The organism is Hyunsoonleella pacifica, from assembly GCF_004310335.1.
Lineage (GTDB): Bacteria > Bacteroidota > Bacteroidia > Flavobacteriales > Flavobacteriaceae > Jejuia > Jejuia pacifica.
The window spans coordinates 173,014-288,356 of the sequence record NZ_SIRS01000004.1 but is presented as its reverse complement, the minus strand read 5'-3'; the positions used below and the strand labels follow the sequence as shown (position 1 = coordinate 288,356).

113 protein-coding genes and 1 tRNA gene (2 of these 114 only partly in view) are annotated in these 115,343 nt (G+C 32.6%); 41 read left to right on the top strand and 73 right to left on the bottom strand.

The window, feature by feature from the left end:
- The 3 genes from EYD46_RS10520 to EYD46_RS10510 form a co-directional block, all read left to right on the top strand.
- Positions 1 to 1,388: part of a T9SS type B sorting domain-containing protein coding region (locus EYD46_RS10520; protein WP_130937085.1), annotated on the top strand (this coding region is incomplete at its 5' end). The annotated region extends 1,406 nt beyond the left edge of the window; the window shows 1,388 of its 2,794 annotated nt.
- A gap of 42 nt (positions 1,389 to 1,430) precedes the next feature.
- Positions 1,431 to 2,348 carry a PorP/SprF family type IX secretion system membrane protein gene (locus EYD46_RS10515; protein ID WP_130937083.1) on the top strand — a complete coding sequence of 306 codons (918 nt, stop codon included), beginning with the start codon at positions 1,431 to 1,433 and terminating at the stop codon, positions 2,346 to 2,348.
- An 11-nt stretch (positions 2,349 to 2,359) separates the two neighbouring features.
- Positions 2,360 to 4,381, top strand: a complete 2,022-nt coding sequence (locus EYD46_RS10510) for an OmpA family protein (protein WP_130937082.1) — start codon at positions 2,360 to 2,362, stop codon at positions 4,379 to 4,381.
- A gap of 122 nt (positions 4,382 to 4,503) precedes the next feature.
- Here EYD46_RS10510 and EYD46_RS10505 read toward each other — a convergent pair whose 3' ends face one another.
- From EYD46_RS10505 to EYD46_RS10490, 4 genes are read right to left on the bottom strand one after another with little or no spacing between them, the layout of a single operon-like run.
- Entirely contained in the window at positions 4,504 to 6,018 is a 1,515-nt protein-coding gene (locus EYD46_RS10505; RefSeq protein WP_130937080.1) for an ATP-binding response regulator, read from the bottom strand.
- Between the two features lie 6 nt (positions 6,019 to 6,024).
- Positions 6,025 to 6,519, bottom strand: coding sequence for a Rab family GTPase (locus EYD46_RS10500; RefSeq protein WP_130937078.1), 495 nt, complete (start codon positions 6,517 to 6,519; stop codon positions 6,025 to 6,027).
- Positions 6,503 to 7,321 carry a cell envelope biogenesis protein OmpA gene (locus tag EYD46_RS10495; RefSeq protein ID WP_130937077.1) on the bottom strand — a complete coding sequence of 273 codons (819 nt, stop codon included), beginning with the start codon at positions 7,319 to 7,321 and terminating at the stop codon, positions 6,503 to 6,505. The genes EYD46_RS10500 and EYD46_RS10495 overlap by 17 nt, the downstream gene beginning before the upstream one ends.
- 14 nt (positions 7,322 to 7,335) lie before the next feature.
- A complete protein-coding gene (locus tag EYD46_RS10490; RefSeq protein WP_130937075.1) occupies positions 7,336 to 7,698 on the bottom strand; it encodes a fructose 1,6-bisphosphatase in 363 nt (120 codons plus the stop codon).
- Positions 7,699 to 8,256: 558 nt separating this feature from the next.
- On the opposite strand from EYD46_RS10490, the gene EYD46_RS10485 reads away from it, so the two are divergent.
- Together EYD46_RS10485 and EYD46_RS10480 are read left to right on the top strand one after the other, a co-directional pair.
- Complete coding sequence (locus EYD46_RS10485; RefSeq protein ID WP_130937074.1) at positions 8,257 to 9,129, top strand: zinc-dependent peptidase; 873 nt, start codon at positions 8,257 to 8,259, stop codon at positions 9,127 to 9,129.
- Between the two features lie 81 nt (positions 9,130 to 9,210).
- A complete protein-coding gene (locus tag EYD46_RS10480; protein WP_130937072.1) occupies positions 9,211 to 9,630 on the top strand; it encodes a CBS domain-containing protein in 420 nt (139 codons plus the stop codon).
- Here the strand turns inward: EYD46_RS10480 and rpe are convergent.
- Positions 9,627 to 10,289, bottom strand: a complete 663-nt coding sequence (gene rpe / locus EYD46_RS10475; RefSeq protein WP_130937070.1) for a ribulose-phosphate 3-epimerase — start codon at positions 10,287 to 10,289, stop codon at positions 9,627 to 9,629. The genes EYD46_RS10480 and rpe overlap by 4 nt on opposite strands.
- Before the next feature lie 144 nt (positions 10,290 to 10,433).
- Positions 10,434 to 11,297, bottom strand: coding sequence for a sigma-70 family RNA polymerase sigma factor (locus EYD46_RS10470; protein ID WP_027137161.1), 864 nt, complete (start codon positions 11,295 to 11,297; stop codon positions 10,434 to 10,436).
- A 563-nt stretch (positions 11,298 to 11,860) separates the two neighbouring features.
- Here EYD46_RS10470 and EYD46_RS10465 point away from each other — a divergent pair.
- A complete protein-coding gene (locus EYD46_RS10465) occupies positions 11,861 to 12,787 on the top strand; it encodes a LysR family transcriptional regulator (RefSeq protein ID WP_130937069.1) in 927 nt (308 codons plus the stop codon).
- A gap of 58 nt (positions 12,788 to 12,845) precedes the next feature.
- Here the strand turns inward: EYD46_RS10465 and EYD46_RS10460 are convergent, their stop codons facing one another.
- The 5 genes from EYD46_RS10460 to tamL all read right to left on the bottom strand — a co-directional run bounded on the left by EYD46_RS10460 (position 12,846) and on the right by tamL (position 20,648).
- A complete protein-coding gene (locus tag EYD46_RS10460) occupies positions 12,846 to 15,104 on the bottom strand; it encodes a polyribonucleotide nucleotidyltransferase (protein WP_130937067.1) in 2,259 nt (752 codons plus the stop codon).
- A gap of 306 nt (positions 15,105 to 15,410) precedes the next feature.
- On the bottom strand, positions 15,411 to 15,680 hold the full coding sequence (rpsO, locus tag EYD46_RS10455) for a 30S ribosomal protein S15 (protein ID WP_130937065.1): 270 nt from the start codon (positions 15,678 to 15,680) through the stop codon (positions 15,411 to 15,413).
- Between the two features lie 184 nt (positions 15,681 to 15,864).
- Positions 15,865 to 16,722 (bottom strand): acetyl-CoA carboxylase, carboxyltransferase subunit beta, encoded by an 858-nt coding sequence (gene accD, locus EYD46_RS10450; protein WP_130937064.1) that lies wholly within the window; start codon positions 16,720 to 16,722, stop codon positions 15,865 to 15,867.
- Positions 16,723 to 16,975: 253 nt separating this feature from the next.
- The gene (gene fbaA, locus EYD46_RS10445) at positions 16,976 to 18,043 is read right to left on the bottom strand and encodes a class II fructose-bisphosphate aldolase (protein WP_130937062.1); all 1,068 of its coding nucleotides are present in this window, start codon (positions 18,041 to 18,043) and stop codon (positions 16,976 to 16,978) included.
- Between the two features lie 130 nt (positions 18,044 to 18,173).
- Positions 18,174 to 20,648 (bottom strand): translocation and assembly module lipoprotein TamL, encoded by a 2,475-nt coding sequence (tamL, locus tag EYD46_RS10440; RefSeq protein WP_130937061.1) that lies wholly within the window; start codon positions 20,646 to 20,648, stop codon positions 18,174 to 18,176.
- Positions 20,649 to 20,859: 211 nt separating this feature from the next.
- On the opposite strand from tamL, the gene EYD46_RS10435 reads away from it, so the two are divergent.
- Both EYD46_RS10435 and EYD46_RS10430 read left to right on the top strand, forming a co-directional pair.
- Complete coding sequence (locus EYD46_RS10435) at positions 20,860 to 21,582, top strand: TrmH family RNA methyltransferase (protein WP_130937059.1); 723 nt, start codon at positions 20,860 to 20,862, stop codon at positions 21,580 to 21,582.
- 114 nt (positions 21,583 to 21,696) lie between these two features.
- A complete protein-coding gene (locus EYD46_RS10430; protein WP_130937057.1) occupies positions 21,697 to 22,239 on the top strand; it encodes a hypothetical protein in 543 nt (180 codons plus the stop codon).
- A gap of 13 nt (positions 22,240 to 22,252) precedes the next feature.
- Here EYD46_RS10430 and porT read toward each other — a convergent pair whose 3' ends face one another.
- Together porT and ubiE are read right to left on the bottom strand one after the other, a co-directional pair.
- Positions 22,253 to 22,981 (bottom strand): type IX secretion/gliding motility protein PorT/SprT, encoded by a 729-nt coding sequence (gene porT, locus EYD46_RS10425; protein WP_130937056.1) that lies wholly within the window; start codon positions 22,979 to 22,981, stop codon positions 22,253 to 22,255.
- Positions 22,982 to 22,983: 2 nt separating this feature from the next.
- On the bottom strand, positions 22,984 to 23,709 hold the full coding sequence (ubiE, locus tag EYD46_RS10420) for a bifunctional demethylmenaquinone methyltransferase/2-methoxy-6-polyprenyl-1,4-benzoquinol methylase UbiE (protein WP_130937054.1): 726 nt from the start codon (positions 23,707 to 23,709) through the stop codon (positions 22,984 to 22,986).
- Between the two features lie 147 nt (positions 23,710 to 23,856).
- On the opposite strand from ubiE, the gene trkA reads away from it, so the two are divergent.
- Positions 23,857 to 25,206, top strand: a complete 1,350-nt coding sequence (trkA, locus tag EYD46_RS10415; protein WP_130937052.1) for a Trk system potassium transporter TrkA — start codon at positions 23,857 to 23,859, stop codon at positions 25,204 to 25,206.
- A gap of 15 nt (positions 25,207 to 25,221) precedes the next feature.
- Positions 25,222 to 26,715 carry a TrkH family potassium uptake protein gene (locus EYD46_RS10410; protein WP_130937050.1) on the top strand — a complete coding sequence of 498 codons (1,494 nt, stop codon included), beginning with the start codon at positions 25,222 to 25,224 and terminating at the stop codon, positions 26,713 to 26,715.
- Between the two features lie 6 nt (positions 26,716 to 26,721).
- On the opposite strand, the gene EYD46_RS10405 is transcribed toward EYD46_RS10410, so the two are convergent.
- Positions 26,722 to 27,372: a response regulator gene (locus tag EYD46_RS10405; RefSeq protein ID WP_130937048.1), complete on the bottom strand. Its 651-nt coding sequence runs from the start codon at positions 27,370 to 27,372 to the stop codon at positions 26,722 to 26,724.
- Positions 27,373 to 27,829: 457 nt separating this feature from the next.
- On the opposite strand from EYD46_RS10405, the gene EYD46_RS10400 reads away from it, so the two are divergent.
- A complete protein-coding gene (locus tag EYD46_RS10400; RefSeq protein ID WP_130937047.1) occupies positions 27,830 to 28,090 on the top strand; it encodes a hypothetical protein in 261 nt (86 codons plus the stop codon).
- A 4-nt stretch (positions 28,091 to 28,094) separates the two neighbouring features.
- Positions 28,095 to 28,358 (top strand): hypothetical protein, encoded by a 264-nt coding sequence (locus EYD46_RS10395; protein WP_130937045.1) that lies wholly within the window; start codon positions 28,095 to 28,097, stop codon positions 28,356 to 28,358.
- Positions 28,359 to 28,412: 54 nt separating this feature from the next.
- Here the strand turns inward: EYD46_RS10395 and EYD46_RS10390 are convergent, their stop codons facing one another.
- Positions 28,413 to 29,597: a pyridoxal phosphate-dependent aminotransferase gene (locus tag EYD46_RS10390; RefSeq protein ID WP_130937044.1), complete on the bottom strand. Its 1,185-nt coding sequence runs from the start codon at positions 29,595 to 29,597 to the stop codon at positions 28,413 to 28,415.
- A gap of 31 nt (positions 29,598 to 29,628) precedes the next feature.
- Positions 29,629 to 30,726, bottom strand: coding sequence for a fatty acid desaturase family protein (locus EYD46_RS10385; protein WP_130937043.1), 1,098 nt, complete (start codon positions 30,724 to 30,726; stop codon positions 29,629 to 29,631).
- A 140-nt stretch (positions 30,727 to 30,866) separates the two neighbouring features.
- Here EYD46_RS10385 and rsmG point away from each other — a divergent pair, with 140 nt between their 5' ends.
- On the top strand, positions 30,867 to 31,496 hold the full coding sequence (rsmG, locus tag EYD46_RS10380; protein ID WP_130937041.1) for a 16S rRNA (guanine(527)-N(7))-methyltransferase RsmG: 630 nt from the start codon (positions 30,867 to 30,869) through the stop codon (positions 31,494 to 31,496).
- A gap of 95 nt (positions 31,497 to 31,591) precedes the next feature.
- Here rsmG and EYD46_RS10375 read toward each other — a convergent pair whose 3' ends face one another.
- The 5 genes from EYD46_RS10375 to EYD46_RS10355 all read right to left on the bottom strand — a co-directional run bounded on the left by EYD46_RS10375 (position 31,592) and on the right by EYD46_RS10355 (position 36,314).
- Positions 31,592 to 32,575 carry a tetratricopeptide repeat protein gene (locus tag EYD46_RS10375; RefSeq protein ID WP_130937039.1) on the bottom strand — a complete coding sequence of 328 codons (984 nt, stop codon included), beginning with the start codon at positions 32,573 to 32,575 and terminating at the stop codon, positions 31,592 to 31,594.
- Between the two features lie 155 nt (positions 32,576 to 32,730).
- Positions 32,731 to 33,681, bottom strand: a complete 951-nt coding sequence (locus EYD46_RS10370) for a tetratricopeptide repeat protein (RefSeq protein ID WP_130937037.1) — start codon at positions 33,679 to 33,681, stop codon at positions 32,731 to 32,733.
- 120 nt (positions 33,682 to 33,801) lie between these two features.
- A complete protein-coding gene (locus tag EYD46_RS10365; RefSeq protein ID WP_130937035.1) occupies positions 33,802 to 35,046 on the bottom strand; it encodes an RNA polymerase sigma factor in 1,245 nt (414 codons plus the stop codon).
- Entirely contained in the window at positions 35,046 to 35,393 is a 348-nt protein-coding gene (locus tag EYD46_RS10360; RefSeq protein WP_130937034.1) for a YciI family protein, read from the bottom strand. Before EYD46_RS10360 ends, EYD46_RS10365 begins: the two co-directional genes overlap by 1 nt.
- Before the next feature lie 357 nt (positions 35,394 to 35,750).
- Positions 35,751 to 36,314, bottom strand: coding sequence for an HNH endonuclease (locus EYD46_RS10355; RefSeq protein ID WP_130937032.1), 564 nt, complete (start codon positions 36,312 to 36,314; stop codon positions 35,751 to 35,753).
- A gap of 205 nt (positions 36,315 to 36,519) precedes the next feature.
- Here EYD46_RS10355 and EYD46_RS10350 point away from each other — a divergent pair, with 205 nt between their 5' ends.
- Positions 36,520 to 37,206 carry a GNAT family N-acetyltransferase gene (locus tag EYD46_RS10350; protein WP_130937030.1) on the top strand — a complete coding sequence of 229 codons (687 nt, stop codon included), beginning with the start codon at positions 36,520 to 36,522 and terminating at the stop codon, positions 37,204 to 37,206.
- A gap of 128 nt (positions 37,207 to 37,334) precedes the next feature.
- Here EYD46_RS10350 and pruA read toward each other — a convergent pair whose 3' ends face one another.
- The gene (pruA, locus tag EYD46_RS10345; protein WP_130937028.1) at positions 37,335 to 38,963 is read right to left on the bottom strand and encodes an L-glutamate gamma-semialdehyde dehydrogenase; all 1,629 of its coding nucleotides are present in this window, start codon (positions 38,961 to 38,963) and stop codon (positions 37,335 to 37,337) included.
- Positions 38,964 to 39,170: 207 nt separating this feature from the next.
- Between pruA and EYD46_RS10340 the strand changes: the two genes are divergently transcribed.
- Both EYD46_RS10340 and EYD46_RS10335 read left to right on the top strand, forming a co-directional pair.
- The gene (locus tag EYD46_RS10340; RefSeq protein WP_130937027.1) at positions 39,171 to 39,896 is read left to right on the top strand and encodes an NRDE family protein; all 726 of its coding nucleotides are present in this window, start codon (positions 39,171 to 39,173) and stop codon (positions 39,894 to 39,896) included.
- Positions 39,889 to 40,881 carry a DUF6695 family protein gene (locus EYD46_RS10335; RefSeq protein WP_130937026.1) on the top strand — a complete coding sequence of 331 codons (993 nt, stop codon included), beginning with the start codon at positions 39,889 to 39,891 and terminating at the stop codon, positions 40,879 to 40,881. The genes EYD46_RS10340 and EYD46_RS10335 overlap by 8 nt, the downstream gene beginning before the upstream one ends.
- Here the strand turns inward: EYD46_RS10335 and EYD46_RS10330 are convergent.
- From EYD46_RS10330 to EYD46_RS10320, 3 genes are all read right to left on the bottom strand, one after another.
- A complete protein-coding gene (locus EYD46_RS10330; RefSeq protein WP_130937024.1) occupies positions 40,878 to 41,222 on the bottom strand; it encodes a hypothetical protein in 345 nt (114 codons plus the stop codon). The genes EYD46_RS10335 and EYD46_RS10330 overlap by 4 nt on opposite strands.
- Positions 41,223 to 41,839: 617 nt before the next feature.
- Positions 41,840 to 42,226: a Co2+/Mg2+ efflux protein ApaG gene (gene apaG, locus EYD46_RS10325; RefSeq protein ID WP_130937023.1), complete on the bottom strand. Its 387-nt coding sequence runs from the start codon at positions 42,224 to 42,226 to the stop codon at positions 41,840 to 41,842.
- 84 nt (positions 42,227 to 42,310) lie between these two features.
- Positions 42,311 to 43,561, bottom strand: a complete 1,251-nt coding sequence (locus tag EYD46_RS10320) for a type IX secretion system plug protein (RefSeq protein WP_229731352.1) — start codon at positions 43,559 to 43,561, stop codon at positions 42,311 to 42,313.
- Between the two features lie 151 nt (positions 43,562 to 43,712).
- Here EYD46_RS10320 and EYD46_RS10315 point away from each other — a divergent pair, with 151 nt between their 5' ends.
- Genes EYD46_RS10315 through nqrF form a run of 6 tightly spaced genes read left to right on the top strand, consistent with a single transcriptional unit; the run spans position 43,713 to position 49,770 of the window.
- Positions 43,713 to 45,068, top strand: a complete 1,356-nt coding sequence (locus tag EYD46_RS10315) for a Na(+)-translocating NADH-quinone reductase subunit A (RefSeq protein ID WP_130937019.1) — start codon at positions 43,713 to 43,715, stop codon at positions 45,066 to 45,068.
- Entirely contained in the window at positions 45,068 to 46,291 is a 1,224-nt protein-coding gene (locus tag EYD46_RS10310; RefSeq protein WP_130937017.1) for an NADH:ubiquinone reductase (Na(+)-transporting) subunit B, read from the top strand. Before EYD46_RS10315 ends, EYD46_RS10310 begins: the two co-directional genes overlap by 1 nt.
- 2 nt (positions 46,292 to 46,293) lie before the next feature.
- Complete coding sequence (locus EYD46_RS10305) at positions 46,294 to 47,040, top strand: Na(+)-translocating NADH-quinone reductase subunit C (RefSeq protein WP_130937015.1); 747 nt, start codon at positions 46,294 to 46,296, stop codon at positions 47,038 to 47,040.
- Position 47,041: 1 nt separating this feature from the next.
- On the top strand, positions 47,042 to 47,686 hold the full coding sequence (locus EYD46_RS10300) for an NADH:ubiquinone reductase (Na(+)-transporting) subunit D (protein ID WP_130937013.1): 645 nt from the start codon (positions 47,042 to 47,044) through the stop codon (positions 47,684 to 47,686).
- 52 nt (positions 47,687 to 47,738) lie between these two features.
- Positions 47,739 to 48,458, top strand: a complete 720-nt coding sequence (gene nqrE, locus EYD46_RS10295; protein WP_130937011.1) for an NADH:ubiquinone reductase (Na(+)-transporting) subunit E — start codon at positions 47,739 to 47,741, stop codon at positions 48,456 to 48,458.
- Positions 48,459 to 48,462: 4 nt separating this feature from the next.
- Positions 48,463 to 49,770, top strand: coding sequence for an NADH:ubiquinone reductase (Na(+)-transporting) subunit F (nqrF, locus tag EYD46_RS10290; RefSeq protein ID WP_130937386.1), 1,308 nt, complete (start codon positions 48,463 to 48,465; stop codon positions 49,768 to 49,770).
- Positions 49,771 to 49,837: 67 nt separating this feature from the next.
- Here the strand turns inward: nqrF and EYD46_RS10285 are convergent, their stop codons facing one another.
- A complete protein-coding gene (locus EYD46_RS10285; RefSeq protein ID WP_130937008.1) occupies positions 49,838 to 50,287 on the bottom strand; it encodes a Na(+)-translocating NADH-quinone reductase subunit F in 450 nt (149 codons plus the stop codon).
- Between the two features lie 109 nt (positions 50,288 to 50,396).
- On the opposite strand from EYD46_RS10285, the gene EYD46_RS10280 reads away from it, so the two are divergent.
- The gene (locus tag EYD46_RS10280) at positions 50,397 to 51,266 is read left to right on the top strand and encodes a DUF4846 domain-containing protein (RefSeq protein WP_130937007.1); all 870 of its coding nucleotides are present in this window, start codon (positions 50,397 to 50,399) and stop codon (positions 51,264 to 51,266) included.
- On the opposite strand, the gene EYD46_RS10275 is transcribed toward EYD46_RS10280, so the two are convergent.
- From EYD46_RS10275 to EYD46_RS10250, 6 genes are all read right to left on the bottom strand, one after another.
- Positions 51,259 to 54,117: a CHAT domain-containing protein gene (locus EYD46_RS10275; protein ID WP_165454371.1), complete on the bottom strand. Its 2,859-nt coding sequence runs from the start codon at positions 54,115 to 54,117 to the stop codon at positions 51,259 to 51,261. The two genes, EYD46_RS10280 and EYD46_RS10275, sit on opposite strands and share 8 nt — an antisense overlap.
- Positions 54,118 to 54,239: 122 nt before the next feature.
- Entirely contained in the window at positions 54,240 to 54,980 is a 741-nt protein-coding gene (locus EYD46_RS10270; RefSeq protein ID WP_130937003.1) for a tetratricopeptide repeat protein, read from the bottom strand.
- A 5-nt stretch (positions 54,981 to 54,985) separates the two neighbouring features.
- Positions 54,986 to 55,552 (bottom strand): RNA polymerase sigma factor, encoded by a 567-nt coding sequence (locus EYD46_RS10265; RefSeq protein ID WP_130937001.1) that lies wholly within the window; start codon positions 55,550 to 55,552, stop codon positions 54,986 to 54,988.
- Between the two features lie 102 nt (positions 55,553 to 55,654).
- Positions 55,655 to 56,710, bottom strand: a complete 1,056-nt coding sequence (locus EYD46_RS10260) for a Kelch repeat-containing protein (protein ID WP_130936999.1) — start codon at positions 56,708 to 56,710, stop codon at positions 55,655 to 55,657.
- A 17-nt stretch (positions 56,711 to 56,727) separates the two neighbouring features.
- Positions 56,728 to 57,522: a hypothetical protein gene (locus EYD46_RS10255; protein ID WP_130936997.1), complete on the bottom strand. Its 795-nt coding sequence runs from the start codon at positions 57,520 to 57,522 to the stop codon at positions 56,728 to 56,730.
- Between the two features lie 65 nt (positions 57,523 to 57,587).
- On the bottom strand, positions 57,588 to 58,748 hold the full coding sequence (locus tag EYD46_RS10250) for a hypothetical protein (RefSeq protein WP_130936995.1): 1,161 nt from the start codon (positions 58,746 to 58,748) through the stop codon (positions 57,588 to 57,590).
- 97 nt (positions 58,749 to 58,845) lie between these two features.
- Between EYD46_RS10250 and EYD46_RS10245 the strand changes: the two genes are divergently transcribed.
- A complete protein-coding gene (locus tag EYD46_RS10245; protein ID WP_130936993.1) occupies positions 58,846 to 59,223 on the top strand; it encodes a Na(+)-translocating NADH-quinone reductase subunit F in 378 nt (125 codons plus the stop codon).
- Entirely contained in the window at positions 59,224 to 60,231 is a 1,008-nt protein-coding gene (locus EYD46_RS10240; protein ID WP_130936991.1) for an FAD:protein FMN transferase, read from the top strand.
- 8 nt (positions 60,232 to 60,239) lie between these two features.
- Here the strand turns inward: EYD46_RS10240 and EYD46_RS10235 are convergent, their stop codons facing one another.
- From EYD46_RS10235 to gpmI, 5 genes are all read right to left on the bottom strand, one after another.
- Entirely contained in the window at positions 60,240 to 61,679 is a 1,440-nt protein-coding gene (locus EYD46_RS10235; protein WP_130936990.1) for an SLC13 family permease, read from the bottom strand.
- A 62-nt stretch (positions 61,680 to 61,741) separates the two neighbouring features.
- The gene (locus EYD46_RS10230) at positions 61,742 to 62,512 is read right to left on the bottom strand and encodes a class I SAM-dependent methyltransferase (protein WP_130936989.1); all 771 of its coding nucleotides are present in this window, start codon (positions 62,510 to 62,512) and stop codon (positions 61,742 to 61,744) included.
- A gap of 134 nt (positions 62,513 to 62,646) precedes the next feature.
- Complete coding sequence (map, locus tag EYD46_RS10225; protein WP_130936988.1) at positions 62,647 to 63,465, bottom strand: type I methionyl aminopeptidase; 819 nt, start codon at positions 63,463 to 63,465, stop codon at positions 62,647 to 62,649.
- Positions 63,462 to 63,875, bottom strand: a complete 414-nt coding sequence (locus EYD46_RS10220) for a BT0820 family HAD-type phosphatase (RefSeq protein WP_130936987.1) — start codon at positions 63,873 to 63,875, stop codon at positions 63,462 to 63,464. The genes map and EYD46_RS10220 overlap by 4 nt, the downstream gene beginning before the upstream one ends.
- A gap of 50 nt (positions 63,876 to 63,925) precedes the next feature.
- The gene (gene gpmI, locus EYD46_RS10215; RefSeq protein WP_130936986.1) at positions 63,926 to 65,443 is read right to left on the bottom strand and encodes a 2,3-bisphosphoglycerate-independent phosphoglycerate mutase; all 1,518 of its coding nucleotides are present in this window, start codon (positions 65,441 to 65,443) and stop codon (positions 63,926 to 63,928) included.
- Between the two features lie 248 nt (positions 65,444 to 65,691).
- Here gpmI and EYD46_RS10210 point away from each other — a divergent pair, with 248 nt between their 5' ends.
- Positions 65,692 to 66,087, top strand: a complete 396-nt coding sequence (locus EYD46_RS10210) for an ankyrin repeat domain-containing protein (protein WP_130936985.1) — start codon at positions 65,692 to 65,694, stop codon at positions 66,085 to 66,087.
- A 120-nt stretch (positions 66,088 to 66,207) separates the two neighbouring features.
- Here EYD46_RS10210 and EYD46_RS10205 read toward each other — a convergent pair whose 3' ends face one another.
- From EYD46_RS10205 to EYD46_RS10195, 3 genes are all read right to left on the bottom strand, one after another.
- Complete coding sequence (locus EYD46_RS10205) at positions 66,208 to 66,696, bottom strand: hypothetical protein (RefSeq protein WP_130936984.1); 489 nt, start codon at positions 66,694 to 66,696, stop codon at positions 66,208 to 66,210.
- Positions 66,697 to 66,792: 96 nt separating this feature from the next.
- Positions 66,793 to 67,560, bottom strand: a complete 768-nt coding sequence (locus tag EYD46_RS10200) for a M48 family metalloprotease (RefSeq protein WP_130936983.1) — start codon at positions 67,558 to 67,560, stop codon at positions 66,793 to 66,795.
- 78 nt (positions 67,561 to 67,638) lie between these two features.
- Positions 67,639 to 68,100: a GNAT family N-acetyltransferase gene (locus EYD46_RS10195; RefSeq protein WP_130936982.1), complete on the bottom strand. Its 462-nt coding sequence runs from the start codon at positions 68,098 to 68,100 to the stop codon at positions 67,639 to 67,641.
- Between the two features lie 83 nt (positions 68,101 to 68,183).
- Between EYD46_RS10195 and EYD46_RS10190 the strand changes: the two genes are divergently transcribed.
- Together EYD46_RS10190 and EYD46_RS10185 are read left to right on the top strand one after the other, a co-directional pair.
- Complete coding sequence (locus EYD46_RS10190; protein WP_130936981.1) at positions 68,184 to 68,609, top strand: GNAT family N-acetyltransferase; 426 nt, start codon at positions 68,184 to 68,186, stop codon at positions 68,607 to 68,609.
- Between the two features lie 47 nt (positions 68,610 to 68,656).
- A tRNA-Gly gene (locus tag EYD46_RS10185) sits at positions 68,657 to 68,729 on the top strand.
- A 186-nt stretch (positions 68,730 to 68,915) separates the two neighbouring features.
- On the opposite strand, the gene pepE is transcribed toward EYD46_RS10185, so the two are convergent.
- Positions 68,916 to 69,623 (bottom strand): dipeptidase PepE, encoded by a 708-nt coding sequence (gene pepE, locus EYD46_RS10180; protein WP_130936980.1) that lies wholly within the window; start codon positions 69,621 to 69,623, stop codon positions 68,916 to 68,918.
- 153 nt (positions 69,624 to 69,776) lie between these two features.
- On the opposite strand from pepE, the gene EYD46_RS10175 reads away from it, so the two are divergent.
- From EYD46_RS10175 to EYD46_RS10150, 6 genes are all read left to right on the top strand, one after another.
- Complete coding sequence (locus tag EYD46_RS10175) at positions 69,777 to 70,574, top strand: carboxypeptidase-like regulatory domain-containing protein (protein ID WP_130936979.1); 798 nt, start codon at positions 69,777 to 69,779, stop codon at positions 70,572 to 70,574.
- Positions 70,575 to 70,669: 95 nt separating this feature from the next.
- Positions 70,670 to 71,455 carry a hypothetical protein gene (locus tag EYD46_RS10170; protein WP_130936978.1) on the top strand — a complete coding sequence of 262 codons (786 nt, stop codon included), beginning with the start codon at positions 70,670 to 70,672 and terminating at the stop codon, positions 71,453 to 71,455.
- Entirely contained in the window at positions 71,424 to 72,239 is an 816-nt protein-coding gene (locus tag EYD46_RS10165; RefSeq protein WP_229731351.1) for a hypothetical protein, read from the top strand. The genes EYD46_RS10170 and EYD46_RS10165 overlap by 32 nt, the downstream gene beginning before the upstream one ends.
- Positions 72,240 to 72,302: 63 nt before the next feature.
- On the top strand, positions 72,303 to 72,803 hold the full coding sequence (locus EYD46_RS10160) for a DUF6702 family protein (RefSeq protein ID WP_130936977.1): 501 nt from the start codon (positions 72,303 to 72,305) through the stop codon (positions 72,801 to 72,803).
- Between the two features lie 109 nt (positions 72,804 to 72,912).
- Positions 72,913 to 75,216 (top strand): M1 family metallopeptidase, encoded by a 2,304-nt coding sequence (locus EYD46_RS10155; protein WP_130936976.1) that lies wholly within the window; start codon positions 72,913 to 72,915, stop codon positions 75,214 to 75,216.
- Positions 75,217 to 75,299: 83 nt separating this feature from the next.
- Entirely contained in the window at positions 75,300 to 75,587 is a 288-nt protein-coding gene (locus EYD46_RS10150) for a Sec-independent protein translocase subunit TatA/TatB (RefSeq protein ID WP_130936975.1), read from the top strand.
- A gap of 13 nt (positions 75,588 to 75,600) precedes the next feature.
- Here the strand turns inward: EYD46_RS10150 and EYD46_RS10145 are convergent, their stop codons facing one another.
- The 10 genes from EYD46_RS10145 to kynU form a co-directional block, all read right to left on the bottom strand.
- Positions 75,601 to 76,386, bottom strand: coding sequence for a carboxylesterase family protein (locus EYD46_RS10145; protein WP_130936974.1), 786 nt, complete (start codon positions 76,384 to 76,386; stop codon positions 75,601 to 75,603).
- 12 nt (positions 76,387 to 76,398) lie between these two features.
- Positions 76,399 to 77,049: an O-methyltransferase gene (locus EYD46_RS10140; protein WP_130936973.1), complete on the bottom strand. Its 651-nt coding sequence runs from the start codon at positions 77,047 to 77,049 to the stop codon at positions 76,399 to 76,401.
- Positions 77,050 to 77,114: 65 nt separating this feature from the next.
- Positions 77,115 to 77,354 (bottom strand): hypothetical protein, encoded by a 240-nt coding sequence (locus EYD46_RS10135; protein ID WP_130936972.1) that lies wholly within the window; start codon positions 77,352 to 77,354, stop codon positions 77,115 to 77,117.
- A gap of 58 nt (positions 77,355 to 77,412) precedes the next feature.
- Complete coding sequence (locus EYD46_RS10130; protein ID WP_130936971.1) at positions 77,413 to 78,495, bottom strand: amidohydrolase family protein; 1,083 nt, start codon at positions 78,493 to 78,495, stop codon at positions 77,413 to 77,415.
- A gap of 36 nt (positions 78,496 to 78,531) precedes the next feature.
- Positions 78,532 to 79,065: a 3-hydroxyanthranilate 3,4-dioxygenase gene (locus tag EYD46_RS10125; protein WP_130936970.1), complete on the bottom strand. Its 534-nt coding sequence runs from the start codon at positions 79,063 to 79,065 to the stop codon at positions 78,532 to 78,534.
- A 149-nt stretch (positions 79,066 to 79,214) separates the two neighbouring features.
- Positions 79,215 to 79,997: an SDR family oxidoreductase gene (locus EYD46_RS10120; RefSeq protein WP_130936969.1), complete on the bottom strand. Its 783-nt coding sequence runs from the start codon at positions 79,995 to 79,997 to the stop codon at positions 79,215 to 79,217.
- Positions 79,998 to 80,017: 20 nt separating this feature from the next.
- Complete coding sequence (locus EYD46_RS10115) at positions 80,018 to 80,713, bottom strand: hypothetical protein (RefSeq protein ID WP_130936968.1); 696 nt, start codon at positions 80,711 to 80,713, stop codon at positions 80,018 to 80,020.
- A 54-nt stretch (positions 80,714 to 80,767) separates the two neighbouring features.
- A complete protein-coding gene (locus EYD46_RS10110) occupies positions 80,768 to 82,168 on the bottom strand; it encodes an FAD-dependent oxidoreductase (RefSeq protein WP_130936967.1) in 1,401 nt (466 codons plus the stop codon).
- Between the two features lie 3 nt (positions 82,169 to 82,171).
- Complete coding sequence (locus EYD46_RS10105) at positions 82,172 to 82,576, bottom strand: hypothetical protein (RefSeq protein ID WP_165454370.1); 405 nt, start codon at positions 82,574 to 82,576, stop codon at positions 82,172 to 82,174.
- Complete coding sequence (kynU, locus tag EYD46_RS10100) at positions 82,569 to 83,840, bottom strand: kynureninase (RefSeq protein ID WP_130936965.1); 1,272 nt, start codon at positions 83,838 to 83,840, stop codon at positions 82,569 to 82,571. The genes EYD46_RS10105 and kynU overlap by 8 nt, the downstream gene beginning before the upstream one ends.
- A gap of 117 nt (positions 83,841 to 83,957) precedes the next feature.
- Here kynU and EYD46_RS10095 point away from each other — a divergent pair, with 117 nt between their 5' ends.
- The 4 genes from EYD46_RS10095 (at position 83,958) to EYD46_RS10080 (ending at position 87,177) form a co-directional block, all read left to right on the top strand.
- A complete protein-coding gene (locus tag EYD46_RS10095; RefSeq protein ID WP_130936964.1) occupies positions 83,958 to 84,377 on the top strand; it encodes a (4Fe-4S)-binding protein in 420 nt (139 codons plus the stop codon).
- Between the two features lie 282 nt (positions 84,378 to 84,659).
- Entirely contained in the window at positions 84,660 to 85,418 is a 759-nt protein-coding gene (locus tag EYD46_RS10090; protein WP_130936963.1) for an SDR family NAD(P)-dependent oxidoreductase, read from the top strand.
- A gap of 41 nt (positions 85,419 to 85,459) precedes the next feature.
- Positions 85,460 to 86,374 carry a helix-turn-helix domain-containing protein gene (locus EYD46_RS10085; protein WP_130936962.1) on the top strand — a complete coding sequence of 305 codons (915 nt, stop codon included), beginning with the start codon at positions 85,460 to 85,462 and terminating at the stop codon, positions 86,372 to 86,374.
- 2 nt (positions 86,375 to 86,376) lie between these two features.
- Positions 86,377 to 87,177 carry a class I SAM-dependent methyltransferase gene (locus EYD46_RS10080; RefSeq protein ID WP_130936961.1) on the top strand — a complete coding sequence of 267 codons (801 nt, stop codon included), beginning with the start codon at positions 86,377 to 86,379 and terminating at the stop codon, positions 87,175 to 87,177.
- A 77-nt stretch (positions 87,178 to 87,254) separates the two neighbouring features.
- Here EYD46_RS10080 and EYD46_RS10075 read toward each other — a convergent pair whose 3' ends face one another.
- The 7 genes from EYD46_RS10075 to EYD46_RS10045 all read right to left on the bottom strand — a co-directional run bounded on the left by EYD46_RS10075 (position 87,255) and on the right by EYD46_RS10045 (position 92,821).
- Positions 87,255 to 88,034, bottom strand: coding sequence for a class I SAM-dependent methyltransferase (locus tag EYD46_RS10075; RefSeq protein WP_130936960.1), 780 nt, complete (start codon positions 88,032 to 88,034; stop codon positions 87,255 to 87,257).
- Complete coding sequence (locus EYD46_RS10070) at positions 88,031 to 88,720, bottom strand: DUF2490 domain-containing protein (RefSeq protein ID WP_165454369.1); 690 nt, start codon at positions 88,718 to 88,720, stop codon at positions 88,031 to 88,033. The genes EYD46_RS10075 and EYD46_RS10070 overlap by 4 nt, the downstream gene beginning before the upstream one ends.
- Positions 88,721 to 88,769: 49 nt before the next feature.
- A complete protein-coding gene (locus tag EYD46_RS10065) occupies positions 88,770 to 90,152 on the bottom strand; it encodes an MFS transporter (protein WP_130936958.1) in 1,383 nt (460 codons plus the stop codon).
- A 34-nt stretch (positions 90,153 to 90,186) separates the two neighbouring features.
- Complete coding sequence (locus tag EYD46_RS10060; RefSeq protein WP_130936957.1) at positions 90,187 to 90,609, bottom strand: organic hydroperoxide resistance protein; 423 nt, start codon at positions 90,607 to 90,609, stop codon at positions 90,187 to 90,189.
- A gap of 80 nt (positions 90,610 to 90,689) precedes the next feature.
- On the bottom strand, positions 90,690 to 91,553 hold the full coding sequence (locus tag EYD46_RS10055) for a helix-turn-helix transcriptional regulator (protein WP_130936956.1): 864 nt from the start codon (positions 91,551 to 91,553) through the stop codon (positions 90,690 to 90,692).
- 155 nt (positions 91,554 to 91,708) lie between these two features.
- Positions 91,709 to 92,197, bottom strand: a complete 489-nt coding sequence (locus tag EYD46_RS10050) for a superoxide dismutase family protein (RefSeq protein ID WP_130936955.1) — start codon at positions 92,195 to 92,197, stop codon at positions 91,709 to 91,711.
- A 3-nt stretch (positions 92,198 to 92,200) separates the two neighbouring features.
- Positions 92,201 to 92,821, bottom strand: a complete 621-nt coding sequence (locus tag EYD46_RS10045; RefSeq protein WP_130936954.1) for a YceI family protein — start codon at positions 92,819 to 92,821, stop codon at positions 92,201 to 92,203.
- 125 nt (positions 92,822 to 92,946) lie between these two features.
- Between EYD46_RS10045 and hemN the strand changes: the two genes are divergently transcribed.
- Positions 92,947 to 94,311 carry an oxygen-independent coproporphyrinogen III oxidase gene (gene hemN / locus EYD46_RS10040; protein WP_130936953.1) on the top strand — a complete coding sequence of 455 codons (1,365 nt, stop codon included), beginning with the start codon at positions 92,947 to 92,949 and terminating at the stop codon, positions 94,309 to 94,311.
- Between the two features lie 62 nt (positions 94,312 to 94,373).
- Entirely contained in the window at positions 94,374 to 95,207 is an 834-nt protein-coding gene (locus tag EYD46_RS10035; protein WP_130936952.1) for a universal stress protein, read from the top strand.
- 206 nt (positions 95,208 to 95,413) lie between these two features.
- Here EYD46_RS10035 and EYD46_RS10030 read toward each other — a convergent pair whose 3' ends face one another.
- The 14 genes from EYD46_RS10030 to EYD46_RS09965 form a co-directional block, all read right to left on the bottom strand.
- Positions 95,414 to 98,548 (bottom strand): TonB-dependent receptor, encoded by a 3,135-nt coding sequence (locus tag EYD46_RS10030; protein WP_130936951.1) that lies wholly within the window; start codon positions 98,546 to 98,548, stop codon positions 95,414 to 95,416.
- A 103-nt stretch (positions 98,549 to 98,651) separates the two neighbouring features.
- Positions 98,652 to 99,335: a TIGR04282 family arsenosugar biosynthesis glycosyltransferase gene (locus EYD46_RS10025; protein ID WP_130936950.1), complete on the bottom strand. Its 684-nt coding sequence runs from the start codon at positions 99,333 to 99,335 to the stop codon at positions 98,652 to 98,654.
- A 120-nt stretch (positions 99,336 to 99,455) separates the two neighbouring features.
- Positions 99,456 to 100,859 carry a TolC family protein gene (locus EYD46_RS10020; protein ID WP_130936949.1) on the bottom strand — a complete coding sequence of 468 codons (1,404 nt, stop codon included), beginning with the start codon at positions 100,857 to 100,859 and terminating at the stop codon, positions 99,456 to 99,458.
- Entirely contained in the window at positions 100,856 to 102,214 is a 1,359-nt protein-coding gene (locus EYD46_RS10015; RefSeq protein ID WP_130936948.1) for an HlyD family secretion protein, read from the bottom strand. The genes EYD46_RS10020 and EYD46_RS10015 overlap by 4 nt, the downstream gene beginning before the upstream one ends.
- A gap of 12 nt (positions 102,215 to 102,226) precedes the next feature.
- Complete coding sequence (locus EYD46_RS10010; protein WP_130936947.1) at positions 102,227 to 103,885, bottom strand: peptidase domain-containing ABC transporter; 1,659 nt, start codon at positions 103,883 to 103,885, stop codon at positions 102,227 to 102,229.
- 2 nt (positions 103,886 to 103,887) lie between these two features.
- Positions 103,888 to 104,559, bottom strand: a complete 672-nt coding sequence (locus EYD46_RS10005) for a TetR/AcrR family transcriptional regulator (RefSeq protein ID WP_130936946.1) — start codon at positions 104,557 to 104,559, stop codon at positions 103,888 to 103,890.
- 233 nt (positions 104,560 to 104,792) lie between these two features.
- Complete coding sequence (locus tag EYD46_RS10000; RefSeq protein ID WP_130936945.1) at positions 104,793 to 105,494, bottom strand: sulfite exporter TauE/SafE family protein; 702 nt, start codon at positions 105,492 to 105,494, stop codon at positions 104,793 to 104,795.
- A gap of 1 nt (position 105,495) precedes the next feature.
- Positions 105,496 to 105,942 (bottom strand): FixH family protein, encoded by a 447-nt coding sequence (locus EYD46_RS09995; RefSeq protein WP_130936944.1) that lies wholly within the window; start codon positions 105,940 to 105,942, stop codon positions 105,496 to 105,498.
- A gap of 210 nt (positions 105,943 to 106,152) precedes the next feature.
- On the bottom strand, positions 106,153 to 107,577 hold the full coding sequence (gene ccoG, locus EYD46_RS09990) for a cytochrome c oxidase accessory protein CcoG (protein ID WP_130936943.1): 1,425 nt from the start codon (positions 107,575 to 107,577) through the stop codon (positions 106,153 to 106,155).
- 63 nt (positions 107,578 to 107,640) lie between these two features.
- A complete protein-coding gene (locus EYD46_RS09985; protein ID WP_130936942.1) occupies positions 107,641 to 108,567 on the bottom strand; it encodes a cbb3-type cytochrome c oxidase N-terminal domain-containing protein in 927 nt (308 codons plus the stop codon).
- 85 nt (positions 108,568 to 108,652) lie between these two features.
- Entirely contained in the window at positions 108,653 to 108,838 is a 186-nt protein-coding gene (locus tag EYD46_RS17985; protein ID WP_130936941.1) for a CcoQ/FixQ family Cbb3-type cytochrome c oxidase assembly chaperone, read from the bottom strand.
- A 71-nt stretch (positions 108,839 to 108,909) separates the two neighbouring features.
- Positions 108,910 to 111,093: a cytochrome-c oxidase, cbb3-type subunit I gene (gene ccoN / locus EYD46_RS09975; RefSeq protein ID WP_130936940.1), complete on the bottom strand. Its 2,184-nt coding sequence runs from the start codon at positions 111,091 to 111,093 to the stop codon at positions 108,910 to 108,912.
- Between the two features lie 10 nt (positions 111,094 to 111,103).
- On the bottom strand, positions 111,104 to 111,289 hold the full coding sequence (gene ccoS / locus EYD46_RS09970) for a cbb3-type cytochrome oxidase assembly protein CcoS (RefSeq protein ID WP_130936939.1): 186 nt from the start codon (positions 111,287 to 111,289) through the stop codon (positions 111,104 to 111,106).
- A 193-nt stretch (positions 111,290 to 111,482) separates the two neighbouring features.
- Positions 111,483 to 113,858, bottom strand: a complete 2,376-nt coding sequence (locus EYD46_RS09965; protein ID WP_130936938.1) for a heavy metal translocating P-type ATPase — start codon at positions 113,856 to 113,858, stop codon at positions 111,483 to 111,485.
- A gap of 163 nt (positions 113,859 to 114,021) precedes the next feature.
- On the opposite strand from EYD46_RS09965, the gene EYD46_RS09960 reads away from it, so the two are divergent.
- Positions 114,022 to 114,699 carry a Crp/Fnr family transcriptional regulator gene (locus EYD46_RS09960; RefSeq protein ID WP_130936937.1) on the top strand — a complete coding sequence of 226 codons (678 nt, stop codon included), beginning with the start codon at positions 114,022 to 114,024 and terminating at the stop codon, positions 114,697 to 114,699.
- 45 nt (positions 114,700 to 114,744) lie between these two features.
- Here the strand turns inward: EYD46_RS09960 and EYD46_RS09955 are convergent, their stop codons facing one another.
- On the bottom strand, positions 114,745 to 115,343 hold the 3' end of the coding sequence (locus tag EYD46_RS09955) for a S9 family peptidase (protein WP_130936936.1). Its footprint extends 1,348 nt past the window's final position; the window shows 599 of its 1,947 coding nt (coding positions 1,349–1,947); its start codon lies off the right edge, out of view; its stop codon occupies positions 114,745 to 114,747.

Genomic DNA, 115,343 nt, shown 5'->3' with positions numbered 1-115,343 from the left:
AAATTACATTCCAGATAACAATAAATAATGCAGGTCCAGATACAGCAACTGGTGTAGAAGTTATAGACTTGTTACCTCAAGGATTTGATTTTGTCCGTTTTAGTGCAACATCAGGTATATATGATGAAGTTACGGGATTATGGACTGTAGGAACAGTTCCAAATGGAAGTTCTCAAAGTTTGTTTATTGATGTAATAATCAATGAACCAACAGGTACAGCAGGAGAATACTTAAATGTTTCTGAAATTACAGCAAGTGATGTGATGGATCCTAACAGTACACCAAATAACGATGATGGAGATCAAAGTGAAGATGATGAAGACAGCATTTTGGTAATGACTGAGACGGCAGATTTAAGCTTATCTAAATCTGTAAGTGATATGAATGCCAATGTGGGTGATGTAGTAACATTTACATTACAAATAGATAATGCAGGTGTTGATGCGGCTACTGGAGTTTCACTAGAAGATATTTTACCAATTGGTTACAGCAACATAAGCAATATTAGCAATGGAGGCGAACTTATTGGAAATATCATTACCTGGACAGGCTTGAATGTGCCTTTAACAGGCTTAACGATTACTTACGAGGCTACGGTTAACATGCCAACATTACAAGCAGGCGAGTATTTAAATATTGCTCAAATTACTGGAAGTGATCAATTTGATCCTAACAGTTTACCAGATAACGATGATGGAGATCAAAGTGAAGATGATGAAGACAGTGCATTTATAAATACACCTATAGCAGATGTAGCAGTAACCAAAACGGTAGATAACACGAATCCTTCTATAGGAGATATTATAGTATTCACTATCACTGCAAATAATTCAGGAGGTATAGACGCTACATCAGTCGAGATTTTGGACGTATTACCAAGTGGGTATGAGTTTATTTCTTCTACTGCATCAGCAGGTGCTTATAATGAGCAAACAGGATTGTGGATTATTCCGGTAGTATCTGCTGGAACTTCTGAAACATTAGAAATGTCTGTAAGAGTTGTGGATGTTGACGATTATGTAAATACGGCATCGTTAGAATTCTTAGACCAAATAGATGGCAATGAAAATAATGATACAGATGAAACCACAATAGAACCACAATGTTTACATGTATACAATGAATTCTCACCCAACGGAAACGGTAAGAATGAATTCTTTGTGATTGATTGTATTAACAATTATCCTAATAACGAACTGCAAATTTATAACAGATGGGGTAATGTGGTATACATTAAAGAAGGCTATGATAATACGTTTAATGGTATTTCTAACGGAAGAGCTGTTGTAAATAAAAACGAGAAACTACCTGTTGGTACTTATTATTACATCCTAGATTTAGGAGATGGATCTGAACCAAGATCGGGATGGCTTTATATAGTAAGATAATTTAAGAACACAGTATATATTTTAAAACACAAGAATTTAAAGATGAACTTAAAATTTAAAATAGTATTTGGTTTAGTTGTAGCATTTGCATGTATCCATGCAAATGCGCAACAAGACCCACAATACACAGACTACATGTTTAATACATTAACTGTAAATTCTGCCTATGCTGGTTCTAGAGGTCATTTAACAGCCACAGGATTATACAGAACACAATGGGTAGGGTTGGATGGCGCTCCAGAGACCCAAACCTTTAGTATAGAATCCCCCGTTGGTAAAAACGTTGGTCTTGGGGTTGTTTTGGTAAACGATAGGTTAGGGCCATCGGACGAATTTTTCTTAGATGCTAACTTTTCATATACCATTAATTTAAATTACGATAGCAAGCTATCTTTTGGGATTAAGGGAGGTTTAAGGTTATTAAATGTAGATTGGTCTAGAGGATCATATCAGGAACAAGAAAACGTGTTTCAACAGAATATTGATAACAGATTTTTACCAACTATTGGAGCAGGAGTTTACTGGCATAATGATAATAGTTATCTAGGATTATCTGTACCCAATTTTTTAACAAGCGAACATTACGATGGTGTACAAAACGCGATTGCTGCAGAGCGTTTGCACTATTTTTTAATAGGAGGGAAAGTTTTTGATTTAAGTCCAAGAATAAAATTAAAACCCGCCTTTTTAGGAAAGTTTGTGGTAGGTGCACCTATTATTGTAGACTTATCTGCTAACGTGTTATTTGATGATGTATTTAGGTTAGGTTTGGCTTACCGTTGGGACGATTCTGTAAGTGGATTAATAGGCTTTCAATTAGGTCCAAAATTAATGCTAGGGTATGCATACGATGCTACTACAACACGATTAAATAACTTTAATTCTGGAACGCACGAAATTATGTTGCGTTTTGAACTTCGATCTAGAGAAAAACAATTAAAATCACCACGATTCTTCTAAACATAAGCTACATGAAAAATATAATTACACTTTTACTTTTAGCTGCAGTAAGCATCATACAGGCACAAAACTCTAATGAGAAAGCTGATAGATTGTTTGATAGAATGTGGTACAAAGAAGCATCAGCCTTGTATGAATTAGAGCTAAAAAAGGCAGAGCGAAAAAATGAAAACTTTAGTAATTCTAACGATTCTACTTATGTAAATCTTTTAAAAAGAGCGGGAGATTCCTATTACTTTAATACCGATATGGAAAATGCCCATAGATGGTATGATAAGTTAGTTTCTAACTATTATTCTAGCGTAGATGCAGAATATGTTTTTAGATATGCACATGCCTTACAAGGGATAGGACAATATAGAGATGCAAAGCGCTGGATGAAAGAGTTTTCTAAGCGTACTGAAAATAAGGATGATAGGTCTCCAAAATTCAGTCAGAAGAAAATTACTGTTGAAGATATTTTAGATATAGAACCAAGGTTTGTACTTAAAAATATATCTACAAACACAAAGTATTCAGATTTTGGACCTATGTATTATAAGGATAAGCTAGTATATTCATCAGCTGTAGATAGTTCTACATTTCATACACGCATTTATCATTGGAATGAACAGCCTTTTCTAAATATGTATTTAGGGGAGTTGAATGAAATTCAATCTGACGTAAAACTAATTGATGAGTTTTCAGATAAATTAAATACGCGATATCATGAAGCTACACTTGCATTCTCACCAGACGAAACTAAAGTATATTTTACCAGAAATAATTACGATGGCGATTTAGGACGTGATGGTAAAGGCACTAATCATTTAAAATTATACAGTGCAGAATTGAGACGAAATAGAGATAGTGTTTTAACATGGCAAAATGTAAAAGAACTGCCTTTTAATAGTGAAGACTATTCCGTAGGACACCCTACAGTAAGTAAGGACGGTAAATTACTTTACTTTGTTTCGGATATGCCAGGGTCTATTGGAGCAACAGATATTTTTGTAGTTGATATATTAGAAGAAAATGAAACTACTAAAAAGGATAGTACTTTTACAGGCTACTCCAGACCAAGAAATTTAGGAACGAAGGTAAATACTGCAGGACGTGAAATGTTTCCATATATCACGAACAATGCATTGTATTTTGCTTCAGATGGACACTTAGGTTTAGGAGGTCTTGATGTGTATGAAAGTAGAATAAACGAAGGGCAATTTATAAACCCTGTAAACCTTGGGGCGCCACTTAATAGCAAACTAGATGATTTTGGGTTTATAGTAAATGAACCCAAAGACAGAGGATTTGTATGTTCTAATAGATTAACAGGAAAGGGTGATGATGATATATATTCCTTTGTGCGCTTACCTGCACCAGATGGCCCGCTTTGTGAACAAGCCATTAGAGGTTATGTGTCGAATTCAATTACCGGCGAACGTATTTCAAATGTAAATATGGCTTTATTATCTGATACAGGTAAGTTGTTAGAAACCACAACCACTAACATTGCTGGTGCATATACATTTAATACGGTTTTAGATTGTGCAACACCATATAAAGTTACGGCAGAAAAAACAGGTTATGAACCTAAAGAGAAACCAATGCTTACATTAAATGAAAACGGAGAAACAGTTGTTGCCTTAGGTTTAGAAACGCTAAACGAACTTATTGTTGAAGAAAAAGGTGTGCTAAAAATTAAGATTGGTATTATTTATTTTGATTTAGACAAATCTTTTATTCGTAATGATGCAGCTATTGAGCTCAACAAAATTGTATTGTTGATGACGCAATACCCAAAAATGGTAATTAAAATTGAATCGCATACCGATTCTAGAAACTCCAATGCATATAATTTAAGTTTGTCAGACCGGAGAGCAAAATCTACCAGAGATTATATAATTAGCCAAGGCATTGATGCAAACAGAATTGAGAGTGCCAATGGTTTTGGTGAATCTCAGCTCATAAACAATTGTGCAGATGGTATAAGTTGTTCTGAAGCAGAGCATCAACTTAATAGACGCTCAGAATTTATAATTGTTAAAATGTAAACACAAATAAATCAAAACAAATATTCTATTACAAATGGAATACAAGGTTAGTTAATAGCATAATAAAATCCCTAAAACCATTTAATAGAATAAGAAAGCGGGCGTTGTTACAATGCCCGTTTTTATTTTAAATATTTGTGTATAGTTTGTAATAGTTTTTTTTCATCAAAAGGCTTAACAAGTACCTCGTTTATACCGTGTTTTTTAAAGCGTTTAATATCTTCTTTAAAGGCTTCTGTAGATAAAACTATAATCGGTGTTTTTTTATATGTTTTAGATAAACTACGTATAGATGACGCCAAATCTGTTGCTTGAAACCCCTGTATAGTGTTGGCTAGTAAAATAATATCTACATCTTGATCTACAACATTAGAAATTAAATCTTCCCCTTTAGAGATTAAATTAACATAAAAATCCCCATTAGAAGCAAGAATTTTTAAAATGGTAAGCTGTATAAGTTCAGAATCTTCCAGTAAAAGAATATGATGCTTTTTATCTCGTTTAGATAATTGATAGTTTAGTAAACCTTCCTTTAAGTCTTCCGTATAGTTTGATAGTTTGAAACTAAGATTACATACAAATTTAGAACCTTTTCCAAGCTTACTTTCTACTTTAATGTTTCCCTGCATTTCGGAAATTAAGTGCTTTACTACAGCAAGTCCTAGGCCAGTACTTCCTTTGTTGTTTTCAGAAGGTTTAATTTTAGTAAACCTTTCAAAAATAGACTCAATATCCTCTGAGTTTATCCCAATTCCTGTGTCTGAGACTTCAATTCGCAAATTAGCTTTTCTAGCTCTTATGTGGTTAAGAGATATATTGAAGCTAACTTTACCTTTTTTTGTATAGGCGATAGCATTGTTTAAAAGATTCCCAATAATTTGTTTTAATCTGTATTGATCTCCCCTCAGAAAATCTGGAATTTTTTTACCAGTTTCAAAACTAAACTCAAGACCTTTTCTTTCTGCCAATGTCTTGTAACCAGTGGTAATATCATTGAGTAGTTGTTTTAGATTAAATACTTTTTCGGATAAAATAAGTTTACCAGCTTCAATTTTTGAAATATCTAAAATATCTTCAATTCTATGTTTTAAATCCTTATTTGCAGACTGAATAATATTTAAATAATTTTTTTGTTCAGGAGTAACATTACCGTTTATAAGTAAATCGCTAAATATTATTGAAGCTGTTATAGGATTACGAAGTTGATGGCTAAAGTTGGCTATAAAATTATTTTTAAAAATTTCCTTTTCTAACAAATAGTCGTTTTTTAGCTCTAATATCTGCCCATTTATTATTGACTCATTTCGTGTTTGAGCTGTTAGCTGATAATTATTGTAGTGCCTAGTTAAATCTTCTATTATAATAAGGTTTTCCTGATTGTTTTCTGTCCGAACAGTAATGTCTGTTACAAAGGGTGTGTTATTTACCTCCAGATTAACACACGAGAATTGAAAACATTCATTTTTAATTGAAATTAAATTGTCTACTATCTCAAAAAAAGGATGAATATCTTGAATATTGGAATTAAGCTTAATATGAAACAGGACATTGTCACTTTCCAGAACGTTCCCTGAGTTATCAATTAAGATATATTGAAAATAATTTTTTTGATATTTTTTTTTGTAGCAATCTAGCATCAAATCTTATTCTAAAATTAACTCTTTAGCTAATTTAGAAAAAAGCGTTTCAACTCTACTACCAGTTTTTGCACTTACAAAAAAGTCGACAAAACGATTAAAAGCATCGTTATACTGCTTCAAATATCCCTTGTTTACTAAGTCCATTTTGTTTCCCACGACTTTAACTGGGGTATTTGCATAATTTTCCTTTAAAAATTGTAATTCGGTTTCTAAGTTTTCAAAAGTTACAGGTCTGGATAAATCAAAGGTGTAAATAAAAGCATTTGTACCAAGTAAATAGGACGATCGTGTTTTATTGATATCATCTTGACCCTCTAGATCCCACAATACGAAAGAAATGGCTTTATCATCTATTTCAATCACTTTTTTTGATATATGTACTCCGATGGTAACCTTGTAATCTTCAGAAAAGTTGTTTTCTACAAAACGCCTTATTAATGAGGTTTTTCCAACCCCAAAATGCCCTAACAAAACAATTTTTTTAGATTTGGTGGTCATTAATAAAAGTTTTTAATTTCGAGGTTAATTCAGTTTTGCTATTTAACAGATTTACAATTTTTTCTTTATTGGTAAAACTAAGAATTTTGTCTTCTAGTTTATCTTTAGAAATCACATTATAAGCGCCAGAAATGGCTACTGCAAAGTAAAATGATGAAAAATTTTGAAGGTGTATATGGTACAAATCATACTCTATATATTGTAAGTTTTGTTCTTCCTTCTTAAACGCATCCTCAGCAAAACTCTTAATAGCCGTAAGCATACCTGCAACCATATCTTCATCTGCCATTTTATGTTTTGAATATTCTGCAAGTACCAGACCTGAACCTTTTTCAACTATAATTATCTGTTCAATGTTAGTATTATTCTGCTCTTGTAAGAGCAAGTCAGATTCGTTAATGCCAGAAGCTTTTGATTTTGCTTTTCTAAAAAAGCGTTTAAATGAAAATGTATTGCTTACTTGATTGTTTATTTTTTCAGACAGCAGTTTCATTTCGTGCTGTACATAGCGTTTTACCATTAGACCAAGAATAGGAAAGAGTGCCTCTACAACTGCGTCTTTTGAGTTTTTTATCTCTTCTTTTAGTGCTTCGGTAATAGTAGGACCAAGCGTATCAGGTATTTCTTTGACAAATTCTTTTAGTTTTTCATCTATTATCGGATCAACTTTATTGGACAGGTTTTTCCGTTCATTAATAGTATTTTCAAGAATTTTTATTTTTTTCTCAATTGAAGAAGCGAGTTCCCGCTCATCAGTAAGCAGTATGTCCTTTATGATATTTAGTTTCTCATCTTGATTCATCGAGATTTCAACATTTACTCTCTCAATTTTTCTCCCATTTTTGTGAAAAGCTCACTTAATAGTTTACGATTTACTTTTTTGTTATCTAGATTATCTAGTTTGTCGTTAATAGAATTTTCAAGATCTGTAATTCGTATATTAATATCTGTGCTAAGCGAATCAATATTTTGTAAAAGTTCAGATTCTACAGTACTGATTAAGTTTTGAAGTTCTTCTTTTTTTGCTAAAATGTCAGCCTTTAAAGTTTCAAATTCAGAATTATATGCTTGAATATCCTCACCGAAAATCAACTCTTTTATGGCATCAATCTTAGAAGTGGCTTCTGTAGATTTACCATTTAAATGTACTTTTGGTTCTTTAGTAGCTTCTTTTTTCATTTTAAGGGAGTATTTAACTATAATTACAAAAGTAGTATAAAAACTATAGAATAAATCAAGTTTTGAAGGTTTTTAGAGTATTAAACCTATTCAGATAGCGAAGATAGTTTTCAAAAGAATTTCAAATTACTTCTTTATATAGGTTATACACATCAAGTGATTTTTTCTATTACTATATGGATGATTTAATTAAAATGGATTTAATAGAAACTGTATTAATTTACTCTATACGTTTTATTCTTGGGTATTAAAATGCATCCAAAATTCAGTAATGATTTGACAATATATCTATAGATATAAATTAAAAATCAAATAAAACTATTTAATTATTTGTATTAATTTTTCTAAGGATATAGTTAAGAGTTTGATGTTTTTTCAAAGCGTATCGTTAATGGGTGTGCAATCTCGCTTTTAATATTAATATGTAGTGTAACTAGCTCGCTTAAATTTTTAAGTGGAGTATTTCTTTTTTACAATAAAGTTTAGAAGGGATATAGTAACCTTTAACAAATAACGTTTAAAAACCCTAAATTTACTTTCTATATCTAGAATCCTATTATGGTATTAATGCTTAAATCTAATGATTACTCTTTTGTTGGAAATATAATTTTAGGGATTCTTTTATGCGGCGTTTTATTTCTTGTGATTTTATTGATTAGGAAAGTTATAACCACCATTTTAGACGGAATAGAAATGTTGTATGCCTCATTTACTAAGCGCCCTATTTTTATTCATTTTTATTTATTTAAACGAAAACTAAAACCCAGTCAAGTTTTTATTTTACAACATGAATTTAGCTTTTACAACAGACTAGATGATAAGTATAAACGTTTTTTTGAACATCGCGTAGCGGTATTTTTAAAAAAGAAAAAATTTGAAGGCAAAGAAGGTTTTGTAATTACCGAAGAAGTTAAAGTGTTAGTTTCGGCAACAGCAATAATGTTAACGTTTGGTTTTAGAAATTACCTCATTCAGTTTGTGAAGCATATTTTAATTTATCCAACGGAATATTACTCAATATTTAGTAAAACTTATAACAAAGGAGAGTTTAACCCTCGTCTTAAAACGCTTGTGATGTCATGGGATAACTTTCTAGAAGGGTACAGAATTGAAGATGATAAACTTAATTTAGGAATTCACGAGTTTGCTCATGCTATTCATTTTAATAGTATAAAAAGCGAAGATATAAACTCTATTATTTTTGTAGATACATTTAATGCATTAAGAACTGCATTGAATGGAGATGACATACTTAAAAAAAAATTAGAAAATTCTAATTTATTACGAGACTACGCGTTTACTAATGACTCTGAATTATTAGCCGTATTAATTGAAACATTTATTGAGTCGTCTAATGAATTTAGAAAACAGTTTCCTAATATTTATAGCTTAGTAAAGCAAATGCTAAACTTTAAATTTTCGGGCTATTAATAGCTTAAATGACTTTTGTCATGCTTTTTCCGTCTTTCTATTTTTAATTTTAGACATAGCTAAACTAAGAATAGTGACGATATGATATGTAAAGCACCCATTTCGATGATAATGACAGAAAAAGTTATTACATTAAAAAAACACGATAATTTAGAGAAAGCAGAAAAATTATTTAAAAGCCATAAAATAAGACATATTCCTGTGGTTCAAGATGATGTTATTGTTGGTATGTTGAGTTATTCTGATTTACTAAGATTGAGTTTTGCAGATGTAACGGATGCTAATGATAGTGCAGCAGATGCTATGGTTTACAACATGTTTACTATAGAACAAGTTATGAAGAAAAAAATAGTTTGTGTGTCTCCTTCAAATACTATAAAGGGTGTTGCTGAAATATTAGCAAAAAGAGAATTTCATGCACTTCCTGTAGTTACTAATAATAAATTAGTGGGTATTATAACTACAACAGATTTAATAAATTATTTGCTAGAACAGTTTTAAGAATTAGCTATACGCTTTAGGTCTTTTATAGTTTCAAGTTGATTGCTACTTTTAAACACGTGGCTTCCAGCTACAAAAACATCTGCGCCAGCATCCACTAATTGTTTTATGTTTTTATCAGTTACGCCTCCATCAATTTCTATTCGTGTATTTAAACCTTGTTCGTCAATCATTTTTCGAAGTTTTTTAACACGGTTATAAGTCATATTTTCAAACTTTTGCCCTCCAAATCCTGGGTTTATAGACATTAATAATACCATATAGCATTCTGGTAAAACATCTTCTAATACAGATACTGGTGTTGTTAAATTAAGAACTACACCAGCTTTACATCCAGCTGATTTAATTTGTGTAAGTGTTCTGTGAAGATGAATAGTAGATTCATAATGTACCGTAATAATGTCCGCACCTACCTTGGCAAACTCCTCAATATAACGTTCAGGCTTTTCAATCATTAAATGCACATCTAAAGGCTTAGTTGCATACTTTTTTATAGCTTGAATTACCGGCATGCCATAAGAAATATTAGGAACAAAATGACCATCCATTACATCTATATGAAACCAATCTGCTTCACTGTTATTAACCATTTCGGTATCTCGTTGTAAATTGCCAAAATCAGCAGCTAACATTGATGGCGCTATTAATTTAGAATTCATGTGGTAAAGCTATTTTAATCTTTGACAAAAGTAGGTAAAAAAATAAACCCGCGGTAATCAGCCGCGGGTTCTTTCATCAATCAAAAAACGAACAGTTATGTGTAACTGTTGTTACCGTAATTTAGTCGTAATGTATTTCAATTACTAACCTAAATAAGTCTTTAATATTTTACTTCTAGACGTATGCTTTAGCCTACGAATAGCTTTTTCTTTAATTTGTCTTACACGTTCTCTAGTTAAGTCAAATGTTTCGCCTATTTCTTCCAATGTCATTGGGTGTTGGTTACCTAAACCAAAATATAAACGAATTACATCAGCTTCACGTGGCGTTAAGGTTTCTAATGCACGCTCAATTTCTGTACGTAAAGATTCGTGTAATAACTCTTTATCAGGGTTTGGCGATTCGCCAGAATTCAATACATCATATAAATTGGAATCTTCACCTTCTACTAACGGTGCATCCATACTTACATGACGTCCAGAGTTTTTCATAGATTCTTTAACATCATTAATAGTCATATCCAACTCTTTTGCGATTTCTTCAGCTGAAGGCGGACGCTCATGACTTTGCTCTAAGAAAGCAAACGTTTTATTAATCTTATTAATAGAACCAATTTTATTTAATGGTAAACGTACAATACGAGATTGTTCAGCTAATGCTTGAAGAATGGATTGACGTATCCACCATACCGCATACGATATAAATTTAAAACCACGGGTTTCATCAAAACGTTGTGCAGCTTTAATTAAACCTAAATTACCCTCATTAATTAAATCAGGTAATGTTAAACCTTGGTTTTGGTATTGTTTTGCTACAGATACAACGAAACGTAAGTTAGCCTTAGTTAATTTTTCTAAAGCTACTTGATCGCCTGCTTTAATACGTTGTGCTAATTCAACTTCTTCATCGGCAGTAATCAAATCTACTTTACCAATTTCCTGTAAATATTTGTCTAACGACGCAGTTTCTCTGTTAGTAACCTGCTTCGTAATTTTAAGTTGTCTCATCTAAAATTCTCCTGTAATTTAAATTGTGAATATATACCACTCAATAGTTATACGTATAAATACCACATTTTGTTACAAAATAGCTAAATTATTTTTAACTCTTTGTTTTTTGGACACAAAAGATAACGAAAAGTCACAATTAGAATTTAGGTAATATAATTAAACTCTAATATGAATTTAGTTAAGGATTGGGCCTTAATCGCCTGTGATGAAATATTTAGACCTTCATTAAGTATAATAAATAAAAAAGAAGTTGAATAGTTGATGTTTTTGAATTTTAGTTATCAATGCGATTTAACTGCGCTATTAATAGTAAAAGAAAAATAATAATGCTGCTTACTATCAGCTCATTCATAAATAGAGAATTACTTTTTAACGACAAAGGCATAAAAATAGCAAAGAGTAATAGGAATGCAAATATTCTTTTTGGTACTCTTGTTTGTTTCACTCTTCTAATACTTTGTAAAATCTTTTCTTTCATCTTTTTTAAATTTTTACAAATTTCATATAAAAATTTCATATAATTTTATTTATATTTATTATGAAATATATAAATGATAATTATGAATTATACCTTGCACCAATTAGAAGTTTTTTTAAAAATAGCAGAATTACAAAGTGTAACTAAAGCTTCAGAAGCTTTATATCTTACACAGCCTGCTGTTTCAATTCAACTAAAAAAGTTCCAAGAACAATTTAAAATTCCATTGTTTGAAGTTGTAGGGAGGCGTATTTATATTACAGAATTTGGATTGGAAGTTGCGGCTGCTGCTTCAAAAATTATGGAAGAGGTAAAAGCTATAGACTACAAAGCACTTTCTTACCAAGGAGAATTGGCGGGTAAATTAAAAATAGCAATAGTGTCGACTGCAAAATATGTAATGCCATATTTTATTTCAGATTTCATAAATGAAAATAGAGGGATTGATTTGGTAATGAAAGTAACTAATAAAGCATCAGTAATTAAAGCTTTAGAGAATAATGAAGTTGATTTTGCTATGGTGTCAACAATTCCTAAAAAGTTAAAAATAAATAGGATTGAACTTATGCCAAATCAATTATATATGGTAGGAGGGAAGGATTACAAATTAAAGAATGCGTATTTGTCTAAATCTGAATTTCAAAACTTACCATTAATTTTTAGAGAACAGGGGTCCGCTACACGTTTGGCAATGGAGAAATTTATAGAATCCAAAAAGATTCCTACCTACAAGAAAATGGAATTAATGTCTAATGAAGCACTAAAGCAAGCTGTAATCTCTGGTTTAGGTTTTTCAATTATGCCTTTAATAGGTATTAAAAATGCAATTACTTATGGCGATTTACAAATTATACCTGTTAAAGGATTGCCTATTGTAACCAATTGGAATTTAATTTGGTTGAGCTCCAAAAACATGACTACCATAGCTAAATCACTAATAAATTATATTAACGAGCATAAAGATGATATAATAAACAAACATTTTAGTTGGTTGGATCAGTACAAATAAAAAAACCGCTTCTAAAGGAAGCGGTTTTTAATTCTATATAACTAGGAAAGAAAATTAATTAGTCTTCGTTATTATCCTCTCTAGGTTTTCTATCGTCTCTACGGTTATCACGATTACGATTATTATCACGATTACCTCTGTTTCGGTTATCACGACCACCTCTACTGTTATTATCTCTTGGAGGTCTTGGTTGCCAACCTTCAGGTTTTGGTAAAATAGCCTTACGAGATACTTTTTCTTTGCGTGTTTTAGGGTCGAAACCAAAATACTTCACATCAAAAACATCTCCCATATTAACCACATCGCTAACATTTTCGGTACGTTCCCAAGCTAATTCGCTTACGTGAAGTAGTACCTCATTTCCTGGAGCTTCAGTATACTCTACTACAGCACCAAAATCAAGCATTTTTATCACTTTTACTTCATAAACGCTGCCCACTTCAGGTTTAAACATTAAAGCATCAATTTTTGCTAATACAGCATCAATACCTTCTTGGCCTACTCCTAGAATTTCAACGATACCCTCTTCAGTAACTGGATCTTCATTAATAACAATGGTAGTGTTGGTTTCTTTCTGTAATTCTTGAATGACTTTACCTCCAGAACCAATAACAGCACCAATATACTCACCAGGTATTACACGAGTTACCATTTTTGGTGCATGAGATTTAACATCTGCATTAGGCGCAGCTATAGTATCTGTTAATTTGCTTAAAATATGTAAGCGCCCATCTCGTGCTTGCATTAAAGCCTTTACTAAAATTTCGTATGAAAGTCCTTTAATTTTAATGTCCATTTGGGTAGCGGTAATACCATCAGCAGTACCTGTTACTTTAAAGTCCATATCTCCTAAATGATCTTCATCTCCAAGAATATCAGATAATACAGCATACTTATCTCCGTCAGAAATTAATCCCATGGCAATACCAGAAACTGGCTTTTTAAGCTGAACACCAGCATCCATCAACGCCATTGTACCAGAACATACTGTTGCCATAGACGACGATCCGTTAGATTCCAATACCTCAGAAACAACTCTTACGGTATATGGACAATCTTCTGGTACCATACCTTTTAATGCACGTTGTGCAAGGTTACCATGGCCAACTTCTCTACGAGACGTTCCTCTAATAGGTCTTGCCTCTCCTGTTGAAAATGGAGGGAAATTATAGTGTAAATAGAAACGCTCTTCTCCTTCAAAAGAAGGCATATCAATTTGGTTTGCTTCACGTGAAGTTCCTAATGTTACAGTAGCTAAAGCTTGAGTTTCTCCACGAGTAAAAATAGCAGACCCATGAGTAGAAGGTAAGTAATCTACCTCACACCATATAGGCCTTATATCTGTAGTTTGGCGTCCATCTAAACGTAAGCCTTCGTCAAGCGTTAAATTTCTAATCGCTTCTTTTTGAGCTTTTGCTACATATTTATGAATCAGTTTTCCTAACTCATCCTGTTCTTCTTCAGAAAAAGATTCAAAAACTTCTTCTTTTATTTTACTAAAAGCTTCGCCTCTCTCGTGTTTGGCAGAGCCAGCTTTAGCAATGGCATAGGTTTTGTCATAAACCATGTCGTGAATTTTCTTTGCCAAATCTTCGTCTTCAACTTCAGGATCATATTCACGAGTTTCTTTTTTACCAAAAGCTTCGGCCAATTTTAACTGCGCATCACATTGTGCTTTAATAGCTTCATGTGCAGCTTTAATCGCTTCAACCATTTCTTCTTCAGAAATCTCGTCCATCTCACCTTCAACCATCATTACAGAATCTGCCGAAGCACCAATCATCATATCAATGTCAGATTCTTCTAATTGCGCATACGAAGGATTAATAATAAACTTACCGTTAATACGGGCAACTCTTACCTCAGAAATTGCAGTTTCAAAAGGAATATCAGATAATTGAATAGCTGCTGATGCTGCTAAACCAGCCATAGCATCTGGCATCACTTCAGGGTCATGAGACATTAATTGAATCATTACCTGTGTTTCTGCATGGTAATCTTTAGGGAAAAGCGGACGCAAAACACGGTCTACTAAACGCATCGTTAAAACTTCACCATCACTAGGTCTCGCTTCTCTTTTAAAGAAACCGCCTGGGTATCTTCCTGCTGCTGCAAACTTCTCACGATAATCTACCGTTAAAGGCAAAAAGTCTACATCGGCTTGATGATAGTTAGAAACAACTGTACACAAAAGCATACATTTTCCAGATTGTACAACAACAGAACCATGTGCCTGTTTTGCTAATTTTCCGGTTTCAATAGAAATTTCTCTACCGTCCCCAAGGTCTATAACCTCTTTAAATGTTTGTGGAATCATAAATTTTTTCTTGTAATCAAGCAATATTATGCTCGAATCAGGTTAAACAATGGTCGTTGTGTTGTGTGTAGTTGTTGTGTGAGCGACCATAAAAGGTCTCGACCAATGAAAAACTATAATTAGCTTCTTATAAATAATGCGAAGTTTAAACTCTTTCGCTAGAGTTATATGTTTTGGGCGTTACCCACAAGGGGGCGGGCTTTCACTACTCGCTCCCTCCTTAGGTCGGGGAGCTTAAACATGCCGTTCAATCCCTAACGCAAAAAGAAAAAAGAGGCTTACTAATGTAAACCTCTCTTATCCTGTTTATTTTCTTAATCCTAACTCTTTTACTATCGCACGATATCTTAAGATATCTTTCTTAGTTAAGTAATCTAATAAAGAGCGACGCTTTCCTACTAATTTTACTAATGAACGCTCAGTATTATAATCTTTACGATTTTTCTTTAAGTGCTCTGTTAAGTGATTAATTCTGTGCGTAAACAACGCAATTTGAGCTTCTGCAGTACCAGTATCGTTTTTTCCTTTACCGTGTTTTGCGAAAATCTCCTCTTTCTTTTCTTTAGTTAAATACATGCTAATATTATTGTAAATTATTGTTATGTACTATGAAAGTCTTTCTTTCAAGCGGCAAATATACATCTTTTTTATATTTAATTAATTTTTTCTGTGGTTTTCTATAGTGCTCAAAATTCTAAAAAAAAAGACTCACAACTACATACAAGTTCTGAGTCTAATCTTTTTTGATAAATATTTTAAACTATGCTCTTAAAGGGCTATTTGAAATTAAATCAATATACTTATTTACATTAGCCTTTAATTCTTTTCTATGTGTGATAAAATCTAAGAAACCATGATCTAAAAGAAATTCTGAAGTTTGGAAACCTTCGGGAAGTTCTTTACCAGTAGTATCTCGTACAATTCTAGGTCCAGCAAAACCTATCAGAGCACCAGGCTCACTAATATTAATATCTCCTAACATAGCAAAAGACGCTGTAGTACCACCCGTTGTAGGATCAGTACATAATGAAATATAAGGTATTTTAGCTTCTGCCAATTGTGCCAATTTTACTGAAGTTTTTGCCAATTGCATTAATGATAACGCTGCTTCCATCATTCTAGCACCTCCAGATTTTGAAATCACTAGTAGTGGAATATTATGTTTTAAAGAATGATCTGCTGCACGAGCAATTTTTTCGCCAACTACACTTCCCATTGAGCCACCTATAAAAGAAAAGTCCATACATGCAACCACTAAATCTTTACCCTTAGATTTTCCAACTGCTACCCTAACTGCATCTTTAAGTTTTGTTTTTTCTTGAGCAGTTTTTAAACGCTCAGGGTATTTTTTAGTATCTACAAATTTTAAAGGGTCTTTAGATTCTAGTTTGCTATCTAACTCCTTAAATTTATTGTCATCAAAAAGGATTTCAAAATATTCTTTACTACCAATTCTAACATGGTATCCATCTTCTGGACTTACATAAAAGTTTTGTTCAAGCTCTTTGGTATCTACAATTTTACCTGTTGGAGATTTGTACCACAAGCCTTTAGGTGTGTCTTTTTTCTCCTCCGTTTTTGTTTGTATTCCTTTATTTGTTCTCTTAAACCAAGACATATAGATTTCAGATTTTAAATAAACGGTTTTGGATTGAAAAAATCAATTTATAACCGTTTCAAAATTTAAAGTTTACAACTTTAAGAAATAAACTAGTTTACAAAATTAACCCTTTTTTTATTTTTGGAGTAACACCCTACTGATTTTATTAAACTTTAATGTATAACTGTTTGTACAATAGTTTTTTAACTAAAAAAGGTCTTGCTATAAGCAAAACCTTTTTTCAATATAATTTGTAGTAAATTACCTTGTTTTACAAGGAATTAACATTATTTAAGTCTTCAAATGCTTTTTTAAGTCTGGCAACAAAAGTTTTTTCACCTTCACGTAACCATACTCTTGGGTCATAGAATTTTTTATTAGGAACATCATCGCCATCAGGATTACCTATTTGAGATTTTAGATACTCTGATTTATCTCCCATATAATCTCTAATACCAGTCATAAATGCATATTGTAAATCTGTATCAATATTCATTTTAATAACACCATAGCTAATAGCTTCTCTAATCTCTTCTAATGTAGAACCAGAACCACCGTGAAATACAAAATCTATGTGGTTATGTTCTACACCATATTTCTCTGAGATATATTCTTGAGAGTTTTTAAGGATTTTTGGAGTTAATTTTACATTTCCTGGTTTGTATACACCATGTACATTTCCAAAAGCAGCAGCAATAGTAAATCTAGGACTTACTTTGCTTAATTCTTCATAGGCATAAGCAACTTCTTCAGGTTGAGTGTATAATTTAGAAGCATCAACATCAGTATTGTCAACACCATCTTCTTCTCCACCGGTAATACCTAATTCTATTTCTAAAGTCATATCCATTTTAGACATGCGCTCAAGATATTGTTTGCAAATTTCAATGTTTTCTTCAATGGGCTCTTCAGACAAGTCTATCATGTGAGAACTGAATAATGATTTTCCAGTTTCTTTATAATGTACTTCACTTGCATCTAGTAATCCATCTATCCAAGGCAATAATTTTTTAGCACAGTGGTCTGTATGCAAAATAACAGTTACACCATAAGATTCAGCTAATGTATGCACATGTTTTGCTCCCGCAACTGCCCCTGCAATTGCTGATTTTTGCCCATCATTACTTAAACCCTTTCCAGCGTTAAACTGTGCGCCACTATTTGAAAATTGAATAATTACTGGAGCATTTAAATCTCTAGCCGCTTCCATAACGCCATTGATACTATCTGAACCAATTACATTTACAGCTGGTAAAGCATATCCGTTAGCTTTTGCATGGTTAAAAATAGCTTGTACTTCATCTCCAGTAGCAACTCCTGGTTTTATATTATGTGCCATTGTTTTAAGTGGTTTTTAATTTGATTAACAAAAATAATCATTTTAATAGTTTTTAACTTAAGTATTTATTATGAAAATAGAATTTTAATTGCTAAAACGTTATAGTTTTTTTACTTAAAAGCACTAAATGTTAAAAAGGATAGTTAATACCAATGTTGTACACGGCATTTTTAAAGTTGTAGTCGTTAAACCAGCGATTTTCATCACGATAAGAAGGATCGTAAGTTTTAAAACCAACATCGAAACGAAACAGAAAGAAACTAAAATCATAACGTAATCCAAAGCCAGAACCTACAGCAATGTCTCTTAGAGAATTTAAACCAGAAAATGTAGCACGAGGATCGTTAACATCATCTAGAGCATTCCATATGTTTCCAGCATCTACAAATAAGGCACCATTTAAACTGCCAAACAAGTTAAAGCGTTGTTCTGCACTTAAAGCAATTTTAAGGTTAGCTTCATTAAATTCATCAGTGCTTTCTGAGCTTCCTGGCCCTAAAGCATAGGCAGTCCATGCTCTATTGTCGTTAGCTCCACCACCAAAGAAACTTTTTGCAAATGGAATGTTATCTGAATTTCCATAGGGAATAGCAATGCCAAAGAAGCTACGTATAGCAAATATGTTTTGTTTTCCTAAATCCCATCGCTTTACATAGTCGAATTCAGTTTTAATGTATTGTGAAAATGCTACATCAAAAATATTAAACCTATCATTAGCATCTTTTTTTAAACCTAATAATTTTGATGCATTAGCTAAAAGTGTACCAGCAGATTCAATTCTAAATCTAAAAATAGAAAAATCTTCATCCAGCAAACTAGTTCTATTATCTTTTATAAAATTAAAACTGGTTGATAAAATTAAGTTGTCTTCAGTTAATCTATCTTTACGCTCATTAATTGCTGAAACTCTTCTAAAATCTTCATCACTTGAGTTTAAGGCTGTGTTATTGTTTAAAACGTCAGAAATAAAGGTTTCTGCACCTTCAGGTTTTGAGAGTTCACTTCCACCTGTATAATTTATAGATTGTGCAATGTCATTTAATCTTCTAAAAGAAGTAGTGTATATATCAAAATAATTATCAGTATTTAAGTTCCTAACATATTGTATATTAAAAAGATCTAACTGATTTGTTACTTTGGTATTTGGTCTCCAATTGTAGCTGAAAATTCCGCTTAATGCTTGTTTGTCTAATCCAATGTTGGTTTGTCCAGATCCTGATAAGGTAATTCGTGTGGATGGAGACATATATTTAGGAATAATTTTTTCTGTATTAAATGGAGAAAATAATCTTGGAATTGTTAATCTTAAATCTAGAGCCAATTCATTGATGTCAAAAAATGGATCACCTACCTGTCTATTTGGTTCAACAGAAGAACCAATAGCCGCTGTTCCTGAGATTTCAAAGGTTTCAGCTCCCTTAAATATATTTCTAATGGTTAAGCTAGGGTTCAATGCGAGACCAACTCTTTGGATATTACTAGTTGACGCTTCAGTACTAAAACCAAGGCTAAACTTTTTTAACGGTGTGAGATAAATATTAGCAGTTAATGTCGTGTCATTTTCTTCTACATATTCAATATCAGGATATTTAAACGTTCGCAATTCGTTTAAATGTCTATAAGTATAAGTTCTATCAATATCTTTAAATAAAGAGTTTGGCGCTATAAAAATGGCATCAGTAATGGCCTTTGGTTTAAAACGCATGTCTCCATAACTATAAAGTTTGAAATTGTTGTAGGTAATAGAGTCTTTAACTAGAGTTCCTTTATTGGCAAAAGTATGGTCTGTATAAACATTAACATCTTTTACCTTAAAAATTTTGAATGGTTTTCGTAAAATAGAATCAGGTGTTCTTACTGCTCTATTTTGAATGTTGAAATTTACATTTACCTTATTGTTGGTGCCTATGGTATCAATTTCAACTGTAATATAATCTTGTTTAAAATGAAATAATCCATGATTTCTTAGTAAACCAGAAATCCGTTCTCGTTCTAATTCAAAATTTATTGTTTTGTATTGTTCTCCTTTTTTTACTAATGCATTTTTTCTAAATCTTGGGTAAAGTGTTTCAACAGCAGGAGAAGCAATGTTTTCGGAAATTGAATCAATAATAAAAGCTGGGCCCTTTTCAATATTGTATGTAACTTCGGCACGTTTATTATCCCCTCTTTCAATATTGTAATTTCCTGAAACATTAAACCATCCATTATTTATATAATAATCCTGAAGTCGCTTTACAGATTTTTTTGTTTTATCTTCATTTAAAATTACAGGAGCTTCGCCAGTTTTTTTAAGCCATTGGTTAAAATGTAATTTAGACTCCTGCATTTTATAATACTGTTTCTTTGATAAAAAACGTTTGAGCCCCTTTTTACTAGAGTCCGTTAATTTATCTGTGAGAATAGAATCTATATTTGGGCGTGCCAAATTGTAAATACCAAGACGTAGAGGTATTTTGCTATTGGGTTTTTGATAGATAAGACTGTTTAAGAGTTCAGATTTATTCTTTTTACCATCAATAACAATCGTATTATTGGTTAAGAGGTGTTCGTCTTTAGCAACTCTTTTAACTGTATTACAAGATGTAAAACAGCTAGAAAGCATAACAAATAATAATATTTTAATAAAATGCTGCTTTAAATACACTTACAATAAAACCGTTATAGATTTAGGTTAAAATTTAGTTGCATTTTAATTGGTTTAATTTACAACTGTTAGGTTCAAAAATACACTATTTCAAATTAAATTTACCCTGCTAAACCAAAGTAAAAATAGTTTAGCTTTTTCTTTATGTTTGCATAACTATTTCTGTGAGATGCTTTCAAAAAACCAAATAAAATTAATAAACCGATTAGGTCAAAAAAAATATAGACTTGCAGAAGGCTACTTTGTAGCCGAAGGCGTTAAAACAATAAGAGAGCTTCTACAATCTCATTTTAAACTTCATCAATTATATACGACAGAATCTTTCAATATTGATGCCAAAATTGAAAATTTAATTTCAGAAGTAGATTTAAAGCGCATTAGTTTTTTAAAAACCCCCAATAAAGCTTTAGCTGTTTTTTATATACCTAAGCCTAAACCAATTACTCATAAGGGGTTAATAGTAGCTTTGGATGATGTACGTGATCCTGGAAATCTAGGTACAATAATCAGGTTGTGTGATTGGTTTGGAATTAAAGATTTGGTTTGTAGTAAACAAACGGTGGATTGTTATAATCCGAAAGTTTTACAGGCTACAATGGGCTCAATATCACGCGTAAATGTTAGCTATGTAGATTTAAATATGTTTTTAAATGATACAAGATTACCTGTTTTTGGAGCTTTTATGGCTGGAGATAACGTATACAATGCAACACTGCCTAAAGAGGGTATTTTAGTCATGGGTAATGAGGCAAATGGAATTTCTAAAGTTATAGAAAGTACAATTACCAAACCTTTAGCAATACCTAGATTTGGAAAAATACAAGCTACCGAAAGTTTAAATGTAGCAACTGCAACAGCTATTTTATTAAGTGAGTTTAAACGGAATATCTAACTTGATCATTGTCTATATGACAATTTTAGGGTGGATTAAACGTTTATTTTTGAAATGATGGTTATATTTTTTCGACCCATACATCATGATAATCTTAACCTAAAAAATATAAAAATGAAAAAGATTCTTTTACTAGCCTTAGGCATAGTTTTAACCACAGCATGTAATAACGATGATGATATTACGGTAGATCCACCAGAACAAAATTTTGATTATAATGAGAATTTAAATGGAGATCTGGCTAATACAAATACTACTCCCACAGTACTTGGATTTGTGGGTGGACAAAATACTGTTACAACAACACAATCTTCAAGTGATGTGGATTACTTTACATTTACAGTACCTTCAGGATATGAATTGACTCAAATAATTGTTGAAGATTACCAATCATCTGACGATGCAGGGTTTATTGGTATTGTAAATGGAAATACATTTCAAACGGATGCAGCCAGTACTGGCGCTAGTGATTTATTAGGAGGATTGGTATATGGTGTTGCAAATAGAGGTAATGATATTTTAGCTAGTATGGGAAATTTAAATGGAGCACAAGGATTTACTGGTGCATTACCTGCTGGAGATTATAGTATTTGGTTAAATCAAACTGGAGCATCCTCTGAAACCACACTTAATTTTAGAATTACTAAAATCAATTAAAAATAATATCTGTTTACTGGAATGTAAAGTTGATGAAAATACCTCTAGTTTGCATTCTGGTAATATTGCTTGTCCACGGGCTATTAGGATCATTATCCCTTACCAGTTCATCTCCCATTCCAAAAAGACCACGAATAGAAGGAGTGAATTTAAAATTATAGAGATAAAAATCAATACCAAAACCTAATTCGTAAAATAAAGGACTGCTTTTGGTTCTAAATTGCCCTTTGCTATTATCATCAGGGTTGTTTTCGTTACTCGATAAATTTATGGCGGTAGAAAAACCTCCTATAATAAAAGGTTTAAAATTATTTATACGTTTGGTAGATATTTTTAAAAGTAAAGGTACATGTATGTATGTGGATTTTACTTCACGAGATAAGTCAGACTCTTTAAAATCTACACCCTGGAAATATTCTTCACTATAAAACAACTCTCTTGTAGTAATAAAAAGTCCTGGTTCAAGTCTTAAATCAAGAAAACTATTTACCCTCATATTACCTATTAAACCTACACTAAAACCAGGGCTGGTTTTTACATAAATATCACGTAGGTCTTGATTATAGTCAAAATTAAAATCGTAGTTGTTAATACCTAAAAAATAACCCCAACGCAAAAATTTGAAATCGGTAGTACCACGACCTTGATTTGCATCATAAGTGATTTTCTCTTTTTTAAACAGCTGTGCTTGAGTTGTTTGAAAAGATATAAGAAAAACAAAACCAATTAAAATTTGTCTCATAATTACTTTGATGATTTATAAATTGTTGCTACCCCTAAAGTTTGAGGAAAATCTTCAACATTAATAAACCCAATTTCTCGTAAAATATTGTTTAAAGCCTCGCCATAAGGAAAAGCTGAAGCTGATTCGCATAAATATTTATATGCACTTCTGTCTTTAGAAAAAATCCTGCCAATTAGAGGTAAAATATTTTTGGTATAAAAATTATAGCCCTGTTTGTAAGGAGTCTTTGTAGGGATTGAGGTTTCAAGAATAACAAAAACGCCTCCCGGTTTTAATACTCTAAGAATATCTTTAAGTCCTTTTTGTAAATTCTCAAAATTTCTTACACCAAAGGCTACAGTAATAGCATCAAAAGTGTTGTCTTCAAAAGGCATGTTTTCAGAATCGCCTAATACCATTTCAATTTTATCAGATAAGCCTTTTGTGTTAATTTTTTGTTTTCCAACCTCTAGCATACCAGAGCTAATGTCTAAACCAATAATTTTTTCAGCTTTAGTATTTGCCATAGCAATTGCTAAATCGCCTGTTCCTGTAGCAATATCTAAAACGCTTTTTGCATTTTGTGCATCAACTAATTTTACAACTTTTTTTCGCCATTTTACATCTATTCCAAATGAAATTACACGGTTTAACCCATCATAATTATCAGAAATAGTGTCAAACATTTTAGTAACCTGTTCCTTTTTAGTTTGATTACTATCCTTATAAGGTTTAATTTTAGACAAATCGCTATTTTTTTGGCAAACTTACATATTTAAATGATTTTTACCTAGAAGCTTATGTTTAAACAGAGCGTAATGTTATTGCAGTAATTTAGAGTACTGATATTTATTTTATAGTATCTTTGTGCTACTTTTTATGATTATTACAGAATGAAAATAATAATTGCTGGAGCTGGTGAGGTTGGATTTCATTTGGCGAAATTATTGTCCTACGAATCTCAGGAAATCACTTTAATAGATATTGATAAAGAGAGTTTAAGTTATGCTGATACTCATTTAGATATTAAAGTAATTCGTGGAGATGCTACTTCAATAGGAATTTTACGAGAAGCCAATGTAGATGTTTGTGATTTACTAATAGGAGTTACAGCATCAGAGACTACAAATATTACAGTTTGCGTTCTAGCAAAACAATTAGGAGCCAAGCGTACTATTGCTAGAATATCTAATAATGAATTTATTAGTAATAAAGAAGAAATTGGCTTTACTCGATTTGGTATTGATGAACTTATATCGCCAGAAGCTTTAGCGGCTTCAGAGATTGAATTATCCTTAAGACAATCATCTTTTAGTGATACTTATGAATTTGAAGAAGGTGCCTTAACTATGGCGGGCTTAACATTATCAAAAGAAGCTTCTTTTGTAGGTAAAAATGTTAAAGAAGCAGCTAAAATATTTCCAGAAATTCATTTTATACCTATTGCTATACAGCGCCAAGGTACACAGTATACGCTTATTCCAAGAGGAGATACAATTTTTAAAGAAGGCGATAATGTAGTTTTTATCACTTCAGAAGGAGGAGCAGAAGAATTATGTAGATTAACAGGGAAAACCAATACTGATATCAAAAGTGTGATGATATTGGGAGGAACAGAAATTGGTTTTAAAGCAGCAAAAGATTTAAGTGATAAAGGCTTTAATATTAAGCTTTTAGAGGGGGATAAGGAGCGTGCATTTGATATTGCAGATCAGTTACCAAATGTTTTAGTAATTAAGAGTGATGGTAGAAAGGTAGATGTTTTAGATGAAGAGAGTATAGGAGATATGGATGCTTTTATTGCTGTAGGAGATAATTCTGAAACCAATATTATGTCTTGTTTGGTAGCAAAATCTAAAGGTGTAAAAAAATCTATAGCTCTTGTTGAGAATATGGATTATTTTGAGTTGTCTCATTCCATAGGAATTGATACTTTGATAAATAAGAAGCTTCTAGCTGCGAATAGTATTTTTAGATACATAAGAAAAGGTGAGGTTGTAGCTATGACAAAGCTTAGTAATATGAATGCTGAGCTATTAGAGTTTGAAGTGAAATCTAGGTCTGCTATTTGCAATAAGTTGATAAAGAATATAGATTTTCCACGTTCTGCTATTATAGGGGGCGTTATTCGAGGTAATATAGGTTATATTGCGTTAGGCGATTTTAAAATACAAGAAGGAGATAAGGTTGTGGTTTGTAGTTTATTACGTTCTATAAAAGGTGTGGAAAAACTATTCTTATAAGAAGAACTTACTTTGATGAAACTCAATTATAAAATTATTTTTCATTTTTTAGGGCTCCTCATTTTATTTAATGGAGGGTTTATGTTGCTTTCAACATTAGTAAGTCTTTTGTACAAAGATGGTGTAACGTTAAACCTTCTTATCGCAGCATTAGTTACCCTTGCACTTGGCGGTTTTGCTATGTTATTTACTAGAAAGCATAACAAAGAAATGAATAAGCGCGAAGGTTATATTGTTGTAGCCTTTGGTTGGATAATAATGGCGCTAACAGGTACATTACCTTATGTAATTACTGGTAGTATACCAAGTTTTACTAATGCGTTTTTCGAAACCATGTCTGGGTATACCACTACAGGTGCATCTATTTTAAATGATATTGAAGCTATGCCTGAAGGTATTCTGTTTTGGCGCAGTTTAACGCATTGGATAGGAGGAATGGGTATTATTGTTTTAGCTATTGCCATTCTTCCGCTTTTAGGTATAGGAGGTATGCAAATGTTTGCAGCAGAAGCCCCAGGGCCAAGTGCAGATAAATTGCACCCAAGAATTACAGATACTGCTAAACGATTGTGGTTGATTTACTTTGGATATACAGCTGCAGAAACTATTCTGTTAAGTGTTGCAGGGATGTCTTTTTTTGATGCTATAAATCATGCACTCTGTACAGTGTCAACAGGAGGTTTTTCTACAAAAAATGCTAGCGTAGCATATTGGAATGGGCAACCCATCATTCAATATATTATCATCCTTTTTATGTTTTTGGCAGGAACTAATTTCGTATTAAGCTATTTTGCTTTTAAAGGAAAGGTACAAAAAGTATTGCATGATGAGGAGTTTAAGCTTTATTTCAAGTTCATCGCTATATTTACAACAATAGCTGCTTTGTTAATTTATTTTAAAGCAGATGTCTCAGTTTCTTCTATAGCGCATCCCATGGTATGGGGAGAAGGAGAGAGTGCAGTAAGGCATGCGCTGTTTCAAGTTCTAGCTATTATCACTACTACAGGTTTCGTAACTGCAGATTATACGCTGTGGACTCCATTTTTGGTAGTTTTCTTTTTTGGTTTGATGTTTTTAGGGGGCTCAGCAGGAAGTACTTCTGGCGGTGTAAAAGTAGTAAGACATTTATTATTAATTAAAAATGGTTTTCTAGAGTTTAAAAGAGCATTACACCCTAGTGCCATATTGCCTGTACGCTATAATATGAAAGCTATTTCTGGAGATATTGTCTTTAATATATTGGCATTCTTTATTTTGTATATGCTTTCTTTTATTATTGGAGCTTTAGTATTCTCTATGTTTCAAATGGATTTTTCTTCAGCTATAGGTTTAGCCGCATCTAGTCTAGGTAATGTAGGTCCTGCGTTGGGAGATTTTGGTCCTGTAAATAATTATGCTGCTTTACCTCCATTAGCGCAATGGTGGGCTTCTTTTTTAATGCTTATAGGACGATTGGAATTATTTACTGTTTTAGTCTTATTTACACCTTTTTTCTGGAGAAATAGATAAATTATATCAAATAAACCCCAGTTTTTTTGCCGCTTTTACTAAGTTAAAATTATTGTCTTTGTTTATATCAAGAAGTGTTTTTAGTTTGGTTTTTCTAACTTCTATAGCTCTCGTTGATAATGGAATATACTTATAAAGGTCTTTAGTTTTTTCACCCATAGATAAATGATATAATATTTGTCGGTCAAAATCATCAATAGTAACTCCTTTGTAGTTAATGACTTCTGTTGTTTTTTTTATCGTTTTGCTATAAAAGTACTTGCTTTGTAAAACACTATGAATTGAATCTTTAAAATCTTTAACATCAACATCAGATTTTATCATATATCCCTCAGGATTTATTTCTTTGACAATGTTGAGAACTCTTATTTGATTCGTAATTGAAGTAAGAATGATAATTTTTGTTTTAGGAGTCTTTTTTCTAATTAAAAGCCCTAAATCTTCTCCACTAAGAAATTTATTATTTTCTGATGTAGGTAATTGTAAATCTAGTATAACGATATCATTTTCAACACTTGATATCTGTTCGACAGCTTCATCACAGTTTTGGGCAAAATTTATACAAAATTCATAATCTTCTATTTCATTCAAAATATTTTTATAGGCACGAGCTATTATTTTATGATCCTCAATTATCAATAAATTCAGCCTTTTCATGGATATAAATCGCAGTATTTTAGGTAAGTAGTATTAAAATAAAATTTAAATCCTAAAAGTATAAATAGTTTCTCGGTGTTTCATGTACGTAGGAAAAATATGTGGAAAAACCACATTGTAGATAGATTTTAAACTCGGTTATTTGTATATTGTTTTTTGAGTCATGGGCTTTCAATTTTTACTCATTAACAATACATAATCAACACTAGGGCTGCTATATTTTTATTGCAGCCTTTTTTAATCCATTAAATGTGAGTGATTTGTGATTTTTGTCATTAATATTAGTTTACTCAATAAACTGTGAGTCATTCCAAAGATAAGCCTCAAAACGTATGTTTTTTAAAACGGGAATTGTGAAAGTATTTTCTTAAATTAAAAATAAAGTGACGTAATATATCAAAAGTGTAACTTTTTCTATTTAAACACTACTTATGATTAAACAGTAATTTGACTTATTATGGGAGGAGAAGGTTCAATGATGGCAGCAAATAGTTCCTTAAAGACTAATAGAGGTCAACTATCAAAACGAAAAGAAAAGAAAGGATTAGGTGGAAGTTATGCTGGTATCGAATTAAAGGATTTTCCTGAGGCCACTGAAGAACAAATACAAGAGGTAAGAGATAAAATTCAGGAGCAAAATAGAAAGTCCCAATCAAGAAGGATTATAGTTTTTTGTACCTTGATAGTGCTATTTATTTTACTATTCACTTTATTATAATTTTATGCCATTTGCAGAATCATTTCAAACGACTCTAAAGAATAATAAGACTATTATGACTGATAAGTCTAAACATTTTAAAAAGACTTTGGGAGGATTTGAGTGGTCTGGTAAAAACCAATTTGATTTTCCCGAAGCTACTCCTCAACAACTAAAGGAAATTAGAGAAAGCATTCAAAAAGAAAATAGACTTAAAAATGTGAAATTATTTTTCATTCTTTTTGTAATTGGAGTAACAGCTTTACTGTGTCTAATATTATTGTTTTGATAATGAAAAAAGCCGCTCATGGCGGCTTTCAATTTATGTAATGAAAATGTGTTTTTAACTCACTGCAGCTTCAATACGTTTAATAGCTTCAATAATTTGTTCTTGAGAAGCAGCGTAAGAAATTCTAATACAATTAGGGTTTCCAAAAGCATCTCCTGTAACTGTAGCAACTAAAGCTTCTTCTAGTAAAAATAAAGAAAAATCAGTTGCATTATTTATTTTATGTCCTTTTAAGGTTTTTCCAAAGAAATGTGTTACATCAGGAAATACATAAAATGCACCATCTGGTGTATTTGATTTAAAACCTTCAATATTGCTTAACAAATCTAAAATTAAATCACGACGTACTTTAAACTCATCAATCATGAATTTTACAGATGACGGGTCTTCATTTAAAGCGGTAATAACAGCACGTTGTGCAATACAGTTAGCACCACTTGTTGTTTGACCTTGTAGTTTATTACAGGCTCTAGCAATTTTCTCAGGAGCACCAATAAAACCAATTCGCCAACCAGTCATAGCAAAAGCTTTAGACACTCCGTTTACAGTAATGGTTCTATCATACATTTCAGGAAAACTAGCAATACTGGTGTGACCTTTTCCATAGTTTATATGCTCGTAAATCTCATCTGAAACTACATAAATGTTTGGGTGCTTTGCTAAAACTTCAACCAATGCTTGTAATTCTTCTTTACTATAAACCGATCCACTCGGGTTACAAGGAGAACTAAACCACATCATTTTAGTTTTTGGTGTAATAGCTGCTTCTAACTGGTCAGCAGTCATTTTAAAGTCAGTATCAATTGAAGTTTTTACTTCAACAGGAATACCATCATTTAATTTTACGATATCAGAATAACTTACCCAGTAAGGACACGGCAATATTACTTCATCTCCCTCATTTAACATAACTCCAGCAACATTAGCTAAACATTGTTTAGCTCCTGTAGATACTACTATTTGTGATGGCGTGTAGGTTAAATTATTATCACGCTTAAATTTTTTAATCACAGCATCTTTTAATTCTCCATAACCATCAACTGGTGTATATGAGTTATAGCCGTCATTTACTGCCTGAATAGCAGCTTCACGAATAAAATCTGGAACCTTAAAATCTGGTTCGCCAAGGCTTAAGCCTATAATGTCTTTTCCTTCTCCTCTTAACTCTCTAGCTTTTGCCGCCATAGCTAAGGTGGCAGATGTAGACATGTTTAAAATTCTATCTGATAATAATTGCATTTTAATTTATTTTGATCGGTAAATATTGTAATTAAGCTAAGCTAGGTTTTTGCCCTAGAGTTTTTAATTGATTGTAATGTTCTGCCACAGCTTGCCAAAACGTATTATACTCGTTGTAAGGTAAGCTAAACTCTTGTGCTGTGTCTTTAACTATTTTAGCTAATTTGTTATAATGAATATGGCTTATATGAGAGAATAAGTGATGCTCAACCTGTCTATTTAAACCTCCAGTATAAAATTCTACAAACCAACTTTTAGGAGAAAAGTTTGATGTTGTAAATAGTTGGTGAATTGCCCAAGTATTTTTCATATTACCCTGTTCATCAGGAAGCGGCATTTCAGTATTAGGCATAACGTGTGCTAATTGAAATATAACACTTAAAATAATACCTGCTGTATAGTGCATTATTAGGAAACCAATTAAAACTTCCCACCATTTAAACCCTAAAGCTAGGGGTAGAACAACCCAAATAGAGTAGTAAACAATTTTTCCAATAATTAGTTTAGTCCATTGTGTTGCAGGATTAGGCATTTTACCATAAGCCAGCTTTCTTTTTAAATAACGGTATGTTTGAGTAAAATCGGTAGTAATTGCCCAATTAGCCGTTAATAATCCATATAGGAAAAAAGCATAAAATCTTTGATATTTATGAAAACTATACCATTTAGCATGTTTAGAGAATCTGATTATTCTACCAGCATCAATATCTTCATCATGTCCTTGAATATTCGTGTAAGTGTGGTGTAGTACATTATGTTGTACTTTCCAGTTGTAATCATTACCAGCTAAAATATAGATGCTGCTTCCCATTAGCTTGTTTACCCATTTTTTACTGGAAAAAGAGCCATGGTTTGCGTCGTGCATTACATTCATACCTACACCAGCCATACCAATGCCAACAATTATCATCCCTAATATCTGTGCCCAACCTGGTAAACTTTCAATAGTAAAAATTAAAACTACAGGAACAATTAATAAGGAAAACATAACTATAGCCTTAGCATATAGTTTCCAGTTGCCTGTACGTTTAAGATTATTTTCTTTAAAATACTCGTTAACGCGTTTGTTTAGCGTTTTAAAAAATTTTGCAGGGTCTTTTCTTGAAAATGAAAGGGCTTGCTTATTCATAATAATGCTAGTTTAATCAGTTCGTATAAAATAATCTTAAATACGAAAGGCAAAGATAAATATTAATATGTGCAACAAAGAACGTTTTGATGTAAAAAAATGTACGTGAATATTCTATTTTTGTTCAAAATTTAACATTAATGGAATTAATTTCTAAATATTTTCCTAATCTGTCAAAAGACCAAATCTCTCAATTCCAGAATCTTGAAAGTTTGTATAAAGACTGGAATTTAAAAATAAATGTAGTGTCTCGAAAAGATATTGACGAATTGTATTTACGCCACGTATTACACTCTTTGGCTATTGCAAAATTTATATCATTTAAAGATGGTACGCAGATTATGGATGTAGGTACAGGAGGAGGTTTTCCTGGAATTCCATTAGCAATTATGTTTCCAAATTGTCATTTTCATTTGGTAGATAGTATTGCTAAAAAGCTTAAGGTAGTAAATGAAGTTGTAGAAGGATTAGGGTTAACCAATGTTAAAACAACTCACACTAGGGTGGAGGAGATAGATGAAACTTACGATTTTATAGTAAGTCGCGCAGTAGCTGCAATGCCTACTTTTGTGCATTGGACAAAAGGTAAAATAGCTAAAAGTCAAAAAAATGAATTAAAGAATGGTATTTTATATCTTAAAGGAGGAGACTTAACCGAAGAATTGAAAGACTATACCACTGCTAAAATCCACAATTTAAGTAATTACTTTGAAGAAGATTTTTTCGATACTAAAAAGTTAGTCCATTTACCTCAGAAGTTTAAAAGTTAGGAATTTCTATAATTTAATTTACTCAAAATCAACTCTAAAATTATCCTAATTAGTTGTTTAAGGAAAGTGTGCAATTGGTAAATGTTTAATATTGGCTATAGGGAATTTAATCTTTCAACATAACTTTCAAAAATATACCCCTCATCTATACTCCAAGATGTTTCTTTAAAAAGCGAAATATCATTCTTGTATTTATGAAATTCATTTTCAGCAGCTAATATGTTTTTTGCTTTTTTGAAACAATGTTTAGCTTTATCATAGTTTTCTGAGTGATAATTTGCTACAGCTAGAGCAACAAGAGTTTCATGGTCTATTGAGTTAAAAGAGAGTGTGTCTTCAAAGCTTTTTACAGCAGCGGTATAGTTTCTGTCAAAAAGTTGTGCTATACCAAGATAAAAATAAGCGGAGTCATTGGTTTTATCTAGGTTAATAGCTTTTTTAAAATCTGCAGCTGCTTTTTTAAAATCTTTCATATTAAGATAAGCAATACCTCTATTGTGATACGTATCACTATTAGGTTCTAAACTTATACTTTTATTAAGGAATAGAATAGCTAATTCTTTTTGCTTAAGCTCTGTAAGAGATAAACCTAGTTGAATGTTAGTATTTACATCATCAGGGAAGTACTTTAATAAAAAAATAAAAGATTGTACAGCTTGTTTGTACTTATGTAAATTAAATTGGGCCATTCCCAAATTATAATAAGCTTGAAAAAAATCTCGATTATATTGAATTGCCATCACATAATCCTCATAAGCACCTTCAAAGTCACCCAAAGCATATTTTGCATTTCCACGGTTGTAAAATGTATCTGCATCAGGTTTTGAGAATATTATTTTTGTAAAGTCTAATATAGAGCTCCAATAATTTTGTAAATCGTATTTCGCTAAACCACGGTAAAAGTAGGCATCTAAATTTTTATCATCTACCTCGATAGCTTTTGTGAAAATTTCTATTTTTTGTTTTGGATCAGTAATTTTTTTTCCCTGTCTTACCAATTTTTGTGATTGCCCAATAATAATTAATGGAAAAAGAAAAAAGGAAATTAAAAATATGTATGTATAAAATCGTTTATTCATAGCAATAAGAATAAAATATTTAAAAAATAAATACACAACAAAGTAATTATATAGACACCTAATGTTTAGGTGCTTTTGTACTAAAAATACGAAATAAAGATACTTTAAGTACTAGTTTTAAGAGAAATTTAGGTATTTGAGCCTTTTACGTAGTATTACAATTTATTTAGTTTGTGGAATAACTCTCTAAAAACTTGCTTTTCGTTAACCTCCCAATAGGTGTCTTTAAAGGCAGAAACTGCATTATCGCCTCTGGCTCCTAAAAGATTTTTTGCACGCTTAAAACTTAGCTTAGCTTTTTCCAGATCTCCTATGTGATGGTAAGCTATTGCTAATCCAAAATGCGCATCATAGTCCATATTGTCTTTGAGTGTAGCAATAGACAAGTTTTCAATGGCTTGTTGAAACTCTCCCAATAAAAAATGACTTACCCCTAAATAAAAATATGCAGGTGCGTTATTTGAATTTAATTTTACAGCCTTTAAAAAATCATTTTTGGCTTCTTTGTAATAATTAATTTCTAATAAAGCATACCCGCGATTATAATACGATCTGCTGTTTGGTCTAATTAAAATACAAGCACCAAAATCTTTAAATGCTAATTTGTAGTTTTTCAATTCCATATAAGCTAAAGCACGCTGGCTGTAAGCTTTATAATCATTAGGAAAAAATCGTATCACTTTAGAAAAATCCTCAACAGCACCCTTGTAATCCTCTAGACTAAATTTAGTGTTTCCTAAATTAAAATAAGCACCTATTAAGTCTGGATCCAGAGCTATAGCTTTTTCGTAATCAAACAAAGCGCCGTCAAAATCTTGTAAATTAAACTTGCAGTTACCACGATTATAATAACTATCAGCATCAGGTTCGAAGAAAATTATTTTGGTAAAATCTAAAATAGCACCATTAAAATCTTCTAGATTATACTTAGCAATACCCCTGTAAAATAGGGCATCTAAATGTTTATTATCAATTTCTAAAGCCTGATTTAGTAGTTCTATTTGCGCTTTTGGATCGTTAAGTCTTAAAGCTTGCCTTACGAATTTTGTAGCCTGCCCAAAACTTAATAATGGCACAAAAAGTAAAAATAGTAGTGTCTTTTTCATACTTATAAAAAACGTCAATTCTTAATGGGTATTGTTTTTAATGCTAGTAAAGTATCAAAAACTATTCCACGATAATTGATGTATAAAACTAATGAAATTTTAAAGACAACATTATTACTTTTAGTTTTTTGATTGTAAATTTTGTTTTTTCTTTTCTAAAAAAGCTTTTTCTAAATCGTTAGTCACAAAATCTAGAGCTAGGTTAATATATTTTAAAGCTTCTTTGGTATTAGACATAGCAGCATATAAGTCAGCTAATGCACCATAATATAGGTAGGATCGTTGTTCAAAATCCTCAGGTTTTAATTTAGCTAAGTAGGATTTTGCTAGTTTGTAATCTTTAGTTTGTAAACATATTACTGCTATGGTAAGTAAGTGAGAAGGCATAGGCTGTAGTGCATGTAGGCATTGATACCAATGTAGAATTTTTTTCCAATCGGTATCCTCAAAAGTTCTGGCTTTTAAATGCTCAGCAGCAATAGCAGCTTCGTAGTGGTAGCAAGAAAACTCTTCTGTTTCTACTGCTTTATACATCATAGAATTACCTAATTGAAGTAAAGGAAAATGCCATTTACTACGATCTTGATGTTTTAAATCTAGTAACTCATTGTCAGCATTGGTTTTACTGTCAATTCTAGCAGCATGAAAACACATTAAGGCACAAAGAGCATAAGTTTCGGGAGTTCTAGTTAGTTCTTTTTTTAAAAGCATTTGCGATAAACGTAAAGCCTCTGTACATAATTCTTGTCTAATCAAGATCTCTTTTTTGTTGGAATGAAACCCCTCATTAAAAATAAGATATAGTACTTCCATGACGCTCTCCAGTCTGTAGGCTAAAGATTTTCCTTGTGGAATTTTAAATTTAATATCTGCCTGTTTAATTGTTTTTCTGGCTCTAGATAGTCGTTTTTTTACGGTTTCTTCTTTGGTTAACAATGCAGAGGCAATTTCTTTAATACTAAAGCCAGATACTGTTTTTAGAGCAAAAGAAATACGGTCTCGAGGATCTAAGCTAGGGTGGCATGCAGTAAAAATCATACGCAGTTGTGCATCCTCTATCTCAGAGTCTAAAAACAGATCGTTTATAGCAATGGCGTCCGTTCCTTGATTGATGTTAGGTAGGTGTTTTTGCTCTGTTTTTAGCTTTCTAAAAATATCAAGAACCCTGTTTTTGGCGGCCTGGGTCAACCATGCTTCAGGGTGTTCTGGTTGTTGGTTTCTCCAACTTATACTAGCCTTAATAAAAGTATCCTGTACAGCATCCTCAATAATGTCAAGATGTTTAAGCCCAAAAATTCTAGTTAAAACAGAGACCATCTTTCCGCTATGGTGGCGAAAAAGATGGTCTATTAGGTTAGAACTCATTATTGGTCAAATACCATAATTTCACGAATTTCTACCGTGCCTCCCAAATCGTAATCAGGGTAGTCCTTGGCAATTTCCTGTACATCGTCAAAGTTGTTAGCTTTAACCACATAATAACCTCCTACAATTTCTTTAACCTCTGCCGAAGTTAAATCAGTAACCGTTCTATTGGCACCAGAAATACGACGCACTTGCGGCGTTAAGGCATCACCATGGTGTACAATACCAGCCTGTGTCATTTTATCATTCCAGGCAAACCACTTACCCATACGGTTTTGTAAATCCTCAGGCGACAGACCTAAAGCGGTGTAATCGGCTCCAATAAAAATCATCATAAATTCTTTCATAATTGTAAATTTTAAAGTTTATATCAGTAAGACGGTTGCCAAAAAGTAAAAGGGGACAACTTTTTTCAAAAATAATTAATTAAGGAGTATAATTATATTTTTTTGGAGTTACCCTCCTTAGGTCGGATCAGGCCTGCCTGCCGGCAGGCTTTCGGCAGTCGCTCCCTCCTGTGTCGGGGAGCTTCAAAAATGCTTCAATCCTTAATGCAGGGAGTGCTTGCTAGAGTTTAGTTTAAAGTTTGAAGTCGTGTTAAGTTAGATATTGACTCCTTTTAACTCTTACCTGTTCGTAGGTCAAGGGTTCTCATAGGTGTTAATTTTGATTTATCAAAGATGTCTTTAATTTTATATTATCAGCTACAGTTTATTATTATTCACAAAAGCTTTATCTAGTTCCTTATATAGGTTTAAAGATTTTTCGCTTTCTGTTTTGATATTTTCATATAGAGAATTAGCAATTACACGAATTGAATGTTTTTCTGCTTCAGAGAGAGTAGGGTATTTATATTCACTTTCATTAATATGGTATAGTATCTTTTTTTTTCTAGTCTCAAAAAAATCTAATTCATTACGTTCTTTGCAAATCTGTTTTAATTGCCCTTGCCAATCAAGATAATTTTTGTTTTTATTTTTTCTTCTCTTATTACAGTCGTTACAAACTGGCGCTATATTTCCAGGATGATGCAATCCATATTCAGTTCTGTTAAACATTATTAAATGTTCTATCTGTAGTTTTAATTCTCCTCTTTCGCAATAAGAACATTTTCCATTAAAATATATATCTCTAATTTTCTCCCAATCTTTTTTTCCTTTCCCTGAGCCGGTATTGAATGGTCTTTGAAGATAATACTCTCCAATTTTGGTTAATAAAGCCCTAACTGCTGTATTTGCAGAGTCAGAATATGTATTATATACAGCCATATTTTTAAATTCTGAAAGTCATTTTTAGTTTGTTAAAATTGTAATTAATTTTTTGTATATGCACCTTGTTTTTAATGATTTATATCCAATATTAAACCAATTTCGTTAATTTTTCTGATAAAATCAAAGTCAGTAATCTAAACCAATCTGAAATTTTCAAAAAAACTCAAATTTTCAAATTACATTTGAAACTCAAGTTTTATAAATGAGCCATTTTCAACAAACATTAGAAAACCCTGTTTGGTATGCATTGCATGAAACACACCAGAAGTTTTCTAAGGTGTATGATGAAGTGCAGTTTTATAATCCAGAAATATGCCCGTTTGGAGCCTTCACAAATGCTACTAAAACTAAAAAAGCACTAACAGCATATTCTAGATTAACCAAGGATTTTTTTCTTGTCTCTGAAAAAGAAATTCCAACTTTTGATGAAACACTTGTAGTATTGAATAAAAAAATGGAAGGCTGTCAAATGGTATTGAACACCTTAATTGATGTAGATGTTACAGAAACCATAGTGCCATTAACTGAAACACATATTAAAGAAATTTATGATTTAATATGGCTTGTTATGCCAGGGTATTACCAAAAAAGAACATTTTATATGGGGAATTACTATGGTATTTTTAAAGATGGAAAATTAGTATCTATATCTGGGCAACGCATGCAAACTAATAGTTTTATTGAAGTAAGTGGTGTGGTAACACATCCTAGGTATACTCGACAAGGTTTAGCTAAACAACTTACTGCTCATGCCACTAAAGAAATTATAAAATCAGGAAAACATCCTATTTTACATACTACTAAAGGTAATCCCGCTATTCGTTTGTACCAATCTTTAGGATTTCAGCTAACTAGAGATATGAATTGGTGGTATTTCAGTAGAAAGTAATGAGGTAAATTGATTTTTTGTAAGAAAAATCGAGGTATAAGAACTAGTATTTCCGCAAGGCTATTGAAACCTTGCGGATATTTATAATATTAAGCTTTTATAAAATTTCTGTAAATACAGGATTTGGATTATTCTCCCAAAAACGGATACCTATAATCCGCAGGTGTTACAAATGTTTCTTTTATCAGTCTAGGAGATACCCATCTTAAAAGATTTTGTGCACTACCCGCTTTATCGTTTGTTCCAGAAGCTCTGGCCCCACCAAAAGGTTGTTGTCCTACAACAGCACCAGTTGGCTTGTCGTTAATGTAGAAGTTACCAGCACTGTTTTGTAATGCTTCGGTAGCTTGTGTAATTGCATACCTGTCTTTTGCTAGAATAGCACCTGTTAACGCATATTCGCTAGTTTCGTCAACGAGCTTTAAAGTTTCTGCGTAAGTGTCATCTTCATAAACATAAATTGTAATTACTGGACCAAATAACTCTGTACACATGGTAGAGTATTTTGGGTTTGTAGTGACTAAAACTGTAGGGGCAATAAAATACCCTTTGCTTTTGTCGTAATTACCACCAATCAAGACTTCTACATCTGTATCTGATTTTGCTTGGTCAATATATTTTGCCAATTTATCAAAAGACCCTTCGTGGATTACAGCAGTAATAAAATTAGTCATGTCCTCAGGAGACCCCATTTTAAAGGATTTTACGTCTTCAATCACAAAGTTTTTAACATCATTCCAAATGCTTTTAGGTATATAAGCTCTTGAGGCGGCACTACATTTTTGTCCTTGAAATTCAAAAGCACCTCTAGAAATTGCTGTAGCTACCTGTTTAGGATTAGCTGATTTGTGAGCAATAATAAAATCTTTACCCCCAGTTTCTCCAACAATTTTTGGATAGGTTTTATAATTGTGAATGTTGTTTCCTATTTGTTTCCAGAGTTCTTTAAATACAAATGTAGACCCTGTAAAATGTAAACCTGAAAAATCTGGACTTGCCAAAACTGTATTCGTAATCATAACAGGATCTCCAAAAACTACATTTATTACTCCAGGAGGCACACCAGCTTCTTCAAAAACATCCATTATTACTTTTGCAGAATATACTTGGCTATCACTGGGCTTCCATACCACTACATTACCCATTAATGCCATGCATGCTGGTAAATTGCCAGCTATGGCTGTAAAGTTAAACGGTGTTACAGCATAAGTAAACCCTTCTAGAGGTCTATATTCTACACGGTTCCAAGCATCACTTGTACTTTCAGGTTGTTCCATGTAAATATCTGCCATGAATTGTACGTTAAAACGTAAAAAATCTATCAACTCACAAGCAGCATCAATTTCAGCTTGGTGTATGGTTTTAGATTGCGCTATCATTGTAGCTGCATTAATTTTTGTACGATATGGGCCCGCAATAAGTTCTGCAGCTTTTAAAAAGATGCCAGCACGTTGTTCCCATGGAATGTTGCTCCATGTTTTTCTAGCTTCTAAGGCAGTTATAATGGCATCATCAATATGTTTTTGTTCTGCTAAATGATAAGTGCCAACCACATGTTGATGGTTGTGAGGTGGCGACATGGTTCTTGTGTTTCCAGTGGTAATATTTTTACCACCAATATAAAGAGGTACATCTACTGTGCTGTTGTACATTGTTTGGTAAGCTTCTAAAACAGCATCACGTTCTGGAGTTCCAGGAGCATAAGATTTTACGGGTTCGTTAACTGCAACAGGTACATTAAAAAATCCTTTTCCCATAATTTATTGGTTTTTGATAAAAAATTTTCAGTGAATTGACTACAAATTTAAGAATTATTAAATTACAAAGTGTTACATGAATACCTTAAAATCGCGTTAAATTTTTAAAATAGAGTTGCTTTTTGGTTATAATTTTATGTGCCTTAGTTTGATTTACTTTTTATTTATTTTTTGTAAGTTGGCTGTTCTATAAGAGACTACTGTTTTATGTGTACAGTTACAATTATTCCTAAGAGTGATAACGATTTTATTTTAACCTCAAATCGAGACGAGTCACCCAATAGAGTGTCTTTAGCTCCAGAGTTTTATTCTGTTGATGATACTGAAGTTTTATTTCCTAAAGACGAATTGTCTGGAGGGACATGGATTGGTGTTAGTGAAAAAAAACGAGTGATTTGTGTGTTAAATGGTGGTTTTGCAATTCATGAAAGCAAAACAGCTTATCGACTGAGTAGAGGGGTTTTAGCAAAACAATTTATGGCTGCTGATTCCATTGAGGAGTTAGTTGATGTTTATAATTTTGATGGTATTGAGCCTTTTACTATTGTTATCGCTGATTGGAATACTACATTAAAGTTTTACGAATTAGTTTGGGATGGGGTTAAGAAATATTTTGAAGAACTTCCTTTAGAACCAAAAATGTGGTCATCTTCTACGTTATATGATGAAGGCATGCGAGCTGAAAGACAACAATGGTTTGTGGATTATAAATTAGAACATATTCTTAATTCTGATACTATTTTAGAGTTTCATAAAACAGCTGGAGCGGGTAATGAAGATTATGGTGTTGTTATGGATAGAGGGTTTGTGAAAACAACTAGTATTACACAAATAGAAAAAAATGCAGGTAGTGTGACGATGCATTATGAGAATTTTATAAATAACAAAAAGACGTCCACTACTTTTAATACTCCACAAACGGTTAATGGGTAATACAGGCATTATTATAACTATGGCTTATCCAGAAACTATTGTTATGGTTGCTGATGAGTGGTATTCTCCCTTTTTAAGGTATTTAGGTATTGGTAAGAAAAACTATTTACGTGCTGGACATGCGGCATTAGTTTTAATTGATAAGTCTACAGGTGTTTTAGAGTATCATGATTTTGGTCGTTATATTACACCAGAACCCAATGGCCGTGTACGTGGAAAAGATACTGATAACGAATTGGATTTTCCATTAGTGGCGAAAATTGAAAATGACGAAATAAAAAACCTAGATGAAGTTTTAAAGTTTTTGGGAACCCACCCTAAGTTGACTCATGGTGATGGTAAATTGGTGGCTTCAGTGTGTAATGCTGTGGATTATCAAAAAGCAAGAGCGCATATTACCGAAATGCAAAATAAGCATTTTATCCGCTATGCTGCTTTTATAAAAAATGCTTGTAATTGTGCACGTTTTGTGACTGATAGTTTGATTGCTTCAGTGAATGACATGTTGATTAAGAAAGCACTTGAAAAATCAAAATGGTTTACTCCAAGTACAGTGGGGAATGTGCTTTTAGCTGATACTGAAAACTATGTGTGTGAGGTGTCTGAGACAGGCGTGATATCAGAATTTAAAGGGTCACAGAAGAGTGAAAATATACGCTACTTTTTAGATAGGCTTAAAGCTCATAAAGTAAACCTTGTAGGTACATTAAAACCCAAATATAATAATGAAAAAGCAGATCATGCACAATGGTTATCTGGTATAGCAGCAGGGGCTTGGTTTGAGCTTTATAATAATGGAGATGATAATACGTATAGGTTTAGGCGAATTTCTCCTTATGGGAACGTAGATTGTGATGCGGCATTTAGGGTTGATGACACTTCTTTTAATTATGACTTACCTTATGAATTTGTGCATTACTCTAATTGTAAATTTATTCATGTGAAGCAAGGAGAGCAAGTGTTTAGGTTTAATGTGTTACACTAAGTATAGTTTTTTCCAATTTTAGATATTTCAGAATCTAATTCAGACTCAGTATTTTTTTTAATTACAATTAATACAAGTAAAGTTAAAATTCCACTGATGTACTTTAAAGGTGGGGTTACTACACTGATAATATCTGCAACATAGGTATAGCCAATGTCGTAATTGTTGTTTTCTTCAGTATGACTTTCTGCATGAGGAAATAATATTTTGTCTATAAAAGTTATGCTGTCAAACCCTACAAAATATAACCAACCAGCAATAAACCTGTAGCATATAAATAAAAATGAAAAAAATGCCCAAAATGCTAAGAGTACTTTGTTTGTCCATTTTTGATTTATCATTTTATTTATTTGGTAACCAAGGGAAAAACTGTTGACAAGTGGTATCCAATTAAATAATTTGTTTATGTTGGGTTGTTTTAAGTTGGTGTTTTTTATAAATAGGATAGTTGTAAATAGAAATAAAAAACTTGATGAAATAGATAAGGTATTAAATACAATTTGGGCTATTGGATAGTGCCCAAATTGAATATTGTCATCATAAGATAAAATATTTCCGCTCGCATGATAAAAATCTGATGGCCAGAACCATGAAGTTTTCCAAAATGACCAGTAATCTAATAAGGGCAGATAAATTATTAAAAAAGCAATAATAGCATTGGATAGAATTTTGTGAATTCTATATTTTTATGCCAAGTCACATAAGAGGTTGTTAGAAAAGCTGCGCCAACTATAATAATTAGTAGTAGAAAATGTTTAGAATTCGAAGCTGTAAATAAACCTTCCAAAAGCTATAATAGTTTTCTTGATTGAAAGTAAAAATAGGTATTAATTTAAAATATGTTAAATGTGGAATAGAAAACCAAAATTTTCTTCCGCGTTAGGGATTGAACGGCATGTTTGAAATCCCCGACGTAGGAGGGATTGAGTAGTGAAAGCCCGACCCTTGTGGTAACGCCCTAGTTAATAGCGAATGGGGCGCTTAATTTAAATGTTGGTATGGTAACCAAAAACTTTTTAGTGGTGGTAAAGTTTATCATGTTGTAATGGCCCTGCATAGCACCAAAAGGTGAGGTAAGCAAACAACCTGAAGTATATGTATGTGATTCACCAGGTTTAAGTACAGGTTTTTTACCAACAATACCTTCTCCTGTTACAGTTTCAATATTATTTAAGGCATCTAGAATTTCCCAATGGCGGGCATATAACTGTACAGAGTCTTTGCTTTGGTTTGTAATGGTAATGGTGTACCCAAAAGCATACTGTATTTTATAATTTTTATAAAATGTACCTTCAAAATTGGTTTCTACCGAAATTTTTATGCCTTTTGTTACCTGTTGAACCATGTTAAGGATTGATATACAATACTTTTACAATGCTAAAATAAGGATTTTTAAAATTTGAAAGTCTAAAAAAGCGTTAAATAGGGACTAATTGGTAATATTTATCGATGAAACTTCATTAAAACCTATAATTTGGTCATATCTGGCACCTAAATCGCGATAATACACTAATACTTTATAGTTGTTTTCGGTTTGCCAAAAGTTACCGCTTATGCGTCCTTCATCTAAAGTGCCATCAGCATTAACTACAACATATTTATAATTGTAAAACCCTTGTTTTAGTTTAAAATGGGCTTTGTAGATTTTGCCTTCTGGGTAATACACCATTTTGTTGTAATCCTCTAAGGCATAGTTGTTGTAATTACCATATATATAAATATTTTCGCCATTTAGTAATTCTGGATAGGATAGCGAAAAGTGTACTTCAACATAATCTGCTTCCACTGAAACATCGTCACGATCTATAGCAGTTATTTTAAATTGACCATTAATATCTGGATTATAGGTATATGGTAATTCTGCCCTAGATTGATTGGTAAATAAATAACTGTGGTAAATATCGTTGAGCTCTATATATTGTATTCCCATAGCTGCAGCTCTTAAGTCTTTAGTCTCAAAAAACAGGTATTCGTTTCCGCCAGGAAACGCAGTTTCGTTTACATAACGGTAAATTAATTTATTACCAATTGTGTATTGAGGTTTAATATCTTTTATAGCTGTATTTAAGTTTCTGTTTTGTATGATGAGTGTCTTTATGGTTTGTAGAGGATTGTTAATTTGAGATGTTGTAGAAATTTCGATATCTACAGTTTGTGTGTCATCAATTGTTTTCACATCACGTGAGCGTTTAATGCTAATTCCTGGCGTTACAATGTCTTCATAAACCATCAATTTTCTTGAGAATACTAAATTGTCATCTCTATCAAAAATTGAGATGAGGTAGTTGCCTGAGACAAGTAATGCTCTTGTTTGTTCGTTAGGTATTGTTAACCTGTAATGCGAGTATATTTGAAAGGTATTAAACGAATTACGATAATCTTGAATTCTAAAGTTATCTACACCCAATAAAAATTCTGTACGCACTAAAACAGATTCTGTCCAATCATAATCATAATGCTCAATTTTATAGTAAAAGTCGGGTTCATTGGTTACAAGTGCGTCAAATTCTAAATAAAATCTTTCGCCTAATTTTAAAATTGGTAATTCTCCCAAATCACTACTTGTGCTTTTAAAAGTAATAGATTTGATGTAATCAGGAGGATTTACTTCTTGTATTTGAGCCTGAAGGTTTAAGCAAATTAAAAACGCTCCAATAAGAAAGGGAAATTTACTGTGCATTATTTTCATTTTTGTAAATATAATCAAATTTGATGCCCAAAACTTTACAGAAGTTAATACTTATAAATTTCTATTAAATTTTTGTGGTAACTGTATTTTAGTTCGTATTTTTGCACCGATTTTTTAGACAACTAATTTCAACAAAGAAAATATGTCAAACGACATTCGCATTAAGAAAGGTCTAGATATTAAACTTAAAGGTGAAGCCGAAAAAACTACTGATACAGCGGTTTTAAGTAACTTTTATGTTTTAAGACCTGAAGACTTCCATGGCGTAATTCCTAAATTAATTTCTAAAGTTGGTACACAAGTAAAAGCAGGAGAAGCTGTATTTTACGATAAATCTAGTGAAGACATCAAATTTGTTTCTCCAGTTTCTGGAGAGGTAATTGAAATCTCTCGTGGTGCCAAACGTAAAATTTTAGAAGTAAAGATTAAAGCTGATAAAACGCAAACTTACCAAGATAATGGTAAGTTTGATGTAGATGCTGCAACTTCAGAAGAGGTTAAGGCTCATTTATTAGCAAGTGGATTATGGCCATTTGTAAAGCAAAGACCTTATGATGTTATTGCTAGTACGGAAAAAGCTCCAAAAGCTATTTTTATTTCTGGATATGCCAGTGCACCTTTAGCAGCTGATTTAGACTTTACATTACAAGGAAAAGAAGCTGAGTTACAAGCTGCAGTTATTGCATTAGGAAAATTAACTGAGGGGCAAGTACACGTGTCGGTAGGAAAAACATCTAATTCGCCACTTGTTGGTTTATCAGGAGTTACTATACACAAAGTATCTGGTCCGCATCCTTCTGGAAATGTTGGTACACTTATAAACAAAGTAGATCCTGTAAATAAAGGGGAGATTGTTTGGACTGTTAATGCGCAAGATTTAGTTATTATTGGAGAATTATTGCTAACGGGTAAATTTAATGCAGAACGTATAGTAGCGTTGGCAGGATCTCAAGTAAAAGCACCTCGTTATTTTAAAACAAAATTAGGTAGTGAAGTGGCTACAATGATTTATGATAAAGGTGTTGAAAAAGATGCGAATGCTAGAATAATTTCTGGAAATGTTTTGTCTGGAAAAGAAATTAAACCTGATGGTTATTTAGATTATTACAGTAATGTAATTTCTATTATTCCAGAAGGGGACGATTATGAATTTTTTGGTTGGAACAAACCAATTTTTAATAAAGTTTCTACTTCAAGAGCATTAACTTTTTCTTGGTTAAACTCTAAGAAAAAGTATGATTTAAATACTAATACTAATGGAGAACACAGGGCTTTTGTAACTACGGGGACTTATGAAGAAGTTTTCCCTTTAGATATATTTCCGATGCAAATCCTTAAAGCTTGTATGTATCGGGATTTAGATGAAATGGAAGCATTAGGAATGTATGAGGTTGCTCCAGAAGATTTTGCTTTAACAGAATTTGTATGTGTTTCAAAACAACCACATCAAAAAATTATAAGAGAAGGTTTAGACTTAATGCTTAAAGAGATAGGATAATGGGTTTAAAAGAAAATTTACACAATTTTAAGGAAAAAAATAGGGATAAAAAATGGTTGCCAGGGTTTAATGCTCTCTTCACATTTTTATATATGCCCAATGAAACTACTCATAATGGAACTCATATTAAGGTAGCTGATGATTTAAAGCGTACTATGAATACTGTAATAATGGCTTTAGTGCCATGTTTGATATTTGGTATGTTTAATGCTGGTTATCAGCATTATCTAGCGCAAGGATTAATAGAGTCTGCTAATGGGTTTTTAGGAACTTCATTTTGGACTTGGGATAACCTTGTTATTGGTCTTTGGAAAGTCCTACCACTAGTAGTTGTATCCTATGGTGTTGGTTTAGCAGTAGAGTTCATATTTGCTATAATCAAAGGGCATGAAGTTGAAGAAGGCTACTTAGTTACAGGTATGTTAGTACCGCTTATAGTTCCAGTGGATATCCCATTATGGATGTTGGCTGTTGCTGTAATTTTTGGAGTGGTTATCGGTAAAGAGGTATTTGGAGGTACAGGAATGAATATTCTCAATCCAGCATTAACTATTAGAGCATTTTTATTCTTTGCCTATCCAACTTGGATGTCTGGAGATAAAGTTTGGGTACATGGTGCTGTTGAACGTGACCAAATGATTGCTGCCGGTCAGAACTTAGATGCCATATCAGGTGAAACTATCCTAGGTACCTATGCGGCAAATAACCCAGTTGATTACAGTTATTGGGACATGTTTTGGGGATTAATACCAGGCTCTGTAGGGGAGACTTCAAAATTCTTAATTATTATAGGAGCTTTATTTTTAATCTTTACCAAAATTGGTAGTTGGAGAATTATCGTTTCAACACTAATAGGAGCTCTAGCTATGGGATTAATTTTCAACGGTGTTGTTGATGCAGGTTGGATTGGAGAATCAAGTAAATTCTACAGGTTGATGAGTGTTCCATTTTGGCAACATTTAATTATTGGTAGTATTTTGTTTGGTGCAGTTTATATGGCTACAGATCCAGTTACAGCCTCTCAAACAAATAAAGGAAAATGGATTTACGGTTTCTTAATTGGTTTTATTTCAATTATGATTCGTGTATTTAATCCTGCATATCCAGAAGGTGTATTTTTAGCAATTCTATTAATGAATGTATTTGCACCAACTATTGATCACTATGTAGTACAAGGTAACGTGAAGAAAAGAATGAAACGTTTAAAAGTTAAAACAGCTTAGTTATGGCAATGGATACAGATAAAAATTCGTATACAATAATATTTGCTATAGCCATGGTAGTGGTTGTAGGCTCATTATTGGCGTTTACAGCATCATCTTTGAGGCCAAATATTGATGAGAATAAACGTATGGAAAAGCAGCAAAATATTCTATACGCTATGGGTGTTAATGGAAACGAAGGGACAGGAGATATTACTTTTGTAGGTACAGATGTGGTGGCAGATGAATTTTCTAAGTACATCAAAAAACAATTAGTAATTGAAAATGGTGTTGCTAAAGAAGATAAAGAAGCTTATTTAATAGATATTAAGAAAGAACAAGCAAAAGCCAAAAATGGAGAAATTAGAAGATTACCTTTATTTGTTGGAGAGAAAGATGGTAAAACATTTTATATAGCTCCAATTAGAGGCAAAGGTTTATGGGATGCTATTTGGGGATACGTAGCCCTAGATAAAGATATGGTAGTTCAAGGTGCTTTTTTTGATCATGCAGGAGAAACACCAGGTTTAGGAGCGAATATCAAGCAACGTTATTTTATGGATGATTTTGAGGGAGAACAGCTATTAACTGAAGCAGGTGTCTTTAAAGGTATTACCGTAGCTAAAGGAAATGCAGACCCTAAAAATGAAATAAAAGATGATTATGAAGTTGATGCTTTAGCTGGAGCAACTATTACTGGTGATGGTGTTACTGCCATGATTAAGAAAGATTTAAAATTATATTTACCTTACTTTAAAACGTTAAAATAATATGGGACTACTTTCAAAAAAAGATGCAAAGTTAATTACAGACCCGTTAGCAGACAATAACCCAATTACTATTCAGGTATTAGGTATTTGTTCTGCCCTAGCAATTACTGCAGAGTTAAAAGCTTCTCTGGTAATGGGAGTTGCGGTACTTTTTGTTTTAGGTATTGGTAATGTTGTTATCTCTTTAATGAGAAATATCATTCCTTCAAAAATTAGAATTATTGTACAACTTATCGTAGTTGCCTCTTTAGTAATTATTGTAGATCAGGTGTTAAAAGCTTTTGCTTATGAGTTAAGTAAAACGTTAGCAGTGTTCGTAGGATTAATTATAACAAATTGCATTATCATGGGGCGTTTTGAAGCTTTTGCTTTAGGTAATGGCCCTTGGAAATCATTTTTAGATGGTATTGGTAATGCTGCTGGGTATGCAGTTATTTTATTAATAGTTGGTTTCTTTAGAGAACTACTAGGTTCTGGGACGCTTTTCGGAATTCCCGTGTTAGGAGATCCTATTGAGAAAACTGGCGTATACTCTATAGGTTATGAAAATAACGGATTTATGTTAATGCCACCAATGGCCTTAATTGTTGTGGGATTAATTATTTGGGTACAACGTAGTAGAAATAAAGCATTAATAGAAGATTAATCAGTTACAGTAAGCAGTACTTACTGCTAGCCAATACTGAAAATTAAAAAATATGGAACATTTAGAATTATTTTTCAAATCAATTTTTGTTGATAATATGGTATTCGCAGTATTCTTAGGGATGTGCTCTTACCTTGCCGTTTCTAAGAAAGTTGCAACTGCAGTAGGTCTAGGTGCAGCAGTAATATTTGTATTAGCGATAACAGTACCTTTAAACTGGTTGTTAGATCAATACTTATTACAACCAGGAGCATTGTCTTGGTTAGGAGATGAATATGTAGATTACGATTTAAGTTTCTTATCATTCATCATGTTTATTGCAACTATTGCAACTATGGTTCAACTTGTTGAAATAGTCGTTGAAAAATTCTCACCATCTTTATATAATTCATTAGGTATCTTTTTACCATTAATAGCTGTAAACTGTGCAATTTTGGGAGGGTCTTTATTTATGCAAGCTCGTGAGATTGAAACACTTGGATTAGCTTTTAATTATGGTGTTTCTTCTGGTATAGGATGGTTTCTAGCCATTTTAGCTATTGCTGCAATTCGTGAAAAAATAAGATATAGTAATGTACCAGCGCCGTTAAGAGGTTTAGGGATTACATTTATTATAACCGGGTTAATGGGTATTGGGTTTTTAAGTTTTGGTGGAATGCTAACAGGAGGAGATGAAGAAGAGAAACCAGCTACTGAAACCGCAATAGAAAATATAAAAATTGAAACTGAAAAGGCTAAAGAATTAGCTGAAAACACTAAAACTATAAAGTAGTATGATGATTTTAGCAGCAGGAACAACAGGTACAGTTATAGCTACGGTCGCAGCATTTTTATTAATTACATTACTGCTAGTAAGCTTATTACTTTTTGTAAAACAAAAATTATCACCTTCAGGTCCAGTAAAAATTACGATAAATGGAGAGAAGGAAATTGAAGTAGCTTCTGGTGGTACATTATTATCTACACTAGGAGGAAATAAAATATTTTTACCATCTGCTTGTGGTGGTGGTGGAACTTGTATTCAATGTGAATGTCATGTAAATTCTGGAGGTGGAGAAGCTCTACCTACAGAAACACCTCATTTTTCAAGAAAAGAATTGCAACACGGAGCACGTTTAGCATGTCAGGTTAAAGTGAAGCAAGACATGGATATCACAATTCCTGAGGAAGTATTTGGTATTAAAAAATGGGAAGCTGAAGTTGTGCGTAATTACAACGTAGCTTCTTTTATTAAGGAATTTGTAGTAAGAATTCCAGAAGATATGAATTACAAAGCAGGTGGATATATTCAAATAGAAATACCACAGTGTGAAATTAAATATGCAGATATTGACATTACGGCACATCCAGAAGAGCATGAAACTCCAGATAAGTTTCAAGCTGAGTGGGATAAGTTTGGGTTATGGCCTTTAGTGATGAAAAATGATGAGATAGTTGAGAGAGCTTATTCTATGGCTTCTTACCCAGCAGAAGGGCGGGATATTATGTTAAATGTACGTATTGCAACTCCGCCATGGGATCGCGCTAAAAACGGATGGATGGATGTAAATCCTGGAGTAGCATCATCTTATATTTTCGCTCAAAAACCTGGAGATAAAGTAACTATTTCCGGACCTTATGGAGAATTCTTTATCAATGAATCTGAAAGCGAAATGCTTTATGTAGGAGGTGGAGCAGGTATGGCACCAATGCGTTCTCACTTATATCACTTATTTAAAACCTTAGAGACAGGAAGAAAAGTAACGTATTGGTATGGAGGACGTTCTAAACGTGAATTGTTCTACTTAGATCATTTCTACGACTTAGAAAAGAACTTCCCTAACTTTAAATTCTATTTAGCTTTATCTGAACCTTTAGAAGAAGATAATTGGAAAGTAAAAGAAGATTTAGATGCTCCTGGAGACGGTTTTGTTGGGTTTATTCACAATTGTGTAATAGATAACTATTTAAGCAAGCATGAGTCGCCAGAAGATATAGAATTGTATTTCTGTGGACCTCCTTTAATGAATAAAGCGGTTCAAAAAATGGGAGAAGATTTCGGTATCCCAGATGAGCATATTCGATTTGATGACTTTGGAGGATAATCTTCAATTTATGATAATAAAAAACCAACTCAATTAGAGTTGGTTTTTTTTGTCGAAAAAACAGGTTTTAAGAAAACATGTATTTTGGCTTATCGTTTTCTACTTCAAATAATTTAGTGTAATTCATAATATTTTCTACGCCCTCTAATTCACACAAATAACTTATTACAGCACACAAACCTTCAAACAACACATCTTTATCAGTTGGATCTTTAGGTTTAGTGTTTCCATGGTGTAAGGGGACTTGAAAGCCACATGTACTTAAAAAAGCATGTTCAATTTGAAGCAATTCAAGAGGGGTATAGCCATTAAATGTTCTGCCTAAAGTTTGATGAACTTTACCAACGTAATTTAATACTAAACTGCCATGGCGATCTGAAAGGTGCTTCCAGCTATCTCTATTGTCTAAAATATTACCTACTGCACATTGTTGACAACATTCAGGATTTAAGGTATTGTTATGAAATGCAGTATATAATTTTTTTATTGCAGATTCTAAACGAGGCGAAGTTTCCATAAAAACAATTTTGACATTAAATTACTAAAATTATCAATTATAGATGTAAAATTACTCTTAAATTTTAACTATGCCTATACGAAGAAAAGCTCTGCAGCGTTGTTTAAATATGAAGAAAATTTTATTTTTTGCAGGTTTTATTGTTGTTCTTATCACATTATTTATTTTGATTATTCCTCATCAGAATATAGTTACTACTGCGTTTGTATCTAATGTGTCTACTGATCTTTTAGATAAGGACAGTTTAACGATTAAGTCTAGAGTAAATCTACCAAAAGGATACACAAGGGTCTCTTATCCAAAGGGTTCGTTTCAAGAGTATTTGAGAAACTATGAGTTAAAACCATTTGGGACTAAAATTATTAATTATGATGATACTGAATACTTTTGGCAACGCGGACATATTGGAGTTTTAGATATTCCAGTGCCTAAAAACGGATTACAACAATGTGCAGATGCATTAATTAGAATACGAAGTGAATATTTGTGGGATAATAATAGAAAAGATGAGATAGGATTTAATTTCACAAGCGGTCATTATTGCTCTTGGAAAAAATACGCTGAAGGCTTTAGACCAAAAATTAATGGAAATAAAGTAATGTTTCAGAAAACTACATCAGCGAATTCTTCTAAAGCCAATTTTTATAAATATCTTAATCTCATCTATATGTATTCTGGTACGTTGTCCTTATACAACGAACTTCCTAAAATTAATAACGTTAAAAATATAAAGTTAGGCGATATGCTTATTAAAGGTGGATCTCCAGGACATATTGTTATGATATGTGATGAGGCTGTGAATGCGAGGGGAGACAAAATATATTTATTGTTTCAAGGTAATACTCCTGCGCAAAGTGTGCATTTAGTTAAAAATCTAGAAGACACCCGTTTCTCACCTTGGTATCATTTAGAAAAAGATGCTGTTATACCTGTGTCTAACTATACATTCTACAATTCTAAGTTTGTAAGGTTTAAGTAGTATGTTTTGTTTTTCTTCTCTTTAAGATTAAGTAAGATATTAGAACAAGCAATACAGCTACTACAAAATACCATATTAAATTTTTTGAAGATTGTAAATGTATTGGAGTAGTGTCTCCTATAAGAACCAAACCTGCCCAATAATTAGGTGCTATTGTTCTACCTTCTGCTTGCGATAAATAATTAAGTTTTGCTAGTTGTAAAGCTTCATCCTTAGGTATTCCTTTTTTGATATTATCAAAGAAAAACTCAATAATTTCTGAACTTGATTTTTCATCAATCTTCCAAAGACTTGTTAAAATACTCTCACTCCCTGCATAATTAAAAGCGTGTGCTAATGATATCATACCTTCTCCAGCTTGGTAGGTAGGTTTCCCTGTTTCACAGGCTGTTAAAATAGCTAAATTAGAGTTTAAGTTTTCATTGTAAATTTCATAAGTGTAAAGCGAGTTATCATCATTTTCACTATTTTTTGCAAAGATTAAACGAGATAGTTCTGGAGAAACATTATTAGACTCAGCATGAGTACCAATATGGATTATTTTATGCTCGTTAGCTTCATCTTTAAAAATTTGCTTTGAGGCATTTTCATTTATAAAATAATCGCCATCAAATAAACGTGAATACTCTTTGGCTAGATCTACGCTGAATGGCTGAGGTAGAAGGCTTAAATATGTTTTATCCACAGAAAGAGAGTCGCTAATTGATACACTATATTTTTTTTTCATATTTTCATTGAATTCTGGTGCGAATGCAATAAAATCTTTAGGATAATTAATAATAGTTTTAGACGGTTCTATGAGTAAAAGACTATAGTTGTATGAAATAATGTGTTTAGAAAGTAAGCTCTTAGTAGTAAGCTCTTTAAATGAAGAGATTTTTGAGCTTGTTAAACTTTCAAAACTTAGGTTAAATAAGTCCCCATCGGGTATAACCACTACACTTTTAGTTGTAATTTCCGGTGCAATAGGTTTCCATAAATAGTCATAAAGTTTATGTAATGTACTAGCTGTTGTTTTTATATCTAAGATATCATTGGAGAGTACAGAAATATGCTCCTTTAAATTTTTAGTTTCTAGTTTAAATAGTTTTTTGTCAGTTTTAGTTATTACAGCAGTATATAATGTGTCTCTTATGTAAAGATACCTAACCAAAGATGTGTTTTGTGGAATGTTTTTTTGAAGATTATCTATTGGTTCTTCCAAGGTAGCATAACGCATTTTATAATACTTAGGATACTTATGTTTCAATGAGTCTAAGAATGTATCCCATTGATGATTTGCTTCGAAAAATGATTCAATAGTGGTATTTGTTGCATTTAAAGCATTAATCATTTCATTTTTTAAAAACTGCTCCCGTGTAATTATAGATTTAGGAATGTTTGAAAAACTAACCTTTTTAAGATTTAATCTAGATCTGATTCTGTTATATAGATTTGATTCGTGAAGGCTGATAAGTTTGGTTAAATAGTCCTCACTTTTAGTTTTATTATATAAGTCTAGAAGTAATTGTTTTCTAAAATCTATCAGCTCGTTATTTTCAAAAAGAAGGGTTTCAAGGTCTGAAGGGGTTTTTATAATAGTTCTCTTTTTTTCTAAGATATTCAGCGCTTTTTTTGTTTGTTTTAAAATACTATCTAAGCTATAAACAGTATGTTGCTTTTTTGACAAATATTCTGATTTAGATTTAATTAAAAGCGATATTGGTTTTCTTGTTTCGTTTTGAATAGAATCTAGTAAGCTATTTATCTTTAAGTGTCCTCTGTCAAAAAAGGAAAGCGCTTCATTGCTAAGCTTTATAGCATTTTTATAATCTTTTATGCCAAAGTAAATATTTGCTAAATTTTGTACTTGGTAATAGGCTAATAATTCATTTTTATATGTGTCTAGCTGCGTAAAATTATAGCCTTCTTTTGCTAAAGATAAAGCCTTTTCATTCATGCCAACCTTTGTGTAAAAATTAGACATTTCTACTAGTCCATCTAAAAACGAGCCTGAGTAAACACCATTAAAATTTTCTCTATACGCGTCTTCACACATCTCATAAAATTTTTTTGCGTTTTCAAAGTCTTTAATGTTCTCATAAATTGAAGCTCTAACTAGATAAGCATAACTTTTTGCAAAAGGAATTCTATTAATATTCTTAATACCTTGGTCAATAATATTTCCTGCTTTATTATAATTTCTGGCAATAAGATGAAGATGCCCCAGGATTAATTGCGAAATGATGAGAGCTGTATCATCTTCAGGTAAAATTTTCTGTTTTTTCTTGTAGGAGTACGTTGCTAAACTTATAGCACGCTCATTATCTCCAACACCTCTATAAAAACCAGCTAGATTATCAATACAAGCTAACCTTTTTTTAATAGCCTTTAATTTTTTCTCTTCATCTTCTATTTTTGAAGTATAATCGTGAAGGTGTTTTATGGCTTCATGTAGTGTAGAAATTGAACTATCTACTTGGCCTGTATTGAAAAAATTCAATGCTATAGCATTTTTTGTTAACCCTAAATTATAATTTTTATCTTCATCTTTAAATATGGGGTTTTCAATATAATTTAGAGACTTATTGAGATAGTAATTGGAGCTATCTAGTTTTTGGAGTTTAACATTTACCAAACCCAAAAGGTTGTAAGACTTATATTTTAAATCTATTTGGTTTTGATTGTTGTCGTCAAATAACTTTATGAGTTTATGGAGTATAACTTCAGAGCTTTTATAAGCTCTTGTTTTATAAAGACTGTCAGCAGAATTGTATTTTATTGAAAAGGTATCATTTTTAAGCGATTGCGCTTCAATTGGTAAAATGCATAAAATAGAAATAAAGACTAATATGACTCTGATGTGTTTCATAAACATTATGAAGCTATAAGTTTTATGTCTTTTAGAGACTCTTTACTACAGTTATCATAAGTACTGTAGAATATTATTACTAGATATTATCTTTCTTCTTGTTTAATTGATACATAAAAAGACTATTTGCCTAGTTCTTCTAATACAGTTTTACTTGTTTCTATATCACTTAAACTTAAATTCTCTTTTGCAAGTTCAAGATTACCTTCTTTTATATAAGCAAGTCCCAAGTAGAAATAGGCTTCATTTAAAAACTCAAAATTATCATCGGCTTCACTTGCACGTTCCAAGTAAGGTATGGCTTCTTCTGTATTTTTTGTTGCTAAATAAGCAACGCCTAAAAAGTAATTTAAAGTATCGTTTTCAGGTTTTTGTTTATTTAATAATGTCCATTTATCAATGGCAATTTTATAATCGCCATGTTTATAGCTTACCATAGCATCATAAAACTCGAAATTATTAGTGCTACTCATAGTAGTGGGTAAACCAGGATCTGGTTTAAAATATTTGGCGTATAGTTTTTCATTAGGTTCTCCACTAAAAAACCAAATACTTCCTACAGCAATAATAATAGCTGCTGCTGCTGCAATTTTACTGTATCTTAAGAAACGAATTTTTTGTTTTGAGATATCTTCCGTATTTGTTTTAGGGATTTCATCATGAAATTCGTCTAATTGTTCTTTTAAAGATTGTGCTTCTATGCCAAATAGCATAGCACGAACATCTTCAACTTGAGTCTTAAAATCTTCATCAATATCTAAGAGTCTATTAAAGTCCTTTAGTTCTTGAGCATTTAAAGTGCCATTTAGATACCGCTCTATCGTTTCTAATAATTCTTCTGATATGTTGTTCTTTTCTTTCAATTTTGCTATTTTGAGGCTAAAACCACAGCTCTTAATTTTTGCATGCACCTATATTTTTTATTGCGTGCTGTGTTTTCTTCTATATTCAATTCTTTTGAGATTTCTTTTAATGATTTCTTTTCAAAATAAAATGTTTTTAGTAGCTGCTTACATGGCTGTCCTAAGTTTTCAAAAGCTGTCATAGTTAATTTTAACTTTTTGTCCTCTAGGTTGTTATGTGTTTCTTCTGCTTTCACTACTTTTATAGTATCAGTATTCAATGGTTTAACGTCTCTAAAGGATTTAGATCTTAGAACATCTGTCCATTTGTTTTTACAAATCCTGTACAGATAACCTTGTAAGGCACTATCATTTTGAGGTGTAAATTTATTTTGTTTTACATGTGTCCAAACTGTAATAAATGCCTCTTGATAAACATCTTTTGCGTGTGCTGAAGAACCACTATTTTTTAAAACTAAAGCTTCAACTTTAGGATAGTTAGATGTATATAGTTCTTTCAGAATTTTAGCATCATTTTCTTTGATTGCATCAACTAGTTGAGACTGACTTAATAAGTGTATTTTTTTCCCCATGAAATAATAGCTACAGGAAATATACAATTATTTCATTTTGTTGCAAATACTAAACTATTAAATGACTATTATTTCGATTATTAACTTCATGTTTTATTTTTATTATTTAACAAAAACCGAAAGTGCTCTGGCAAAATTTTTACCATCGGTTAAGTTTGTAGCAATACCGTTTTTCCAAATTGTTGCAGCTTCGTTGTTTTCTCCTCTTTCTGTACCCGCTATGTAGACATCATCTTCATGTACGAAAATTGAATGTGCTCTTGCGTAATTATTGCCATCAGTTAAATATGTTATAACTCCGTTTTTCCACATGGCAGCAGCGTCTTCAGATTGATTACCCAGATTTTCCATACCAACAGCGTATACATCATTTCCTGAAATTAAAACAGCTTCAACTAAAGCACTATTTGTCCCATCTGTTAGATCTATAGGTACCCCGTTTTTCCAAATTTTAGCAATTAATATTTTGTCTGTAGCATTGTTATACTCTGAACCTCCAACATAAACATCGTCGCCATCTACATATACTGAATTAGCTGTTGCAAACTTAGTTCCATCAGTAAGTTGTGTTGCGATACCATTTTTCCAAACTACAGCTCTAAATTCCGACTGTATGTATTGCCAACCTGAAGCATAAACATTGCCTCCTGATACAAAAACAGAAGTTGCTCTGGATTGAAAACCATCCGATAAATCGGTTGCAATGCCGTTTTTCCATACCCTAGCATTAAACCCTATATTTTCTATTTCATCGCCAGCAACATAAACGTCGCCGTTATCTACAAAGATTGATGCAGATGTAGAGTTTTTACTGCCATCTGTAAGTGTTGTTGCTGTGCCATTTTTCCAAACAGTAGCGATATTAAGTGAACCGTTAGATTCGTGCCCAGTAACATACACGTCATTACCATCAACAAATACAGAACTGGCAGTTCCAGTGCCGTTACTTTTAGCTATATTTCTTGGGGAATTATTTACCCATAATTCAGCTACTGATGTTAATTCGTCTATGGATTTTATACCTGCTACGTACACATTTAGGCCAGTTGTGTCCTGTTCTATCTTTTCACTATCATCATTTTGGCTACAGCTAATTGTAAAAAATGAGATAACTAAAAGAGTTATAAAAAGGGTGTTAAAATGATTATTTGCTTTCATAATTATAAGAGTAGATTTTATTTTACATTAGGATTATCTGGTTCAGGATCAAAAATATCTGGTGTGCCATCATTATCTCTATCGGATAATGGACTACTACCTGATGGATATAATTGAAAACTCATTGGTAAGAATATATCCATAACTAGGCTAGCATATTCGTTACTTGGACCTGCAGATACCGATGATGCTACACTTACAGTAAATAAGCTTTCAACATAGGTAGCCGCAATCCAGATGAGCGCGATTGTATTATTGAACTCTATCATTCTAGCTCTAAAAATTCTTGTGATACCATTTTCACTAAATACTATTGGAGTTGCCTCACAAAGTACATTGTAGTTTCCATTGAAACCAAAAGCACTTGTAACATTATTTACCTCGGTATCTAAAATATTTGAGTCTGAAAAATTAACAGGATATGTTGAAATAGGTACATATCTCCATACTACAGCACCATCGTTTCTAATCATATTAACTCCAAAAGGGTTTGTGTTTGGGTTTATGTAGTCAATAGCTTGGTAACCTTGTGGAGGTGTTAAGGTTAATGGAGGGAGATTTCTATTACTATGAGCATAGGAAAACGCAGCTTGAGGATTTTGGAGTACAGGTAATTGATTTAAAGGGATAGGATTACCTTTAGCATATTCCCAATATGCGGATGTTGGTCCAATTGGGAGTTCGGGACAGTTATCCCTTGTTGTAAATCCTGCTAAGCTATTTGCATTGTTGTTATCATTATCGTCATTTGAACTACATGACGATAATAGAATAATAATGGCTAAGAAGCTATATAACTTAAATGCTTTCATAAATGCTATCTTTTAATTAATCTTGGTTTATAAATACATCGGAGTAACTTAAAAATGTCATCATTTTAGTTCTCAATATTATATTGTGTCCAATTTTGATTGTTCATAGAATTATCAATATTGGGGTTGTAGAGCGAATTGTCAGTTTCTACATATTCATTATTTTGATTCATCCAATAATAATTGTTTTGTCCTTCAACATAGTACTGTTGTCCAGAATTTGGGTTAGATACAGTTGTGCGTTCCCAAATACCATTATTTATTGAATTTGAATGACCTGCGCTGTTCATATCATTCCTGCGTTTCCAACTCTCAAAATTACTGTCTGAAATTGAGCTGTACGTATTACCAATATTTCTTATGGTTTGTCCTTGTGCATTGATTGCAGCCATACGCTTTTGATGATTAGCAGTACTTTGTCTTGATTTTTGTGAGTAATAACTATTGGATGTTTGCACCCATTGAGGGTTTATTTGAAAGTTAACCAAGGAGTTTATAAAATACTTTTTAGCGTTTTCATAGATGTTTGCTGGAGCTTCCATAATATTTAAAGTATACCCCCAATCCATACCTCCTATGGTTGTATATTGATTAGTGAAATAACGAATTATACCTATAGACTTTTCTCCTTTGTTATTTATCCATTCTGTTGCAACACATTGAAATTGTTTGTTTTCAGGTATGCCTTTAAACAAATAGCTGTCAAAATGTTTATCAAATTGTGCCAATTTTGGTAAAGCAAACTGGTTTACTAATTTTAACCCTTGAGCCTTAACATTGGGAACTATATCCTCTTGTATAATTTGATTAATATTTTTGGGTGGTGCTACAGGTCTGCCACTTTGTTGGTTCATGTAGTTTAGTTGTTGATTGTTTGAAAAGAAATAGGAGATAAATCGTTCCTTATAAACTTTTACGTTGTCTTTTGATTGGAATAGGATACCTTCCTTGTTATTGTTTAGTATTTCCCAATTTATTGGAATTGGCATTATCCCAACAGGCATATTAAATTGTTTGCTCATTACTTTATACCCTTTTAATTTACTGCTTTCGTTTGCGGTATGTTTGTATTTGGAGTCTTTAAATTCATCAGGTGTTATATCTTGTTCTAGAAAAGCTTCAGTATCATAATCAAAATCAGCAAACTCATTAGAGCTTGTTCTGTTTTGTCCACAAGAAAAAAGCAGAAGGGTAAATGTGGTTAATAAATACAATGCGGTTTTCATAATAAGGTCTTTAATAGGGTGAATACTAAAAATTTAATAATGCATCGAAAGTGTTTAAAAATGTCATCATACTATTTACTTTTAGTATTTTTGTGACATGAATAAACCCTTATCAAAACAAGAGCTTCACAATTTGGCGATGAACCATGTTGGTAAGGATTTAGAGCAGCGTGGTTTTGAGTTTATTGCAATAAATAGTCAACTTAAAAAACATCCACAATTTGTCTGTATTGATAAAAACAGTCAATATTATTTTGTAATAGTACGTGCCGTTCTTTTACCTGAGAATCCTAATAATTATGATATTGTGTGGATGGAATCTTTTAAAAAGCATGCTTTTGAGAAAGACGCAAAAGTGCTTTATGCAGGGGTTGGTTTAGGTAATCCAGATGGTAAAGATTTACCTGTTTATCTCAATAAAGATTACTTAATAGAATATAATGGCATTCAATATATAGAATCAAACTTAAATTAGATGAAAAAAGTACTAGTTTTATGCATTGCACTGTTGCCTTTCCTCGTTTTTTCATGTAAGCAGGATGTTTCAAAAAAAGATGATAACTTAGAAAAAAACACGTCACTTTCTGGTACTGTTTTTGGGACCAGTTATAGCATTATTTATGATGATGAAGTAAATTATATCATTCAGTTTGATAGCTTGTTTGCTGCAATTAATGCATCATTGTCAACATACATACCAAATTCAGATATTTCTAAATTAAACAGAAATGAACTAGTTGAGGTAGATCAACATTTTAAAAATGTATTTTCAGCTTCAAAAATGATATACAAAGCGACTCAAGGTGTTTTTGACCCTACAATTGGAGATGTTGTAAATGCTTGGAGTTTTGGAGCGGAGGAAAACAAGTTTTTAACTGATAGCACGACTATTGATGGATTAATGGAGTATGTTGGGTTTGATAACGTAAAATTAGAGGAGAGTAAAGTTGTAAAGCTCCCCAATACCTATTTAGAATTTAATGCCATTGCAAAAGGGTATGGGGTTGATGCAATTAGTGAATTTTTAGAAAGTAAAAATATCAATAACTACTTGGTTGAAATAGGTGGCGAGCTTAGAGTAAAAGGTAAGAATAAAGAGAAACATAAACCTTGGCGAGTTGGTTTAGATGAACCTAGATTTGATGGAGGGCAAACTGTTTTTAAGGCGATAAGCTTAAAAGACGAAGCTATGGCTACATCTGGGACTTACCGTAAGTTTAAAGTAGATGAAAACGGAAATAGATTTGCACATATTATTGATACTAAAACAGGATATCCTTCAAAAACTAATATTTTGAGTGTCTCTGTAATAGCAAAAGATTGTATGACTGCTGATGGTTATGCTACTGCTTTTCAAGCTATGGGTATTGATGGTGTAACTACTTTTTTAAAATCTTACCCTGAATTAAAGGTGTTTTTAATTTTTGAAAACAAGGCTAATGAACTAGAGACTTTAGCATTAAACGGGTTTCCAGAGGGTTAATGGTTTTACTAAAAGATTAAAGGAACAAAAAATTTAAAAACTCCTATTAGTAAAACAACAGCGATAAGATTGATTATTATACCCACTTTAGCCATTTCATGTACTTTAACGTAACCACTTGCAAATACTATGGCATTTGGAGGTGTAGCCATTGGAAGCATGAAAGCACAGCTACTAGCCATGGTTACTGGTATTAATAGATACAGTATAGGTAGTTCTAAACCAATTGCTATACCAGCCACAACAGGTGCTAATACAGCAACTAAAGCAACGTTACTCATTAATTCCGTCATAAAAAGCATAAGTATAATTAGTAAAGTTGCTATTAAGATAATGCTAATATCTGCATTTGCTATAGTATCTGCTACAATTGCTACAATACCTGTTGCTGACATTCCTTTTGCTAACGCTAAACCACCACCAAAAAGAATTAGTATGCCCCAAGCCAAATGTTTTGTGTCTTCCCATTTTAAAATAAAATCGCCTTTTTTTATGTTATGAGGAATAGCAAATAGTGCTATTGCTCCAGCAATACTTATAGTTGTATCAGATAATAGTAGCTGAGGTAGCAATGTGTTTATGGTACTTCTAAAAATCCAAAGAAAAACCATTAGGACAAACACTATTAAAACCTGTTTTTCTTTTGGAGATACCTTTCCTAGTTTTTGAAGTTCGTTATTGATAATTGTGTTGGATGTATTAAAATTTAATCCAGTATTTGGAAACAACCATTTAACTAAAACGAAATAAATAATAGTAATAAGTATAATTGAAAACGGTAGGCCTAAAAGCATCCATTTTAAAAAGGAGATTTCAATTTTATATTCATTTTCTAATAACCCTACTAATACAGAGTTTGGAGGTGTTCCAATAATAGTAGAAATGCCTCCTGCATTTGCAGAAAAAGCAATGCCTAACATAACACTTAATGCAAAATTTCTGTCTTTTTTTGTAAAGCCGTCATTATCATTAGTTAGTAGTTTTATTACTGATAGAGCAATTGGTAACATAACCACTGTGCTAGCCGTATTGCTTATCCACATACTCATAAAAGCAGTAGCGATCATAAAACCAAGAATAACTTTATTTGGAGAGGTACCAGTTTTTTTAATAATATTAAGTGCAATTCTTTTATGCAGATTTACTTTTTCTAGGGCCAAGGCTAGTACAAATCCACCAAAAAATAAAAATATAATTGGGCTTCCGTAATTAGCACCAACATCTGGTAACGGCATTATATTTAGTAAGGGAAATAGCAGTATAGGTAAAAGTGCCGTAACCGATATTGAAACAGCTTCAGTAATCCACCAAACAATCATCCAAAGTGCAGTAGCTAAAACCAAATCTCCTTTGTTTGAAATAAATTGAAAAGGCAAAAAATATAAAATAAAAAAAAGAAGTGGACCTATAAAGAGCCCTATACGTTTAGATAAAGAATTATTCGCCATAAGTAATTAGTATCTATTGGAATTTTAGTTGATTAAGATACTATTTTTTGAATTTCAAGAATTTAAGCTGGTTTAGAAACAACTGGGATAATTTCTTCTTCTGCTAAACGGTATCTCTCTACAAGATCTTTTGACAGTGTTTTTGAGTAAATTACTTCATCAACTTTAAAACCGAGTGAATGAAGTTTGTTGAAAAAATCTCTCCCATAAACGCGAACATGATCATATTGTCCAAAAATTTTAGCACGCTCTTTTTTATCAGTAATGGTGTTATCCTCAAAAGTTGTTACCCTATTTAAATCTTGCGGAATTTGAAATACACCCCAACCATTTGGTTTCATAACACGATATAGTTCTTGTATGGCTTTTGTGTCGTCAGGAATGTGTTCTAATACATGATTGCATAAAATCACATCAAATTCATTTTCATCAAAAGGTAAGTTACAAATATCTGCTTTTACATCTGCTAAAGGTGAGTTTAAATCTGTGGTAACGTAGTCTAGATTATTCATCTTTTTAAAACGCTTATAAAACGCTTGTTCTGGAGCAAAGTGTAATACTTTTAATTTTTCGGAGAAGAAGTTAGTTTCGTTTTTTAGATATAACCAAAGTAAGCGGTGGCGTTCTAAAGATAGGGTAGAAGGAGATAGTACGTTATTGCGTTGTTCTCCATAGCCATAGGGTAGAAATGTTTTAAAACTTTTACTATCTATAGGGTCAGTATAGTTATCTCCTCTTAAAAAAAAGGCTAAAATCGGACGTATAATATAACTTAACCTTATTAATAAGGGTCTTGGAACTATATTTAGTATGGTTTTGAAAAGTTTTTTCAACGAGACTATTGAATCTTCCTGATTAGGTAAAAATTAATTAATAACTGATTAATCTGCTAATGCTTTTGAACTAGATAGAGTGTTAGGTAGATGTATGATTTTAATTGATGCTTTAAATACATCAAGTCCTATTTTTATAAAACAAGAGCTTCTTGTCTAAATTCATCTTCTTCATTGCTTTTTATGCCCAAGGCATCATAAATGTAAGCGAACGTAGAAAGTAGTTCGGGTTTACCATTAACTAAGGCAACATCATGTTCAAAATGGGCTGATGGTAAATTATCTAATGTAGTAATTGTCCAACCATCTCTGTGTTGTTTTATACGTTGTGTACCCATATTTATCATAGGTTCAATAGCTACAACCATGCCTTCTATAAATTTTTTACCTCGGCCTCTGCGGCCATAATTTGGCATTTCTGGCGCTTCGTGCATTTTTTTACCTAGGCCATGACCAACTAATTCTCTAACTACTCCATAACCATGCGATTCGCAATACTGCTGAATAGCATAACCTACATCACCTACGCGGTTATTTAATTTGAATTCTTTAATACCTAGATAAAGAGATGCTTTGGTAACTTTTAAAAGTTTTTCAATATCAGGAGAAATTTCTCCAACCGGAAAGGTATAGGCATGATCTCCATAAAATCCATTTTTAAGCGCACCACAATCAATAGAAATAATATCGCCTTCTACTAAAGGTTCGTTATTAGGGATACCATGAACTACTTGTGAATTAGGACTCATACATAATGTATTTGGAAAATCATAAAGTCCTAAAAAACCTGGTACTGCGCCTTGGTCTCTTATGTACTCTTCTGCAATTTTATCAAGTTGTAAGGTTGTAACTCCAGGTTTTATGGCCTTTGCAACTTCTCCTAATGTTTTAGATACTATTAATGCACTTTCGCGCATTAATTCAATCTCTTCTCTAGTTTTTACTTTAATCATTTTCTAAAAAAATCTAAAAGGCCTTTTTTCTTTTTATATTCTAAAGGTTTAGCATCACTTTTGGTTAATAATTGATAAATTTCTCCCCAACCGTAAAACCCTCCAATATTTCTGTCGTCAATAAATAAATCAGCATTTATTTTTCTACTAATGTCGTTAGTGTATTCTTCTTCAGGAAAGCTTTTGTTTATTGCATAAAAGCGAATATCGTTATCTTCACAAAACTTTACAGCTTCATCTAGTTTATCTCCACACCTGTAAGTCCATAAAATTAGCCTATGTCCTTCTTCTTGAAGCTTTTTTAAAGTTTCAAAAGCAAACATTTGTGGTTTTCCTATTCTAGGGTAGGCATCTTCTACAATAGTACCATCAAAATCAACAGCTATGATGAGCGTATCTGTAAAATTCATTCAGCTTAGGGGTTTGTTTTTCGTAAAGTTAAGTTTTTTTCTTTATCTCATTAAATCAATGGGTGTTGCGTCATAGCTTTAGGTTGCTGAACACCAATAAGTTTTAAAATGGTAGGTGCTAAATCGCCAAGAATTCCATCTTTAATTTCTTTTAAATCATTATCAATTAAAATAATTGGAACTGGGTTTGTTGTATGTGCAGTATTTGGCGTGCCGTCTGGGTTTACCATAGTTTCACAGTTGCCGTGATCTGCAATTAATAATGTAGTGTAATTGTTGTTTAAGGCAGTATTGACCACTTCTTCTACACATTTATCTACGGCTTCACATGCTTTTATAGCGGCTGCCATTACTCCAGTGTGTCCAACCATATCTCCGTTGGCAAAGTTTAAGCATACAAAATCAACCTCTCCTTTTTGCAATTCTGGTATCAATGCATCTTTTAGTTCGTAAGCACTCATTTCAGGTTTTAAGTCGTATGTCGCAACTTTAGGGGAATTTCTTAAAATACGTTGTTCTCCTTTAAATGGTTCTTCACGTCCCCCAGAAAAGAAAAATGTAACGTGCGGATATTTTTCTGTTTCAGCTATTCTAATTTGTTTTTTATTATTTTTCTCTAGAACCTCACCTAAAGTTTCACTCAAGTTATCTTTGTTGAATATTACGTTTATGTTTTTATAATCGTCGTTATAGTTGGTTAGCGTAACATAATGTAAATCGAGAGCCTTCATATTGTATTCAGGAAAATCTTGTTGCGATAATACTTCAGTTAGCTCACGCCCTCTATCTGTTCTAAAGTTGAAGAAGATAATAACATCATCAGGCTTAACTTTTGTTATGGCTATATTGTTTTCATCAACTGCAATAATTGGCTTTATAAATTCATCTGTTATGTCATTGGCATAGTTTTCTTCTATTGAAGCAACAATATTTTTAGAGCGCTCTCCTTGAGTATTTACCAGTGCATCATAAACTAACTTTATACGTTCCCAACGCTTATCTCTATCCATGGCATAATAACGCCCAGAAATAGTTGCTATTTTAGTATTTGTATTGGCAATGTGTTCTTCTAAATCTTTTATAAAGCCAGCACCAGATTTTGGGTCTACATCGCGTCCATCTGTAAATCCGTGTACATAGGAACTTTTAACACCAGCTTCTTGTGCTGCATCTATTAAGCCTTTTAAGTGGTTGATATGCGAGTGAACACCACCATTACTTAACAACCCTAAAAAGTGAACATCCTTATTATTTTCTTTTGCATAGTTAAATGCATTAACTAATACTTGCTCATTATTTAAGCTTTTGTTTTCTACGGCTAAGTTAATTTTAACTAGGTCTTGATATACAATTCTACCAGCACCTAAATTCATGTGCCCTACCTCACTATTACCCATTTGGCCTTCAGGTAAACCTACGTGTAAACCATCCGTTCTTAAGGATGCACTTGGGTATTTTTTATATAAATTATCTATAAAAGGTGTATTTGCATTATCAATTGCAGAAACTTTTGGATCAGGAGATTTTCCCCAGCCATCAAGTATCATAAGGATGACTTTCTTGTTCATTTTTGAATGTTTAATTAAGCGGCAAATATATAGAATTTAAAGGGATTAGTAGAGGAAGATATTACTAAAAACAAGTGATGCTATATTTCATCTTTAGGTAATTTTTAGTTCTTCTATTCTTTAAAGAGATATAAGTAAAACGTTAAAAAAATGTTATTTAAGATTTTTTAGTGTAACAAATCAATTTTTATGTCGTCTCTTTATTATAATCAAAAAACAATCATTAATCAAATTTAAATTCTTTCATCATGAAAAAAACAATCATTATTTCCGCAATCGCATTATGTTTTTCAATTATTACAGTTAATGCTAAAACTTCATTTGAGCCAATCAAAGTACAAAAAGCTGTAACTAGTACAGAGGTAAGTCCTTTTTGTATTTCCATTGCCAAAGGTGATTTAGAGACTGTTAAAAAATTAATTGAGCTTGGTACCAATGTAAATGAAAAGTCTAATGGTATGACGCCTGCGATGTATGCCGCAAAATTTAATAGATGTGATATTTTAAAACTTTTAATAGCAAATGGTGCTAAATTAAAAGTAAAATCTGCAAAAGGTTTGACAGCAATGAAATATGCAAAATTACACAAAGCTGTTGATGCCGAAAAGGTTTTAAAAGATGCATTATCTAAAAAGAAAAAATAATTATCAAAAGCTATATAATTATTTTGAGTTAGTCACGAAAAAAGCCCTCGATTAGAGGGCTTTTGTTATTTATCTTAGTTTTATTATTATTCGTGTCATTTCTGATACTTACATTATTTGTTAAATAACTGTAGCTTTTAAGTCAATTTTAATTTCGTCTCCAATAGATGGCGTTAAAATAGCTTCTCCTGTATACTCGCCAGGTCCCAAGTTAGATGGGCCAAATGTGAAATTAACAACCATTGATTCTCCCGGTTTAAGTAGTTTGAATTCAAATTGTACGGCAGCTTTTCCAGGGAAGTTAATAGAACTACTTAAGCCTACTAAATCTTCGTTAGAATTATTGGTGAGAGTTACAGGAATAACAGTATCGTTATTGCTCTTTGAAGTGCTTGCATTACTTTTAACATTACCGAAATCAACACTGTAAGAACTAAGAATGATTAATTCATTTTGTGTGTCGTCTATTTCTTCTAGGTCATTTTTTGGGGAATCATCACTATCACAACTTGTAAGTGTAAAACCACAAATTAAAAGTGCAATACATACTCTAAAGAGATTGATGGTAATGAGGCCTTGTTTTTTTGTTTTTCTGTTTGTTTTTAACATTTTAATTTATTTATAGGTTAAGTAATAATTTTAACGGCTGAAAAAAAATAATATTATGTGCTATTCTAATTATATTATTTAACCTATATATCTAAATTATAAATTTTGGTATTTCTCTATAGATTCTCTAATTTTTTCCATCCTATTATCAGGATCGGGATGTGTGCTTTGAAATTCAGGTACACGATTTGGACCTGCTGCTTCTTTTAAAATTTTCATAACTCCAATCATTTCATTAGGGTCATATCCTGCCATAATCATAAACCTCACACCTAGATCGTCACTCTCTAATTCATCATCTCTACCATTTGTTAGTAAAGTTTGTTGTCCAATTCCACTTACTAGTCCTCCCATGTCTGCACCTACAGAACCTGCAGTAGCTAACCCTTGCCAATATTCACTTTCTGCAATACGTTCTGCGCTATGTCTTCCTAAAACATGTCCTATTTCATGCCCTAAAACCCCCGCTAGTTGGTCTTCGTTTTTTAGTTTTGCGAATAAGGCTTGTGTTATAAATATTTGACCTCCTGGAAGTGCGAATGCATTTATTGTTCTGGGGTCGTTTAATAAATGAAATTCGTATCTGTAAGGGGTATTTTTTGCAATACTATTATTTACAAGCTTGTTTCCTACATTGTCTACTAATGCTTGATATTCATTATTAGGGTGTAACCCTCCATGTTGTTGTGCCATTTGAGGTGCGCTTTGTAAGCCAATAGCAATTTCTTTATCTGGAGTCATGGATATGGTTTGCATTCTTCCAGTATAAGGGTTTTCTTCACGTTCGCTACAGCGTTTTAAAACGAAGAATATGGCAATAGCTGCCCCTATAAGTAGTCTGACTTTTAAATTTCTTCCTCTCATTTTTGATGGTTTTAGGGTAGTAAATTACAAAATTTGGTGTATATCTTTAGGACACTGTTTACACGAGAACGTCACATTTTAGTGTTCTACCAAAACTTTGTACATCATAAAATGCTCTCCAATATCTGAAATATTTAATGATGTGCCTTTTATTTTATATCCTCTTCTCTTATAAAAATTTACGGCAATTTTTCTGGCATTACACCAAATTAAATCTATGTTTTTTTGTTTCAGTAGCGTTTCTCCGTATTCTAATAGTATATTACCTAGGCCTTTACCTTGATAGGTTTTTAAAATTGCCATTCCTCTAAGCTGGTATTGTGGTGTCTCAATAAAAGCTTCATGTTTAACTTGCATAAATGATACTACTCCTACTAAATTGTTGTTATTAAAAAGACCTAAATGAATGGTTGATGGTAAATCGTCTCCATTAAAAATACAGGTGTTTACAGGTTTTCCAGTTCTTAAAACAGGATGTCTTACTAGGTGTGTTTCTTCGGCCAGTATTTCTTTTACTCGATAGTCTTGTTTTAACAGCATTTTATTAAATTTTAGTACTGTATTCAAACTTATAAAATTTAGCTGTAACCAATTTACTTATTATCTTCACACTAAAATTATAGATGAACTTTAGTTTTGGCATACTTGAAAAGACTGATATACTTAAGGTTGTTCCTTTAGTTGAGAAATTAAATGATTTTAAAATATCGAAGCCTACTTTAGAAGCACGTTTTTTAGAAATGGCTACACAAAATTATGAATGTGCGGTAATTTACCATGATGATATTATTATTGGTGTTTGTGGTTTATGGTTTTGTACACGACATTATGCTGGAAAAAGTGTTGAGGTAGATCATGTTTATATTGATGAAAACTACAGAGGTAAAGGTGTTGGAAAACAGTTTTTTAAATGGATTTATAATTATGTGATTAAAAAAGGATGTGAAGCTGTAGAGTTGAATACATATGTAAGCAATCATGCTTCTCATAAGTTTTATTATAACGAGGATTTTAAAATTTTAGGCTATCATTTTTTAAAGAAGTTTTAATTTTTTTTGGTGGGTTTAGGAAGTATTATATATTTGCAGCCATTAATGCGGGAGTAGCTCAGTTGGTAGAGCGTCAGCCTTCCAAGCTGAATGTCGCCAGTTCGAACCTGGTCTCCCGCTCTTTAAAGGTCTCATGTTTTATGAGGCCTTTTTTATGCTTTAACTTTTGCAAATAAGCGATTTGCTGTTGTTGCTACTATGCTAGCAGATGGGTGCGTGAGGGATAGTAGAGGAAAGCCCACAGCGAGGTACGAGCGAGGACTTGTAACGGATAGCCCGACCCTTTAGGGACACGCCCAAATAATTTTAATTTAGTTGATTTAGTTGGGTATCTTTACTTATTTCGTAAGGTGGTTTGTTATACTCAAAAATTCTTGCTTTTAATGTTCCTTTTAGTATTATGCTCTCGTTTTCTACCTTAAGCCAGCTACCTTCGCGTAGTCCAACAACGGGTTGCGTGTTGTAATAATGAAACTCTTTAATTCTGGTTTCTCGGGTTTCTCCCATGTGTTTGCTATTTTTATCTGGATCTAAATAATGTGGATTTATATTGAAGGGAACCACACCTAAGGCATTAAAGCTTGGTGGATATACAATTGGCATATCGTTAGTGGTTTTTACTGTGAGCCCGCAAATATTGCTGCCAGCACTTGTACCTAAATAGGGTGTGCCTGTATTAATTGCTTCTTTAAGAGTATCTATTAGGTTATTTTTATATAACTGGTTTACTAAAACAAAGGTGTTACCCCCGCCAGTAAAGATGCCTTTTGCATTTTTTATAGCTTGTTTTGGATTTGTAAAAGTGTGTAAGCCAATTACAGCTTTTCCTATTTTAGAAAATGCTTTACTAGCAATTTCAGTATAATCATCATGAGAAATACCACTAGGCCTTGCGTATGGAATAAAAACTATGGTTTCTACATCTTTAAAGAGAAGAGATAGTTCTTCTAAAATATATTCTAAATACCCACTTCCATGTATCGTGGAAGTACTTGCTATAATTGCATTTTTCATTTTTGTTATAATATTAGATAAAACTAACTATTTTTTTAACAAATATTATGGGAAGCATATTTTTGGGAATGATTTTTAAGTTGTATTTTTAAGAAAAGAAAGAATTGCTTAGTTGAAAATACCAATACTTTTTTTGACTAAAAAACCTAACCTATGAAAAAGATTTTATACGTATTACTGATTTTTGCTACCGTAAACTTAAGTGCCCAAAATATTACAAGAGTTGATGTTAAAGGTAAAATTGTAGTGGAGCATAATGATATCTCTGGAATAACTATTTTTAATTCGTCTTCTAACAAAGGTACTGTTACCGATGATAATGGGGAATTTACTATAGCCATTGCTGAAAATGATATTATTGAAGTTAGTGCTATACAGTTTCAAAATTTGAATTTTAAAGTGAATGCAGATATCGTTGCATCTAAAAGCATGAAAATCTTTTTGATTGAAGAAATTAATAAGCTTGATGAGATTATAGTAAAATCAAAAGGACTAAGTGGTAATTTAATTACTGATATTGATGGTTCTAAAACGTTTAACCCTAAACTTGATGCTCTTTATTTTGGTGTGAAACATAGTAGTGAATATAACTTTGAAACCGATTATAAAACTGAAGTAACGAATATTGGTGATGATGTTCAACGAAATAGACTCTATAATGGCTTGAATGTTGTAAATGTAGTAGACCAATTATTACTACCTATTTTTAGATCTGAAGCCAAAGAAAAAAAGGTTTCAGATATTCCTGAAGTTCCTACAAAGGCTATTAAATACTATTTTGCTTCTGAGTTTTTAGTAGATAATTTTAAAATTCCTGAACATCGAGTAGAAGATTTTATTGCTTTTGTTGAAAGTGATGATTTTGATTTTACTCTGCTTAATTATGGGCGAGAATTGGAGTTTTTAGAGATTTTAAATCAAAAAAGCATAGAGTTCTTGAAGAAGGGTTAAAGAGAGTAACTTCTTATTTAACAAAATTTTAGATGCATTTTTTATTTTGTTTAAGACTTTACTTCCGTTATTGAGGTTTTTAATATCCTCATTTTTTGAAGTTAATATTACTTTTTATAATTCTTTTTTCTATTCAGTTTGGGATAGCACAATCTACTGAAATTACTGGTGTAGTTAAAAGTAATGTTGATGTAGAAAATATTCATGTCATTAATAAAACAGCACAAAAATTTACCGTCACTGATTCTAGAGGTAAGTTTACAATTCCAGTAAGTTTAAATGATACTTTAAGTTTTTCTTCGGTACAGTATCAACCCAAAATAATTATCGTTTCACAGGAAATATTAGAATCTAAAACTGTTTTAGTGATTTTAGAAGAACAAATCAATGAACTAGAAAAAATTACTTTACGAGACGGGCTATCAGGAGATTTAACGTCTGATATGACTGCTGTTAAACTAGTAAAACCTACGGCTCTTCATTTAAATGAAGTTGATATGTCATCAATACGTTTAGATAACCTGGCTTTAGAAAAGAAAGAAACCTTGGATCATTATAAATATATTTTGAATCCAGATACAAGGTTTTATCAGCCTGATATTATAAAGATTATAGAATCTGTTCTTAAGATAGATATGACTATTAGATCTGGAATTTTAAAAGATAAAACAAAGGTTAAACCTAAAACTTTATTAGAGATTTACAATAGAGAGAGGATTAGTAAGGATTTTAATGTTCCAATGGATAAAGTAGATGATTTTCTATTATACATAGAAAAAAAGGGTTTTGAATCTTCATTATTAGAGCCAGAAAATATGTTTTTATTAGTGGAATTTTTAATGAATAGTAGTGAAGTATTTAATAGAGATGGTAAAAAATAAATTCTACATTTTTTTATTTGTGTTGCTTTGTGGGAAAATAATCAAAGCTCAATCTATTGAAATTACTGGTAAAGTTGAAAGTAAAGCCGATGTAGAAAATATACATGTAATTAATAAAACAGCAAAAAAGTTTACTATAACTGATAAATGGGGAAATTTTACAATTCCTGTAAGTATAAATGATACTTTAAGTTTTTCTTCGGTACAACATGAAGTAAAAGATGTTATAATTTCTAAAACTATTCTTGATTCAAGAACGGTTTCTGTTATTTTAGTTGAACAGGTTAATGCATTAAATTTAGTGACTGTTGGTAAGGTATTGTCTGGTAATTTAAGTTCAGATATTGAAAGTATGGAAGGTAGTGCACCAGTTAATTTTTATGATGTAGGTATTCCTGGTTATACAGGTAAGATTGCTACACAAAGTGAACGAAGGCTTGCTGAAGCAGGTGAGTTTAAACCTAAAATGTTACTTGGAGCGTTAACAGGATCTATTCCACTTAATCCAATACTTAATGGAATAACAGGCAGAACAAAAATGCTAAAACAACGCGTAAAACATGAACGTAATGAAGCGTTGATTGTTAAAATAAGAGAGACATTTTCAGAGACGTTGTTTAGTATAATTTCACTTGAAGAAGAATTTAGAATAGATTTCTTTTATTTCTGTGAGATGGATGAGAATTTTTATGAAGTATGTAATGGAAAGTCAGATTTAGAAATTCTAGAATTTTTAAAGCAAAAGCTTAAACAATATAAAGCAAACCAGAAGGACAAGGATTGATTTTTTGGAATGCTTTTTGAAACCTTACAAAATAATTACATTAGCAAAAAATTTATAAATGTTATGAGGTTCCTAAAAGTTATTATTCTATTTCTTTTCGTTTTTACTGTGTCCTCTTTTACTCTAGAACATAAGTACTACATTAGTAATACACAAATTGAGTATGTTAAAGATAAAGCATCCGTTCAAATAATATCCCGTCTATTTATTGATGATTTCGAGGATGTGCTCAAAGAACGATATGATGAAGGTTTAACATTTGATGATGCGCAAAGTAATATAGATTTTTATGTAGACAAGTACCTTAGTGAAAAGTTAAGAATAAAGATAGATAACTCTGAAAAAAGTATGAATTATATAGGTAAGGAAATTGAGGCAGGAATTGTAAAATGTTACTTTGAAATTCAAGATGTCCCACAAATAGAAAACATCGAAGTCTCTAACGAAACCTTATTTGATTTATATACTACCCAACAGAATATTACAAAACTCAATATCAACTCCAATAGAAAGAGTTTTATTTTAACAAAACAAAATGCTAAAGCAGTGTTAAATTTTAATTAAATTAAAGGGTAAAACTTCTTTAAAGTCATATTTTAGCGCGCATTACGTGACATTTCTAAAAAAGTGTTACCAGAATTGACAATTTTTTTAAAAAATTATAATGTACCATATGAAACACCTTCTGTATTATTTTCTGTCTTTAATTTTTATTTCTTCAGGTATTTGTGCACAAGAGCAAGAAAATTCAGCTCCTAAAACAGGCCATACCAATACTAATAAATTCAAGCAACTTTATGATGAGTTTTCTACGCCTAATGTCTACAGAGCTGCATCTGGTGCGCCTGGGCATGCCTACTACCAGCAACAGGCAGATTACAAAATGGATATAGTTTTAGATGATAAAAATGCAAAGTTATCAGGTTTTGAAACCATTACTTATACCAATAATTCCCCAGATGTACTAAAATACCTTTGGGTGCAGTTAGACCAGAATGTTAGGGCTAAAGATTCTAAGAGCCCCTTGATAGAAGGGAATAAGGTAGAACCGGTAATGTATCCAAGCCAATTTACAGATGATTATTTAGCGGCATCTTTTGATGGTGGTTTTAATATTGAAGCTGTTACAGATGTTGATGGAAAACCTCTACCTCACATGATTAACCGCACTATGATGCGTATTGAACTCCCTAAACCTATGACGACGGGAGATAAGTTTTCATTTTCAGTAAAGTGGTGGTACAATATTAATGACCATGTAAAACAAGATGGTCGTTCAGGGTATGAATTTTTTCCTAAAGATGGGAACAGAGCCTATGTTATTGCTCAGTTTTTTCCAAGAATGGCAGTGTATAGCGATGTTGAAGGATGGCAAAATTCACAATTCTGGGGATGTGATGAGTTTGCATTAGCGTTTGGGGATTACGAAGTTAACATTACTGTTCCGGCAGACCATATTTTAGATGGTACAGGTGTATTGACAAATAGAGCAGAAGTGTTTTCTAAAACAATGATGGAACGTTATGAGCAAGCAAAAAAATCTTATGATGAACCAGTTTTAATTGTTACCCAAGACGAAGCTGAGGCTGCAGAAAAGGGATTTTCAACAGCAACAAAAACTTGGAAATTAAAAGCAGAGAATGTTAGAGATTTTGGTTTTGCAACTTCACGTAAATTTATTTGGGACATGATGGCGGTTAAGATAGGGGACAAGGATGTAATGGCTGTATCTATGTACCCAAAAGAAGGTAATCCACTTTGGGAGGATTGGTCTACAAAAGCGGTGGCAAGTACTTTAAAGACTTATTCTAGAATGACGTTTGATTATCCTTACCATAAAGCAATTTCTGTTCATGCAAAGCAACAAGGTATGGAATATCCTATGATTTGTTGGAACTATGGACGCCCAAAGGAAGATGGCTCGTATAGTGATCGTGTACGTTATGGTATGATGGGAGTTATTATCCATGAGGTAGGACATAACTTTTTTCCAATGATTGTAAATAGTGACGAGCGCCAATGGACATGGATGGATGAAGGCTTAAACAGTTTTGTGCAGTACGTTGCCCAAGTAGATTTTGCTAAGGCTTATCCTGATGCATTAGCTAAGGGTGATACAGAATTTCCTCATAGAAGAGGGCCTGCAAAAAAGATTGTGCCTTACATGAGTGGAAATCAAGATTACATAGCACCAATTATGACTAAAGGTATTAACACTTACCAGTTTGGGAATAATGCATATGGCAAGCCTGCAACAGCTCTAAATATTTTGAGGGAAACGGTTATGGGTAGAGATTTATTTGATTATGCATTTAAGGAATATGCTAACAGATGGATGTTTAAGCACCCAACACCAGAAGATTTCTTTAGAACTATGGAAGATGCTTCAGCATTTGATTTAGATTGGTATTGGAGAGGCTGGTTTTATACTACAGATTGGGTAGATATAGGGCTTAAGGATGTTAAAAAGTATTATGTATCCTCTGAACCTAATGCTTATATGAAGAATATAATGAAAGAAAGAGGTATTAAGAAAAAACAATTGCGACCTTTAGTATATATGGTAGAAGAGGGTAGTGAGGATTTTAAGAAATCAATGAAAGATCAAGACCCTAAAGACGTTAAAACAGTAAAGGAATATCTAATGGATAATTTCTCTGAAGAAGAGCGTCAACATATAAAAGCACCAAAATATTTTTATAATATTACCTTTGAAAAACCAGGAGGTTTAGTAATGCCAATTATTGTAGAGTATACCTACGCTGATGGTACTAAGAAAACAGAAAAATACCCAGCACAAATATGGAGGCTTAATGATAATGAAGTAAGCAAAGCAATAGCAAGTGACAAGGAGATTGTAAACATTGCCATAGATCCTAATGAGGAAACTGCTGATGTTGATACAACAAATAATTATTGGCCTAAAAAAGAAGAAAAAGGAGAGTTTGAAAACTTTAAACAAGGTATAAAAGGATAAAATAATTGCATTATCCTTAAAAAGCCGATTTTTTAAAATCGGCTTTTTTTTATGCTCTCAAAACAACTCACTATATTTGTACTGTGATACAAACTTCAACATTTTTATTTATTAGCGGTACGGAAATCGCTTTTATCCTTTTTATAGCAATTATGGTGTTTGGTGCAGATAAGTTACCTGAAATTGCACGTGGTTTGGGTAAAGGTATGCGTACGCTAAAAGATGCCACTAACGACATAAAGCACGAAATCACAAAAACTGCCGAAAATAATGGTATAGATACCAGTGTAACCAAAGATGTGAAGCACGAAATCGATAAGGTAAAAGAAGATTTAGAGGACTTTACAGGATCAGTCAAACGCAAATTATAAAATATTTAAAAGCTTAATTCGTAAGTTTACTTTCTTTGCGTCGCTTAAATAACCAAGTCATCATATTTTTATCGCTATAAGCCATAATCCAAGAAAAGTGCCCCACTTCTGGATATTGTGTGTAACCAGGTGTAGCACCAGCTTCTATTAGAGCATTTAGCATGTTTATTGATAAAATGGGTTTTACTATACTATCTATTGCTCCATGAAATATCCAAATTGGCATATGCGCAAAGTCTTTAGCTTTAGAAATATCGCCTCCTCCGCAAACAGGAACTGCTGCAGCAAATAAGTCTGGATACCTTGAAATGGCATCATAGGTTCCAAAACCGCCCATTGAAAGTCCTGTAATGTATATTCTATTAGGGTCTACGGGAGATTTTTTTATCAGTTCATTTATAAGTTCTCTAAGAAGTTTCATTGGTTTAGTAGGTTCAGGTTGAAGTTCCATGTTTCTATTATAACTTCCCCATACACTATTATCAGGACACTGCGGCGCAATTACTATACATGGGTTTTGAGACATGTTTTCGCTTGTTGCAAAATTTCTAACACCCCATTTTAACTGGGCTTCATTATTATTACCTCTCTCGCCCATTCCGTGTAAAAAAATTACTAATGGATATTTTTTAGTGTCATCAGCATAATCACAAACTAACTGCCTGTATTTTAAGGTGTCTCCTTGTGTATTTACATATTCTTCATAACTGAAAAGTGATGAAGTAGATTGAGAATTTACTACGCTAAAACTAGAGATAATTAAAACTGCGCTTAATAGCTTAAAATTTAATAAAGTCATATCTTTTTGTGTTTAAGAATCCTTTTTTCTACTTATGGTTAACCCATCTCTAATAGGTAATACAACAGTTTCGATACGAGAATCTTCTTTTAAAAGTTTGTTATATGCAATTAGTGCTGGAGTAGAAATGTCTTCTTTTTTTAATGAAGTGTTTAAAACCTTACCACTCCAAAGTACATTATCAGATAAAATAATACCTCCAGAACTCAATTTATCTATCACAATGTTGAAATAATTGGAATAGTTTTCTTTATCTGCGTCAATAAATACCAAATCAAAAGTTACATCTAAACCGGGAATAATATCTAAAGCATTTCCTAAATGTTGATGAATGCGGGAACCGTATTCAGACAAATCAAAGTACTTCCTCTGGAAATCCATAAGCTCCTCATTAATATCAATAGTATGTAATTCGCCATCAGGTTGCATACCTTCAGCTAGGCATAGTGCAGAATAGCCAGTATATGTTCCAATTTCTAAAATATTTTTTGGATTTACTAATTTAGATATCATACTTAAAACTCTACCTTGGTAGGGCCCACTTAACATGCGTGGCTGCAAAATTTTTTGGTAAGTTTCTCTTGTAAGTTGTTGTAGTAATTCAGGCTCATTTTCAGAGTGTGCCACAACATAATCATCTAAATCTTCAGGAATAAAATGCATAAGTTACCTGTTTGAGTTCTAAAAATAGAAAACAAATTTAGGGTAATCACTAAAAAGTACGATTATTATTCTTCTACTTTTGGAGCAGCATTATCACTAGTAGGGTTTCCAGTTTCAGTCCCTTCAGCTTTTCCTCCCATTATAAAGAGTATGGCTCCTACAACGACTAATGCTATTTTTATTATCCAAGCTGTAGTATCTCCCCAACTGTATATCCACATTAATATGGTTGGTACTCTATCTATAAAATTCAAAACAATTGCAAAGAGTCCAAAAAAGACCATGTAAGAACCTATTTTTCTCATAATTTTAGTTTGTTGATTGTTTAAATATATGAAAGAAAAGTAAACTTAATAGCATTTTTTAGGATAGAATTCTATTAACCAATTCTTTTTTGCCATTTTCATCATCACCATATAACCATTGTAAAACGTTATCTTCCCAAATAGCATTATATTCGGTTTCTGTAATGATATCTCGTTCAATAGCTAAGTCTAGAAGTTTGCCAGGATATGAAGATTGCGGTTCACTTTCCATTTCTCCTAAAGGATAAGGGTCGTCTAGCCCCATAATAACTTGTTTAGCCCCGTGATTTCTAATTAATAAATCTAAACCTCCAGTATCATGAACAAGAGTGTCAAAGAAAATATTTTTATGACCAACTGCTTTTCTGGGGTGATGCTTGCCTTCAAACAAATCAGGTCTACCATCAAACCCTTGAATACGTCTACCTAAATTAATTTGTGCCAATTGTCCGCCATGAGCAAAGCATGTACGCATGTTTGGGAACTTTTCTTGATAACCATTTAATGTTAAAAAATGATAAGCATCTGCACACTGGGCCAACATCCAAATTAGGTGAAACCTCCATGCAGTATTTTCAAGGTTTATAAATTTTTCCCCATCATAAGGGTGGATTTCAACTGCTAAATTATATTTATTAGCTAACTCAAAAAGAGGTTCGTTTTCCTCATCAAAAATACAACGCCACGTACCAATAGTGTCCATGTAATGCGTTGGTAAACATAATAAGCGCATCCCTAAAGTTTCCACACAACGTTCTATTTCCCAACCGGCACTTCTTATAAAACCGGGGTGTACCACAAAGCCACAAGTGAATTTATGTGGGTGTTCATGCTGAATTCTAGCATTAAAATCATTTTGAAAGCGTAATGCTTTTTTCATTTCTTCTACACGCAAGCCGTTACCATAAAGTTGGGATAAGTTCAACACCACCGCATGGTCTAACTTATTGCGTTCCATCCATTCTAACTTTTCATTTAAAAAGAAGCTGGAGTCTGTTACAGGACGTTTCCATCCTTTTTGAAGCATGAATTTTCGATCTTTGTCTACCCAAAAAATACCTTTTTCACGCATAAATTCTGGTATTTCTTCAGGGTATGGTAGTAAGTGAGAATGACCATTTATTCGAAGTTTGCGTTTCATATTCAAGTCCTGAGAGGTCAGGAATCTTTAAGTTATTTATTCAATCTTAACTTTTTTAGGAGGCTGCATTATTTCTCCACAGTTTGGACAACTACGTTTTGTTGTATCGCCGTAATATTTATCAAAAATTTTAGGCATATCAGTTTCAATATTATCTAAAGTAAAGTCTTCTTCGTATAGTTTTGTGACGCAGTTTTCGCAAAACCAAAGTAAAGCATCTTTCATACCTTTTGGACGCTTATATTCAATAACCAATCCAACGGTATTGGCTCCACGTTGCGGTGAGTGTGGTACCTTTGGAGGTAATAAATAAATATCTCCTTCTTTTATATGTATATCTTTTGGTGTGCCTTTATCAATTATTTTTAAAACAATATCCCCTTCTACTTGGTAGAAAAATTCTGGTGTTTCATTGTAGTGATAATCTTTTCTGTTATTAGGCCCGCCAACAACCATCACTATAAAGTCCCCGTCTTTCCAAACTACTTTATTGCCTACTGGCGGTTTAAGCAGATGACGGTTTTCTTCAATCCAAGCTTTAAAGTTTATAGGGGATGTTAAATTACTCATAGAAAAGTTTCTCTTTTTCTCCAAGGGGAGACAAACTCAAAATACAGATCTGAGTTTTAATTATTATTTAATTCAATCTTAAAGATAAAAAACATCTTAGTATTACACTAATTTCTACTTTTTATAGTGATGGGTAAAGAAGAGCTTATTTACAAGGATTTTGTTCTGCCACCATCTACAGGAATATTAATTCCATTAATATAGCTAGCAGCTTCACTAGCTAAAAATACTATAGCATTTGCAGTTTCTTCGGGTTGGGCAAACCGTTTAGCAGGTGTATAGTTTTTCATGATTTCAGTCATCTTATCAATAGATTTATCTTCTAACTTAGCTTTTATTTTAATAATTTCTGCCAAGCGTTCAGTATCAGTAAATCCGGGGAGTACATTATTTACCGTAATACCAAATTTTGCAACTTCCATACTTAATGTTTTACTCCAATTACCAACTGCACCTCTAATAGTATTGCTCACACCAAGTTGCGGAATAGGTTCTTTTACAGATGTTGAAATAACATTAACTATCCTACCAAAACCTTCTGCTTTCATAAAAGGTACGGTAGATTGTGCTAATAGATGATTACATTTTACATGCATAGTAAATGCATTTTCAAACGCCTCAAGGCTCGCATTTACAATTTCACCACTAGCTGGCCCACCAGTATTGTTAACTACGATATGAAAACCGTGTTGTTTTTCTATAAACTTAATAACTTGTTCTTGTAAATCCCTTGGATTCAAGAAATCAGCCACTATATAACTGTGATTTCTATGTTGCGGTAATTCTGCTAAAACGCTTTTTAGTTTTTCTCTATCTCTAGCAACTAAAGTAACGTTAACCCCTTCTTGAGCTAAGGCAATAGCTGTAGCTTTTCCTATACCTTGAGTGCTTCCACAAACTAAAGCATTTTTATTGTTTAAATTAAGATTCATTTATAATGGGGTTGGTTAATTTACAATCTAAGTTTAAAATACTGTTTTCCTTCAAAAAGGGATTTAAGTTCATTGTCATCTTTAAACTTATCTAAATAGTTTCCTTCATCAGGAAGATCAAAAGGATTATATCTAAGTTGATATAGTTTAAGATGATATAAGTTTTCTGCCATTTTAAATAAACTAAACTGTTTTATTTCTGGATTTGCATTTAATATATCCTCAAATACCTTACTGTAAGATTGCACAAACTTAATTGCAGTAACTAAATCTTCTTTAGTGAGTTTCTCAAGCGATTTATATTCTGAAATGTTTGTAACAACACTTTCCGATACATATAATTTATGAGGGATATCATTTCCAGGTAATGCTTCTAATGCTTCAATAGAGGAGTGTTTTTTTCTAGGAATATGAGCTAATAAAAATTTATCTTCAATTTTGGTAAATACACCTCCTGCGGTTGCATCCTTATCTAGTTTAAAAAGTATATAGCTGGTGTTTTTTACTTTTTTGATGTCTGTTATATTTAAAACCTTGTCGTGCTTCCAATACGGTTTTTCTACACCATAGGTTTTATATCTTTCATGCACAATACTGTCGTTGTTTTTTAGAATTCTATCCTGAAATTCAAAGTCAGCCTTGTACCAAATATTATCCTGAGCAATGGTGGTAATTGGTAATATAGCGTAAATAAGAAAGATTAATTTTTTAAACATGGTTTCCTATATTATATAATCAATTAGTATCGTTCTTTTTGACCGAATAATTTTTTACTGTAACCCAGCTATTCTATTATTTTCTAAAATAGTAGTAGTTTCTGTTTTTACTTTTTTTAAGATACTTTTCATATCATCGGAAAGTGAAATTTCACCATCTGAAAGCATATTCAATATTGCTTTGTCTTGGGCACGACCTTGTAGCATAGCTTCATGGTAACCAATATTTTCATTAAAGGTAACTAAACTATACTTAGACGAATAATCATTTGGAAACTCTTTTTCTAGTGCCATTTCAATTTTTCGTTTTTCTTGGAATATAGGGTTTGCCACATGATCTTTCATCTCATGGAAATTATCAATAGCTAGATCAGCAATGGCATCGGTATCTTTCTTTCTTGTTTTTTCATATTCAGAAAATACAGTTTCCCAGTTACCTTTGTATTTGTTTAAAATAGCATCAAATTCTACAACATCTTCAAAAGAAGCGTTCATCCCTTGCCCATAAAATGGCACAATAGCATGGGCCGCATCTCCCATTAAAAGCGTATTGCCTTTATAGTGCCAAGGTGAGCATTTTATAGTACCTGATGGTGATGTTGGGTTTGAAAAGAAATCGTCTAATAAATTGGGCATAACTGCTAAGGCATCTGGGAATTCTTTTTGAAAGAATTCTAAAACTCTAGCTTCACTAGTTAAATTATTAAAATTGTACTCGCCTTCATTATAACTTAGAAACAGTGTAACAGTAAAACTTCCATCTAAATTTGGTAATGCAATTAACATAAAACTTTTACGAGGCCAGATGTGTAATGCATTTTTATGAATTTTATAATCACTATTTTCTTTAGGTAAGATAGAGAGTTCTTTATAACCATGAGTTAAATAGTTTTGTGAAAAACTAAACAAGAACTTTTTAGCTAAGTAATAACTTTTACGCATTACAGAACCTGCACCATCTGTGGCAATAATCACGTCTGCATCTTCCACAAATTCGTCTTTAGTGTGGTGGTCTTTAAAAAGCGCGGTAGTTTTTTCAAAATCAACTGATTTACATTTTTTATTGAAATATATATTAACGTTTTTATGTTTTTCAGCTTCGTCTAAAAGTAAGGAGTTAAGTGCTCCTCGAGAAATAGAATTGATGTATTCGTTTGCTCTTCCGCTGTAATTAGATTGAAACGTATTACCGTGTACATCATGTATCATACGTCCATGCATAGGAATACAAAGTGTTTTTACTTTGTGTTCTATACCTACTAATTTCATGGCTTTATTACCACGATCTGAAAATGCGAGATTAATAGAACGACCAGCACTGATATCTACTTTTCGTAAATCAGGACGTTTTTCGTATATAGAAACATTGTAGCCTCTTTGGGCTAGCCTAAGTGCTAAAAGCGAGCCACAAAGTCCTGCACCTATAATGAGTATGTTTTGTTGTTTCTCTTTCATTTGCTAAAATTGAATACAATGTAGATAAGCCTTACTAGATTCTTTATTTAAATATAGAGTAATTGAATGTTCTTTTTCCCAAACTTCATAATTTTCTATATTATTAATAAACCAATTAGGCTTACTATTTGAATAGAAAACAACTTTTTCCTTTTGACTTTTCATTTTAAAATGGTCAATAAAATAATAAGTTAAGAAGTCTTTGGTTGCATTCATTTCGCAATAAAACTCAAATTCATATGACCAATGAGCAGATTTCCAAAACCTGGATTGAATTACTTCTATTTCTTTAGGACTGTCTTCTCCAAATACTTTTTCCCATGATTTAGGATCATTATCATAAGTGCCAGAATTACAACAAATTGTTAGTAGCAATACTAGTGCTAATATGAATGCTTTTTTAATCATTTAAAATAGCTCTCAATTTTTCAACCAACCTATAAACATCTTCAAACGAATTATAAAGAGGTACAGGTGCACAACGAATCACATCGGGTTCTCGCCAATCACTAATAACGCCGGCTTCGGTTAATTTTTGATGTAATAACTTATCTGCATTTTTTACTTGGATGGATAATTGGCAACCGCGTTCTTCAGGATTGCTTGGTGTAATAATTCTGATAATGTCTTCTCCTAAGGATTTTAGCAAAAACTCAAAATAGCCTGTTAATTTTCTAGACTTTTCTGTTAGTGCTACAATACCAACTTCAGTAAAAATATCTAAAGACGATTTTATGGCTGCCATAGATAAAATAGGTGGATTACTTAATTGCCAACCTTCTGCTCCAGGTAGTTGATCGAATTCGCCACGCATATTAAAACGTGTTTCTTTATTATGACTCCACCATCCAGCAAATCGATTTAAATCTTTTCTATAGGCATGTCTTTCATGTACAAAACACCCTGCTAAGCTTCCGGGACCAGAATTTAAATATTTGTAAGTGCACCACGCTGCAAAATCTGCTCCAGAATCATGTAAATTCAGTTGTACATTACCTGCGCCGTGCGCACAATCAAAACCAACAATACATCCATGTTTATGTCCTAAATCAGTAATGCGCTTTAAATCGAAAAACTGGCCAGTGTAGTAGTTAACTCCACCAATCATAATTAAAGCAATTTCTTTTCCTTGCTCATCTAATATGTCCTCTAAGTCTTCGTAATTTAATAACTCTTCCCCTTGTCGTGGTTTCCAAAGCACTACGCCATCTTCATGATTAAATCCATGATGACGTAATTGCGATTCTACAGCATATTTATCAGATGGAAATGCATCACTTTCAATTAAGATTTTATAGCGAGATGCAGTAGGTTGGTAAAATGAAGCCATCATAAAATGGAGGTTAGCCGTAAGGGTATTCATTATAATAACTTCAATAGGCTTAGCACCAACAATTTTAGCCATGTTTTCTGTTAGGAATTCATGATAGGGTAGCCAGGGGTTTTTGGCTCCAAAGTGTCCTTCTACACCTAATTTTGCCCAATCGTCAAGCTCTTGATTTACATAAGATTTTGTTTGTTTAGGTTGCAGTCCCAAAGAGTTGCCTGTCATGTAAATCAAGTCGTTTCCTTTTTTATCTTTTGGGATGTGAAATTGATTTCTGTATGATTTTAAAATATCATTTTGGTCCTGTTGTAAAGCATATTCAGGACCTAATTTGTAATCGGACAATGGCTATTGATTTTCGGTTTCTAACAAAAATAAGCAATATAAGCTTAGAAAAGAAGACCTAAAATAGCTCATTAACATGATTTGAAATTTTTGTATCTTTAGTAAAAACATAAAGTTATGGGGAAAATAAAAGAATATTCCAATGGCGAAACTACCGTGGTTTGGGAACCAGAAAAGTGTATCCATTCTGCGATTTGTGCTAAGGGTTTACCTAAAGTGTTTCGACCACGATTAAGACCTTGGATTAAAATGGATGAAGCAGAAACTAAGACTATCATTAATCAAGTAAAACAATGTCCTTCAGGAGCTTTGAGTTTTTATATGAATGATGAAAAAGATAAAACCTCAGAAACTATGGAAACCAAAGTTGAGGTTTTGGAAAATGGCCCTTTATTAATTTATGGTACTTTAAATGTTGTTGCGAAAGATGGTTCTTCTGAAACAAAAAATAAAACTACTGCCTTTTGTAGATGTGGAAAGTCTGATAATAAACCTTATTGTGATGGTGCACATGTAAAGACTGAATTTAAAGGCTAAACAATAATTACTAGAAAAGATAAAGCGCTTCAATATTAATATTGAAGCGCTTTAGATATATATAGACGCGTATGCGGAAAAAACTAAAATAAATGTTTTATATAAAAACTTGGTCGTAGAGTAAGCAACTTCCTTTCACTATGTCTTCAAAAATTTAAATTCAAATGTTATGCCAAAATTTATAACTTTCCATTGATTTGGATAAGAAAGTCATTGATTTGGAAAAAAACAGCTGTTTATAAAGTCCCAACTTTGTATCATAATTTTTAAATTAATGACATTATGAATACAAAAACTGCAATTGTTACAGGTGGAAGTAGAGGTTTAGGAAGAGATATGGCTTTAAATTTAGCTAAAGAAGGTATTAATATCATACTATCTTATCATAGCAATATTGAGAAAGCAAATGAGGTTGTTAAGGATATAGAAGCTTTAGGACAAAAAGCTATAGCTATTAAGTATGATGCCAATAATGTTGAAAGTGCCAGACAATTTATAGATAAAGTAGGTCAGCATTTAAAGCAGGTCAATGGAAGTCCTAATTTTGACTTTTTAATTAATAATGCGGGCACAGGCACCTATAATACAATAGCTGATACCACAGAAGCACAATTTGATGATATGTTGAATATACATTTAAAAAGTATTTATTTTTTAACCCAAGCCGCATTATCACATATTAATGAAGGAGGTAAAATAATAAATGTTTCAAGTGGACTATCTCGTTTTAGTTTTCCTGGAATGTCGGCCTATGCTATCATGAAAGGGGCAATTGAAGTTTTTACTAGATATTTAGCCAAAGAATTGGGGGATCGAAAAATTACAGCTAATGTTGTAGCGCCTGGTGCGATTGCTACTGATTTTGCTGGTGGTGTAAATAGGGATAATGAAGAAAAACGAAATGTTATAGCAAGCATTACCGCTTTAGGTAGAGTTGGAGAAGCAGAGGATATTGGAGGTGTAGTTGCTTTTTTATGTTCTGATAAAGCAAGTTGGATTAATGGCCAGCGTATTGAAGTCTCAGGAGGTATGTTAGTTTAAAAAATACATGTTTCATTATTCTTTTTCCTAAATTTATATGGATGAAAAATATTTTACGTTTTAGAAAGATTAGCGATTACCATAGGTTTGCAAATTTATCTCAACCAGAGCACCCGCTTATTAGTGTGGTGGATTATGCACAAATACAATATCCGCAAGATATTGATGGCATAACATGGATTCAAGATTACTATGTTATCGGTTTAAAACGAAATGTGGCTTATAAATTTTTTTATGGGCAACAGGAATACGATTTTGATGAGGGGCTAATGACTTTTGTTGCACCTAATCAAGTAATGAGTTTAGCTAATAATCCTAATTTAAAGAAAAAACCTTCGGGGTGGTTGTTACTTGTACATCCCGACTTTTTTTGGAATACAGCTTTAGCAAAACAGATAAAACACTATGCATTTTTTGGTTACACCATCAATGAAGCGTTATTTCTTTCTGAAAAAGAAGAACACATGATAATTGATATCCTTAAGGGTATAGAACGTGAGTATACATCTAATATCGATAAGTTTAGCCAGAAAATTGTAGTTGCACAATTGGAGTTATTATTTAGTTATGTTGAACGTTTTTACGAGCGACAATTTATTACCCGAAATGTAAGCAATCATGAAATTTTAGGGAAAGTAGAAGAAGCTCTAACCATTGCTTTTAATGAGGATTCTTTAATAGATAATGGTTTACCAACAGTACAATGGATGGCAGAATTTTTAAATTTATCACCTAATTACCTTACTAGTGTATTAAAACAGGTGTCGGGGAGAAGTACCCAACAACATATACATGCTAAGTTGATAGAAAAAGCCAAAGAGCAGTTATCTACTACTTATTTGTCTGTTAGTGAAATAGCCTATGGTTTAGGGTTTGAACGACCGGCATCGTTTACTAAACTTTTTAAAAATAAAACTGAAATGTCTCCTTTGGAGTTTAGAAAAACATTTAACTAGCAATGAGCCGAAATAGCAATTTTTTTAAAACTAACAAAATCACATGGAATCAAAAGGTAAAAGTGCACTCCCAAAGTAGTATGTACAATATGGAAGGATTTAAAAAAGGAAAATCATCTTTAATGTCCTATGAGTTAGAAGCTTTAGGCGATGTTTCTGGGAAATCTCTGCTGCATTTGCAATGTCATTTTGGTCAAGATACTTTAAGTTGGAGTAGGTTAGGTGCTAAGTGTACTGGAGTAGATTTGAGTGATGAAGGTGTAAACTTAGCAAAACAACTAAATGAAGAATTGAATTTGGATGCTGAGTTTATGTGTTGTAATGTATTAGATACTTCTAAATATATTAAAGATGAATTTGATATTGTTTTTACGAGTTATGGTGTGATTGGTTGGTTGCCAGATTTAAAACCATGGGGACGAATGATTGCAGAACGTTTAAAACAAGGTGGAATATTTTTTATAGCAGAATTCCATCCTATGGTTTGGATGTTTGATTACTTAGAAGATACACCCATTATGAAATATGGTTATATGCAAAACGAGGTAATTTATGAGGAATATGAAGGTACTTATGCCGATGAAAATTCAAAAATGATAAGTAAAGAATACTGTTGGAATCATGGCTTAGGCGAAGTGGTTTCTGCGTTAACTGAAGCAGGTTTGCATATAGAATATTTAAAGGAGTACAATGAAAGTCCATATAATGTGTTGCCTAATTTGGTAAAGACAGATTCTGGGATGTATGTTACTAAAGATAAATTATATCCTTTGTTGTTTTGTTTGAAGGCGAGAAAGATATAATACAAGTTGTTATTTAGGAAGATGTTATTTGTTTAATACGAGAAAATAGTGTGTTAATTTTATAAGCTTTTGCTTGTTTAATAACATGTTACAATTTGTTTAGCTCCTGGATGTTTGCAGGTGTTTTTTAGCTCACTTTTCTTTGCGATTACTGTCTGCATTAGATTAATTGGTTTATTAAAAATAACCTCCATTCTGTTCTCTTTAAGTATTTGCGTAACAACATTCGGGTATAAACGAACTTTTTTATAACTACTTACCTTTTGAGACCATTCTTCATTTATTTTTTCGTACAATAAATCTGTTACTTTAATTGTTTCAATTCCGTACTCAAGTATGCAAGTTAAAATTCGATTGCTTGAACTTTTTACAGGAATAAATCTTAGTTTATCATCAAGTTCTTTTGAATAATCTCTAAATGTCAGGATTAGATATCCTTTATTTTCTAGAATGCGACTTACGTCTTTTATTAATTTTACTATCTGATTTTTGCTATCAAGATGCGTAATTGTATCTCCGCAACAAGTTATCAATTCTGGTTTTAGATAAGCAAATTGCGACACATTTGTAATATCATCTAATTTAGTGTTTACTCCTTTAGCATTAGGATTTGATTTTAATTCGTCCAGTAATTGTCTATTAAAATCTATAGCAGTTACTCTATAACCTAATTCTTTAAGAGCGATACTCTGAATTCCATTGCCAGCACCTAAGTCGATCGCTGTTTTAGTATTTTTTGGTTCAATTTCGTGAGATTTTAAAAAGTTTTGGAACTCAATTGATTTTAATTGAATATCTCCTAACATCCATGAATAGAAATTTGACAAATGTTTTTCGTAATGTTCTTTTGCTTTCATTTTACTTGTACTAATTTTTTATTTCTAAAATCGACTTTATGAAAAATTCCAACCATTAATGTATAGTTGTTCTCTTTTCGACGTTCGTTTATTGATATGTACTGATTCAAATAGCCCAAGCCTAAAATGAAATTAGTAGTGATAGGGATATCAAATCCTGCATAAAATCTGTTTTGTCCGTATACGTTATTACCGGCATATTTATCAATATTAAAAAAGAATTCATTAAAAAAGGATACTCCTAATTTTGTTATGCCGTCATTAGAACGAATAATAGGTGTTTTCATACCTAACCTTACTCTTAACCTGTGTCTGGTAATATCTTTTCTGATTCGATGTTCTAATAAAGCACTAGATCTAAAAGAAATCCTATTAAGCTTATTTTTTACAGTTATTTGCTCATAAATTCTATGCTCTGGTCTCTTTTCTAGTACAGGGTGTTCTCCATAAGGAAAAAGTACAACCCACTCATAACCAACACCGAAATTGACTTTTTTTGAAACAACATAATTACCACCTATTCTTACATTGGATTGTTGCCAGTTTTTAGCAAAATCGTGTCTTGCCCAAGATAAAAGTGTTCTGATATTGATTTTTTTAGATAATTGATACTTCCCAGAATAGTACCACCATGAGTTGAATTGATTAGCTTTTTGGGCTTTTACACTTGAATTAAAAAGAAACAAGAAAAAGAAGAGTAAGATTCTTTTTTTGCTCCTGAAATACATTAGCATACTAATTTTTCTTGTTTATAGTTAGAGAAATTAATACCGCCATTAACATCAATATTCCAGCAATTATGAAAGTAATATTCATTCCCTTTGAAATATCATTCACTTCAGCCATTTCAAAATCACTTTTGCCTACTGCACAAGCAAATAGGGCGCCCATAACAGATGCTCCTGTGATGAGACCTAAATTGCGAGAAAGATTTAGTATTCCTGATATAATACCACGTTGATTATCATTGGCATTCATCATAACTAATGTGTTATTTGATGCTTGAAATAATTGGTATCCAAGTGTTAGAATTGCAATTGCAATTATGTAACCCACAACACCGTATTTATTGGGCAATATAGATAGAGCAAAAGCACCCAATGTCATTAACAGCAATCCAATAGTGATAATTTTCTTAGTACCAAAGCCATCCACAATTTTACCCGATGGGATACCTGAAATAATAGATATTATTGGGCCTATAGAAAGAACAATGCCAACAAGTATTTCACCAAGCCCCAACCCTAATGAGAGATAAAATGGACCAATGACCAACGTTGCCATCATTATATTAGACACAAAAGCGTTAATGATTAAACTACTATTTAAGTTTCTGTCTTTAAATAGTTTTAATTGAATTAAAGGAGCTTGGACTTTTGTTTGAGAGTACAGGAATAAACAAGATCCAATAACTGCTGTCAACAATAATAATAAAGTTATTCCTTTATTAAAAAACTCATTTTCAATTGTCATAGCCAACGTATAACATGCTAGCGTGAGTGCTAGAAAAAGTGTACCTATCCAGTCAATTTTTTTAATGTTGAATTGTACATTGATGTTACGAATTGGTATGTGTTTTTTTATTAATATTAGGTTTACAATTCCTAATGGAATCAGAATCAAAAAAATAGCTCTCCAACTAAAGGCTTCTATTAAAACCCCGCCAAGTGTAGGCCCCGAAGCTGTACCAATTGCAGACATAGTGCCTAACAACCCCATGGCTGCTCCAATTCTTTTTTTCGAAACAGATTCTTTTACATTGGCTAAACTTAAGGCTATTAAAATCGCAGCCCCAAGGCCTTGAAATCCTCTTGCTAAAATGAGAACCCAAAGTGTAGACGCAATACCGCAGAATAGCGAAGCTATTGTATATAGGAGAACACCAATCATTAACACTCTTCTAAGACCAAAAACATCACCTATTTTACCAATGCTTACAATTGTTACGGTAATAGTTAATAGATATGAAATAACTATCCATTGAACAGATTGAAAAGTAGTATCAAATGCTTCGGTCAATGTAGGTAATGCTACATTGGCTATGCTTATGCCTAATGACCCCATTAAGGTGGATAACGAAAGACTCGCTAGCACCCATCTATTTGTTTGCTCATTCATTTTGAAAGCAAGTTTCTATTAGAAGTGCCAGAGGTTAGCGATTTGTTGTTTTTAAAACCACCTCAATATTTCCCCTTGTAGCATTGGAATAAGGACATATTTGATGAGCCTCTTCTGCAAGAGATTTTGCTTTCTCAACAGAAACATTTGGAATGTTAATATGTAATTCTACAGCCAATTGATAGCCGCCATTTTCTATTTGGCCAATGCACACTTTTGCATCAACCGAAGTAGTTCCAGTAGTTATTTTTGAGTTTTGAATAACTAAATTTAGGGCACCATCAAAACAAGCGGAATATCCTGCTGCAAATAGCATTTCAGGATTTATAAAGTCATCATTTATACCTCCAAATGCTTTAGGGAATCTAACTTGAATATCCAAAACACCATTTTTACTCTTAACATGACCATTTCTACCTCCTATAGCTCTGACATTAGTACTGTAAATTGTCTTCATTATTATGTATTTAAATTACCCTTCAAAGGTATTTTGGTACATTATTAAGGAAGTAAGACAGAAGTAAAGTAAAATAGGACTTATTTAAAGTTTTCTCTAAATACTCTGGGGGAAAGCCCTGTATGTTTTTTAAAGAATCTTATAAAATATGAAACATCTTCATACCCTAAATAATGAGCGATATGGTTTATCTGATTTGTTGTGGCTAAAAGATATCTTTTGGATTCTAAGATAATTTGTTCATTTATAAGTTTTGAGGCTGTTTTAGCTAATGTTTGTTTTGTTATAGAATTTAATTGATAGCCAGATAAATGTAACATATCGGCATATTGAGATACTTGTTTATGGGTTGAAATATTGATTTCTAAAAGTTTTAAAAATTCTTCGAGGCGATCTTGAATGTATATGTCTTTTGTGTTTTGACTTTGTATAGTTGTACTTTTTAATCTTGTTAATTCTATGAACAAAATCTTTAAATTAGATTTTATAACCTCAATATATTGTTCAGGTTTGTTTTGATATTCACTAAAGACAGTATTTAGCAATGTATTTAGTCTGGAAAAGATATCTTGATTACACTGATAAAAGTTATTAGCACCAATTTTTTGTAATAAAGTATTTATTCTTCTTTCATTTGAATAATAGAATTCAGGATCAAATTGTATAATGAATCCAATACCATCTTTTCTTAAATTTAGTTTGTGTATTTGACCAGGTCGAACAATAAAAAATGAATAATCTGAAACTTTATAACTAGTAAAATCTATTTCATGACTTCCATAACCTTTTTTCATTGCTAGAATAAAGTAGAAATCATGTCTATGATGTTTTATAATCATGTTTTTACCCTCGAATAAATCTTCTAATTTTCTAATTTTAAAAACTTCCTGTTTATTGGAGGATTTATGAAAATGATTTAAGTGTTTTATTGGGATTTTTTTCACAGGAAATATAACTTATAAGACAAAGGTAAAAATCAGTTTTAATTAAACATGTTCACTATTAAATGAAAATAGTAAGATGTTTGATAGGTTTATTAATTTTTTATAATAAAAAAGCTACCAAAAAGGCAGCTTTTCTATAGGATACGAAGACGTTTTTATTTTATAAATCCTGAGCAATTTACACTCGTTTCTAAGGCATTTGATGAATCGTTTATCTTGGTGTAAACCACAATATGTTTCCCTAATATATCTTTTGTTACGTTATCACAACCTACACACCAATCTTCAGTAGTTTTAGAGAGTGTACCGTTACCACTTTCATCTGCAATAAGCTTTCCAATAAATTTAGAGTTATTATCAATCTCTTTTGTATTGTCTTGGATGTATAAAGCGTGTTCTCCTGGGGTAAGTCCACTTACAATAGCAGTTATTGTTACACTATTATTTTCAGTTTTAAGCATAACTTTACCTGAGGCATTCGTATTACTTTCAGGACTAAGAACGACTTTTATCTTTCTAGGCTTTACAATTGCAACCTTAACATCTGGTTCTACAGTTTTTTCTTCTTCATTATTCTTTTTACACGAGGTAAATACAAACAGAGTAAGTAACAGCAGGATGGTATGATTTTTAATAAATACCAATTTTTAACCTTTGCGTAAGTAAGTAGATACTTCAAGAGCAACATCCTCCCAAGTTTTACTAATACCATCAGGACCTTTGTGTAACTCGTAGCATATTTTATTTAAAGAAGCTAAAGCCTCTAATGCATTCCAATCTGCTAAATTTATAGTGCCAGTCATGGTAACACGTCTTTGGTCAGTAACAGTTACCTGTAGTGGTAAATCTTTAGTAACGCTATTCATAGTTAAAGCCGCACTGTAATCTGTGCCATTGTATTTTATAGTACCTTTTAAAAGTTCGGTATTCAGCATTTTTCCAAAGAAAAACGTTTTTATTTTTGCGTCTCTACCTTCATCTTTAGTAAACAAGCTACTAATAGGTATTGAGAACTCAAGATTGTTAAGCGCTTCTTCAACAGAGCCCCCTTCTTTATTTTCAAAATTTAACACCTTAAATTCGCCACCAACACCTTTCTTTTCAGTGGTTTTATAAGCAGTCCATTTTACTGATGTCGCTTCAGGTTTTACTACAAATTTTTCAGTTTTAACATCGGCAGATGTATCTGTTTTTTCTTCTTTTTTTTCGTTTTTACAAGCAGCAAAACTCAACGCTAAAGCAAGAAATAAGATATTTAATTTTTTCATTTTCAGTGATTTTTTAGATAACCATAAAGTTAAGCCAATATTACTTGAATTGCAACATTATGATATGACTTATGTCATATTTTTTCACTTTTCAATCTTCTAATTTTGATGTATAATTATCAGGTATGTCAACATCATTAGTAAATAAGTATAACATAGTAGGTCCTCGTTATACAAGTTACCCAACTGTGCCTTATTGGGACGACTCAACATTTTCTACTCAAAAGTGGAAAGCTTCCTTGAGGTGTTCGTTAAAGGAAAGTAATGCTAAAGAGGGTATAAGCATATACATTCACTTGCCGTTTTGCGAAAGTTTATGCACATTTTGTGGTTGTAATAAGCGTATTACAAAACAGCATGCTGTAGAATTATCATATATAAAAGCAGTAATAAAAGAGTGGTATTTATATTTGGAATTATTTGATGAGAAGCCTTTACTGAAAGAGCTACATCTTGGTGGAGGTACCCCAACCTTTTTTAGCCCCGAAAATTTAAAGTACTTAATTTCTGAAATACTAAACACTTCGCAACTGGCTTTAGGTTACGAGTTTAGTTTTGAAGGACATCCTAATAATACAACTCGGGAACATTTACAAGCTTTGTATGATGTCGGTTTTAGGCGTGTTAGTTTTGGAGTTCAGGACTATAATGAAACTGTACAAAAAGCTATTCATCGTATCCAGCCATATAAAAATGTAAAAAAAGCAACAGAAATAGCTAGGGAAATTGGTTATACTTCAGTCGGTCATGATATTATTTTTGGACTCCCATTTCAGACATTAGCACATGTAAAAGAAACCATATTGAAAACTAAAGCATTACTGCCAGATCGTTTAGCATTTTATAGTTATGCGCATGTGCCTTGGATTAAAGGTAACGGACAGCGTGGGTTTCAAGATAAGGATTTACCAAGTGCAAGCCTTAAAAGAGCACAGTACGAAATGGGTAAACAACTATTAGCAGAAGTAGGTTATGAAGAAATTGGGATGGACCATTTTGCTCTTAAAACAGATGTTTTGTATCAATCTATGGAGAGTGGAAAGTTGCACAGGAATTTTATGGGCTATACCGCTTCTAAAACACAGACTATGATTGGGTTAGGCGTATCGTCCATTAGTGATGCTTGGTATGGTTTTGCTCAAAATATAAAAGACATTAAATCTTATTATGAGATATTAAAAACCAATAATTTACCGGTATTTAGAGGACATATATTAAACGCAGAAGATTTAATTATAAGGCAACACATTTTAAATTTGATGTGTCGTTTTAAAACATCTTGGAGCAAGAATAGTCTCTATTTTAAGCAACTGCCAGATGCCTTGATTCAGCTTAAAGAAATGGAAAGAGACGGTTTGATTGCAATTCATGCCAATAGCGTAATAGTTACAGCAAAAGGCAAACCTTTTGTACGTAATGTTTGTATGGCTTTTGATGTGTTCTTGAAAAGAAAACAACCAAATGCACAGTTATTTTCAATGACGGTATAACTGCAAGCTCCAAGTTTACCATTATGCTCTTATAAGTATTAACTACTTAAAAAATTAACAAGATGAAAAAAATTATTGTACCCATAGATTTTTCAAATCACTCAGAATATGCTCTTAAAACAGCAGCAAAATTAGCTAGAGAATATAAAGCAGAAGTAGTAGCACTACACATGTTAGAGATGTCTGATATCATGCTTTCGTCTTCAGATGGTTTGCAACATGAAAAAACAGCATTCTTTTTAAAACTAGCAGAAAAGAAGTTTAAAGCATTTTTAAAAAAGGATTTTTTGCAAGATGTAAAGGTAATCCCTTTGGTAAAGCACTTTAAAATTTTTAGCGAAGTAAATGATGTAGCTGTTAAAACCAATGCAGATTTAATTATAATGGGGTCTCATGGTACATCTGGACTTAAGGAGTATTTTGTTGGTTCTAACACAGAGCGCGTGGTACGACATGCAGAAATTCCTGTGCTGGTAGTAAAAAAAGAATTACCAAATATTCATTTTGATGTAGTAGCTTTTGCTTGCGATTTTTCAGAAGAAGGTATTACGTCCTACCTTAAAGCCAAGCAGATCTTCGAAAAAATTGGTGCAAAAATGTATTTAGTACATGTTAATTTACCTAATAATCGATTTAAAAGTTCTCTAGAAATAGAACGTAGCGTTGTAAACTTTTTTACTAAAGCAGATAGACATCTGGACAAGATGGAAGATGTTTGCTATGTTGCAGATTACACAGTAGAAGACGGTTTACTAAACTGTGCAAACAAAATAGGAGCAGATCTTATTGCTATTCCTACTCATGGAAGAAAAGGTTTAGCACATTTCTTTGAGGGCAGTATTGGAGAAGATGTAGCAAATCATGCAACACTTCCTGTTATGACGTTTAAGATTTAAAAAGTAAAACTAGATACAAAAATAATTGTAATAAAGTTATTTTGGGCTTTACCACGCTAAGGCGCGGTCGGGCTATCCGCTGCAAGTCCTCGCTCCTTCGTCGCTGTGGGCTTTTCACTACTATCCCTAACGCAGCTAGTTTGCAAGCTTATATTCTTATACTCAACTTTGTGTTATTTTACTAGGTGTGTTTGCTCAATAATTTATTAAAAACTGTATTTTACTCCTAATTGAGCACGCCAGCGCGAGTTAAATAAATCAGTTACATAAGGAGTTGTACCATCAGGAATGTTAAATTGAAATTGAGGCTCATTATTCTCTATTCCCCTAAAATCTAAAAGACTAAAACTGGAGTTTACTACATTAGGTACAAATACCAAACGTCCCCAGTCTTTATTAATAAAATTAAAAACATTAAGCATGTCAAAAGAGAGCGATATAGCATTACCATTCTTTAATTGTAATCCATATTCTAGTTTCATATCCAATTCATGATTCCACGGTGTGCGTGCTCCATTGCGTTCAGCTACTTGTCCTCTTCTTTCTCTCAGGTAAGGGTCACTTTCTATAAATGCATTTAAGCGCTGCCATTGTTCATTAGCGGTTACAGTAACATTACCAGATGCATCAGTAATATCTATAAGATGAATTTCAGAAACATCTCTAGGGACATAAATTATATCATTTCTAGAAGAACCGTCCCTGTTAACATCACCTCGATATACATAAGAAAAAGGACTTCCTGCTCTACCGTTGTACAAGAAAGAGATAAAGCCAGTTCCACTTTTACCAATGTTAAAATTATAAGAATGGCTACTTACAAATTTATGTCTTAGGTCAAAATTTGAAAATGATAGAGAGGGGTTATTAGCCACCAGTGCTTGGTTCCATTCAAAATTAGCTGCTGGCGAACTACGTACTGTACTCGATATATCTTTGCTCATACCATAGGTGTAACCCAAGTATCCACTATAATTGCCAGCTTGTTTACTTAAACCAAGAGTAAGGTTATACCTAAAGCCCTTATCAGTATTTGTCAATAAAAAAACATTAGTAAAATTGGGGTTAATTTTAATAGCATTACCCGTTTCTAGAAAGTATGGGCGATTATCAGCACCACTAAAATTCCCTATATTATTTTGTCTATTGATGGACTGAAAAAGTAGTCCGTTTACAACTTTAGTATAAGTTCCTTCTATATCTAACGTCCACCGATGAGGTAATTTAGCTTTAAAAGCAACATTAGTTTTCCAGTCTCTAGGTAAACTAAAATTAGGATCTAACAGATTAATCTCAGTTAAGTTAGGTTGTCTACTTCTAAGATCTTCCAAATTTTCGGTAAGAGCAACAGCTTCATCAGGTCTTAAGTCAATATTAAAATAATCAGTACCAGAAATATATTCTGCATAAGCAAACCATAAATAAGGAATACGACCTGAAAACAATCCGGTTCCTCCCCTTAGAGTATATTTTCCAGCATCATCAATTTTGTAATTGAATCCAAATCTTGGATTTAACTGTGGTGTTTTAGAAATCGTATTGTCAAACTGTGAAAACTCTGGAGTATTACGTACTTCATCACTTACAGGAAGGCGTTGTGTTAAATATTGTCCATCAATCCTTAGTCCTGTTGTGATTTCTAGCTTTTCGCTTATACGAAAGGCATCTTGAAAAAATACAGCGCCTTCAAAAACACCAATAGTAGCAGAGGGCTGGTTACTTACAAAGCCAAAGTCATTATTGTTTACATTATAAACTCCACGTATTCTAGCAGGACTATCATTTAAAAAATCATCCACAGAACGATATTCCCAGCGTCCATTCCAGGCAGAGAGGAATCCGTAGTCTACATCGTGTAATTGCCCAAATATACCTGCGGTAAAGTGATGGTTACCAACATCAAATGTATAGGTGTCTGCTATTTGTAAAGTTGAAAAATCTGTGTTATACACAGACGCTTCTCGATAAGTACCCGCAAATATGCGACTAGCAGATGAAGTAGCTATTTGGATATGAGGAAAAACACGACCATCAAAATCTCTGTGTTCCTTTACAATATTATACCCAATGGATAACTTATTAGTATTTCCTGGTTTGAAGTTTGATTTTAATTCTACTGCCAAGCTATTGGCCACGCTATTATGTCGATATCCCTGATTGCCAAAATTGAAAAAAGCACTGTTCCATTCTAAATTGTCAGCAAAGCTATTTACATAGTTGTTTCGTAATGTTAATTTATGAATGCTAGACAAGTCATAGTCTAATCGTGTAAATAATTTAGTGCTGGCTGTTTGTAGGTCTGCACTTTGAAAAGCACCGGGGTCGTAGCTATACTCGTTTAATAATCTATCTCTAATAGCTGTAACATCATCTAACGAAATATCAGAAGTACTGCTGCCAGGTGCATTTAGTACTGGGAAGTTCGATAAAGCCTGTTCAAAATTCACATAATAAAACAACTTGTCTTTTATTATGGCACCACCTATGCCACCACCAAATTGCACATCATAGAAAGATTGTACATCTTGTTCGTCTCCACCTGCAAACCTACCTATTAAATTTTGGTTGTTACCATAACTATACACTTCGGTTTTAGTAACATTTGTACCATTTTTAGTTACTAAGTTGATACTTGCTCCATTAAAATTTCCAATACTTACATCAAAAGGAGATAGTTTTATACTTACCTGTTTTACAGCTCCTAGACCAATAGGCTGACTTCTGGAAAGACTTCCAGGTGTACCGTTTGCTGATGACCCTGAAGCACCACTTGCGGGTTCTTGAAAACCAATAATATCGTTGTTGGCAATTCCATCTATATTTAAGTTATTAAATCTGTTACTGGCTCCACCAAAAGAATTGAGGTTGTTCTCTGGTAAATTTTTAGTAAGATCTTGAATGCTTCTATTAATAGTTGGTGTAGCTTTAATACTTTTTTTGCTTAATAGGGTTTCATTACCATTCTTTTTTGGAGTAGATGCTCCTGTTATAACCACTTCTTGTAATGCTGTGCTTTCCTCTTGTAATACAAAATCTTTTAGCGTAGCACTACCAAGGTTTATGGTAAGGTTATTTTCTTCAATAGTTTTATAGCCCAAAAAAGATATTGTGATTTTATAAGTATTTCCTGGTGGAATATTATTAAGTCTATAAAACCCGTTTTCTTGAGAGATTGCCCCATAAGTAAAATTAGTTTCTGTATCAGTTAACAGAATATTTGCAAACGATACAGGACTGTTTTGATTATCTTTTAAGTTGCCTTGAAGGCTTCCTGTTGTTTCTTGCCCTAATATTATTGTGCTAAATAGTGTTATAAATAGTGTAGTTAGAATATATTTCATTCTAGATAAAAGGTGTGTGATTGTAAGACAGTAATCTTACATTTTATTACTTGGAAAAAATGAAAAGAGTGAACGGGTAAAGATTTAAGTTGCGCTCTATGTTTTAAAGTGAAAATGCTCGTGGAGACCCCTTATTTAGAGTAACTTGTTGTGAGAGAAGTGAATCTTTTAGTTTTTTAGGTAAAACGATTTTTATTCTCTTTTGCGTAATTGATGTAATGCAACTGCGCAATATATTATTGCTGATAGTATTAAGTGACAGACTTTCTAAATCTGAATAAAAGTCAATATCTCTTAATTTTTGAAGTGTTTTGTAGTTTAATGACTTACTGGAAATAGACTCGATTACTTCATTATACAAGGTTTTTTTATTCCAGCTAAAAGTTAAAAAAGTATCCTTATTAAAATTCTCCTTGGAGATTCCTAGAAGATAGAACCCACCATCATAGGTGCCTCCAATTATTGTTTCATTTTTAAGTAGGGACTTTTGGGCTTGTAAAATATGCTCAACCTGTAATTGAGGACAATCATTTCCTATAGCTATAATATTCTGATAACCATTATCAAAAATATTTTCTAGTGCATTTGAAAAACGGGAACCAAAATTAATTCCATATTGCTTAGATTCATCATAAAAAATTACATCTAATCCACTTTGTTTAGCAATATCTGTGGTGTGTTTGTATAATGAATTTACAAGGGATTTTTGAGCTAAAAAGGGTTTATGCCTAAGCTCTTCTTCGATAGAACGAGAAAAGATTAATAAAGCAGTTTTTCGGCTCAACATTTTAAAATAGCTTAAATTTTAACTAATTAAAAGTATGAGTCGTTTAGTTTTTAGAATTATTACATAGGCATAAAAATAAACTTAGGAGTCTCTTTGATGAGGCAACCCTCGTTTAAAAATTTAATTCGCTGGCCCTTCAGGTATCGCTAGTACATTAAATAAGTTCGCTTTGGTTTTTAAGAAATCATTTTCAATTTCAATTGCTTTTAACTTTGCATCAATAAGTTTAGATTCTCGCGAGTTTACCAAGAATAATGAGCTTTCTCCTAAGAAAAACTTACGTTCTTCAGCAGAGAGCATGGTGGCATAGTCACTAACAATAACCTCAGTAAAATCACTCTGTATGAGATAAGAATCTAATTCTTGATCAATGGCATCAATCTTATTTCTAAGGCTAACTCTAGTATCTTGTACTTCAAATCTAGTATCTTGCAACTTCAATTTAGCTAACCTTAAATCGCCACGTTCTTTCCTTAAAAATAACGGAAAATTGATGTTTAATCCACTTTTATAAGCTGAGGTACTAAACGATCTGGCTACTTCTGGTGTTTCTGATAAAAAGTTATACTGTAAATCTATTTGAGGTAATAGATTGTTTGCCTTTAAACGTTTTTCAATATTTAAACTCTTAATTTTATAATCTAGGGATTGTAGTTTTGGATGGTTTTCAATATCAAAACTTTCAACATCAAGGCCAGAAGTGTTCAAGGTCTCATCAACAGATAAAAACGTATCTACATCAGGAACAACACCAGTCTCCAGTTCAACAGGAGTATTGTTATCCAACCATATAAAATTAGATAGCTCTAATGAGGCTTTAATAAATTTTATTCTAGATTTCTCTAAATTTAATTTTCTATTATTAAGTGCAATTCTAGCTTCTAAAGTATCAATAGCAGGCATATCTCCAACTTCATGACTCTTTTTTATGCCATTGAAGCGTATTTCGGCATTTTCTAAAAAATCCTCATAAACACGTTTTTCATTATAGCGTCGTAGCCAGTTAAAATAGGTTACAGTAGCTTCGTATATAATATTATTAACAAGTATTTGCCTATCTGCCTGTGCTTGTTTTATATACAAACGCGATTGCCTTAACATAGCCATACGTTTGTTGGTAAGTAAGCCACGAGCTACTGGTATAGAAACCCCCGCGCTGTATAAGCCATCCAGCGGAACGTCGGCTTCTCGATTAAGGAATTCCCCAGTGTTTTCTTCAAAGTTGCCTTTAAACTCAATGCCAAACCATGTTGGGATTTTAAAAGTAGCATTTAGCTTATCAAAATACTCCGTATTTTTAAATTTCTTTCTGTCGTAATCCACTTCAAGCTTAGGATCGAATGCACCACGAGCCTTCATTAATTTGGCTTCACTTTCGTTTATGACCAAATTAGCTTGTTTTACAATAGGGTGAAACGATTTAACATACCCTAAATATTCAGCTAAGGAAATTACCGAAGTAGAATCTTGGGCTGAGGCTAAACCACTAAAGAAAATTAGTATACTTACTATGGTTATTCTCATTTTTTATCTTTTTTTGAGGCTGTTTTGTTTCCTTCAGGTTGGTAATAGTTAGGAGGGAAACTGTTAATTTGTCGCCATAGCTCAAACCAAATTGGGACATCTTCTAGTAAGGCAATAGTTTGCGCTCCAGAGCCTACACGAATAGCAGTTGGCCACTCATGGTCTGACTCATCTGGTGCTAGTAGTATTCTATATTTACCATTATCGCTTATAAAATTTTCTATAGCTACAACTTTTGCACCATAAGTACCATAAGATACATTGGGCCATCCACTAAAAACTATGGCAGGCCAACCATCAAATTGTACACGTACATGTTCTCCAATATGTATTAACGGTAAATCTATAGGGCGAACAAATGTTTCAACTGCTAAATCGTATTGCAATGGCATAATGCCTACTAATTCTTCTCCTTCTTTAAATGTAACGCCTAAACCACCTCTTAGGGCTTTATTGATGATGCCGTTTACAGGAGCTGTTACATATAACAAACTATTTCTACGTTCGTAATTAGTTTTAGCATTTTCTAGTTTCGTAACCTGTGCTCTGGTATCAAACTGACTGGATTGTGCCGTAAACATATCACTCTGTGCCTTAGATATTTTATCTGCAAACGAGGCTTTGGTTCTGGAAAGTTCTAATTCTGCATTTATCACTTCGTTTTGGCTTGCCAAATACTTGTTTTGTTGTGATATAAATTTTGCTTGGGTTTCCTGTAATTTTAAACGTTTTTCTTCAACATCTTTTACAGCCTTTAACCCCTCTTCTTGTAGTGTAGCAATACGATTATACTGCGTTTCGGCAATTTTTAAATTGGTTTTTGCTGCTTCTAAATCAATACTATCGCTTTTTACCTTAAGTTGCGATTGCAGCAGTTTGTTTCTGGTTTGCTCTAGTTTTAAAGAACGCTCGCTTTGCAAGGCAGAAATTTGTCTGTTTAAAGCTTCTACCTTTCCGCCATAAGCATTAACAGAAGATGATTTTGCTACAATCTGGTCGTTGGTACGTTCCACCAATCGGTCATCAAAATACTCACTCTTAATTTCAGAAATTCTTAGAATGGTATCTCCCGCTTTTACAGTATCGCCCTCTTGTACATACCAATCTTCTATACGTCCAGGTATTTGAGATTGAATGGTTTGCGGACGCTGATTTGGTTTCAGCGTGGTAACCAAACCTTTACCAGAAATGTTCTGCGTCCAAGGTAAAAACAACACGATAAACATAAGTATGGCAGCTCCTAATAAAAACCTATTAAAATACTTGTAGTATTCTTTGTTCATTATATCCTCCCCAGACTTAAATTTAGATAGGTCTATTTTTTTGTTTAGTTGGTTATGTGAAATATTAAGCATAACTATTCGTTTTTAAATTTTAATAGAACCTTTTTCTAGGGTAATAATCTCAGTACATTTATTAATCCATGCACTGCTACTACTTACTACAACAAGTCCCCAAGGTTTACTGCTGTCAGTTAAATATTCAATGATAGCACTGGTTTCTTTTTTATTAAATCTATCTAGGGCATCTTCAAGAATTAATATTTTTGGTGATTTTAAAATTGCCCTAGCCAACACTAACTTTTTAGATAGGGTATAGGATAATTGTCTACCGTCAGGATAAAGAATGGTATTTAAACCATTGGGTTGCTCCTTAAGAAAGTTTTTAAGCCCTACAACCTCTAATACTTCATGAATTTTATCGTCTGTAATAGAAGTGTTAGAAAACGTTAGATTATCTCTAATAGTGCCTTCAAAAGGAGTTTCGTCTGAAAGTGATAAGCCTAACTGGGAGCGATAAAAGTTTAAGTGTAGACTGCTTATAGACATCTCGTTAACATAAACATGTCCTGAGGTTGCCTCTATAACACCAGATACTAAACGTAACAACGTAGACTTACCAGAACCACTTTCTCCCTTTATAAGTATTCTACTTTTAGGGTTTATTTTAAGGGAAATATTTTTAAGAATGTGTTTGTCTCTATTGTTAACTCCATAAGATACATTTTCTAATTCTACAGATAACCCTTTGCTAGTTGGAATTTGTTCTCCAGATTGACTTTCCATATCCTTATCTACAATCTGACCTATTTTTTCAAGGGAAGTGAGGGTGTCATAGAAAGACTCTAAGCCCAAAATTAATTTTTCAACTGAAGCAATCACAAGAAGAATAATGATTTCTGCAGCGACAAACTGTCCAATATTCATTTCTTGATTTAGTACCAAGGCCCCACCTATTAATAACAAGCTTGCTGTAACAATAACCTTAAAGCTTATCATTTGAATAAATTGCAAAACCAAAACTCTAAAATGACTTTCACGAGCTTTTAAGTATTCACTAACAAGTAGATCGTTTTTATGAATACCTAAACTTGTGCTTCCAGATAATTTAAAACTTATTACAGATCGCGCAATTTCTTGAATCCAATGCGCAACTTTGTATTTGTTTTTAGATTCTTTTAAACTTGTCTCTAAACCCTTTATTGCAGTAAATTTAAATACGACAAACACTAGAATTAATAGTAGCAAGCCAAAAATAATAAAAAATGGATGGTAAAACGATAGTAATATTAGTGCAAACACAATTTGTAAAACAGCTGTAGGTACATCTATCAATATTTTTGATAAGCTTTTTTGTATAGTAAGCGTATCAAAAAATCTATTGGCTAACTCTGGCGGATAATAGTTGCGTAATTCTGCCATCTTAATTTTTGGAAACCTGTAAGCCAGTTCGAAAGAAGAACGCATAAAGATACGCTGCTGTATGGTTTCAATTATCCTAAGTTGCATTAATTGCAACGACCCTTGAAAAGCAACACCTAATGTAACTATAATTACAAGAATTACCCAAGATGTTGATATTTGAGCACCTTGAATAAGGTTTATAATAGCTTGTATTCCAAGTGGCAGAGATAACGCTACAACCCCAGCAAAAATGGCATAGTAAAATATTTGTAAGATGTCTCTTTTTTCTAATTTTAGTAACCCTACAAGACGTTTCCAGGGTGTCATTATTAATTGTTCCATAGTTAGTATTGTAAAGTTTTTGATACTAAATCTTTATAAAATTCTGTTGGGGTTATGTCTGTATCACAATCTGTCATGGATTTGAAATGGCTTTTTAAAAAGTGTTGATGTAAACTCCCTTCTATGATAGTACTAGCCAAACTAGATGGGAAAATATAATCGGGTTTTAATGCAATAACCATATCTCGTAAACGGTGTACGATACGTTTATAGATCACAAAGTAGCCCTCTTTATTTTCTTGATCTACCTCTTTGGTTAAAAATGATTTAGAATTCTCGTTTACCATAATACGATTTAAAATCACTTCGTTAATATGCGAGAAGTTTGAATCCTCCTTAGTTCTTCTAGATACTACTTCAATGCCTTTTAGTAATTTATCCGACGGGTTAAGGTTGTGAGTTTCAATTACCAATTGATACTCTATCCATGCCCAGTACCATGAGGACAAATACAGTAATAGTTTATGTTTACTTTCAAAATAGCGATATATAGAACTTTCGTTAGAGCCTATTAAGGAGCCTAGTTTTTTAAAAGTAAAACTATCAAAACCAATGTCGTCTATTAAAATAATGCTGTGTTCTACAATACGTTTTCCTAAAGATGATGATTCAGGATCTTTTACATATATTTTTTCTGGAACGGCAATCTTTAAATTTGAAAGTAATGAGTCCATAAATAATTATTTTAAACGCAAAAATAATAGCAATACTATTAAAACTGTTAATAAAACTATTATTTTTACTAATATTATCTATAAGTAAATCTTATGGATATGTATAACGTGTATAAATAATGAGGGTTTACAGGAAAGTGTATTTTGCAAAAAGAGAGGGTTTTTGGTTATAAAACATAATTTTGGCAGATAGGCAGGCCCGACCACGTCTTAACATGAGAACTTCATTAATTTTAATGACAATCTATACTATTAGTTACCATATCGTAAATAGGTGCAGGAGAAAGGTATGGAATACCAAGACCTAGACCACGTAAAATAAAGAGTGTACCGATAATTACCACAAAAACAGGGATGGCTTTTTGTATACGCTGTCTTACCTTGCCTTTTAGGAGGTGGCTAAAATAGATTGCTGTAGTCATTAATGGAATGGTGCCCAAGCCAAAAACAGCCATGTATAAGCTACCTTGGGTTGCGTTACCTCCTGCAATAGTAGCAAACAGTGCCATATATACCAAGCCACAAGGTAAGAAGCCGTTTAAAAAACCGATGGTTAAAAAAGTATCCATAGTTTTCTTTTTAAGTGCACTACCTAAAGCTGATTTTATTTTGGAAATAATCCTATAAATTGGTTTAGAAAAGTTGTGTTTATTTAATGTTTTTTGAGGAATGATAACTACTAAAATCATTAAAACTCCAATAATAATAGATAATTGTTGTTGCAGACCAAAAATATAAAGGCTTTTACCAATTAGCCCAAAAATGAGTCCGATAATACTGTAAGCCAGTAGCCTGCCAAAATGATATATCGTAATTTGTGATGTTTTTTTTACCCAATTGGAACGATCAACGGGCAACATAAAAGCAATAGGGCCACACATGCCAATGCAGTGAAAACTCCCTAATAGCCCCAGTATAAATGCCGATAATAACATGTTAATAGTTTATAGATTCCTTAAATAAATAAGATTTTCCGTTATATTGCCAATCTACTTTAATGTTCCAACGGCCATCTACCAAACGTTCGTCAGGTATGAGCAAATAAGAATTAGACAATGAAATAGCAGTTTCAAAGTCTAGTTGTTTGTTAGATGGCCTATACAGGAACAATTTTCCAGTGATTTTTTTATAATTGATACCTTCAGGAAAACTAATTCTTAATCCTTCGTTAGTTCTTTTGTAACTAATTTTTATTTTTAAGTCTTTAGCATTTTTTAGCTTATCTATATCTTTTTGGTATTTTAATTCCTCACTATAATAATCCTCGCTTACTAAGGTATTGTCAAACCTATCTCCAATACTCATAGATATTATAAAGTACATTATAAAGGCAATAAAGCCTATAAAAGCTAGTACAATTCCGGTTCCCCAATTTAGTTTCATAATCTTATGTGTTTATAATAATTTCCCTTTTGGTTCTTGCTTTATTTACGCATTTTATTTGGAATTAATGAATACAAATATTTTACTACTCAATCCTTCCCATGTCTTGGTTTTCAAGTATGCCGTTCAATTTCTAATGTACTTATCCGATAACGTCATTTTACCTAAAGGGTAAGACTGCTTTACTGCAACTGTTTACAGTAAACTCAGTTACCTGTAACTCCTCGGTCCTAAAAAGTTAGCTGTTGTTGTTTCTATAAGTTTATCGCCTTTATATACACCTATTTTAATTTTATTTCTATCTCCTGTTAAAGCCGAATTGTCTATTTCAATAAATAACGTCCCTTCTGCAATATCTTGTCTTGGTACTACAAATGTATCATGAGTAGATACCAATTTTAATTCTCCTTTATGAGACATTAATTTCAGGCTAACGTCTTTAATATCATCAGAAGTCTTGTTTACCAATTTATAAGTAAAAACATTGCTAATAATATTCCGTTCTTTGCGTTCGTATAATTGCCCAGGTAACCGTAATACATTGGCTTCTACATCATGTCGTAAAAACAGCATTCCAACTAATAAACCAATCATTATAGAAAGTACTGCAATGTAACCTTTCATTCTGGCCGTAAGATTAAACTTGGCTTTTCGTTCTATGTTTTCTTCACTAGCATATCTAATCAATCCCTTTGGAAGATTAATACTTTCCATGATATGGTCGCACTCATCAATACAAGCTGTACAGTTTACACATTCTAGTTGCGTACCATTTCTAATATCAATACCTGTAGGGCAAACGTGTACGCACTGTAAACAATCTATACAATCTCCATGACCTAAATTGGCACGGTCTTCATTTTTTCTGAATTTCTTTCTACCATTTTCTCCCTCTCCACGTTTATGGTCGTATGCTACAACAATGGATTTGGTATCTAAAAGTACGCCTTGTAATCTTCCATAAGGACATGCAATAATGCACACTTGTTCTCTAAACCAAGCAAACACAAAATAAAATACAGCAGTAAATATTAATAAAGAAATTAAGGTGCTTAAGTGGTTAAATGGGCCATCAGTAATGTATCCTATCAATTTATCACTACCAATCAAATAAGCCAAAAATACATTAGCAATTAAAAAAGAAATGATGGCGAATATTAGAAATTTAATTCCTTTTTTTCTAATTTTCTCAGTATTCCATTTTTGTCTATCAAGTTTACGTTGTTTGTTACGATCGCCTTCAATCCAATATTCTATTCGCCTAAAAACCATTTCCATAAAAATGGTTTGCGGACAAATCCATCCACAAAAAATACGTCCAAAAGCCACTGTAAATAATGTGATGAAGATTACACCAATTAACATGGAAATTACAAACAAGTGAAAGTCCTGTGGCCAAAACGGAAATCCAAAAATATTAAACCGACGCTCTAATATATTGAACATCAAAAATTGGTTACCATTGATTTTTATAAATGGAGACAGAAATAGGAAAGCCAGTAAAAAGTAACTAACGTACTTACGGTACTCGTAAAACCTACCACTTGGTTTTTTAGGAAATACCCAAGCACGTTTACCATCTTCGGTAATAGTACCAATTGAATCTCTGAATATTTCGTTTTCTGGGGTTTCCATTTTTTTATGTATCCTAAAAGGTCAAAGTCTCGTAGGTTTGGTTAAAGAACTTCGCTTAATTTCTTATTTTGTATTAGTTGCGTCAGTTTGTACTTCAGGAGACTCAGTAGGTACAGTTTCATCTACCCAAATATCTCCCTCAGGAGCTTTAGGGTTTGCTGGGGTAGTACCTTGAAGCGTTAACACATAGCTTGCTACTTTGGCTATTTGCGATGCTTTCAGTTGAGCTTTCCAAGGAATCATACCTTTCCCAGAGCGTCCGCCTTCAGAAACTGTTTTAAATACATTTTTAATACCACCACCTAATATCCAGTGTTTATCGGTTAAGTTTGGACCAATACCACCACCGCCATCTGCCATGTGGCATGCAACACAATTGGTTTCAAAAATAGATTTACCAGTACTCAAATCTTCAGCATCAGTAAGTAATACTACTGTATTAACATCCACTAAGTCTTTTGCTGTTTTTTTGTATGCTTCAATCTCTATTCTGGCCTCTGCCAATTGCGTATCTAGCTCGTCTAATTGTGTAGGCCCATTAAATATATGGAATCTTACGAGATAAATGGCAGCAAAAACTATCGATGCATAAAACCCGTAGAGCCACCACGGGGGTAAGTTATTATCTAGCTCTTTAATACCATCATAATTGTGGTCTAATATGATTTCGCCTTCTTCTTCAATAGGCTTTTGTCCCAATAGTTTTTTATAGGTTTCTTTTAGCCAAGTGAATTGATATGTTTTTTCCTTTTCAGCCAAGAAGCGGGCCTTAGCTTCTTCGTCTAACTTATGAAGCATTACATTTTCTAATGCGCCAACAATCGCTTCAATGGCAATTAGAATTAGCAATACTAATAAGAGAAATAATAGTACTGTAGGGTATTCAATAAATGCAGGTTTCTCACCAGAATCTATAAAGAACTCAACTGCTCCAAAGATGATAAAGAATATAACTGGAACGCGAATCCAAGATGGAATTAAATTTTTCATTTGATGGTTGTTTTATTGTTTTTTAGCGGACAAATGTAACCTCCACGACAATTCCGAAATAAGAAGATATTTAGAACTGTCGGTTTCATAATGTGTCGTTATTTTGGTTGTCTAATGGTATATTACTAACTCTTTTTATATAGTCTTTTTTTGCAGTTACTACCCACCAAAAAAGCGCTATGAAAAAGATAAAAAAGATAAGCAATGAAATGATTGGATAGATCTCAATCCCTGTAATGCTCTCCATGTGATGTTTTACAAATTTTAACATGATATTCAAGTTTTTGATTACTGGTTATGGTCGGCAGCTTTAACTAATAACCACCAACCAATAACCACTAACTATTTCTGGGCGGTTTCTACTTTAATGTCTGTTCCTAAACGTTGCAAGTAAGCAATTAAAGCCACAATCTCTCTATTTTTCATTTCAATGAAGGTTTCGCTATTTTCTGCAGCGTATTTTTTGTCTGCTTCGTATATTTTTGCGAAATCAGGATCGTTATGTAAGTTTTCTTCAATTTGGCTACCTTGCTCCAACATACTTTGTTGGGCGTTGGCGATGTCTTCATCAGAATATGGTACACCAAGCGAAACCATAGTTTTCATTTTGGCTTCGGTTTGAGATTTGTCCAATTCGTTTTTAATTAACCACTGATAACGCGGCATGATAGATCCTGATGAGGTACTTTGGGGATCGTACATGTGGTTAAAGTGCCAGTTGTCTGAATATTTTCCACCTAATCTGTGTAGATCAGGTCCAGTACGTTTACTACCCCAAAGGAATGGATGGTCATATACATACTCCCCAGCTTTTGAGTATTCGCCATAACGTTCAACCTCATGCCTAAACGGCCGAATCATTTGAGAGTGACAACCCACACAACCCTCACGGATATAAATGTCTCTACCTTCAAGTTCTAGAGGTGTGTATGGTTTTACACTAGCAATAGTTGGAATATTTGATTTTACCATAATTGTTGGTACAATCTGTATAATACCTCCAATTAAAATAGCTACCGTTGCTAATAAGGTTAGTTGTATAGGGCGTCTCTCAAGCCAAGTGTGCCAACCTTCACTTGCAGTACGCTTTTTGGTAACACGTTCTAAAGCTGGTGCTTCTGCCAATTCATCTTCAACTTTACTACCATTTCTTACTGTGGCAATAACATTTGCAACTAGGATAAGCATGCCTATAATATACATCGTACCACCTATGGCACGCATCCAATACATAGGTATAATTTCAGTAACCGTTTCTAAAAAGTTACCATAAACTAAAGTGCCATCAGGATTAAACTGTTGCCACATAGCGTATTGCGTAAATCCAGCAACGTACATTGGTAAAGCATAAATAATAATACCTAAGGTGCCTAACCAGAAATGTAAATTGGCTAAACCTAAAGAGTATAACTTTGTTTTAAATAATCTTGGAATTAAGTAGTAAATCAATCCAAAAGCCATAAACCCATTCCAAGCTAAGGCACCAACATGCACGTGGGCAATAATCCAGTCTGTAAAGTGAGCAACCGCATTAACACTTTTAAGCGATAGCGTAGGGCCTTCAAAAGTAGCCATACCGTAACCAGTAATAGCTACTACCATAAATTTTAAAACAGGATCTGTACGTACTTTATCCCAAGCACCGCGTAAGGTTAATAATCCGTTTATCATACCACCCCAAGACGGCATTAATAACATAACAGAAAACGTGACACCAAGGTTTTGAGCCCAGTCTGGTAAAGCAGTATATAATAAGTGATGTGGCCCTGCCCAGATATAAATAAATATTAATGACCAGAAGTGTACAATAGATAATCTATAGGAATACACAGGTCTGTTAGCAGCTTTAGGAACAAAGTAATACATCAGTCCTAAGAAAGGTGTTGTTAAGAAAAATGCTACCGCATTATGCCCATACCACCATTGTACCAAGGCATCTTGTACACCTGCGTAAACAGAGTAACTTTTTAAACCACTAACAGGTAATTCCAAACTGTTAAAAATATGGAGTACTGCAACGGTAACAAACGTAGCAATATAAAACCAAACAGCTACATATAAATGACGTTGACGACGTTTTAAAATCGTCCAAATCATATTCACACCAAAAACAACCCAAACTAGTGCAATAGCAATATCAATAGGCCATTCTAGTTCAGCATATTCTTTAGATGTTGTGTATCCTAGCGGTAAGGAAATAGCAGCAGCAACAATAATTAGCTGCCACCCCCAAAAGTTAATATTACTTAAAAGGTCACTCGCCATACGTGTTTTTAATAAGCGTTGTAACGAGTAGTATACCCCAGCAAACATGGCATTCCCTACAAAGGCAAAAATCACAGCATTAGTGTGTAATGGGCGTAAACGTCCAAAACTCAACCATGAGATGCCATCAGTTAAATTAGGGAATAAAAACATAAAGGCAAGCAGTAAACCTACTACCATTCCTACAACGCCAAAAATAATGGTTGCATAAAGGAATTTAGTAACGATTTTATTATCGTAATGAAATTGTTGCATTTCCATATCTAAAAATTTATTCTTTCTTGGTTAGTATCGTTTTATTGGTTTTATCTTTTATCAATTCGTCTTCGAATAATATGCGTACTGAAGGGGTGTAGCTATCATCAAACTGCCCTTTTTTAACGGCAATCACAAAGGCTACAAAAAATGCAATAGCCACTATAATGCTTACTGCTAGCAAAATATATATAACACTCATACCTAATTGAAGTTATGGTTCAAAAATACTTTCATACTTATTTTTAAAAGATGACATTTATCATGTTTCCTTTTATTCTTTGGGCGTTACCCACAAGGGGTCGGGCTTTCACTACTCAATCCCTCCTACGTCGGGGATTTCAAACATGCCGTTCAATCCCTAACGCACTAATCTGCCAAATTCATTACAGCCTCTATTTTAGTTTTCTTCCCAAAACGTTGGTAAAAACTGTTGTAAATGCTACAATACTAATAGAACTTAAAGGCATTAAAATAGCAGCTACTACAGGAGCCAGTTGCCCTGTAACAGCAAAATATAAACCTATAGTGTTGTAGATAAACGATAGCGCAAAACTCCATTTTATAATGGTTATCGCTTTTTTTGAGGCTTTAATAAAATCGTATAATTTGTTGAACTGGGTAGCATCTAAAATAACATCACAAGCAGGAGAAAATACATTTACATTCTCCGAGATAGCAATGCCAACATCACTTTGTGCCAATGCACCAGCATCATTCAAACCATCTCCAATCATTAATACTTTTGCACCAGAGTTTTGATGGTGTTTTATGTATTCCAATTTATCCTCAGGTTTCTGATTAAAAAACAGCTTTGTTTTAGCAGGTAATAGTTTAGTTAAGTTTTCTTTTTCTCCAGCATTATCTCCGGATAAAATCACTAAATCATAACCTTTCTTCAGCTGATTAAATAATTTCGAAAGTCCTTTTCTATATTTGTTATAAAAGGTAAACCTACCTTTATAAGTATTGTTTGTACTTACATGAACAGTGGTATTTAAAGTAGTAGTTTCAGAAGTATAGCCAACAAAAGGCGCAGATCCAATTTTAATAGAATTTGTGTGATGTTTTGCCGAGATACCCTTACCAATATGCTCTTCATAATCTTCTAAAGTTAAAATATCATTATCTTCCAAAAGCGCATATAACGAACGACTTAACGGGTGGTTAGAATTTCTTAAAGAGCTCTTTAATAGTACTTCCTCAGCTTCAGAAAGCGCAGTGCCTTCGTAAGCTATGGTGGTTTCCTTATTAGCTGTAATAGTTCCAGTTTTATCAAAAATTATGGTGTTAATTGCAGCCAATTGTTCGATAACAGAGGCGTTTTTAGCATAAAATTTTTGCTTACCAAAAATGCGTAATAAGTTCCCAAAAGTAAACGGTGCAGCCAAAGCAATAGCACAAGGGCAAGCAATAATAAGTACCGCGGTAAATACATTTAATGCCTTAGAACTATCCACGATTAGCCAATAGCTTGTTGCTAGTATCGCGATACTGAGTACAGCTAAAGTAAACTGCTTACTGATACTATTAGTAAGATTGGTAAAGCTATCTTCCTTATTTTTGTTAAACACATCGTTACTCCATAGTTGTGTTAAGTAACTTTGCTCAACAGTTTTTAAAACATCCACTTCAATACTACCTTCGGTTTGTTTACCTCCAGCAAAAAGTTTATCGCCGGATTGTTTTGAAACGGCATCGGATTCTCCAGTTACAAAACTATAGTCAATCCTAGCATTACCATTAATTAAAATACAGTCTACAGGAATTAACTCTTCGTTTCTAATTAAAAGTCTATCTCCCTTTTTAATATCGTATACCTGAATAGATTGCTCCTTGCCTTTATTGTCTATTTTGGTAATTCCGATAGGGAAATAAGATTTGTAATCACGTTCAAACGATAAAAAATTATAAGTTTTCTGTTGAAAAAATTTCCCGAGTAGCAGGAAGAACACCAATCCAGACAAGCTATCAAAAAAGCCAGTACCAATATCAAATACAATTTCAGCAGTACTTCTTAAAAACAAAACTGTAATACCCAAAGCAATGGGTACATCAATATTTAAAAGTTTAGATGTTAGGCCTTTGTATGCAGAAATAAAATAGTCTTGAGAACAATAAAAAACTACTGGAAGTGAAAAAGTAAACATGAGCCATCTAAAAACAGGGGCATATTGCTCAATCCAAAAACCATCAACTTGGAAATATTCAGGAAACGACAAAAACATAATATTTCCAAAGGCAAATCCCGCAATTCCCAGTTTATAAATTAAAGAACGATCTGCATTTTTTTTACCAACACTATAATCATCCAAACTTATAAAGGGTTCGTAGCCGATACTGTTTAGAAGCCTAACCAATTCTTTTAAAGAAAAATGCGTAGTGTTGTAATTTACTCTAACAGTTTTCTTTCCAAAATTTACAATAGATGTACTAATTGAAGGATGCAACTTATTTAAATTTTCTAATATCCAAATACAGGAACTACAATGAATATGAGGAATGTAAAGCGTCGCAATTTGTGTTTTCTCATCATTAAACTCCAAAAGGCTTTCTACAATTTTTTCATTATCTAAAAAATTATACTTGCCTTCTATCTCTTTTGGTGTAGCACCTGGTGCGTTTTGTAAATCGTAATAACAAGTTAAATCGTTAGTAGAAAATATCTCATACACAGTTTTACAACCATTGCAACAAAATGATTTTTCATCAAAAAAAATTCCTGAAGTTGTGGCATCTAAACCACAGTGGAAACATGTTTTTGCTTCCATAATATTTGCTCTTTTTACCTAAAGCAAAATTGATACATAAGAAGCTTTTAAAATATGACATCCGTCATGTTTTTCGTAAAATAAAATATTCGTTTCAGACTATTACTTACTATTGGTTTTACGGATTTGTTTGCCTATTTTTACAATACTAAATAGGTCTGGTATGAGTAAATGTGAACAATGCATTATCAAACAATTTAATGCACTAAAATCTTTAACTAAAGATGAGCTAGTTCGTATCTCTAGTTGTAAAACATCCAGAACTATCAAGAAGGGAGAAGTTATTTTTGATGAAGGAGAGACCATAAATGGTGTTTACTGTGTTAAGGACGGTATATGTAAGTTAACTAAATTGAGTGAAAATGGTAAAGATCAAATTGTAAAGATGGTTGTTAAAGGAGAGCTTATCGGGCAGCGTTCTTTGGTGTCTAACGAAAGTTCTAACTTACAAGCTACTGCCTTAAATGATATGGAAGTTTGTTTTATACCTAAGAGTGAAATCATCTCAGATTTACAAAGAAACCCTAAGTTTACATTAGACATGTTAAAAGATATGGCGCATGATCTAAAGGAAGCTGACGACATCATTGTAGACATGGCTCAAAAATCAGTAAAACAGCGTTTAGCCGAAACTCTGCTTTATGTAGAGAAGAATTTTGGAACTAACCCTGATGGTACAATAAGCCTTATGTTATCTCGTGAAGATTACGCTAATATTGTAGGTACTGCTACAGAATCGGCAATAAGAGTACTATCTCAGTTCAAAAAACAGGGATTAATTTCTACGGTTGGTAAATACATAAAAATCGAAGATTCCAATGGACTGCGGCGTGTGGAATAAAAGATAAACTAAATAAGGCTCTGAAATATTCAGAGCCTTATTTTATTATTCAGCATTTTTTGCCTCAATTTCTTTTACTTGTGATTCTCCATCAATGGGTTGATTTTCTTTTTTCAAGTAGGTGTCTAAAAACTTTAAAATACTGCTATAGGCTTCAATTTGATTTTTCTTTTTCACAAAATCATGGCCTTCATCTTCAAATAAAACATATTCAACTGGAACACCATTTTTCTTTACGCCTTCAACTATTTCATCAGATTCTACTTGAAGAACCCTTGGGTCTTTTGCACCTTGTAGAACGATTAATGGTTTTGTAACCTTGTCAGTATGGAATAAAGGAGAAATTCTTCTTAATCGTACAGAATCTTTTGTATGCGGATTTCCAAGTTCTTTGTAAAGTGCATCTTTAAATGATTCCCACCATGGCGGAATACTTTTTAATGTACGTAACCAATTTGTTACACCAAAAATGTTAACACCAACTGCAAACTCCTCAGGTTTATAAGTTAAGGCAGCCATAGTCATATAACCACCGTAAGAGCCACCCATAATACCTATTTTATTAGCATCAATTTCAGGTTGAATTTTTAACCAATTTTTGCCTTCTACGCAATCTTGTAAATCTTTCTCACCATGGTTTAAAT

What these genes read in the sequence shown, in the direction of transcription:
- EYD46_RS10515 (WP_130937083.1), top strand. Translation starts at nt 1,431, where the DNA reads ATGAACTTAAAATTTAAAATAGTATTTGGTTTAGTTGTAGCATTTGCA.
- EYD46_RS10510 (WP_130937082.1), top strand. Translation starts at nt 2,360, where the DNA reads ATGAAAAATATAATTACACTTTTACTTTTAGCTGCAGTAAGCATCATA.
- EYD46_RS10505 (WP_130937080.1), bottom strand. Translation starts at nt 6,018, where the DNA reads ATGCTAGATTGCTACAAAAAAAAATATCAAAAAAATTATTTTCAATAT.
- EYD46_RS10500 (WP_130937078.1), bottom strand. Translation starts at nt 6,519, where the DNA reads ATGACCACCAAATCTAAAAAAATTGTTTTGTTAGGGCATTTTGGGGTT.
- EYD46_RS10495 (WP_130937077.1), bottom strand. Translation starts at nt 7,321, where the DNA reads ATGAATCAAGATGAGAAACTAAATATCATAAAGGACATACTGCTTACT.
- EYD46_RS10490 (WP_130937075.1), bottom strand. Translation starts at nt 7,698, where the DNA reads ATGAAAAAAGAAGCTACTAAAGAACCAAAAGTACATTTAAATGGTAAA.
- EYD46_RS10485 (WP_130937074.1), top strand. Translation starts at nt 8,257, where the DNA reads ATGGTATTAATGCTTAAATCTAATGATTACTCTTTTGTTGGAAATATA.
- EYD46_RS10480 (WP_130937072.1), top strand. Translation starts at nt 9,211, where the DNA reads ATGATATGTAAAGCACCCATTTCGATGATAATGACAGAAAAAGTTATT.
- rpe (WP_130937070.1), bottom strand. Translation starts at nt 10,289, where the DNA reads ATGAATTCTAAATTAATAGCGCCATCAATGTTAGCTGCTGATTTTGGC.
- EYD46_RS10470 (WP_027137161.1), bottom strand. Translation starts at nt 11,297, where the DNA reads ATGAGACAACTTAAAATTACGAAGCAGGTTACTAACAGAGAAACTGCG.
- EYD46_RS10465 (WP_130937069.1), top strand. Translation starts at nt 11,861, where the DNA reads ATGAATTATACCTTGCACCAATTAGAAGTTTTTTTAAAAATAGCAGAA.
- EYD46_RS10460 (WP_130937067.1), bottom strand. Translation starts at nt 15,104, where the DNA reads ATGATTCCACAAACATTTAAAGAGGTTATAGACCTTGGGGACGGTAGA.
- rpsO (WP_130937065.1), bottom strand. Translation starts at nt 15,680, where the DNA reads ATGTATTTAACTAAAGAAAAGAAAGAGGAGATTTTCGCAAAACACGGT.
- accD (WP_130937064.1), bottom strand. Translation starts at nt 16,722, where the DNA reads ATGTCTTGGTTTAAGAGAACAAATAAAGGAATACAAACAAAAACGGAG.
- fbaA (WP_130937062.1), bottom strand. Translation starts at nt 18,043, where the DNA reads ATGGCACATAATATAAAACCAGGAGTTGCTACTGGAGATGAAGTACAA.
- tamL (WP_130937061.1), bottom strand. Translation starts at nt 20,648, where the DNA reads ATGCTTTCTAGCTGTTTTACATCTTGTAATACAGTTAAAAGAGTTGCT.
- EYD46_RS10435 (WP_130937059.1), top strand. Translation starts at nt 20,860, where the DNA reads ATGCTTTCAAAAAACCAAATAAAATTAATAAACCGATTAGGTCAAAAA.
- EYD46_RS10430 (WP_130937057.1), top strand. Translation starts at nt 21,697, where the DNA reads ATGAAAAAGATTCTTTTACTAGCCTTAGGCATAGTTTTAACCACAGCA.
- porT (WP_130937056.1), bottom strand. Translation starts at nt 22,981, where the DNA reads ATGAGACAAATTTTAATTGGTTTTGTTTTTCTTATATCTTTTCAAACA.
- trkA (WP_130937052.1), top strand. Translation starts at nt 23,857, where the DNA reads ATGAAAATAATAATTGCTGGAGCTGGTGAGGTTGGATTTCATTTGGCG.
- EYD46_RS10410 (WP_130937050.1), top strand. Translation starts at nt 25,222, where the DNA reads ATGAAACTCAATTATAAAATTATTTTTCATTTTTTAGGGCTCCTCATT.
- EYD46_RS10405 (WP_130937048.1), bottom strand. Translation starts at nt 27,372, where the DNA reads ATGAAAAGGCTGAATTTATTGATAATTGAGGATCATAAAATAATAGCT.
- EYD46_RS10400 (WP_130937047.1), top strand. Translation starts at nt 27,830, where the DNA reads ATGGGAGGAGAAGGTTCAATGATGGCAGCAAATAGTTCCTTAAAGACT.
- EYD46_RS10395 (WP_130937045.1), top strand. Translation starts at nt 28,095, where the DNA reads ATGCCATTTGCAGAATCATTTCAAACGACTCTAAAGAATAATAAGACT.
- EYD46_RS10390 (WP_130937044.1), bottom strand. Translation starts at nt 29,597, where the DNA reads ATGCAATTATTATCAGATAGAATTTTAAACATGTCTACATCTGCCACC.
- EYD46_RS10385 (WP_130937043.1), bottom strand. Translation starts at nt 30,726, where the DNA reads ATGAATAAGCAAGCCCTTTCATTTTCAAGAAAAGACCCTGCAAAATTT.
- rsmG (WP_130937041.1), top strand. Translation starts at nt 30,867, where the DNA reads ATGGAATTAATTTCTAAATATTTTCCTAATCTGTCAAAAGACCAAATC.
- EYD46_RS10375 (WP_130937039.1), bottom strand. Translation starts at nt 32,575, where the DNA reads ATGAATAAACGATTTTATACATACATATTTTTAATTTCCTTTTTTCTT.
- EYD46_RS10370 (WP_130937037.1), bottom strand. Translation starts at nt 33,681, where the DNA reads ATGAAAAAGACACTACTATTTTTACTTTTTGTGCCATTATTAAGTTTT.
- EYD46_RS10365 (WP_130937035.1), bottom strand. Translation starts at nt 35,046, where the DNA reads ATGAGTTCTAACCTAATAGACCATCTTTTTCGCCACCATAGCGGAAAG.
- EYD46_RS10360 (WP_130937034.1), bottom strand. Translation starts at nt 35,393, where the DNA reads ATGAAAGAATTTATGATGATTTTTATTGGAGCCGATTACACCGCTTTA.
- EYD46_RS10355 (WP_130937032.1), bottom strand. Translation starts at nt 36,314, where the DNA reads ATGGCTGTATATAATACATATTCTGACTCTGCAAATACAGCAGTTAGG.
- EYD46_RS10350 (WP_130937030.1), top strand. Translation starts at nt 36,520, where the DNA reads ATGAGCCATTTTCAACAAACATTAGAAAACCCTGTTTGGTATGCATTG.
- pruA (WP_130937028.1), bottom strand. Translation starts at nt 38,963, where the DNA reads ATGGGAAAAGGATTTTTTAATGTACCTGTTGCAGTTAACGAACCCGTA.
- EYD46_RS10340 (WP_130937027.1), top strand. Translation starts at nt 39,171, where the DNA reads ATGTGTACAGTTACAATTATTCCTAAGAGTGATAACGATTTTATTTTA.
- EYD46_RS10335 (WP_130937026.1), top strand. Translation starts at nt 39,889, where the DNA reads ATGGGTAATACAGGCATTATTATAACTATGGCTTATCCAGAAACTATT.
- EYD46_RS10330 (WP_130937024.1), bottom strand. Translation starts at nt 41,222, where the DNA reads ATGATAAATCAAAAATGGACAAACAAAGTACTCTTAGCATTTTGGGCA.
- apaG (WP_130937023.1), bottom strand. Translation starts at nt 42,226, where the DNA reads ATGGTTCAACAGGTAACAAAAGGCATAAAAATTTCGGTAGAAACCAAT.
- EYD46_RS10320 (WP_229731352.1), bottom strand. Translation starts at nt 43,561, where the DNA reads ATGCACAGTAAATTTCCCTTTCTTATTGGAGCGTTTTTAATTTGCTTA.
- EYD46_RS10315 (WP_130937019.1), top strand. Translation starts at nt 43,713, where the DNA reads ATGTCAAACGACATTCGCATTAAGAAAGGTCTAGATATTAAACTTAAA.
- EYD46_RS10310 (WP_130937017.1), top strand. Translation starts at nt 45,068, where the DNA reads ATGGGTTTAAAAGAAAATTTACACAATTTTAAGGAAAAAAATAGGGAT.
- EYD46_RS10305 (WP_130937015.1), top strand. Translation starts at nt 46,294, where the DNA reads ATGGCAATGGATACAGATAAAAATTCGTATACAATAATATTTGCTATA.
- EYD46_RS10300 (WP_130937013.1), top strand. Translation starts at nt 47,042, where the DNA reads ATGGGACTACTTTCAAAAAAAGATGCAAAGTTAATTACAGACCCGTTA.
- nqrE (WP_130937011.1), top strand. Translation starts at nt 47,739, where the DNA reads ATGGAACATTTAGAATTATTTTTCAAATCAATTTTTGTTGATAATATG.
- nqrF (WP_130937386.1), top strand. Translation starts at nt 48,463, where the DNA reads ATGATTTTAGCAGCAGGAACAACAGGTACAGTTATAGCTACGGTCGCA.
- EYD46_RS10285 (WP_130937008.1), bottom strand. Translation starts at nt 50,287, where the DNA reads ATGGAAACTTCGCCTCGTTTAGAATCTGCAATAAAAAAATTATATACT.
- EYD46_RS10280 (WP_130937007.1), top strand. Translation starts at nt 50,397, where the DNA reads ATGAAGAAAATTTTATTTTTTGCAGGTTTTATTGTTGTTCTTATCACA.
- EYD46_RS10275 (WP_165454371.1), bottom strand. Translation starts at nt 54,117, where the DNA reads ATGAAACACATCAGAGTCATATTAGTCTTTATTTCTATTTTATGCATT.
- EYD46_RS10265 (WP_130937001.1), bottom strand. Translation starts at nt 55,552, where the DNA reads ATGGGGAAAAAAATACACTTATTAAGTCAGTCTCAACTAGTTGATGCA.
- EYD46_RS10260 (WP_130936999.1), bottom strand. Translation starts at nt 56,710, where the DNA reads ATGAAAGCAAATAATCATTTTAACACCCTTTTTATAACTCTTTTAGTT.
- EYD46_RS10255 (WP_130936997.1), bottom strand. Translation starts at nt 57,522, where the DNA reads ATGAAAGCATTTAAGTTATATAGCTTCTTAGCCATTATTATTCTATTA.
- EYD46_RS10250 (WP_130936995.1), bottom strand. Translation starts at nt 58,748, where the DNA reads ATGAAAACCGCATTGTATTTATTAACCACATTTACCCTTCTGCTTTTT.
- EYD46_RS10245 (WP_130936993.1), top strand. Translation starts at nt 58,846, where the DNA reads ATGAATAAACCCTTATCAAAACAAGAGCTTCACAATTTGGCGATGAAC.
- EYD46_RS10240 (WP_130936991.1), top strand. Translation starts at nt 59,224, where the DNA reads ATGAAAAAAGTACTAGTTTTATGCATTGCACTGTTGCCTTTCCTCGTT.
- EYD46_RS10235 (WP_130936990.1), bottom strand. Translation starts at nt 61,679, where the DNA reads ATGGCGAATAATTCTTTATCTAAACGTATAGGGCTCTTTATAGGTCCA.
- map (WP_130936988.1), bottom strand. Translation starts at nt 63,465, where the DNA reads ATGATTAAAGTAAAAACTAGAGAAGAGATTGAATTAATGCGCGAAAGT.
- EYD46_RS10220 (WP_130936987.1), bottom strand. Translation starts at nt 63,875, where the DNA reads ATGAATTTTACAGATACGCTCATCATAGCTGTTGATTTTGATGGTACT.
- gpmI (WP_130936986.1), bottom strand. Translation starts at nt 65,443, where the DNA reads ATGAACAAGAAAGTCATCCTTATGATACTTGATGGCTGGGGAAAATCT.
- EYD46_RS10210 (WP_130936985.1), top strand. Translation starts at nt 65,692, where the DNA reads ATGAAAAAAACAATCATTATTTCCGCAATCGCATTATGTTTTTCAATT.
- EYD46_RS10205 (WP_130936984.1), bottom strand. Translation starts at nt 66,696, where the DNA reads ATGTTAAAAACAAACAGAAAAACAAAAAAACAAGGCCTCATTACCATC.
- EYD46_RS10200 (WP_130936983.1), bottom strand. Translation starts at nt 67,560, where the DNA reads ATGAGAGGAAGAAATTTAAAAGTCAGACTACTTATAGGGGCAGCTATT.
- EYD46_RS10195 (WP_130936982.1), bottom strand. Translation starts at nt 68,100, where the DNA reads ATGCTGTTAAAACAAGACTATCGAGTAAAAGAAATACTGGCCGAAGAA.
- EYD46_RS10190 (WP_130936981.1), top strand. Translation starts at nt 68,184, where the DNA reads ATGAACTTTAGTTTTGGCATACTTGAAAAGACTGATATACTTAAGGTT.
- pepE (WP_130936980.1), bottom strand. Translation starts at nt 69,623, where the DNA reads ATGAAAAATGCAATTATAGCAAGTACTTCCACGATACATGGAAGTGGG.
- EYD46_RS10175 (WP_130936979.1), top strand. Translation starts at nt 69,777, where the DNA reads ATGAAAAAGATTTTATACGTATTACTGATTTTTGCTACCGTAAACTTA.
- EYD46_RS10160 (WP_130936977.1), top strand. Translation starts at nt 72,303, where the DNA reads ATGAGGTTCCTAAAAGTTATTATTCTATTTCTTTTCGTTTTTACTGTG.
- EYD46_RS10155 (WP_130936976.1), top strand. Translation starts at nt 72,913, where the DNA reads ATGAAACACCTTCTGTATTATTTTCTGTCTTTAATTTTTATTTCTTCA.
- EYD46_RS10145 (WP_130936974.1), bottom strand. Translation starts at nt 76,386, where the DNA reads ATGACTTTATTAAATTTTAAGCTATTAAGCGCAGTTTTAATTATCTCT.
- EYD46_RS10140 (WP_130936973.1), bottom strand. Translation starts at nt 77,049, where the DNA reads ATGCATTTTATTCCTGAAGATTTAGATGATTATGTTGTGGCACACTCT.
- EYD46_RS10135 (WP_130936972.1), bottom strand. Translation starts at nt 77,354, where the DNA reads ATGAGAAAAATAGGTTCTTACATGGTCTTTTTTGGACTCTTTGCAATT.
- EYD46_RS10130 (WP_130936971.1), bottom strand. Translation starts at nt 78,495, where the DNA reads ATGAAACGCAAACTTCGAATAAATGGTCATTCTCACTTACTACCATAC.
- EYD46_RS10125 (WP_130936970.1), bottom strand. Translation starts at nt 79,065, where the DNA reads ATGAGTAATTTAACATCCCCTATAAACTTTAAAGCTTGGATTGAAGAA.
- EYD46_RS10120 (WP_130936969.1), bottom strand. Translation starts at nt 79,997, where the DNA reads ATGAATCTTAATTTAAACAATAAAAATGCTTTAGTTTGTGGAAGCACT.
- EYD46_RS10115 (WP_130936968.1), bottom strand. Translation starts at nt 80,713, where the DNA reads ATGTTTAAAAAATTAATCTTTCTTATTTACGCTATATTACCAATTACC.
- EYD46_RS10110 (WP_130936967.1), bottom strand. Translation starts at nt 82,168, where the DNA reads ATGAAAGAGAAACAACAAAACATACTCATTATAGGTGCAGGACTTTGT.
- EYD46_RS10105 (WP_165454370.1), bottom strand. Translation starts at nt 82,576, where the DNA reads ATGATTAAAAAAGCATTCATATTAGCACTAGTATTGCTACTAACAATT.
- EYD46_RS10095 (WP_130936964.1), top strand. Translation starts at nt 83,958, where the DNA reads ATGGGGAAAATAAAAGAATATTCCAATGGCGAAACTACCGTGGTTTGG.
- EYD46_RS10090 (WP_130936963.1), top strand. Translation starts at nt 84,660, where the DNA reads ATGAATACAAAAACTGCAATTGTTACAGGTGGAAGTAGAGGTTTAGGA.
- EYD46_RS10085 (WP_130936962.1), top strand. Translation starts at nt 85,460, where the DNA reads ATGAAAAATATTTTACGTTTTAGAAAGATTAGCGATTACCATAGGTTT.
- EYD46_RS10080 (WP_130936961.1), top strand. Translation starts at nt 86,377, where the DNA reads ATGAGCCGAAATAGCAATTTTTTTAAAACTAACAAAATCACATGGAAT.
- EYD46_RS10075 (WP_130936960.1), bottom strand. Translation starts at nt 88,034, where the DNA reads ATGAAAGCAAAAGAACATTACGAAAAACATTTGTCAAATTTCTATTCA.
- EYD46_RS10065 (WP_130936958.1), bottom strand. Translation starts at nt 90,152, where the DNA reads ATGAATGAGCAAACAAATAGATGGGTGCTAGCGAGTCTTTCGTTATCC.
- EYD46_RS10060 (WP_130936957.1), bottom strand. Translation starts at nt 90,609, where the DNA reads ATGAAGACAATTTACAGTACTAATGTCAGAGCTATAGGAGGTAGAAAT.
- EYD46_RS10045 (WP_130936954.1), bottom strand. Translation starts at nt 92,821, where the DNA reads ATGAAAAAATTAAATATCTTATTTCTTGCTTTAGCGTTGAGTTTTGCT.
- hemN (WP_130936953.1), top strand. Translation starts at nt 92,947, where the DNA reads ATGTCAACATCATTAGTAAATAAGTATAACATAGTAGGTCCTCGTTAT.
- EYD46_RS10035 (WP_130936952.1), top strand. Translation starts at nt 94,374, where the DNA reads ATGAAAAAAATTATTGTACCCATAGATTTTTCAAATCACTCAGAATAT.
- EYD46_RS10030 (WP_130936951.1), bottom strand. Translation starts at nt 98,548, where the DNA reads ATGAAATATATTCTAACTACACTATTTATAACACTATTTAGCACAATA.
- EYD46_RS10025 (WP_130936950.1), bottom strand. Translation starts at nt 99,335, where the DNA reads ATGTTGAGCCGAAAAACTGCTTTATTAATCTTTTCTCGTTCTATCGAA.
- EYD46_RS10020 (WP_130936949.1), bottom strand. Translation starts at nt 100,859, where the DNA reads ATGAGAATAACCATAGTAAGTATACTAATTTTCTTTAGTGGTTTAGCC.
- EYD46_RS10015 (WP_130936948.1), bottom strand. Translation starts at nt 102,214, where the DNA reads ATGCTTAATATTTCACATAACCAACTAAACAAAAAAATAGACCTATCT.
- EYD46_RS10010 (WP_130936947.1), bottom strand. Translation starts at nt 103,885, where the DNA reads ATGGAACAATTAATAATGACACCCTGGAAACGTCTTGTAGGGTTACTA.
- EYD46_RS10005 (WP_130936946.1), bottom strand. Translation starts at nt 104,559, where the DNA reads ATGGACTCATTACTTTCAAATTTAAAGATTGCCGTTCCAGAAAAAATA.
- EYD46_RS10000 (WP_130936945.1), bottom strand. Translation starts at nt 105,494, where the DNA reads ATGTTATTATCGGCATTTATACTGGGGCTATTAGGGAGTTTTCACTGC.
- EYD46_RS09995 (WP_130936944.1), bottom strand. Translation starts at nt 105,942, where the DNA reads ATGAAACTAAATTGGGGAACCGGAATTGTACTAGCTTTTATAGGCTTT.
- ccoG (WP_130936943.1), bottom strand. Translation starts at nt 107,577, where the DNA reads ATGGAAACCCCAGAAAACGAAATATTCAGAGATTCAATTGGTACTATT.
- EYD46_RS09985 (WP_130936942.1), bottom strand. Translation starts at nt 108,567, where the DNA reads ATGAAAAATTTAATTCCATCTTGGATTCGCGTTCCAGTTATATTCTTT.
- EYD46_RS17985 (WP_130936941.1), bottom strand. Translation starts at nt 108,838, where the DNA reads ATGTTAAAATTTGTAAAACATCACATGGAGAGCATTACAGGGATTGAG.
- ccoN (WP_130936940.1), bottom strand. Translation starts at nt 111,093, where the DNA reads ATGGAAATGCAACAATTTCATTACGATAATAAAATCGTTACTAAATTC.
- ccoS (WP_130936939.1), bottom strand. Translation starts at nt 111,289, where the DNA reads ATGAGTGTTATATATATTTTGCTAGCAGTAAGCATTATAGTGGCTATT.
- EYD46_RS09965 (WP_130936938.1), bottom strand. Translation starts at nt 113,858, where the DNA reads ATGGAAGCAAAAACATGTTTCCACTGTGGTTTAGATGCCACAACTTCA.
- EYD46_RS09960 (WP_130936937.1), top strand. Translation starts at nt 114,022, where the DNA reads ATGAGTAAATGTGAACAATGCATTATCAAACAATTTAATGCACTAAAA.